Raw genomic sequence first — 115,343 nt, forward strand, 5'->3', positions numbered from 1 at the left:
AGAGCCCAGATCATTGAAAAATTAAAGTCCAGTACCCGGCCGATTTCCGGCAGCGCCTTTGCCCGGGAATTTCATGTGAGCCGGCAGGTAATCGTGCAGGACATCGCGCTGCTGCGGGCAGCCGGGAGCAAGATCCTGTCCGCCAGCAGAGGCTATCTGCTGATGCAGCCGGAGTATGTGACCCGTGTCTTTAAGGTACACCATACAGAGCAGCAGGTGGAAGAGGAGCTGAATCTGTTTGTGGACTACGGAGGGATCGTACAGGATGTCTTTATTTACCACAAGGTATACGGCCTGGTCCGGGTGCCGATGAATATCCGATCCCGGCGGGATGTGCGGTCCTATATTGATAAGATAAACGCGGGACAGTCCCGGCCTCTGTCCGGGGCGACCTCCGGGTACCATTACCATACCATCGCGGCAGACAGTGAGGAAATTCTGGACCAGATACAGGAACGGCTGGCGGCAGAGGGATATCTGGCCAAACTGCAGGACTATGAACCGGTGGATTTCTGGGGGAGCAAGCAGACTTCGTAAATGGAAGCAGGCAGACTTTGTAAATTATCGTAAATGTATACCCCGTAAATGACAGAAGTGGAATCAGCCGATTGTGATCCGTATACAGATTCCGGAAAGTTCGCAGCAGAAAAAGTAAATTTGTGGTTAAAACAACGTAAGATTATTTCGGACTGCGCTATACTAGCTTCAATGAATCACAAGAATGTGCTTAAAATATTCAGGAGGAAACCGGAATGATCAGAACAATTATCCATATAGACGAAGAAAAATGCAACGGCTGCGGAATCTGCGCCACAGCCTGTCATGAAGGAGCCATTGATATGGTGGACGGCAAGGCAAAGCTGGTGCGGGAGCACTTCTGCGACGGCTTTGGGGACTGTCTGCCGGCCTGCCCTACAGGAGCCATTACATTTGAAGAACGGGAAGCGCCGGCATATGACGAAGCTGCCGTGCAGGCGGCACAGCAGGAACAGGCAGCGAAACAGACACAAGCCGTGAAACAGGCGCAGGCACCCGGACACCCGGCGGGAGGCTGTCCGGGCTCCCGGAGTATGCAGATCCGTCGTCCGGAAGAGACTGGGTCAGAAGCACCGAAACACCCGGCAGGAGGCTGTCCGGGCTCCCGGAGTATGCAGATCCGTCGTCCGGAAGAGACTGGGGCAGAAGTACCGAAACACCCGGCAGGAGGCTGTCCGGGCTCCCGGAGTATGCAGATTCCATCGGCGGAGCGCGGGGCAGAATCGGAGAATTTTGCCCGTCCGGTTTCCAGGCTTTCCCAGTGGCCGGTACAGATCAAGCTCCTGCCGACACAGGCGCCTTTTTATGACGGCGCGAAACTGCTGATTGCGGCAGACTGCACCGCCTATGCCTATGCCAATATCCACGAAGACTTTATCAAAGGCAGAGTGACCCTGATCGGCTGCCCGAAGCTGGACGCAGTGGATTACACCGAGAAGCTTACGGAAATCATTGCCGGCAACCAGATCCGCAGTGTTACCATCCTCCGGATGGATGTGCCCTGCTGCGGCGGGCTTCAGCGCGCGGCGGAGCAGGCGCTGAAAAACAGCGGCAAATTCATACCGTGGCAGGTAGTGACCATCGGGCGGGACGGACAGATTCTGGACGCGTGAAAAAAGATGTGCGAAAAATCAGATTAGAACCATAATCATTTGGATGCCTGGTGAACCGGGTTTCCGAACGTGCAAAAGCACGTGATGTATCCTTTTGTGAAACATCACGTGCTTTTCGTGTTTTGTACAGGGCAGAACGTTTTGCTTTTGCGATTCACTGGAACATCAGGGACTGATATTTTTGCGTATCACATGATACAATAGTCAAAACACGATTAGTCAAAAGACGATTTGACTGATCATGCTTTGGCTGGATGATATTACGGCTGTTTGCTGATACTGTGAAGAGCCTGATGATTTTGCTCATACGCCCTTGGAACGAAGGATGGAAATAATGAAACAAAGAAAAAAACTCAAAATCCTGGCCGTCTGCATTCCGACAGTCCTGGTTATTCTGCTTGCAGTGTATTTCGGAACCTATTATCATGCTGATGCAACTGCAGAAAAAGCACTGCAGGGCAATTCTGCGGTGAAAGTATCCCAAATTTCCCAGGGCGGATATCTGTTTGACGGCCCATCGGATGATACGGCAGTGATTTTCTATCCCGGAGCGAAAGTGGAGACCAGTGCCTATGCGCCGCTTTTGCTGCAGATTGCAGAACAGGATGCGGATGTTTACCTTTTGGATATGCCGCTGCATATGGCGTTTTTCGGAATCAATAAGGCGGACCGTATTCGGGAAAACGATGAAAATGATTACAGACACTGGTATATGGCAGGCCATTCTCTCGGGGCGGCGATGGCAGCGTCCTATGCCGCTTCCCATCTGTCAGAGTACCGGGGATTGATCCTGCTTGCAGGATATCCGCCGAAGGATCTCCGTGGGGATGATTTCTCCCTGCTTTCTGTTTATGGATCAGAAGATATGGATCCATCCATGATGCAGAAAAAGTCTCAGAACCGACCGGAAGATTATACGGAAGCTGTGATTTCAGGTGGAAATCATGCACAGTTCGGGAATTATGGCATTCAAAAGGGGGACGGAACCGCGCGGATTTCAGCAGAAGAACAGCAGAAACAGGCGGTGAAGGCCATTCACGACTATCTCAGGAAACAGAATCGGAAGTCTGCCGCGAAAGTTGCCGGTAAAAATGAGCGGTATGCATCGAAAACTGAAGATTCATGTGATCCATTCACGATACACACCTCATTACATTTTTATAACAGATTCCGTGTTTCTTATTTCCAGAAAGAGATAAGGTGAAAATGTATGAAGAAAAAATGGATCGGTCTTATTATTGCAATTATTGCTGCAGTTTTCGTGTTGGCATTTTTTTTGTATATCAGCATTATCAGAATCGGCGGTCGGAAAGCTCTTTAAAAATAAAAGTTAATGGTCATACGATTGCGTATGAATTACGGGATTCTCCATCAGGCAGTATGGTATATGGAAAAGAAATTAGTGCGGATAGTATTGTAAAAGATCCAGCCGGTTTCGGGGAAAAAGTTCATGTATATCATATGTCTGGGAGAACCGATTATGCTGATTTGATCATGACACTGTAAAAAGGAAACGAAAACTCTTCCGCAGTCACGGTTTGTGAGTTTATCGGCTTTGATAATGATGATTATACGCTTCGGGATGATATGAAGGTCTATAAATTTGATTCCGCTGATGATGTGGAGAAGATTATGGTCAATCGCGAGGATGAATCAAAGGAAGACCTTGCGGGGGATCTGATTACCGAAGTGACTGAAAAAAAATATATCCGGGAGTTCGTGCAGACAATTACATCGAATGAGAATCAGTGGATGTCGGAAGAAGGAGCAGAGAAAAATACAGATGCCGAATGCTATGTGGTACGGTTTGGATTGAAAAACGGAAGTATCTACAGATTTTACTATACACCGGCCGATAAATTGATTGAATGGTACGGTGGAAAAAACGTTCTGGTGTTGACCAAACAGAATGCGGCGAAAATAGAGAAGTTTTTCTAATAAACGTGATACTGTTTTGATACCTGTTTCTTTTTAAACGGCCGCACCCCCTTATCCAAATCCATAACGCTTGTAAGATATACAAATCCCTCTTCTGTCCAGATATAGGTGATATCAGATACCCATATTTGGTCTGGATCAACTGGATTGAACTGTTCGTTCAGGATATTTTTTAATTTCAGATTAAAATCAGGATTTATAGTTGTATGGATACAGTGTTTTACCTATTGGGCATGAATGCCCATATCATGCATATATATGCCAATCGTGCGCTCACTGGTCGGAACACCCTGTTGACGCAGTACAGCTGTAATCTTTGGCGCACCGTAGTTTTCGTGGGATTTGTGATAAATATCCTGTATTTTTTCTTTCATTTGTTCCCGATGCATCTCTGTTTTTGAAGGGGTATGACTTCTCCAAGCATAATAGCCGGATGTGGAAACGCCTAAATAATGCAGTATTCCGCTGACCGAAACGAGGCGTTTCGGCATATTTTTCCGTGTTTCAAGTACAAATTCCTGAGTAGCGGAATAAATCGCGACAGTCATTTTCCCAGAATACTGATTGCTTTTTTTAAGACTTCTAGCGCATCCTTCGCATCACGCAGTTGTCTCTTTAGATGAGCAATCTCTTTTGCCTCGTCACTTTTATAATTGCCTGAGCCACGAGATATCACCGCTCCATTATTCTTTTCGGAAATTTCAATCCATCGTTTTAATGCTGATACGCTGATATTAAGATGATTCGCTGTATCCTTGTTAATTCTGGATGATCCTTTCGATACTGCACAGCATCATCCTTAAATTGTTGAGAATATTTTTTCCTTTTAGCCATGATCTTTTCCTCCGCATCTATATTTTACTACTTAATGAAAAGGTCATGTTTAAGTTGTCCTATTTATATACTACCTGCACTTAAAAAAGCAATCAGCCTGAATTATTCACCGCATAGCGGTGAATAATTCAGGATAAACAAAGAAGAAAAGTGGTTGGAATGTATACCTGCGTGCCTTCAATTTTCTTCTTTGGAAAAAATGTAGTTAAGTTATTCGCTGTCCTTCCCCGCCAGGAACTGGTAACAGAAAGCAGCTGCAGAACCTCCAAGAAGAGGCGCGATAATAAAGATCCAAAGCGAACCAATAGGTTCTGTGTTACCATTGATAGCAGATACAAGAGCGGGTCCGATTGATCTTGCTGGATTAACTGATGTACCAGTAAGACCGATGCCAAAGATATGGACAAAAGTCAAAGTTAAACCAATGACTAGCCCGGCGAAAGAACCATGCCCAGCCTTTTTTGATGTGACCCCTAGTATGGTCAGAACAAAAACAAAAGTCAGCACAAGCTCTACCAGGAAGCCTGCGCCTGCTGAGCCACTGACTCCCGCGAGACCGTTTGATCCAAAAGCTCCCGTTTGATCTGTTACACCGCCAAGACCAAAGACTCCCATCAGTAGAAAGCTTCCGCAGATGGCACCAAGAATCTGAGAGATACAATAACCGATAAAATCCTTTGCATTCATGCGGCCACTGATCCAGACACCGAACGAGACTGCAGGGTTGATGTGACAGCCTGATACATTTCCAATGCAATAGGCCTCAGCAACAATGGATAGACCAAAGGCCAGGGCAGTCAGTAGGTACCCGCTTCCTTTTGAAGGGTCACACCCGACCAACATAGCGGTACCGCAGCCGAAAATAACAAGAACCGCTGTGCCAATAAATTCTGCTACATACTTTTTCATAGACTTTTTCTCCTTCCATTCTCCTGTTTACTTCGGAGTTATTCATTATATGAGAAGGTACAAGAGAACGCTACATTATAATATAACGATATTCACCAATGTTTTGCTCAAAAATTCGATTAAATGAGCAGAAATATTTGATAAGTGTTTCCATCTTATACCTGCAGCATATCGTAAAACGGGGTCTGTACAAGTTTTAGAAAAATCTCTTTAAACTTATCCGGGGGAAGCGGGTTCTCCTTGCAGATCCATACCTCAATGATAGACAGAGTGACTCCGATCAACAGGGATATCATATCCTGACCGGAAGCGACTGCAATCATTTCTCGTTTTGGTGAAAGGCTTTCCGCTCCCCATCTGAAATAGGTTTTCATTACAAAATCATGCCACAATGGATCGATAGATGTGCTGAACAGACAGCGCAGCATCTTTCGCTTTTGATAAAAAACAGGCAGAGCATGATCTGCCACATATAGATAGGGATTGATTCTGCTATTTGGATCATATTCCTGATAGATCTTAAGGACATCACGGTTGACAAGCTCTCTAAGATAACTTATAATTTCACCCTGATTCTTGAAGTGTTTCCGATAAATTGATTGTCGCGTGATACCGGCACGGTCTGCGATCTCCTTCATAGTAAAAGAGCTTTTATACGGATGTTCCAGGGAAAGATCGATCAATGCCTCTACAATAGCGTCTCTGGTATTTCTTGCCACATACTCACCTCCGTTGCACCGCAGGAAAAGTCTGGAAGGGGAGTAGAGTGTCACTGTGTAACCTCATAGAGTAAAATTTTAGTTGGCAAAAACAAAAAGAAGAGGCCGAAGCCCCTTCCATATCATACAGAAAACCATTAGTATTTATTTTGCTAAGAATACATACGAAAGGATCTGTATGATGAATACTATGATAGAGGAAAAGGGCGTAACTTTCAAGGAATTAGAGCAGGAGATTTTCAGATTTGTTTGCGACCTTGGCGTCGCACTGACCCAAGAGATACTCCAGCAGTATGATAAATACCTGCATGACAGCAGAGATACATCCGAACTCCGTGACAAAGGGACGCGCCACACATCTATCAAAACGGTCTATGGAGACGTGCCTTATGACAGGTATGTGTACAGGACCAGGGATGAGTATGGTGAAAATCACTATGTCTATCTGTTGGATGAAAATCTGAAGATGAACCGTGTCGGCCTGGTTTCAGAGAATTGTGTGGAACTCATGGTTTCATCCATCACAGAGATGTCCTATCGGAATTGTGCCAACAAAGTTTCCGACATGACAGGGCTCCCCATCAGCCATACCGGTGTGTGGAATATCATACAGACTCTTGGAGAAAAACTGGAAAATGATGAGAGGGAACTTGTTGCAGCTAATAAGAAACAAGAAGTAAAAGGCGAAAAAGAAGTTCCAGTGTTGTTTGAAGAAGCTGATGGTGTATGGCTGAATCTTCAGGGAAAAGATCGAGAAAAACGGCATTTCCCAAAAGCGGAAATGAAAGCAGCAATCGCCTATGATGGTTGGAAAGCGGAGGGAAACGACCGCTACTCTCTTGATGGAAAAGTTGTGACTGCCGGATTTGAGAAGGCTTCCGAATTCCAGAAAAAAAGAGAGGCGATGATCGCTGCCGAGTATAACCTCGATGAGGTTCAGTTACGCTTCCTGAATGGTGACGGAGCTTCCTGGATCAAGAAAACGCAGGATAAGGAAACGGTGTTCCAGCTGGATCCGTTTCACAGAAACCAGAGTATCCGGAAAAACCTGCCCCATGCAAAAGCAATCCATGATGTTATGGAAATGCTGCGTGAGAATAAGGTGGCGGAAACTTTTGCTTATCTTGAAATATATCGTGACAGCCTGGACGATGATGAATCCATAAAGAAGGTGGAAGAAGTGATCAGCTACTTCCGTTCCAACAGGGATGGCCTACTGCCATATCAGGAGCGTGGGCTGGAAATCCCGGAAAGCCCGGAAGGACTTATTTATAGAAAAATGGGGACGATGGAGAACCATATCTGGAGCGTCATAGCCAGGAGAATGAAGCATAACCATACCAGCTGGAGCATCAAGGGCGGTAACCATCTGGCAAAGATCCTGGCGAAGAAATGTTCCGGAAAGCTTTATGAAGTAACGGAGCAGCTGAGAATACCGATATTTGAAAAAGAGAAACTGGAAGAAATCAAAGGAGATATCCTGCAGGCAGGCCAGATCAGGAAGAAGATCGGAAAGGGATACGAATACCCGGTTATTGGCCATATGACTGCGTTAGAAGGGAAGACATCCGGGGAACGGGGAAAACTTTTGGCCATGGCAGGATTTTAAACAGTTCCGGAAGTTATAATGGTGTGCAATGAAAAACGATAGCGAGGCTTTCGTAGGGAGCTGCATGCTAGCAGCGAAGGCGGGCGCATGTTTGAGCCCAAAGGGCGAGTTCGCGCAGGAGCCTGGGCGAAAAAGCGCATGCAGCGAGCAGAAAACACAGCGTGTTTTCATACACACCTTATAAAGACGGAACGTACGGTTGAAATGTATGAGTGGGTTGCCAACGATTACTTGACAGTATCGTGTAACCTTTTTCCAGGATGTAGGTACTTTCTGTATACACAAAAATTTGTTAATATAACTATGTATCAGTATATCACATAAACAGGAGGTGCGCATGAAAAATAAAAGAGTATATGAAGAAATTTAGGATATAGGATAGGAAGGGAAAAGGATGATTAGGCTTGATAACCGAAAGGAGGTATATTTTAACGCCAAAGACTGGAAGGAGTACTTTCAAAAAAATGAAAGTAGCAGATTGCGTCTGGATTTTTCAGAGGAACCTCCCCTTACGAAAAAAGAGAAACAAAGGATATTGCCTTCGATTGCTTCGTTTCAGATAGGGGAACACAGTGATGGTAAAAACTTAAAAAAAGCCACAGAAGCATTTACTGGTCAATTTGGAGAACTGGAATATCCAGAAACTATGCATTTGTTTATTCGGGAGGAAAATAATCACTCATCCTATTTGGCTGAGTTCATGAATTATCATTGCCTTCCCTTACGGACCAAGATGCTCCTCGATAGTATCTTTCGCCGTTTTCGGAAAACCGGTGGTATTCTGACGGAAACAATAACTCTTGTGACGGCTGAAATCATCGCCCTATCCTACTATACTGCTCTTCATGATGCAACCGAGTCAAAGGTCTTGAAGCAGATTTGTAAAAAAATGATTCAAGATGAATTGCCTCATGTGGTCTTTCAATCTTTTACAATTTCACATTTTCAGCCAAAGAATACAATCCTGATGCATAGGATTCTTCTTATGGAATTGTCATCCTTTGCAGTATGGGGAGCATACGGGAAATTGTTCCGGTTTTCAGGCTGGACATTTAAGCGATTTATCAGGGAGAACATGGGCTATCTTCACCAGTCAGAGGATATTGCCAAATATATTCGGCATAAAAATATGCCACACTTTCGAAGCAATTATAATATCGCCGATTGAATGGGCAGGTACCGTCTGAACGAGTTCAGATGAGAAATAAAAAGGACGGGAAAAACATGAAAAACAAAATGAAACGAACATTGGGTGCTCTTCTTGCTTTTGTTATGATCTTTGGCATGCTGACACAGAATGTCGCTGCAGCCGGACCAGAAATGGGGGGGGACAGAGACTGCAGAAACTTCCTTGGAGCAAACTGATACGCCTTCATCATTTAAGAAAACGACGCAAGACGAAACTACTCAGGAAGAAGCGACGGAGAAGACATCCACACCAAGCGTAGATGCTGACACAGATGCTGCGAAAAAAAACGAAGAAGTAGAAAGCACAAAAGATAGCAGTACAGAGAACCAGACACGTGGCGCGCCATCCGAAGAAGAAACAACTTCCAAGGAAAGTGCTAATGATAAGAGCAAAGAAACGTCCCAGAGCGTGTCAGAGAGTGACGCGAAAACGGCTCTTCGCGCTGAAAAAAAGTCAACAGCACTAACAAGCAGTGATCTGTCAAAGTTCCTGACGGATGTTAAAACAAATCTTACACCGGGTGAAGATGGCACCTATACCGTAGAAAAAGGGAAAACGTTCAGCTTGGATCTGACTTTTCAGGAAGTGGAAAGTCTGCAGATGAATGATACCGAATCCCTGACCTATACGATTCCGGAGGGGATCACACTGAATGGAACCAGTGGGACTTTCGACATTCAGATCAGCGACGAACAGGGAGACGGGACAGTTAAGGGTAACACCTACCGTATAAATGACGGTGTTTTGACTGTAAATTTCAATCAGAACGATCCTAATTTCTCGCGTCTCCAGTCGGAAGCAAATGTTGGATTTTCTCTCAATTTTAATGCAGAACTGAACGGCAATGCGTCTGACGTGAAATTTATCGATAGTGTCACACTTCACCTTGATGATAAAAAACCAGAGTCAAATGTGACTGTCACAAAGGACGGAAAATATGATGCCAAGTCCGGAGTGATTACCTATCAGATTGTAGTCACTTCATCTGGTGAAAACACAAATGTGACAGTGGAGGATACGATCAGTGGTACTGCCCTTATTTACCAGAAAGATGTTTCTGGCAGTTCCAGTAAGTCCGGGGCTTTGAATATTTCAGCTTCAAATACAGAAAATGGGTATACGTATGTCATTCCATCCATGTCCGATGGGGAGAAGGTAACCCTGACTTATACTGCTAAAGTGAATTATGATAAGCTGAGCGGTGAGGGACGAGGGACCAAAGATGAGACAAACAATACAGTAAAGGTGACTAGCACGGAAGATCCGGATGGAGATGAAAAAAACAAAGATTTCACAAACCAGATCCAGTATCGGACATTAAGCAAAGTGGCAGGAGATACAAAAACAGATGCCAGCGGTAATACGGTTGTCCCGTGGACGGTCACCGCAAACAATAACCAGCAGATTTCTCTTGCTGGGCAAAGCATTACGGATACTATTGATAAGGATTCTCAGACGATCATGCATTACAGTGGTAAGGGAATCAAGATTATTGTGACAAAGGAAGATGGAACAAAAGAAGAACGAGAGGTATCTTGGGCTGACCTGACGACAGAGACAGATAGCCAGGGAATGATCTCCTGGCGCTATCAGGTTCCGTCCTCGGATGGAAAATACAGTTACCAGATTAGTTATGAAACAACCGTAGATACAAGTAGCCTGATCACAAATACGTCCATCAAGAATTTGGTCACGGATGGAAAGATTAGCACTAGTGGCTCAAAAGATATCGGGATTGGAGAAGGCGAACAGTTCAATGTTAAGAAAGAAGTAACTGAAAGCAATTCACAAACGGTTTCCTGGAAAGTGACCGTCCATGTCCCTAAGAGCGGATTGAACAGCCTGACAGTAACAGATACGCTTCCGCATCAATGGATCGATGGAAAAACTTACTTGGATACTCTGGTAGATGGGTCTGTCCATGTGAAAGGACTTACGGGAACAGAAAGCTACCAAGAAGAGAGTATGGAAAAAGAGGGGTTAAACTACCTCGTTCTCACCTTCTATCAGGATAATGCCAAAACAAAGAGCGGCCTTTCTTCTTCGGATTCTGCAAGGGATCTCGTAATTACCTTTCAGACGAACAATAATCCGGAATGGATGGAGAAGTACGAAAAGGATAGAGTTGATTATTATAAAAACCACACCAATAATGTGACAGCAACAGCAAATAAGATCGACAAATCCGATTCGGCAACCGCAACACCTGCGCATGAAAGTATAAAGAAGTCGTTGACTAAGAAGGAGACGGTACAGATTGATGGGGTTTCCTATCCAGTATACAGTTACAAGCTGGTTCTGGAAAATGTAACAACAGATACGATCGACATTTCCGATGAATTCAATACAGAGTATCTGAAATACTATGAAGACAGGGGAATTGTATTAAAGGGCGGAGATATTTACGGACAATATTATAGCGATGGAGGCTCAGCAACGATCAGCAGCACCAAGAACGGAATGAACATCCATGTTTCGGCGTTTCCGAAAGGCAATAATTCTTTTTATTCCGTGTATTCGTTGGAGTATTCGCTGATTGTGAAAGATGCGGAAGCGCTGAAAGCGTTGGAGAAGGCTAGTATTGACAGCACAGACGGTGTGAAATTAAAGAATATAGCTACCTGGGGTGCAAATCATTCTGAGGAAGTGACCGTTGACTATAAGTATGATGCCCTGGATAAGGAACTGGTAACAGCGCCGTCAAAGGACAATAATTATCGGGCGACCTATCAGATTACCATCAATCAGGATGCGGAGGATCTGCTCGCAGGCGCTGATGAATTGACGCTGACAGACAAGCTGTCCGACAATCTCCGATTGATTGAGGATTCAGTGGTTATCCATCCGGAAAACAATACTACATATACATACAAGGATCATACTCTTACAGTTAAAATTCCGGATGCGACAAAAACAGTGATCACTTATGATGCTTATGTGACCGGAAAAGGGAACCAGACTTATACCAATACGGCTACACTGGAAGGTTATACCGATCATGTAGAACAGTCGGTAACCGTGGAATCGTCGGGAAGTGGATCAGGAAGTAATCCATATATTGATATTCATAAGGTGAGCGCAGAAGACCACAAAAAATCGCTTGCAGGCGCAACTTATCAGCTCTACCGTTATGATTCTGATGGAAACAAGTCCCCTGTAGTGGATAATAACGGGGAAAACGTAACGTTCACGACCGATGATGAAGGCAAGGCACGAATAATTGGAAATCAAAATACTCTTGGATGGGTTCTTTGGAAAGACAGCCGCTATGCCCTTGTGGAAATAAAAGCGCCTGAAGGCTATAAACTGAGTGAAGATTCTGTTGACTTTACCATCTCCGACAATCTTAGTACAGAAGATGAGACAACCTACTATACTGGCAGTACTATTACTGTGACCGATAAAGTGCAGACGACTGATATCAGCGGCAGCAAGACCTGGGAAGACAACAACAACCAGGATGGCGCTAGACCGGACAGCATCACCATCCGCCTGCTGGCAAATGGTGAAGAAGTAACCAGCAAGGAAGTCACCGCCGACGACAAGTGGGCATGGAACTTCAAGGATCTTCCAAAGTATGAGAACGGTGAGAAGATCACCTACACCATCACCGAGGATGCCGTTAAAGGATACTCCGCTGAGGTTAGTGGCTATGATGTGACCAACACCCATACACCGGGCAAGACCAGCGTTGCGGTCACCAAGGCATGGAGCGACAGCAATGATCAGGACGGCAAGCGGCCAGACAGTGTCACCGTTCATCTTCTGGCAGACGGCGAGGATACGGGTAAGACCGTCGAGCTGAACGGGGCCAACAACTGGTCTGGCACCTTCACGGATCTGGACGCAAAGAAGGCTGGCAAGTCGATTGTCTATACGGTCGAAGAGGCAGAGGTCGCTGGTTATACTGCTGTGATCACAGGCGATGCGACGACAGGCTTCACAGTTACGAACACGCATGAGACCGAAACGACAAGCATCAGCGGTGCTAAGACCTGGTCTGATAACGACAACCAGGATGGTACCAGACCGAACAGCATCACCATCCACTTGTTGGCAAACGGAAAAGAAGTAAGGAGCAAGGAAGTCACCGCCGACGACAAGTGGGCATGGAACTTCGAGGGCCTTCCGAAGTATGAGAACGGCGAAGAGATCACCTACACCATCACCGAGGATGCCGTTGAAGGATACTCCGCTGAGGTCAGTGGCTATGATGTGACCAACACCCATACACCGGGCAAGACCAGCGTTGCGGTCACCAAGGCATGGGATGACAACAACAACCAGGACGGCAAGCGTCCTATCAATGTCACGGTTCGTCTTTTGGCAGACGGAGAGGATACGGGCAAGATTGTTGAGTTGAACGAAGCCAACAACTGGTCCGATACCTTCACGGATCTGGACGAGAAGAAGGCAGGTAAAGCGATTGCCTACACGGTTGAAGAAACTGAGGTTGCAGGATATACGACGACAATCACTGGTGATATCAAGACCGGTTTTACTGTCACCAATACGCATGAGACCGAAACGACGAGTATCAGCGGTGCGAAGACCTGGGATGACAACAATAACCAGGACGGGGCAAGACCGGAACGTATTACGATCAGACTTCTGGCAAATGGAACAGAGGTTGATCATAAGGATGTGACAGCAAAAGATGGGTGGAAATATAAATTCACAGATCTCGCAAAATATGAGAATGGTAAGGAAATTTCCTATATGATCACAGAAGACGCAGTAGTGGATTACACAACGACAGTTAATGGCAATAATGTAACAAATACCCATATACCTGGGAAAACTACAATCCATGTATCAAAATCCTGGAATGATAACAATAATCAGGATGGAAAACGTCCGAAAAATGTTACCATTCATCTGCTTGCAGATGGAAAAGATACTGGAAAGATATTAACTCTTACGGAATCTGATCAGTGGGTGGGCAGCTTTTCTGATTTGGATGTGTATTCAAACGGTGAAAAAATCGTATATACCGTTTCTGAGGATGCTGTGTCTGATTACGAGATATCTATCACTGGAGATGCAAAAAAAGGATTTATCGTAACTAATACACATAAAACAGAAACAGTAAAAGTAAACGGTTCTAAGACGTGGAAGGACAACAATAATCAGGATGGCAAGCGCCCCGCTTCTATCACGGTTCAGCTAATGCAGACAACCAAGAATGGCACGACGACGGTTGCCTCAAAGAAGGTTACTGCCGACAGTAACGGGAATTGGAAGTATAGTTTTGAAAACTTACCAAAGTATGAGAAAGGGGAACTTATTACATATAGCATTGGTGAAGAAGCTGTAGAAGATTACACACTTACCGTTAAGGGGTATGATCTTATTAACAGCTATACACCGGATAAAACCAGTATATATGTAGCAAAAGTATGGAATGATGAACAAAATAAGGATAAGATTCGTCCAAAGAGCATCATTGTTCATTTGCTTGCTGATGGAAAAGATACTGGAAAAACTGTTATGCTGAATGCAGATAATGGTTGGAATACAAGTTGTAAAGATCTTGCGGCATATTCGGAAGGAAAAATGATTCATTATACAGTTTCAGAGGAATCTGTAGCCGGATATACCACAGAGATCACAGGAGACAGTAAAAAGGGATTTGTAATTACGAATACACACACACTTATAGATACGAAAAAACCAACAAACACTCCAACGAAACAGACCACTACAACTTCTCCAAAGACAGGGGATAGCAGTAATATTATTTTATACGGCACACTCTTAATGTCAGCGATTGTAGCACTTCTGATCCTGTTGTCAGTAAACAGAAAGAAAAAATCAAATTAAGTAAGCAGCATAACCGATGTAGAATAACAAAATACGGCGGAGGCTGGCTCTGTCAGAGCTGACCTCTGCCATTGTTATTGTGCGCCTGGCGGCGCGCGTTTCTAACGAGTGCAAGTTCCGAATCCGCCCGGTAGTGGGAAGGATATAGCCGAAGGTAAGGGTGTCCATCGCGAGATGGGATCTGAAGGAAGCCGGATGTGGGAACAGACTTAACCACGGGCAAACCTCTGGCCTGATGAAGAGAAACCACATATAAGGTCACGCATGAGGATAAGACTGAAATACAAGCCAAAGTCCAATAACTACACAGAATTATGCGGGATAGATGTGGCAGGTAGATGGAGGGAAAGAAACGTGTGGTACCCACCCCCCAGGGAAGTCTACACGGAACGATAGTGTCAAGGGTTTTTTGAGCCCTGTGGAGTACAGGCGATCTCTTGGATTGGTTGCCTAGGCTGTCCAAGAAAACGTCCGCACCCCCCGCCCACCAATTTCCCTGTAAGTGTCGAGCCTATGAAATAATCTCTGTAAAAATGAATACTTAATCGTATTATCCAGGTCTTCTATGATAAAATCAAATTTATAGGAGGCCTTTGATTATGGCAAACAAAAAGCGAAATGTCTACAAACCGAAACCCATGACAGAAAACAAAAGAAATATCATCCAGGGACTGTTTGAAGAGTACGATATCGAAACAGCGGATGATATTCAGGACGCCCTGAAAGATCTGCTGTCCGGAACGATCCAGGAAATGCTGGAAGCTGAAATGGACAACCACCTTGGCTACGAAAAGTATGAGCGTTCTTCCGAACCAAATGATCGAAACGGAACAAAGTCCAAAGGCGTCCGCAGTAAATATGGTGAGTTTGAGGTAGATGTCCCACAGGACCGGCAAAGCACCTTTTCCCCTAAAGTCCTTCCGAAACGTAAAAAAGATATTTCGTCAATCGATGAAAAAATCATATCCATGTACGCAAAGGGAATGTCCACACGTCAGATTTCGGATACGATCGAAGACATTTATGGCTTCGAGGTGAGTGAAGGCATGGTCTCTGATATTACCGACAAGTTGCTGCCCAAAATTGAAGAATGGCAGAACCGGCCGCTCTCCGCAGTATATCCGATCGTTTTTATTGATGCGGTTCATTTTTCTGTTCGTGATGACGGCGTGATACGAAAACTTGCTGCCTATGTTGTCTTGGGAATCAATGATGAAGGCAAAAAAGAAATCCTAACGATTGTGATTGGCGAAAATGAAAGCAGCAAATACTGGCTGAGTGTATTAAATAGCTTAAAAAACCGTGGGATACAGGATATCTTGATCCTTTGTTCCGATGGTCTGACGGGAATTAAGGATGCCATCAGCACTGCCTTTCCTCAAACAGAACAGCAGCGCTGTATTGTCCATATGGTGCGTAATACGTTGAAATATGTCGCGAACAAGGACATGAAAGCATTTGCCAAGGACCTAAAGACGATTTATACAGCTGCGGATGAAAAGGCCGCGCTGGAGCAGGTTGACCGCGTAACAGAAAAATGGTCCGGTCAGTATCCCCATGCCATGAACCGCTGGCATGAAAACTGGGATGCGATTTCGCCTATTTTTAAATTTTCGAAAGACGTGCGGATGGCTTTCTATACGACAAATGCGATCGAATCCTTAAATTCGTCGTTCCGCCGACTGAACCGGCAGCGCAGCGTTTTCCCGAGTTCCCAAGCCTTGCTAAAAGCTTTATATTTATCATCCTTCGAAATATGCAAAAAATGGACGATGCCGATCCGGAACTGGGGCAGAGTCCGCGGAGAATTATCGATCATGTATCCGGAACGGATGCCTGAATAACAAAAATCCGTTGGCAGGTAAAGGTTGAAATGCACGCCTGACGGAGTCGGGTGCCCTTGACATGCCTGTGGATTTCTGTTAGATAGTAACCAAGGGCTGAACAGCAGGTTCTGCCGTCCAGCCCTCAATAATTATCATAGAAAATCTTATTTACAGAGAATTATTCACACGCCCTAAGTGTCCGCCCCCCCGGCTCCGTTTTATATTTGTATGTTCTATGCCATACTTAATTGCTACAATTATCATTGCCGTCCCCATCAGTAATCCCGGTAGAATTCCACCCATAACATACTTCCCGCTGACGCATTTGTTACAGACGCATACGAGATCATTACTGCAGACGGAGATATGGTACAGCCCAATACGCCGGCGACTGCCATAGTACCAAGCGAAAATTTTGTATCATAATCTGCCTCAATCATAGATGAAACCATAATGCTTCCGACTGCCGTACAAGTTGCCGTCGGAGAACCAGATAATGCGCCAAACAGCATACACGCAAATATGGTACAACACCTAAACCGCCCGAAAGTTATCCAAGAACTGCATCACAATAAAGTGTCCGTCTGGTCGGATAACCAAGAACTAGGATGGTAGTGGTTACCGATCCACACTAATGATCGACTTTTAAAGCGGCATTAATTTTTGTCTTGCGAACACATGCTGGTTTAGCTCCTTTCGGAACCCTTAAGGAGTCCAACTTTTTGGTATGACTAGCATACGTTGAAGTTACAATAAACCACCGCACATGCGAAAACATCCTGTTTTTTTGTTGCTGCAGCCTCACTGCCTCAGCTCCAGCGCAAAACAAGATTATTCCGATATAGCTGCTGGCCGTATTTGTTTTTAATCGTCAGTGTCAGATCGTAATAGTTTCTAAGGCTGTAATCGACATAAAATGTCGTTCTTATTGAGTTATAAGCCCCATACATTTTGCGTTTATATGTCTTTCCGCCGGCCTTCAGATATACCGTATCCCCTGCGGTAATATGATACAAATTGACCGGAATATAATTCTTACAGCTCCAAAGCGTATCATAAGATGCATATGTGTTGCTGTATATTTTTTTCGTATAGTTCAGTTTCATTCCTTTGTAACTATAAGTAACCGTATATTTCGTCCCCACGCGATAATTCTTTTTTAGTTTAATAACGGTCATACCCTTCTTTCCAATTTTTCTTGATTTATAGGAGTGCTTTCCGATTTTAAGTTTTACACGGGCCCCTGGTTTGGAACCAATGGTTACTGTCCGATCTGCATACGCAGAGTAAGCGTATGAATGAAATTCGAAATTTGCTTTTTTCCAGCTGGACGAAACTTTTACTTTTACTGTTCCGGTCTTTCCGCTTGTGCTGGTTACTTTTACTGCAGCTGTACCAGATTTTGTACCGGGCTTTATTTCTACATATCCTGATTTCGTTGCCACCTTTGCAACAGCTTTGTTCGATGATACTGCCTTTGTAATCTTCTCAGAGCTGTCCTTTGGAAAAATAGATGCTGTATCATAGGAATGCTTCTTATCAAATGTTACCGACGTTTTATACAGTTCCAATTTACTGCTGGTGGCCCCTTCTGCATAGACTGTAATTGGGGTTAGTAGTGTAACCGAAAGAACTGCTGTCATAGCGTATCCTGTAATCTTGTTCATATGCGTCCTCCCTAATTTTGATTTCTCTTTCTCCTCATTTTTTTGTTCCTGTACCACAATAATCGGGTTTTTTGTTTTATAGTTAAATTATATCACAAGATAAACGAAACTTGTAATACAAAAGAAACAATTATATTCAGATTGTAGCACAAAAGACCTGAATGCAACTGGAAATAAGTCAATTCCAAATTTGTGTGTAAATTGCGGGTCTTTGACACTTCATTTTCTCTTTGTCTATCGCAAATCCCTTATTTAAGCCATCTAGGCTTTCTTTTTGTCAAATTTTATACGTGCTATTTTGTGCTATTTATGGTATCATGTACTTAGTAGTGAGGAGGGCTTGCTTATGTACATTTCCATTACCGGTTCTGCCAACAATAAAAACATCTATATCGTTCAATCCTACCGTAAAGACAACGGGAAAACATCTTCCCGCATTTACCGGAAGCTGGGCAAATACAATGAACTGTTAAAAAACTTTGACGGCGATAAGGATGCACTGCTTGCATGGGCAAAGGCGGAGGCACAAAAAGATACAGAAAACTTTTCGAAAAAGAGTTCCATGGTCTCTGTCTCCCTTTCCCAGACAGCGTATATCCCCAAAGGGGAAGAACGGTCCTTAAATTGCGGATACCTCTTTCTTCAAAAGATATGTTCTGAGCTCCGTATTGATAACATCTGCCGCCAGATACGCTCCCACCATAAGTTCGATTATGACTTCCACGCAATCCTGACGGACCTGATTTATGCCCGCATTCTCTCCTCCTCCAGTAAGCTGAGCAGTTATACGTTCTGTCAGGGGCTGCTTGAAGCGCCGAAATATTCGCTGCAGAACATTTACCGTGCGCTTTCGGTGATGTCTGATGAATCATCGTTCATCCAGGAGGAACTGTATCGGAACTCAAACTTTGTGCATGCCAGGAACCATCGGGTCCTGTATTATGACTGTACGAATTACTACTTTGAAATCGAAGACGAAGATGACTTCCGAAAGTATGGAAAGAGCAAAGAGAACCGGCCGAACCCGCTTGTGACCATGGGGCTGTTTATGGATGCTGACGGCATCCCGCTTGCCTTCGATGTTTTTCCGGGGAACCAGAACGAGCAAACCACCCTGCGGCCTCTTGAGACCAAAATCATCCGGGATTTTGACTGCAGTGAATTCATCTTCTGCTCGGATTCTGGTTTGGGCAGCAAAAACAACCGGCGCTTCAACAGCTTTGGGAACAGGGCCTATGTCATTACGCAATCATTAAAGAAACTGCGGGCAGATGATAAAGCGGATGCGTTATCCCCCAAAAACTTCAGGCGTATGGGATCCGATCAATTCATTGATATCAGCGAACTGGATGAAACCAACGAAGAGATTTTTCATTCTGTTTTTTATAAAATCATACCTGTCGTAACCGGTGGAATGGAGGAAACGATTATCGTTACCTATTCGCCAAAATACAGGGCCTATCAGGCAGCCGTACGGCAGAAGCAAATCGACCGCGCAAAAAAACTGATTGACCATCCTGCAAAAATCAGAAAAGGCAAAAATCAGAATGATCCGGCTAGATTCATCAAGAAAACTTCTGTCACGGAAGATGGCGAACTGGCCCCAAACACGGTATATGGTCTTGATACCGCACGGATGGATGAAGAAGCGAAATACGATGGTTTTTATGCGGTGGTTACAAACATCGAAGACGATGTTGCCGGCATCATAAAAATCAATCAGCAGCGTTGGGAAATCGAAGAAAGTTTCCGGATCATGAAAACTGATTTTGACGCAAGGCCCGTCTATGTAAGGCGCGAAGACCGGATCCGGGCACACTTTTTAATCTGCTATATCAGCCTTCTGGTTTACAGGCTTTTAGAGAAAAAGTTGAATGAAGCTTATACCTGTGAAGAAATACTGGCCACTTTGAGGAGCATGCGTATGACGCTGCTGTCTAAAAACAGCGGCTACACCCCAGCTTATAAAAGAACGGATCTGACCGATGCCCTGCATGAGCAGTTTGGGTTTCACACGGATTATGAATTTATCTCGAAATCATCCATGAGAAGCATCATAAAAGAAACAAAGGCCACCAAGCCCCTAAGGACGAAAAAATAGTACATATCGCAGCAATATACAAACGGCCGCAACCCTCGTGTTTCGTAGGGCTGTGGCCGTTTCATCCTGAAATAAAGTGTCAAAGACGGGATTATATCACAAGATAAACGAAACTTGTAATACAAAAGAAACAATTATATTCAGATTGTAGTACAAAAGACCTGAATGCAACTGGAAATAAGTCAATTCCAAATTTGTGTGTAAATTGCCTTCAGGTATAACTGTTGATAACTATGCTGCCAAGAGAGCAGCCTGTTCTTCGGCAATCAGATGCAGGTGATTTCGAACATCGGATTTCAGCAGCTTCTGATAGGATTCCTTGCTGAAGATTGCCTTCCTGGCCTGACTGATGCTGTTCTGTTCAATCAGGACAGATCACATCAGCCGGATCAGCGAGGCTTCATTTGAAAATATCCCGATAACGCCGGAACGCCGCTTCAACTCCCGGTTCAGCCGCTCGATATGGTTTGATGTCCGGAAGAAGCGACGTATCCCTTCCGGAAGCGTCATAACGGTCATAGCGCTTTCAAAGCCTTCGTTGAGACATTCCATTGCTGACGAAGCGGATTCTTGATAATCGGCGAGAATCTGATCCCGCTTTTGTCTGGCATCTTCGATCTTTTTGCAGTGGAACATCTCCTGCAATTCAGCACGGAGATCATGCCTGCTCTTTCTTCGGAGCTTTGTCAGCGATGTTCTTTGAAAAGTGAAACTGACACCGCTGCCACGGAACATCCGGAAACACTTTCCTGGCGGCATTGATAATGCCATCGTGAGCATCGGAAGTAATCATCATGAGACCGCACAGGCCGCGCTGTTTCAGCCCTGTCAGGAAATCTTTCCACGTCTCATGTGACTCATTCCGGTAGGCCGAGAAACCAAGGATTTCGCGCTTTCCATCGTCATTGGTACCATAGGCAATCATCAGTGCTTTCGAGACAACTCGACCGTCCTCACGTACCTTGAAGTACGTGGCATCGACTGTGAGGAACGGATAATTTCCTTCGATTGGCCGGTTCCGGAAAGCAGCGACTTCCTTGTCGAGATCCTTGCAGACATCGGAAACGGCGGATTTAGAGACCGATGTGCCACAGAGCGTTTCTACGACCCTTGCGACTTTTCTTGTGGATACACCGCTCACGACCATTTCCGCCATGGTCGTGACCAGAGCAGCCTCACTACGGGAGTAGTTTTCAAAGACCATCGTGTGGAATGGCTGGTTCCTGTGCCTCGGTACGTTCAACGTTATCGTTCCGATCCGCGTTTTGAGATCTCTGGTTCGGAAACCGTTTCTCGAGTCTGTACGGCTCTCTGAACGCTCATACGGCGCCGCCTGGAGCTGTTCCTGGGATTCGGCCTTGAGAACCGAATTCAGGCTTTCCTGAAGAAGAGTCCGGAAAGCGTCCTCCCGGTCGGCAGAAAGTAATTGTAGAATTTCGTCCTGATTCAATGTAATATTGAGTTGAGCCATTGGTTCTCCTTTCGGTACTATGTTGAATGTCGCGATTCTCATTATACCTGAAGGATGAGCCATTGGCTCTTTTGAATTATTGAATTTACAGCATTATATGGACTCTACCTGAAATGGCAGGGCTATGAACAGGCATCCCTGGCAGTGCAGAAAGTAAACTACGCCGTGAAGATGTATAAGGCTGTTGGATTCAAGACCATTGATGAGAATGCCGAAGAATATATCATGGTGTGCGAGTTATAAATCGGCATTTGAAGGAGGTAATCATAGTGAATGAATTTAACGAATATGTTCGTGAGGTTTTTTCCGCAGCCGGGGATATTGTCATAAAATCCATGATGGGCGGATACCTTGTATATTTTAACAGTAAACTGATAGGTGACATTTGCGATAATGAACTGTTTTTGAAGAGAACGCCGACATCGGATAGGCTACTTGCAGATTCTTCCGAACTGCGTTATCCGTATTAAGGATAAAAGATACTAATATATGTATTTGATAGATTTGAAGATACGGCGTTTGTTCTGGAACTTCTGGATGATATGTATACAGAGATTCCTGCTCCGAAAAAGAAGAAGTGAGGATGAAGCATGACGCTTGAAACAGAAAGACTAATTCTGCGCCGCTGGGAAGAAAGCGATGCGGAGGATTTATACAAATACGCCAGCAATCCTGATGTGGGACCGATTGCAGGATGGGCTGTTCATGCGAGTGTGGATAATAGAAGAGAGATTATAAAAAGGGTACTTTCTGCGCCAGAAACATATGCTGTGGTTCTGAAGGAAATAGGACATCCTGTTGGCAGCATAGGATTAATGCTCGGCAAGGCAAGTAATATCGGTATTCCTGATACGGAGGGTGAAATCGGATATTGGATTGGTGTTACATATTGGGGACAGGCCTTATCCCGAAGGCAGTTCGTGAGATAATGCGATATGGCTTTGAAGAACTGAAGATCGAAAAATTATGGTGCGGGTACTTTGACGGAAACGAGAAATCAAAGCGTGTGCAAGAAAAATGTGGATTTCATTACCATCACACTTCAGAGAATGTTCCTTGCGCATTGGAGGGCGTTCTACGAACAGAGCATATAACCTGTTTGACGAAAGAAGAATGGTTGGAGAAGAGATGATGCTTTTAATGCTTTATTTTCTGTTATCATAGGTATTGACGGAGTGAGCTATATAGATTATGCTATATATAGCATAAAGGAGAGACGATTTGTTCAGTGTGGATTTTTATCGAGAAGAAGATGGAAGCAAACCGGTCGGTGATTTTATCCGAACACTTGACGTGAAGATGAAAGCCAAGGTCGTATCTGACTTGCATCGGTTAGAGATGCTGGGAAATGAAGCCAGATCTCCGCTGAGCAAGTTCCTTGAAGATGATATTTTTGAACTCCGCACGATACTGGGAAACAATATCGTGAGAATTCTGTACTTCTTTGATGAAGATGAGATCATTATTGCGACGAATGGTTTTGTCAAGAAACAGCAGAAAACGCCGCGGAGTGAGATTCTGCTGGCAAAGCAGAGGAGAACGATTTACTTGAAAAGGAAGGAGGGCAGACGATGAGTGATTTACAGGAATTGACCAATGAACTCATGCAGGATGCTGCGTTCAGAAGGGAATATGAAGCTCTTCAGCCGGAGAGAGACATCACGATGTCTTTGATTCGTGCGAGAAAGGAAGCGGGTCTGACACAGGCTGAGTTGTCTGAGAAAACCGGAATCAGCCAGGCAGATATCAGTAGACTGGAAAACGGGACACGGAATCCAAGCCTTGCGTTGCTTAATCGTATTGCGGAAGCGGTCAATTCGACGCTGAGAATAGAGTTTGTCCCGAATAAGCGGCTGGCAAAATAATGCGTTGAGCAGGCCTTGATAATCATCCAGATCCGAAGATACATCCGGCTGACCGAGCTGATACCAGAACTCCTACAGCTGGTGGATGAAGAGAAGATGGGATTGAGATCAGCAGTAGAAATCTCCTATCTTGGCCATCTGCAGCATGACGTTTACGAATGTATGGAAAAAGATCAATGCATACCGACGCAGTCGCAGGCGATGCGGATGCGAAAGCTGCATGCAGGAAATCAGCTGAACAGAGCGAAGATCATTGAAATTCTGGAAGAAAGAAAACCAAATCAGGTTCCGAGAATCATCCTTCATGGAGAACGCTTCTGGAATATTATGCCGGAACACCTTCACAAGCAGGAGTATGAGGAGTATATCGCCGAGGCTATCGAACACTATAATCACTCCAGATTGCAACAGAGTCTGGCAAAGGCTGGCGATTAACAGACCATCACACAATTGCCTGCCGGGATGAAAGCCTTTATCCTGTGAAAAACAATTACAGAAATAGCAGATGAAGATATGAGGTGTCAGTCATGAGAAAGAAGATAAAGATTGGATTTACAGATGATGAAATAAGGATCATCGTCAGAAGTCTTGTAGAACTCAGAAACGAACTTCTTCGTGAAGGAAGGTATACCGATGCGGTGGATGAACTCCTGCTGAAATTCATGTAGACCATCATATTACAGTAATATCGAAGAACTGAATATACCGACACAGAGCCGCTTGCATTATGATTACAGGGTATGCAGGCGGCTTTTTGCATTTCTGCAGGCTGATACACCGTTACATTGTCCGGTTCACAACGGAGCTGGGCAGGTATATCAGCCGGAAAGGCAGGAAAGTTTCACAATTACTCTTTGAATAACACGATGCTCATCGCAATGCAGCGCCCGGACGCAACGCTGGTATCGGTTATGCAGCATGGCAGAAGAATCACGGCAGAACTGTCTGTAAAGGTGAGCGGGAGATCAGGATTCTGGCACCGTGCAAATACAAAGTCGAAGTCGAAAGCGGGAATGCCGGCGAGGAACCGAAAAGAGTGGAACGTCTCGGGTTCAGGATCGCTTATGTATTTGACATCAGCCAGACTGAAGGCAAAGACCTCCCTGATCTTGGCATGAACGAGCTGTCCGGAGATGTAAAAGGATATCGAAAACTGTTCAATGCATTGAGTAGCATCTGTCCGGTTCCGATGCAGTTCGAGGAGATAGAAGGCGGTGCAAAAGGCTATTATAACGATGCCGAAAAGCGCATCGCCATCAGGGAAGGGATGAGCCAGGCGCAGACCATCAAAACGATGCTCCATGAGATGAGCCACCAGAAACTGCATGCGAAAGAAGCACTGGACCCCGATCATCCCATCGACCGCAGAACCAAGGAAGTTGAGGCCGAAAGCATCGCCTACACAGTATGCTGCAGGTACGGACTTGACACTTCCGATTACAGCTTCGGATATGTTGCCGGCTGGTCTTCCGGAAGAGACACAAAGGAACTGAATCCTTCACGTCATCGACGCAGGTGGCACTGATCAGATGGCTTCTTAAGCCGGAGAAACGAATCCGGATCAACGAACTGATGAAAAACCTTGGCTACACGACCATGACAGAATCCCGTGTGGCTAAGCAGCTTGGAGCTACTGACTGCTTTGTTATCGAAAAAGATGGAACTGCCAACGTTCTTGCTGCAAAGTATACGGCAAAAGAAACCTTTCTTAGATTGAAGGAATATATGATGTCGCCGGTTGAAACGGCGGGTTATATTGATCTTCCTACAGATTTGGATGTCACAATAGCAGGGACAGAAGCTTTGTCTGAGAGAACCATGGTGAATCCGGGCAGGATCCATACCTATGCGGTGTATGGCATGAAACGAAAGGCGCTGCGCAGCGAGCTTGTGGATCCTGCAAGACAGGCATATGTGGAAATATGGAAGTATGATCCGAAAAAGCTGCTGCAGAATGATGGATACGCAGATCCGGTTTCGATTGCATTAAGCCTTGAAAATACTAAAGATGAGAGAATCGAAGCTGCAGTAGATGAAATGCTTGAACAGATCTGGAGGTAGATATGGTACGCGGATTTCAGAGTTTCAAAGAGTGGTTCCTCGGATATGAGGATCAATATACCGTTATAGGCGGCGTTGCCTGCGATCTTCTGATGGAGAATGCAGGACAGGAATTCGGAGCAACCAAGGATCTTGATATGGTCCTAATGGTAGAGGCCCTTACCCCTGGTTTTGTCAGCAAGTTCTGGGAATATATCCGGGAAGCAGGGTATGAACACCAAAACAAGAGCACTGGGAATGTGCAGTTTTATCGTTTTACAAATCCAAAAGACAGATCATGGCTGTATATGATAGAGCTGTTCTCCAGAAAACCTGATGAAGTATTCCTGTCAGGAGAGCCGGTTTTGACACCGATACCTGTTGAAGAAGAAATATCGAGCCTTTCTGCGATCCTGCTCGATGAGACCTATTATGCCTTCCTCAGTGATGGAAGAATAGTTATAGACGGAGTGCCGGTGCTGGAGGTTAAGCATCTGATCCCATTTAAGGCGAAAGCATATATAGATAATGTTATGCGTAAAGAAAACGGAGGGCAGATTGACAGCAAGAATATCAGGAAACATAAAAATGATGTCTTCCGACTATTGTTGATGTTGTCTGATAATGAAACTGAACTGCTGCTGCCGGAAGCCATCAGAAAAGATATGCTGTTATTCGTGAGCATGATGACTGATGAACAGGTAGATGTGAAGGCGCTCGGAGGAGGCCGTCTTACAAAAAAACCTGCTTGTCAGATTTAAAAATACTTATGGACTCTCAGATTAGTCAGCAATTCTTTTCGATGTTAATTTGCGTTGCTTGAAGAATGGCAGATGTTCCTTTACCTTGAAAACAGAGGAAAGGAAGGTGATTGATAGTGATGCTCAATCAAAATATTAAAACAATCAGAAAGAATAAAGGTTACACACAGGAAGACCTTGCCAACCGGCTGCATGTGACGCGGCAGACAATTTCAAAATGGGAGAAGGGGTATTCCGTACCGGATGCTGATATGCTTTCCAGACTTGCAGATGAGCTGGAGGTCTCAGCCAGTGAACTTCTTGGCGGTGAAGCGATAACAGCTGAAAAGAGTGATGCGGTGGTAGAGCAGCTGTCAAGGATCAATGAGCAGCTTAGCATAAGAAACCGCCGGGCCAAACGCATCTGGAAGACAATAATCATAGCGGCTGTCATAATATTCATTGTTATACCTTTAGCCGTTACCGTTCCCGGTTTAATATTGTATTCTTCGCATACAGGTGAATCAACCGGGATCGGGATAACTGAGTGGAACATATCAGTGGATGGAAAAAACTACGAATATGAGATCAGATACGACAAAAACTACAATATAGAATCCCGTTCAAGCGAAGGAGATCCTGTGATTGATGAAGGGCTGAACCTTGACTCTTATCATGATGCAAATAAAGTTAAGAAGGCGATTGAATCGTACGTTGAAGACAAGTGCGGAACATTTACAAGTGAGACAAAGGGGAGGGAACTGAAGGAATAGAGAAGAGGCATTCTGCACGTGCAAATAGTGATCAGAACTGATATTGCGGAGGTCATTCCGGCTTCCGCTTTTCAATATTAAAGGGATTTCTGTGCAGAAATTGCTTTTAAGTGCATAAAAATTATTGATGCAAAACGATTCTTGCTTTATAAAATCCCGAAAAACATCTATCATTAATGATGAGGTAATTGATATGACGTTGGGTAAAAAGATTACAAAAATCCGAAAAAAACATGGGATGAATCAACAGCAGTTTGCTGAAAAGTTCCATGTTACGCGGCAAACTGTTTCGAACTGGGAAAATGATAAAACTATCCGGACATATCTGTCTTGAAAATGATCAGCGATGAATATGATCTGTCTTTCGACTTCTTGCTTAAAGAAGATGAATCTTTTATCAAGAATGTTGATGATACAAAGAAGAAGCTGACTGTTTTCCGGAAGGTTCTTTTGCTATCTCTTATTATCCTTGCGACTGTAATAGTCGGTTTCTTTGTGCTTTTGCATGCCGCATTTCAACCGACACCAGATGGAAAAAGATTAACAGCGATACCACGATTAGAATGTTGATAGACTTGCCGGAAGCAACGCCGTCGAGGGCTATTACTTATACCACAGACATGAAAAGCGATAACAGTGGATATACGAGAGAGATAGAAAAGTATGAGAAAAAAACAAGAGGCGGCGTTGAAGGAGACATACCGGGCATAATTCTGAAGAACGATCCGGTAATAAGAATCCATTTTCAGGATCAGAATTATAACGATATAGCTCCAGAGCAAATCGTAAACGTTGATGCTGATATCACCAATATAATCAGCGATAGCCAAAATAAAAAGCACGCCGATCTGAAATATGATTATAGAGATGGTTATCTCGTAATAGGTCCGGGGCAAATCGATTATGCGATGGAAGACGAGTCAGGGGAGATATGGAGTGACGTTTCTATCGTAGTGGTGTACGTGTCTGCAGGGAGAGAATATACAAGCGTTACAACACTGACGGTACTTGATAAATGATATTGGATCACAGCTTGATATTACATGGCGGAGGTCATTACGGCTTCCGCTTTTTCGTAAACGTCAAATCGTACGCCTAGGCAAGCAGCCGCAAATCTGAGATACTCTGGAAAACTCACAAAACTACAAGTTTTTCAAAGGAGCTTCCTGTATGATTCAAATATAGGGATTCGACAGAAAGCAGGTGAAAGAAAAGATACCTCAATGTAATATAAGGTTTGCTGACCCACCACAGTTAGCGAAACCATTACAAGACAGAGAGACGACATATGCTGCCAGCTTCTGGATCACACCTTCTTTGCGAGCGGAGAAATGGACCGCATCAATGAACACGATCGGATATACTGCTGACAGCGGGCGGTTCTGCCATTCCTCGATCTTAGGAAGCAGTTTGTCTGTAATATCAGATACCATGCCTTCACTGATTTCAAAGCCATAGATATCTTCGATCGTTTCTGAAATCTGACGTGTTGTCATGCCTTTCGCATAGAGTGGGGGGGTACAAACTTTTGGACCAGATCACACATAAGGTACGCGATCAGCACTGGCTGAGGGTTATCCAGGAATGCAAAGCCAGCGGACTGACCCGCAGAGAATGGTGCCAGCAGAACGGAATCAGCACCAAGACATTTTATTATCACCAGAGAAAACGAGCCTATGAAATAATCTCTGTAAAAATGAATACTTAATCGTATTATCCAGGTCTTCTATGATAAAATCAAATTTATAGGAGGCCTTTGATTATGGCAAACAAAAAGCGAAATGTCTACAAACCGAAACCCATGACAGAAAACAAAAGAAATATCATCCAGGGACTGTTTGAAGAGTACGATATCGAAACAGCGGATGATATTCAGGACGCCCTGAAAGATCTGCTGTCCGGAACGATCCAGGAAATGCTGGAAGCTGAAATGGACAACCACCTTGGCTACGAAAAGTATGAGCGTTCTTCCGAACCAAATGATCGAAACGGAACAAAGTCCAAAGGCGTCCGCAGTAAATATGGTGAGTTTGAGGTAGATGTCCCACAGGACCGGCAAAGCACCTTTTCCCCTAAAGTCCTTCCGAAACGTAAAAAAGATATTTCGTCAATCGATGAAAAAATCATATCCATGTACGCAAAGGGAATGTCCACACGTCAGATTTCGGATACGATCGAAGACATTTATGGCTTCGAGGTGAGTGAAGGCATGGTCTCTGATATTACCGACAAGTTGCTGCCCAAAATTGAAGAATGGCAGAACCGGCCGCTCTCCGCAGTATATCCGATCGTTTTTATTGATGCGGTTCATTTTTCTGTTCGTGATGACGGCGTGATACGAAAACTTGCTGCCTATGTTGTCTTGGGAATCAATGATGAAGGCAAAAAAGAAATCCTAACGATTGTGATTGGCGAAAATGAAAGCAGCAAATACTGGCTGAGTGTATTAAATAGCTTAAAAAACCGTGGGATACAGGATATCTTGATCCTTTGTTCCGATGGTCTGACGGGAATTAAGGATGCCATCAGCACTGCCTTTCCTCAAACAGAACAGCAGCGCTGTATTGTCCATATGGTGCGTAATACGTTGAAATATGTCGCGAACAAGGACATGAAAGCATTTGCCAAGGACCTAAAGACGATTTATACAGCTGCGGATGAAAAGGCCGCGCTGGAGCAGGTTGACCGCGTAACAGAAAAATGGTCCGGTCAGTATCCCCATGCCATGAACCGCTGGCATGAAAACTGGGATGCGATTTCGCCTATTTTTAAATTTTCGAAAGACGTGCGGATGGCTTTCTATACGACAAATGCGATCGAATCCTTAAATTCGTCGTTCCGCCGACTGAACCGGCAGCGCAGCGTTTTCCCGAGTTCCCAAGCCTTGCTAAAAGCTTTATATTTATCATCCTTCGAAATATGCAAAAAATGGACGATGCCGATCCGGAACTGGGGCAGAGTCCGCGGAGAATTATCGATCATGTATCCGGAACGGATGCCTGAATAACAAAAATCCGTTGGCAGGTAAAGGTTGAAATGCACGCCTGACGGAGTCGGGTGCCCTTGACATGCCTGTGGATTTCTGTTAGATAGTAACCAAGGGCTGAACAGCAGGTTCTGCCGTCCAGCCCTCAATAATTATCATAGAAAATCTTATTTACAGAGAATTATTCACACGCCCGAGAAAACTGAGACAAGAAGCATATTTCCAAAAAGAAGAAAAAATTTCCTGCGGAAAGTTTCCGGCCCTGCAGAACTTAGAGTTTGCAGAGATCGCTCTTCCCACGTCTGCGCCGACTGGCGATCATTCAGAAAATCGTGGTGAGGCATTTCAACCGGATGCTGTCATTCGAAAAGATGCCTTAACTATTGAAATTTCAAATCATACTTCCAAAACAGTTTTAGAGTTTATTCGGGCGGTGATTACACATGCTCCATGAACTTCCCTCGATCAAAAAAATCTATATCGCATGTGGGAAGACAGATTTAAGAAAGGGCATTGACGGACTTGCAACGATCGTGAAAGAACATTTTCAATTAGATCCTTTTCAAAAAAACATTCTTTTTCTCTTTTGCGGTGGGCGCATGGATCGGTTTAAAGGACTGGTCTGGGAAGGCGATGGATTTCTCCTGCTTTATAAGTAAACGTCAAATCATCCGCCACCGCCCAAAGTAAGGCAGCTGACCATCTGTCAGATGCTTTTCTTATGGCATCTTTCCGGAAGGCTGTCCGACCATGGCAGCAGTGGATCCAGATCATCCGGATCTATCGTTCCATCTTCATCTGCCAGCTCCGGCAGTTTCTCCAGCAGATCATCCAGGTAATAATAAATGTTCAACTGGTTCCGTTTCGCTGTCTCTACAATCGAGTAGATCACTGCGCTGGCGTCTGCGCCTTTCACGGAATTGATTATTACCCAGTTCTTCCTGCCGATTGTAAATGGACGGATAGCTCTTTCAGATGCTGAATTGTCCATCGGGACATTTCCATCTGTCAGGAAGACCCGCAGATATTTCTCCTGCTTCAAGCAGTATTGAATTCCGTCTCCGGCTTTCCCTCCCGGAAGGACCTCCGTCCCTGACTGCAGTTCTTTCAGCCACGCAAAGAAGTCGTCAACGAGCGGTCCGATCTGTTTCTTACGTTCGCTGAGTCTTTCTTCTGCACTGAGGCTTCCCAGTGTGTTTTCTATGTCATACATCTTCGCGGTCCGCTTCAGAGCCTGCCCTGCAATTGTACCAGCCGCACCTGCTTTGTCATTCTTCTTCAGCGCTTTGACGGCATCTGCAAAGAACCTTCTGCCATGCACCCAGCAGTTCGCATTTGTAAATCCCGGGATCAGCTTCTCCAGCATGTGGTACTGCTGCAGGCCGTCTGTCTCGACAACGCCATGATAGTCTCCAAGGAATGCCTGCGGATATTTGTGGTCCCGTCCCCTGCAGTACTGATAAAGGACGATCTGCCGGTCCCTGCTGAACTGTCCCGACCGGTACACCCACATGAAGTTCTTGTGTCCGGCGGAACTTTTCCTGTCAGCCGGATCAGAAGGATCCTTGTCATGGATCACCTGGCAGGTGGTTTCATCCGCCTGTATCACCGGCAGCTTTAAGAGTTCTTCCTTCAGCCTTTCCCATACAGGTGTCAGATATTTCTGCGAAACACTTATCGTCCAGTTGCCATTGTCTGCCGGGATATCTTTATCCCGTTGGCTCTGAACTGCTGCTCCATCCGGTACAGCGGCATTGCGTTGGTGTACTTGCCATTCAGGATTGCCGCTTCAAGGGAATGGGTGACTACCGAGTTACGCAGCAGGTCTTTCGGACGATCAGCCCTCAAGAATTCATCCTGTCTGTCGCCGTCTGTTCCGACTTCCACATCCACTTCATGGTCTTCCACGGTATATCTGGCAGGTTCGCATCTTACCCGGATATATCTGTCGGATTTCATCCTCCGCCAGCACCCCGCACCGAAGAAGGCATCCAGCTGTTCATCTGTCAGGACATGGTGATGAGGTTCCTGCGGAAGGTCTTTGAAGTCCTCCTCACGCTGGCCTTTCTTACGCTTTTTTCTGACAGAGAGAACGACTTCATCTCCGGACGGTTCTTCTGCTTCGGGATTACTGAGTGCTTCTGCTTCGTTGAACAGTGACATCTGTCCCTCGATCTGGTCAAGCTTCTCTGTCTTCCTGCCGAAGCGGTGCGCACTGGCAAGCCTGATCTGCTCCGTAAGAGCTTCCATGTTTTTATTGAGCATTTCCATCTGGTCCTGCAGTGAGACATATATGGATATGATCTGCTCTTTGCTGAATCCTTCCAGCTGTTCGGGTGAAAGCTTTTCCATAGAGAACCGTCCTTTCTGGTAATTATTATACGGAAAAGTACGGTTTCAGGCCACTTCCCTGAAGAACAGTATTCGTCATAATGCCTATGGATATATGCTGTTGTAAGCGTATCTGGGAGCCTGTATCTGCAGGTTTCTCTGGTGCTTCCGGAGCATCAGGAAGGCCTCATGCGTTACCTCAGTGCCTTACCGGAACAGTCTGATTCAGCCGTAATACGCTGAAATGTCTGCCATTTCAGGCTCTGAAATTTCTCTGTTCTGCACAAAAATTTATGTTACTCCCCGGGGATGAACCTCCCGGATTTTCGGCTTTATCGGATTCAGTCCCAGCATCAGCATCTGGTACTGTTCACGGCTGATCTCCTTTGCCTCCTCCGGCGTCCTCGGCCAGGAGAAGGATCCCTGTTCCAGCCTCTTGTACAGAAGCAGGAATCCTGTCCCTTCCCAGAGAAGGCCCTTGATCCGGTCACACCGTTTGCCGCAGAAGAGAAACAGCACATCCTTCTGGAACGGGTTCAGGTCAAATGTTGTCCCGACGATCTGTGCCAGTCCGTCAATCCCTTTCCTCAGGTCCGTATAGCCACAGGCGATATAGATTTTCTTTACACCGGCCGCCTCAGCAAGCAGGATCCACCGCCTTTATGATGCCGGCAATCAGTTCTTCTGAAGCGCTGTTGGAAAGCGCAACAGCTACGGAACCGATGCGGATGACTGCGTCAGGCCGGAACTCCTGTACAGAGTCCTCGGGAGATGGTTCCTTCTGGACAGGAATCTCTGCGAACACCATTTCAGTGCGCTGATCCGAAACCGCTTTATCCGGAAGGCTCCGGCGTTTCATTTCTTCATATGCTTCAGAGCGGATTCTTCTCTGCCAGTAGTAATACTGTTTTTCACTGATTCCGTTTTCCTTCATCCAGTCCTTTGCCGTCATACCTTCCGGTCTGGACTGGCACTGGGCGACCACCTCCTTCCAGTGGGCAAGTCTTACTTCATGTGTTGATTGATCCATCTCTGAGTCCTCCTCTGAAAAACCTGTAGTTTTGTGAGTTTTCCAGAGTATCTCAGAAATCCAGCCGCCTGACTAGGCGTGCGATTTGACGTTTACTTTCAATTGCCTACATTATTGAGTTTTCAAGATTCAATACACCTTTTGGTGTGGGAAGTTTTAGTTACTTAATCATAAAAATTATTTTAATCTTACAGCCTATCGTAAAATCTACTGTAAACATCCAGAAAGGGAGAAAAAGGTAGGTATATCAAGCTTGATATTGCTTATCCCTGTTATTATCAAATATCATAAATAAATTCTGTACCAAGGATACAAACGGGAAAATCTATGATAGTGTTAAGATGGATGCTCGTTGGTATGGAGCAGAATAAATATAATTGTGAATATTCTGAGATGCAGGGATACTGGCAATACGCCGATATTCCTGTTCGATTCTGCAGTTATTGCTAATCAGTTTTATTGAATTTACACAAAACGAACTAATGTTCGGAAACACACTTGACGAATGAACAAATGTTCCATATAATTGAATCATCGCTACCGAAGTGCTAAACAAATAACCGCAGCGGCTGATTGATTTCCCTTTTGCCGCAGGCGATTCTGAATGCACCAATGAGCATATGATGCAGTGTGATCCGGGGAAGTCTAAATGACCGGGAGCCAGCATAGAAGTGAAGAAGCGGCGGAGGAGAACACGCAAGGAAATGGTGGGCATGTTCCGTTTCGATGTTCTGAAATCGGACCATCCACATTTTGTCAGTTGTTTCCGCTTTATATTTTTCACTTGAATACTTTTGTTAGCTTACAAGCTAACAAGTAATAGATATAGAAAGGTGCAGCGTTGGAAAAGATAACATTTGGAGAGTTTATTCGTAAGAAACGATTGGAACAGTCCATTACACTCCGAAGAATGGCCGATCAGCTGGATGTATCCGCACCATTTCTTTCTGATGTTGAAAAAGGACGGAGGAATCCGCTGGATCTGGATAAGATGAATCAGCTGGCGGATTTTCTTCATATGAACAGTCAAGAGCGAGATACTATGTACGATCTTGCTGGGCGTGACCGGGATACGATCGCGCCGGATTTGCCGGAATACATCAAAGACCGAGGGTATGTGACAGCAGCGCTCCGGTCGCTCCGGGATCTTGATGCCGGTGAGAAAGAATGGCAGGAGTTTGTGGACGAACTGAAGCGAAGGAAAGGATAAAATCGTGTACCCTTTAAAGTGCTGGATGAAACCAAGCGGTTTGCCGGTGCTGAGTCGAAAACAGATCGATCAGCTGGGGGAGGAGATCCTCCGGGATTTTGCGCCGGACTTACTGAACAGACCGGGCGCACTGGATATTGAGTTGTTCGTGGAGTCCTATCTGGGAATGGAGTTGGATTTTCAATATCTGTCTAATAACGGGATCTACCTGGGAATGACTATATTCGATGAGACCAGCAGGCTTCCAGTCTATGATCCGGAAAAACAGCAGGCGAAATATTTTTCCGTAAAAGGAAGTACTGTGCTGATTGACCGGTCTTTAATCGGGCCGCGGAAAAACGAAGGGCGATACCGGTTTACTGTCGGCCATGAAGCGGCTCATGCGCTGCTTCACCGGGAATATTATCGACGGATGAAGCATTACCGGCAGGAACATCCGAATGCGGAAATTTCGCACCTGCCGCCCTGCAGAGCAGGCGCCTATCTGAAGCCGGAACAGCGGAATTTCCAGACAGATCACGACTGGTTGGAATGGCAGGCAGACACCCTGGCTTCCGCATTACTGATGCCGAAAAGCATGGTATCCAAAGAGGTTTGTGACTTTGAATCGTATGATTGGTCAGATCGGTCTTGTGTGGATCATCTGGCGGAAGTGTTTCAGGTTTCCCGGGCTGCGGTAAAATGTCGAGTCGAACAGCTGAACCTCCATCCGGGATTTACCGAAATTCCGGAAGAGTGGGATGAACCAACGAGACAAAAAGCAGAAGAAAAAGCGAAGCGGGAAGCAAGACTGAAGGAAATCAGCCGATTCTGCAATAAATATGGATACGGAGATGGCAGCCTGGTAAGAGCTTATCTTGGTGATTATTACTATTAGATACTGCAGTAAATGTATGACAGAAGAAGGCAGATATGAAAGAATACGATTACACGATTACGTGTCCGAAATGCGGTACGGTTCTGCTGAAGACATCTGTGACGGATTCTCAGATCCGATGCCCAAAATGCAGGCGCTTTTTTGATATCCGTCTGATGGACGGAATTATTCGGATTCAGGAAATCGGTGAAAAAACAAAATCAAAAGCAGAAGTTTCATGATTCGCTGATGGAATCAGCGTTTCTTGAAAATAAACTGTGATCCGGGAACAGATGAATGGATCACAGAGGAAGAAAAACAGAATATCATGAGATTTTCGGAAGAACAGCCGGATCGAATGACTGCAGAAGAAAACAGCATTCTGCAGAAGAAGTTCCCAGGGGCGTCGCCGGAAATCAGGAGTTTGTGATGAGTTGGATTTGACGAAGCGGACAAACACCACATCTTGAAAATGTGGTGTGCAGGAAGCGGGAATCATCAGGAGCCGGGCAAAACGTAAAGCATAACAGGAAAAGTTTATGCACTCGTTTTGTCCGGCTCCTTTTTTGTTCGCTTCACGGTACCACGAAGTGTAATGACGAAAGAAGTGGAACGGAGAGGCAGCGTGGAGATTTATGACTGACTGTTTAAAAGGATCCGGCTCAGGTACATATAGGTGCAATGATCTGCGCCAGACATTCGAAAGCGTCACCTGTTTTCAGACAATTGGCAGTTTAGACAAGGGCGGCTGTTTTGTGAATGAAGCATAACAAGAGGAAGGGGCACATGCTTTTTACCCTGAAATCTTTTATATCACAAATTGTACATTGAAAATTTCATATGCATTCATCAGAAACATCCCTGTGCGGGCGGCAGATGCCGCCAGCCACAGAAACACACCGGTGAGAAGCTTCCCCCAGGTTTTACGAGAAATATGAGAAGCAAAAAACGCTCATCCGGATTGGTTTCAGATGCCGGGATTGCATCCGGCATGGCCATGAAACGCGCAGGTATAATGGTACTTCTGTCCAGCCACAGCCTGAACCGGAAGCACTGTCGGATCACGGCAGCGCAGGCCGGCCGCACGCAATGGGGGCAGCTCGGAAGAATTTCGGAGGGGTTAGAGTCCCATGGAGCTGATTGCAGTCAGCCTTCTGATGTATTCCCGGAAAACAAAGGTTTTCCAGCCGGGGGAGTCAGGGACAAATACGGCACAACTTATCGAACAATAGACCGGGCGGGGACTACTGCCCGGATACATAGCCGGTTTGAAAAAACAGAGGCGTGTTTTCGATGACCGGCTTGGCAGAGCAGACAAAACAGCAAACAGATGTGTTTATGCCTGCTCTGAAAATCAGTCTATGAATGAAGAACAATCGAAAGGAGAAGCAGAAGAAATGAAGAAAAACTGGATCTATCAACGCGGTGATGTGTATCTCGTGAATCTTAGCCCGTTCGTTGGTTCGGAACAAGGCGGGAAGCGGCCGGTAGTTGTCCTTCAGAACAATGCCGGAAATTTCTTTTCCAATACGCTGATCATCGCTCCGATGACAAGCAGAAACAAGCGTAACCTTCCAACCCACTGCAATGTGCAGGTGTCCCATATGGAGGGGGAATCCACGGTGGAACTGGAACAGATCCGCACCATCGACAAGGCAAGAATCATTTCTTACATCGGAAAAGTGAAGCCGGAGCAGATGTCGGAGATCGAAGAGCGGATCCGGGTCAGTCTGCATATGGAGATTCCGGTGTGTGAAACCGCATGCTGAACAAAAAGGAGAAACACGTGATGAGAAAAAAGAAATTTCGGAAAGCGGCTGCGCTTTTGCTGGCTGTAGCTGCGGCAGTGGCAGCCTTGGTTCCGTGTGCACATCCAGCCGGTGCCGCTTCACGGATCAAGGTTACTCGAGGAACGTTGTATCGTTATTCAGATTATGGTCTTGGCAGCTATCTTACTTATAAGTACACGGTATCTATGGGAGATATCACAAGTACTGCGTACTGCATTGAACCGGAAAAAGCATCCCCCTACAGCGGCGACTGGGAGGTGACACGCTTAAAGGACGGAAAAGCATTGGCAAAGGTCTGCTATTACGGAACAAAAGCATCTGGTGAAAATGGATTTTTCACCCAGTATTATCCGGAAAAATCAGCAGGGGAGCGGTTTGTAATCACCCATCTGGCGGCAGCCTATGCCTACCAGAAAGACGATGCATTTAAAGGGGCAAATACAAAAGGAAAAACTCTTGCAAAGAAACTTTATAACTACTGCCTGAAACAGCCGGATATCCCGGATGTAGACATGGAGTTTTCCGACGATGATGTAAAAGCCTATGTAAAAGGAAATATCCAGCGTACCAAAACGGTGAAATTTACGGCCGATAAGCTGCAGACTATCACAATGAAACTTCCGAAAAATGTGAAACTGGTCAACGTAACGACCGGCAATACCAGCAAGGCAGGCGTTGATGTGGAGATCAGCGGAGGTACCCAATTTTATCTGACGGCGCCGGTGGACCAGGCAGAAGAAATGAAGGGAATCTGGCAGACAAAGATGAAAGGCAGCATCACAAAGGATTATGCAGCCTATAAAGTATCCACCGGGTCTGGATCTCAGAATCTGGCCTTTGTGTTCGGGGAAGGCGTGGATAATGAGAAGTATGTAGACTTTACCGTCCGCTGGGTGCATCCATCTAAAATAGAAATCACGAAAAAGGACAATGATACCGGCAAGCCGCTGGCAGGAGCTGTATTTGGCGTGTATCAGGAAAAAGACTGTAAAACACTGCTTACAAAGATGCCGAAGACCAATACCAATGGAAAATCCGGTGTGGAGTTCTATACTGGCGAAAACACAGTTTACGTCAAGGAGCTGACCGCCCCGGCAGAATATGCCGTGGCAAAGACGGTACAGCCAGTTGGCGTTTCCGAAGAAAAAACTTCTCGGGTCAGCATCGGTGATGATCATCAGCGTTACGGTGTGGATGTCCTAGTACAGAAAACAGATAAAGGCACCGGAAAAGCGGAGGCGGAAGGTGCAGCGACGTTAAAAGATGCGGAATTCACTATGAAGTTTTATGAAAACGTGAAATCCGATGGCGATCCGGCTAAGTTCGGTGTGAGACCGACGAGAACCTGGGTATTTCGCACGGATGATAATGGAACAATTAACTATGATAAGGAACACCTGGTCAGCGGGGATGAGCTTTATACTGATCAATCCGGAAAAACGTATCTCCCGCTGGGAACACTGACCATGCAGGAAACAAAGGCTCCGGAGGGGTATAAAGCAGACAGCACCGTATACGTGCGGAATCTGAAAGCTTCTGGAATCGAAGTTGTGGCAGGGAATGTGGCAAAGGAAGCAGTCAAAGAACAGGTGCTGCGCGGAGATTTGAAACTCAGGAAGATCAGCAATGTCGGAAACAAGCCGATGGCAGAAATCCCGTTCCGAATCACATCTAAAACCACCGGTGAAAGTCATGTGATCTATACCGATGGAAATGGAAACGCATCCACAGAAGCTTCCCATGTAAAACACACCGCCCATACCAATGCAGAGAAAGCCTCTGTAGACGGTGTCTGGTTCGGTACCGATACACCGGACGAGCAGCTGGGCGCGCTTCCTTATGACACCTACACGCTGCAGGAACTGCGCTGCGAGAATAACCGCGGCACCGATCTGATTAAAAAGGAATTTTCCATCGATGACAAAACAAACGGGGCAGTGATGGTAGATTTCGGGACCTTGACGGATTATTTTGCTCAGATCAAAACGGAAGCAGTCGATCAGGAAAGCGGTACCCATTATGCAAAGGCAGATGATAACGTCACGATCATGGACACGGTTTCCTATGGCGGATTGACCAAAGGGCAGAAATATCGCCTTTCCGGCATTTTGATGGATCGCATCACCGGAAAGCCGGTGCAGTCCGCTGGAAAAGACGTTGTCTCCGAAACAGAATTTACCGCAGAAGACCGCAGCGGTACCACAAAAGTGGAATTCCATTTCAAAGGTACGGATCTGAAAGGCCATGCCGTAGTCGCTTACGAGGAGCTCTTCAAAGGGAATGAAAGCTATGCGGAACACAAAAAACTGACAGATGAAGGACAGACAGTCTATTTTCCAGAGGTGCATACCACCGCATCTGACGCAAAGACCGGTACCCATACTTCCTGTACATCAAAATCAGTAACACTGACCGATCAGGTGGCTTATCGGGGACTGGCTACAGGAAAGACCTATACCTTAAGCGGAACACTAATGGATAAAAAAACCGGGAAAGCCATTTTGGTCAATGGAAAACCAGTAACCGCAGAGCGGAAATTTATTCCGGAGCATACGGACGGAACAGCATCTCTTACTTTCGCATTCGACGGCAGTGCACTGGCTGGGAAAACAACGGTGGTATTTGAAAAGATTTACCACGAAGGCACAGAAGTTGCTGTGCATGCAGATCTGAAAGATGCGGATCAGACGATTCACTTCCCGAAAATTCACACCACTGCATGGGATCAGGCAGACGGTGACCACAAAGTGAAGGCGGAAAAGAAAACCGTAGTCATTGATACGGTAAATTACTCTAATTTGACCGCCGGAAAAGAATACAAAGTTTCAGGAACCCTGATGGACAAAAAGACTGGAAAACCAGTTCAGAAGGATGGAAAACCGATAACGGCCAAAACAAGTTTCAAGGCGGAGAAAACTTTTGGTTCTGAGGAGGTGAAATTTGTATTCAATTCCTTGGATCTGGAAGGCCATTCCACCGTTGTATTTGAAAAACTTTATGAAGCCGGTAAGGAAATCGCCATGCATGAGGATCTGAAGGATAAAGGACAGACGGTCGATGTGGAAACCACACATCATCATCCGACAGCGAAAACAGAATTCTATGATTCCGGATCTATCAGCCATCCGAAGACTGGAGATCGCAAACTTCCGGTTGGTTCTATGGCAGCGCTGATCGGTGCGGCAGCAATGCTCACCGGCCTTGCGGCATATCGCCTGAAGAAACGGGGATAGTGAAGGAAATGGACATGCATTCAAGGAAATACGATCTAGGCATGTCGTAAGAAAACAGAACACAGGGGGTTAAAGCAGAAAAAAATCATGATGAAAGGGGAGCATAAAATCCCCTTTTATTTTATTACGGATGTCAAGGATGAAAAATCATTTGCTAACATCGTGGAGAAATAATCATTTTGAATCTATGCTCTGAAGGAGTCGGAACATAAATTCACAAAAAAGATGGAGGAAAAAATTTATGAATCAGACAATGGACAAATTAAATGAACAGAAGAATGAGTTACTTGCAGTGGATACGAGAGGACTGGCAGCTATGCTTTCCTGCGGTATGGGAACAGCAAGAAAAATCGGAGAAGACGCAGGCGCGAAGATCATCATAGGCCGAAGGGTCTTATTTTCAGTCAGCAAAATCAAAAAGTATCTGGAGATCATGGCTGAATAAGGAAATGGATAGAATTTCCAAAAGAAAAATATCCTGTCAGTACGGAATGCTTGGAAGAATTCTCAAGCTCTTATCCGAGAGAACTGGAGTCATTCCGGCTGACAGGAATCAGAAAGAAGGAATGATAGGATGGCAAGACAGAGAAGGACAGATAATAAAGGACGAAGGCTGAAGGAAGGAGAGTATTATCGAAATGATGGACGCTATTCCTACCGATATACGGATAAACAGACGGGGAAACGGACTGGTTTTTACGCTTCGACACTTCTGGAACTCCGGGAAAAGGAAAAGAAGCTGCAGAGAGACTTGGAAGACAGGCTTCTGACAGACAGTGTAATCCGGCAGATGACGGTAAATACACTGTTTGATCGATACATGGCGACAAAAAAATTAAAGGAAAGTACCAGAGAAAATTATCTGGCCACATGGAATAATCATGTAAAGAATGATCTTGGACTGATGAAGGTACTTCAGGTCCGTCCGTCTCATATAAAACTCTTTTATTCTAATATGTCAAAAGCCGGATACTCGAGAAGTATGATCACGCTTGTACATAATCTGCTTTATCCGGCATTTGAAATGGCAGTGGATGATGACATGATCCGTAAAAATCCTGCAAAAAAGGGAGTCAGTGATTATGGCATTCCCCCGGTAGCAAGGAAGGCTCTGACGCCTAGTCAGCAGGAAAGACTGTTAGCGTATACAAAAAAGAGTACAATCTATAATGTCTATTATCCGGTTCTGATTATAATGATCGGAACTGGTATGCGTGTAGGTGAACTGATCGGTCTGACATGGAAGGATGTGAATATGAGGAAACGCGAAATTCATGTTACGACGCAGTTAATCTATAAAAATTATGGAGATGGCTTTAAGTTTCACGAGTCAAAGCCGAAGACAAATGCCGGAATCCGTACGATCCCAATGAGTAATGATGTGTACCAGGCATTTGTTGAACAGAAGAAAATGAATTTTCTGCGTGGAATCCGTGGAGACTATCAGATAGGAGAACGGGCGGATTTTATCTTCGTAGCCAAAACCGGAAGACCATTGATGCCGGCAGCGATTAATGCATTTCTGGACCACATTGTAAAAGCTTTTAATAAAGAAGAAGAAGCTGCCGCTGTCAGGGAAAACAGAGAACCGGACCTGATGCCGCATATTTCCGCTCATACACTTCGGCATACCGGATGTACGAGAATGGCAGAGCAGGGGCTGGATATGAAGGTTGTTCAGTATCTGATGGGGCACGCAAATATTGATGTTACGATGCAGGTGTACAATCACATTACAGAGCAGAACCGGGTGCGAAAGGAGGTCGCAAAGCTGACTACATGGAAGGTTGTGTAACTGGAGTCAAATAGGAGTCAAAACACCAGATTTTCAGTTCTTTTGAAAAAACAAAAATTGGATATCGCTGAAACCCGCATAACAAAAGGGTTTCAGGTACATAACAAATATTTTTTAAATAATCAGCACTCACCGCTTGACAGTGCTAACAACGTGTGCTATAACATATATAGCAAGAGGGAAAGGAAGAAAAAAGAAAAGCCCTCTTGTTCCGATAGATGTAACAAGAAGAAATGAGCAAACAGAAAGAAGGAATGATTTATGTTATTCACACCTAGTATTTTTAGAAACACTTTTGCTGACAATGTATTTGATGACTTCTTTAATGACCAGTTCTGGACACCGGCTTCCGGAACCCCATACAATACGATGAATACAGATATCAAAGAGACCGACGGTGGCTATCAGATTGAGATGGAACTTCCGGGCTTCGCGAAAGAAGATGTCAGCGCTCAGCTGAAGGACGGATATCTGACCGTTACAGCCACTCATTCTGAGAATAAGGATGAGAAAGATGACAAAAATGAGAAATATATCCGCAGAGAGCGTTATTCCGGCCATTATCAGAGAAGCTTCTATGTAGGCGATGAGATTACGGATGCGGATGTTAAGGCATCCTTCAAAGATGGTATCCTGACCGTTGCCATCCCGAAAAAAGAGCCGAAGAAACCGGAAGTAGAAGACGCGAAATACATTTCGATTGAAGGCTGATCCAAAGCCTGTGCGTGAGGCATCGTACCCGCAGCGGCGGGACAGGAAAGCCTGACCAGATCAGAGATCTGCCCGGCGCGGCCTGCGGGCCGCGCGGCTGGGGCAGACGGAAGCCGACGAGGGTGCGAGCCCCTTTTACGATAGAATGCAGAATAATTCAATCTCCCTTTTGGAAATTTTTACATAGACGAACCATATGACCATCCTCAGACACACAGCTGTGTGCCTGCACATACTGAGATTCAAAAAGAACCGGAACTTCATCGGTCCATCACCCGGACCGGAAGTTCCGGTTCTTTTTATCTGCACAGGCCCTGAGACGTCAGCCGCCGCAGCGCAGCCTTGGGTACGGGAGCCGAAGGCCCCGGTTCTGTGCATTCTGACGATTTTTCTGGATATATTACAAGACACTTACATGTATTTTACCTATTTTATATTTATGTGAGACTTTGGTAAAGAAAGGTGCTATGATTAGAACGGTGAAATATCATTAGGGAGGATACACATGACACTGGTGGATGTTTTTTCGCTTCTTGGAGGCGTGGGACTGTTTCTGTTTGGTATGACGATTATGTCATCCGGACTGAAAAACGCGTGTGGGGATAATCTCCAGAATATTCTGGAAAAAGCCACAAAAAATAAAATCATTGCGGTACTGGTAGGTCTGGGCATGACGATGCTGATCCAGAGCTCCTCCGCTACGGATGTGATGGTCATCGGATTCGTGAATTCCGCGATGATGAATCTGTCCCAGGCCATCGGCGTAATCATGGGCGCGAATATCGGTACGACGATTACCGCGCAGATTACCGCGTTTAATATCGGGGCCTACGCGCCGGTGATTCTGTTTGGCGGCGCGGTTCTGTATCTGTTTATTTCCAGAAATCTGGTCAAATATATCGGTGAGATCCTGATGGGATTCGGTATGCTGTTTTTCGGCATTTCCGTAATGAAGGAAGCGATTATTCCGCTGTCCAAGACCCAGGGATTTATTAATTTCCTGACAGGACTGAGCAATCCGTTCCTGGCGATTTTATTTGGTGTCGGCTTTACGGCCCTGCTGCAGAGTTCGTCTTCGTCTACGGTTATTTTTCAGGCTTTTGCCATCCAGGGGATGCTGGACTACCACACAGCCGTTTACCTGGTGATCGGCGCGGCCATCGGTTCCGTGACACCGAACCTGCTGGCGTCTCTGACGACCAACCGCAACGGCAAACGATGCGCCATTCTGAACCTGCTCTTTAACGTGATCCGGGCCGGTATCCTGGTGGCGCTCATCAACTGTTTCCCGGTGCTGCTGGATTTGATCCAGGGACTGTCCCCCAACGATGTGGGACGTCAGATCGCGAATACCCACACTATTTTCGCGATTGTGGCGGTTCTGATCGAACTGCCGTTTACGGAAAAAATTATTCGCCTGTCGGAGAAAATCATCCCGATCCGGGAGGAAGAAAACGAAAAACTGGAAGACCGCAAGCTGCAGTATATGATCGGTATGGGCAAAATGCCCGTCAGCATGGCAGTGGCACAGGCCCATCGGGAAGTGGTCCGCATGGGGCGCATCGCGGCACGGAATCTGAAGGATTCCATGGACTGCTTCTTCCATTATGATACGGAACTGGCGGAAAAAGTGCGGATCCGGGAAGAAAGCGTCAATATTCTGAACCATACCATCGCGGATGCCATGGTACAGCTGCGCACACTGGATTTAACCCAGATCAATCTGCGGCAGGTATCCAATATGACCATCGCGATTTCCGATATCGAGCGTCTGTCGGATCATGCGGAAAATATTGTGGAATATGTCGAGGAAATGAGGCGCAACAAAGCGGAGCTGTCAGATACAGCCATCGCGGAACTGCGCCATATGGCAGAAGACGCCATGCATGCTGTCAATCTGTCCCTGGATATCTTTGAAACCGAGGATTACGGCATGCTGCATCAGATTGAATCACTGGAAAACGCAGTCGATCATCAGGAAGCCGAACTGATCCACAATCATGTGGAACGGCTGATGGAAGAAAAATGCAACCCGGTGGCCGGCGTGATTTTCACCGACATGGTTACTGCACTGGAGCGGTGCGCGGATCATGCCATCAATCTGGCCTACGCCCTGAAAGAACGCCCGGCGGATTATGAACCGGCCTGATCCGGCGCCGCGGCCTTGCGGGAAATGCTGCTTTCGCCTTGCGGGAAAACTGCTTTTTGCCCTGCGGAAAATACCGTCTTTCGTTCTGGGGCTTATTCGCCGATGATGTCCCGCAGCATCTGAAACATGCGCTGCACATCATCGCCTTCATTGGCTTCGTAGTGTTTTTTCATCAGAAGGAACTGATCATCATCCAGATAGATCACCAGATCATAGCTTTCAATGGTGGTGGTACTGGAAGCGTCCTGCTTTCCTTCCGCCCCATTGATGCCCACGTTGTCCGAAGAGGATACCCGGGTCTTTCCCACGTGGGTTTTGGTGGTGGTGATCGTTTTGGTGTTGGTGTTTAAATCCGCGCCGATGATATCTTTGTATTCAATATAATAGGTGCGGTGCCCGTCCGCGAATTCCAGGATCTGATCGCCGGAATCGAAGCTGATTTCGTCAAATTCCGTTTCCGGTGTAAAGAACAGCGCCTTGCCTGTCAGACAGTTTTTGATGTCATGATACAGGTGGAAGAAGGTATCGGAATCCTTCTTGGAAAAGGTGATGCTGCCGGATTTTTTGTAGGCCGGGTGGGCGCCGGCGCGCTTGTCTTTTAAGTCTTTTTCCCAGATGCCGATTTCCCGGGTGCCCATCATGCGGTCCTCGCAGGTGTAGGTCAGCAGTGTGGAAGCGCCGTCCAATACGAATTCATCATGGCGGCGTTTGTATTCCAGGATCAGATTTTCCTCATCGTAGGCCAGGACGGTATTTTTGCCGTCGTTGTAAATGTTTTTCGCCAGCGCCTGGATCCGCTGTGCCTCGATGACATCATCATCGGAACGTTCAATCTTTGTGTCAGAATTTCTGTTAAATAATCCCATAAGATAAGCCTCCTTTCGCTTCGTGCTGCATTCATTATATCTCGATTGCGCCGGTGCGAACAGAATCAGCTCTTTAATTTTTGTAAAAAAACAGTAAAAATAAAAATCCCCTTGACTTATACCAAACATATGATAATATATTCATATGAAATTATGCTCATATGAATATGGAAGGAGGAGCGCGGTGAATCGAGAAGAGATACATCGGATTCATGAGATTGACGAAGCGAAGCTCAGTGATCTGGCAGAATTGTTTAAGATGTTCGGGGATACGACCCGGGTGAAAATTCTGTATGATCTGTTCAGCGGCGAGAAGAGCGTCAGCGAGATTACCGAGGATCTGGATATGAACCAGTCCGCGATTTCACATCAGCTGAAGATCTTAAAGACTGCGAAGCTGATCCGTTCCCGCCGGGAAGGGAAGGCGATGATCTATTCCCTGGCGGATGATCATGTGAAGACGATTATACTGATGGGTAAAGAACATATTGAAGAGTAAGAAAGAGCAATAAAAAGAGCAATAAGGAGCAAGGAAGGGAGAAACATCATGAGAAAGACGTATACAATGGAAGATCTGGACTGCGCAAACTGCGCGGCAAAGATGGAGGCGGCAATTAAAAAAATCGACGGAGTCCGGGAGGCGAGCGTCAGCTTTATGACACAGAAACTGATCATCGAAGCAGATGAAGAGCGGTTTGACGAAATCATGAAACAGGCGCAGAAGGCAGTGTCCCGGGTGGATCGGGATTGTTCCATCCTGTTGTAAACAGCGGGAGCGGAGCAGAAAAGATCGAAACAGACATATAGATCGGAGCAGTCAACAGGCTCTGAGCGATCAACAGGCTCGGAACAGAAAAAATCAAAGCAGATGAAAGGAAATTCGGCAGAACCGGTGGAAAGAACGGTGCCGGGGATGCGCCGCATCCGGCCGAGGGAAATGAGAGAATGATGAAACTGACAAAAAAGCAGAAACGGGAACTGAAACGTATTCTTACCGCGGCAGGGATCTTTTTTGCCCTGCTGATACTGGCGCGTATATCGGAAGCCTCCGGCTGGGCGGAACTGTTTTTCCGGAACCGGTGGGTGATGCTGGGGTGCTATCTGGTGCCGTTTTTGATCGTAGGCTGGCCGGTGGTCCGGGGCGCGGCCCATGGGATTGCCAACGGACAGGTCTTTGACGAGGAATTTCTTATGACCCTGGCAGCTATCGGGGCGTTTGCTACCGGAGAAAACGCGGAAGCAGCCGCGGTTATGCTGTTCTATCAGGTGGGAGAGTTTTTCCAGAGCTATGCGGTCAATAAGTCCAGACGCTCCATTCGCGAATTGATGGATATCGCCCCGGCGGAAGCGGTCCGGGAGCGGTTTGATGGCACAACGGAAGTCATTGATCCGTCGCAGGTGGAGATCGGGGATATTCTGCTGATCCGGCCGGGAGAAAAAGTGCCGGTGGACGGCAGAGTGACAGAAGGCAGCAGCCTGGTGGATACGGCGGCACTGACCGGCGAGCCGGTGCCCCGCAGCGTAAAACCGGGAGATACCATTATTTCCGGCTGTATTAACGGGGACGGACTGCTGCGGGTCTGTGCGGAGAAAAAATACGCGGATTCTACGGTGGCCAGGATTCTGGAACTGGTGGAAAATGCTTCCGCGCGAAAGTCCCGGACAGAGAATTTCATCACGCGGTTTGCCCGGTATTACACACCGGTGGTTGTGCTGGCGGCTGTGGTACTGGCGTTTGTACCGCCGATTTTTGCGGGAAATCTCCTGCAGTGGATCTACCGTGCCTGCACATTTCTGGTAATTTCCTGCCCCTGCGCCCTGGTGATTTCCGTACCGATGGCATTTTTCGGCGGAATCGGCGCGGCCTCCGGTATGGGAATTCTGGTAAAAGGATCCAATTTCCTGGAGCAGATGGCCCGTCTGGATACAATCGTGACGGACAAGACCGGCACGCTGACCCGGGGCGAGTTCCGGGTGACCCGGGTGATCGCGGCGGAAGGCACCGAACAGGAAGTGCTTCGTACCGCTGCGGCCGCGGAACGCGGCTCTACGCACCCCATTGCTGCATCAATCTGCGCGGCCTGTGAAGCGGAAGAGGGAGAGGCAGCGGTATCCGCGGTGGAGAATATCAGCGGAAAGGGAATCCGGGCGGTCATTGACGGCGCGGAAATCCTGGTGGGCAGTGAAAAACTGCTGGAAGAGCGCGGCATACCGGTACCCGCAGTGGACAGCGGCGCGGCTACCGTGGCCCATGTGGCCCGAAACGGCCGCTGGATGGGTACGATCCTGATTTCTGATACGGTGAAACCGGAAGCGGCGGAAGCGATCCGTGAACTGAAGCAGGAAGGCGTCGGCAAAGTGGTGATGCTTACGGGCGACCGGAAGGAAACCGGCGAGGCAGTCGGACGGATGCTGGGCCTGGATCATGTCTATACCGAGCTGCTGCCTGGGGATAAAGTCCGCCAGGTGGAAGCGCTGCTGACACAGCAGAACGACCGGCAGACCCTGGCTTTTGTGGGCGACGGCACCAATGACGCGCCGGTGCTGTCCCGGGCGGACATCGGCATCGCCATGGGTGTGATGGGATCAGATGCGGCTATTGAGGCGGCGGATATCGTAATTATGGATGACGATCTGCTGCGGCTGCCTGTGGTGGTGCGGATTGCCCGCCGGACCCTGTTCATAGCCAAACAGAATATTGTATTTGCCCTGGCGGTGAAAATCCTGATTCTGATTCTGGGAGCCCTGGGCCTGGCCAATATGTGGGCCGCTGTGTTCGCGGATGTGGGCGTGGCCATCATCTGTATTCTGAATGCCATGCGCACGCTGGCAAAGCGCCGCTACAGGAGCCGTACCGAGGAAAAGGGGCAGCCGGTGAAGGAAGCCGCTGTAAGTAAAACCGAATAGAACCCGATAGAAACCGAACAGGAATCAAATAAAAACGCATCGAACCGAACAGGAACCGAATAAAAACGCATAAAGAAACGCATAGAAAAAGCTGCCGATGGGCAGCTTTTTCTGATAGGGAGATTGAGTTATGAAAATGTTTATCTAATATTGGAGTGGTTATCTTGCTTGCAGGATTATAGTACCGAAAATATGTGAGCAAATTATGACAGAATTCTAAAAAACTCGGAAAGGAATCATGAAATAAAAATGCATCAATTCTAAACAATGTATAAACATAAGTACAAAGCCGGAAAAAGCGGAATGCCGTGGCCGGGCCGGGGCAGAGAAGAGAAATTAATTGTACGCAATTTATGTTATTGACATCTAACCATTGTTGTGCTAGTATGACCTAAGTAACAGGAAACTTCCCAATCTTTGCATGCCATAAGGCGGAAAGACAGGATCAGATGTGAATGTACCGGAAAAGAGGGGTGTTATGCCTTTAACTATGACAAACCAGGGTGAAACCTGCAGAATCGTCCGTATCGGAGGAAATGATAAAGTCAGAAGACATCTGGAGAATCTGGGATTTGCAGTCGGCACGGAAGTGACAGTGGTATCCAGAGTGTCAGGCAGCTTTATTGTGAATGTGAAGGGGAGCCGTGTGGCTCTCGGAAAAGAACTTGTTTCAAAAATATTTATTTAAATTCTGACAGCTGATTCCCGTGGGAACAGCTGTGAAAGGCGGAAGAGTTATGAAGACATTACGTGAGGCGCAGGTAGGCGAGACGGTCACGGTAAAGAAAGTGAACGGCGCCGGACCGGTGCGCAGAAGAATTATGGATATGGGAATCACCAAAGGGATTGAGGTCTACATCCGGAAAGTGGCTCCGCTGGGGGATCCGGTAGAGGTTACGATCCGCGGGTATGAACTTTCCATCCGTAAAAATGACGCGGAGATGATTCTTGTGGGATAATTTTTTGACTAAAAGTTAGAATAAACTAATAATAATTATCTGAGAAAAATCAAAGTTAAGAAATGTTAATATAAAAAGTAAGGAGTGAAACATGTCTATTCGAATCGCTCTGGCAGGCAATCCGAACAGCGGAAAAACCACACTGTTCAATGCCCTGACCGGATCCAATCAGTACGTCGGCAACTGGCCGGGCGTTACGGTAGAAAAAAAGGAAGGCAGACTGAAGTCAGACCGTCAGGTGAAAATCGGGGATACCCCGGGAATCTATTCCCTGTCCCCTTATACACTGGAAGAAGTGGTGGCTCGGAATTACCTGCTGCAGGAACGGCCGGAAGTCATTCTCAATATCATTGACGGAACGAATATCGAGCGAAATCTCTATCTGACCACACAGCTGATGGAGCTGGGGATCCCGGTGATCCTTGCCGTGAATATGATGGATGCGGTAGAGAAAAACGGCGATACCATTGATATGAAAAAGCTGGGAGATGCCTTTGGTACAGTGGCGGTCCCGATTTCGGCGCTGAAGGGCACCGGTATTCAGAAAGCGGCACAGCTGGCGATGGAGACAGCGAAAAAGCATAAGGTATATCACTGCAGACACCATTTTTCGGAACCGGTGGAAGCGGCCATTGAACAGGTGGAAGGCGCGATTGGCACGGCAGTTCCCGAAGAACAGAAGCGGTTCTTTGCCATCAAACTCCTGGAAAACGATGAAAAAATCCGCGAAGAGTATGCAGGTTTACCGGATGTCAGCGAAGAAATCGAGACACTGGAGAAGGCATTTGACGATGATGTGGAAAGCATCATTGCCAATGAACGGTACCAGGTGGTCAGCGATGTGATTGACGGATGCCTGACACGCAGGAATAAGGAAAAACTGACGGTGTCTGACCGGATCGACCGGGTGGTAACCAACCGCATTGCTGCCCTTCCGATTTTTGCGGGCATCATGATTCTGGTGTATGTGCTCTCCGTGACTACGGTGGGCGGAATCCTGACAGACTGGGTAAATGACGGCGTGTTCGGGACGGATGGCTGGAATCTGTTCGGCAATCCGAATCTGCATGTGGGCTCCCTGCCGCCGCTGGTGGATGCCGGCCTGGATGCCATCAACTGCGCGCCGTGGCTCCATAGTCTGATCGTGAATGGAATCATTGCCGGCGTAGGCGCGGTTCTCGGCTTTGTGCCTCAGATTCTGGTGCTGTTTGCGTGCCTGGCATTCCTGGAGTCCTGTGGATATATGGCCAGGGTTGCGTTTATTATGGACCGGATCTTCCGGAAGTTTGGGCTGTCCGGCAAATCCTTTATTCCGATTCTGATCGGAACCGGATGCGGCGTGCCCGGTATCATGTCTTCCAGAACCATTGAAAACGACCGGGACCGGAAGATGACCATTATGACAACCACATTTATTCCCTGCAGCGCGAAACTGCCGATTATTGCCCTGATTGCCGGCGCGTTCTTCGGAAACGCGTGGTGGGTGGCTCCGTCTGCTTACTTTATCGGCGGTGCGGCCATCGTATGCTCGGGAATCCTTTTAAAGAAATTCCGTGCCTTTGCCGGTGAGCCGGCTCCCTTTGTCATGGAGCTTCCTTCCTATCATATGCCGACCGCGGGAACCATCCTCCGGTCCATGTGGGAGCGCGGATTCTCCTTTATCAAAAAGGCAGGTACGGTCATCCTGCTGGCGACCATTCTGATCTGGGCGCTGTCCAGCTTCGGAGTCGTAAACGGCACCTGGCAGATGCTGGATTCTGTGGACATGGAGAACAGCATCCTGGCAATGATCGGGCACAGGATCGCGATTATCTTCCGGCCGCTGGGCTGGGGCAACTGGAAATTCGCGGTTGCGGCAATTACCGGTCTGATGGCAAAGGAAAATGTAGTAGGTACCTTCGGTATCCTGTTCGGACATATGGACAGCGTGGCAGAAGACGGCACGGAAGTGTGGGCGGCTGTACGGACAGCAGTCGTTCCCCTGGCGGCCTATTCCTACATGGTATTCAACTTGCTGTGCGCGCCGTGCTTTGCCGCCATGGGAGCGATCCGCAGAGAGATGAACAATCCAAAGTGGTTCCTGGCAGCAATCGGCTATCAGTGCCTGCTGGCCTATGGCGCGGCCCTGTGCATTTACCAGATCGGCATGCTCACCCAGGGCGTGTTCGGTGTAGGCACCGTAGTGGCTTTCGCGATTGTGGCCCTGTTCATTTATCTCCTGGTGCGTCCTTATAAGGATGTGGATGACATGGGGGTCAGCCATCTGTCCATAGACGCGAATTAAACGGAACTGTAAATTTTTCCGGAAAACGGGCAGAAACCGAAAATCTGTGATAGAATCTGTATGGAAAAGGAGGCTTGCAATATGGCTGGAACAATTATTATCGCAGCTGCGCTGGCAGCCGCAGTGACACTGATTATTCGTTCGATGATCAAAGACCGGAAGGCCGGAAAGAGCCTTCAGTGCGGCATGAACTGCAGTGAATGCCGCAAGGGCGGCGGATGCTGCCACTGACCGGATCCCGCAAAACAGCGGCGGCTGTCCCGGCGCGCTGCCGGGCAGCCGCTGCAGGAAGTGAAAGCTTTCCTGACAGCGGCCTGGTCAGAGAAAAAATATAAGCGGCGGTGCGGGACTGCGGAATGCAGACGTGCCGCTTTGGGAAAAATCCGGCGGAATCGCCGGATTTTTTGCTGTGCCGCCGGATTTTTTGCTGTGCCGCTGGATTTTTATCGCTTCTGCCGCCGGATTTTTTGCTGTGCCGCTGGATTTTTATCGCTTCTGCCGCCGGAAGATTGAAAAAAGCTTCGGAAACTGTCATAATAGACCGGGTTTTTGAAGAGAGGATTTTTAACCATAAATACATTGTAGTAGAAAAGAGGATTCTTTATGCTGATAAAGACAATTGAAGAGATGGAGCAGGATACCCGGGAAAAGCTGATCCTGGATATCCGCAAACCGGAAGATTATGCCCGGGAGACATATCCCGGGGCGCAGTCCATGTACTGGGAAATGTTTGATCCGGAGACCGCGGATCTGCCCAAAGACCGGCCCATTTACCTGATCTGCTATACCGGACAGAAGAGTGAAGATCTGGCGGATGAGCTGCAGGAGGCCGGATACGAAGCCTACAGCATCAAACAGGGCTACCGTGCCTGGATCAGCCGGAAACTGCACTTATCCAGCGGGGATCCCGTGCTGCAGCAGGAGCGCTGCCGGGAGATCGAACGCAGTATACAGAAGAAATTCCGGAAAGAAATCTGGAGAAAATTCACCAAGGCCATCAATACCTATGACCTGATTCAGGACGGGGACCGGATCGCGGTCTGCATTTCCGGCGGAAAGGATTCCATGCTAATGGCCAAGTGTTTTCAGGAGCTGGCCCGGCACGGGAAGAAAAATTTTGAGACCGTATTCCTGGTAATGAATCCTGGGTACAATGAACTCAACGCCAGGACCGTGGAAGAAAATGCCCGCCTTCTGCATGTGCCCATTACGGTCTTTCGGTCGGAAATCTTTGATATCGTGGCAGACCAGCCGGACTCTCCCTGCTATCTCTGCGCCCGCATGCGCCGGGGGCACCTCTATGCCAAGGCAAAGGAACTGGGCTGCAACAAGATTGCCCTGGGACACCATTTTGATGATGTGATCGAGACCATCCTGATGGGCATGCTGTACAGCGGCCAGATTCAGACCATGATGCCGAAGCTGCACAGCACCAATTTTGAAGGCATGGAACTGATCCGCCCGATGTATCTGATCCGGGAGGAGGATATCCGGCGGTGGCGGGACAGCAATCATCTGAATTTTATCGCCTGCGCCTGCCGCCTCACCGAGAGCTGCGCATCCTGCGGCGGGACGGAGCAGGGCTCCAAGCGGGCAGAGATCAAGGCCCTGATCGCCGACCTGCACCGGCAGAATCCGTTTGTGGAAAAGAATATTTTCCGCAGTGTGGAAAATGTCAATCTGAAGACCATTATTGCCTATAAAAAAGACGGGGTCCGCCACAGTTTTCTGGACGAGTATGAGAAGGAAAGCTGAGACTGCCGCAGTTCTCCCGATCGCGGAATATCGGCGGGAAATGTACAGATACTGCGCGCTGAAACGGGAATAACTCAAGTGATTTTCGAAGAAAAACAGGCGAAAATCGTACGGGATCGGTAAATCAAACGAAAAACGTATATAATAATAGAACAGAGAACCGCATCCAATGCGTTTCTTCGGAATGACCGCGCGTAAGGGCGCAAAGAAATACAGATGCGATGGAAAGCATCCGCATGTTACATCTTTTTTATTTTATACTAATAGGGTCAAACTGTCAACATGAATAAAGGGGTAGGAGACAGATAGCATAATTTGTACAATATAGACAAAAGAAATGCGGGAGTGTATAACGAAACGAATAAAATAGTTGAGCTGCATTGAATTTATTCTCTTCTTACGGTATAATTACAAAAAAGTTACTAGTACAGAAGTAAAATTTCGTTACGTTACGATACAGCGAAAAGATTCATATAAGGAAAAAGATACAAAAAATACAGTTCGCAAGGCCGGTGACCAGCCCGGTGAAAAACTATCCTTTTGGCCAGTTCACTTCTGGGAACGGCAAAGGTAGAATAAAACTGACAGCGAGAGAAGCCGTGCCGCCTTCCCGCGGCCGGAATGACAGAAGGAACAGGTGAATTTGCATGACAGAGAAGGAGCTGCGCAGATTAAAGCGTGTGGAACTGCTGGAAATTATGCTGGAACAGGGCAGAGAGATGGAACGCCTGCAGCAGCAGGTGACAGAACTGAAGGCCGAACTGGACCGGCGGGAGATCATCATTTCCAAAGCAGGATCCATCGCGGAGGCGGCGATGCAGCTGACGGACATCTTTCAGGAGGCGCAGCGCACCGCGGATTTATATCTGGCCAATGTAATTCATCTGACCGCGCAGACAGGAGACAACAGGGAGAATTCCGGAAATGAACAGCAAGAAGTACAGCAGAGGGGATGCCGGCAGGGAGGAACTGCAGGAGATCCGGCAGAAGACAGAGACACCACAGCATGACGCGTCCGGGCAGGGACTGCCCTCCGCAGCCAGTATCAAAGAAGAGTATACACGGGTGACGGAGAAACGGCGGTTCTGGGGTACTATCCGCAGCTCGGTGTTTGTACTGATCGTGGTGGCGGCAGTGGCTGTGCTGGTGGCGGTAATGCTGCTTCCCATCCTGAAGATTTACGGAAAGTCCATGCATGGCACACTGGATAACGGCAACATTGTAATCTCGCTGAAGGGAGCTGAGTTCGAGACCGGTGACATCATCGCTTTTTACTACAACAACAATATTCTGGTCAAGCGTGTGATTGCCACATCGGGAGAGTGGGTAAATATAGACAAGTCAGGAAATGTCTATGTGAACCAGAAGAAAATCGACGAACCATACCTCAGTTCGAAGGCTTACGGAGAGACGAATATCGACCTTCCTTACCAGGTGCCCGAAGGAAAAGTGTTTGTCATGGGGGACAACCGGAAGGTATCCATTGACTCCAGAAGCACTGCCATCGGATGTGTATCACAGGAACAGATCGTTGGAAAGATCGTCTTTCGGATATGGCCGCTGTCGGAAATGGGGACGGTTGGCTAGCTGGGACGGAGAAATGTCCGCAGCTGTGATTCAGACCAGACTGCACGAAGATTAGCTTGTCAGGAGATTGAGAGGGGAGACACCATGAAATTCATGCAGAAAATGATCGAAAAAATAATGGCCCTGCGAAAAACTGTGAAACGAAGACTGCGGGTTATTGTCGCGCTGGCGTCCGTGGTGGTATTTGCCACGACCTACGCGCTGATTCTGCCCGGGATCACCCTGGATCAGAATACCATGACGCAGCAGAGCGGGGTGACGCAGGAAGCCGGCGCCGGCGCTTCCGGCAGTGACCGGAAAGCAGAGAGCAAAGAGATATCCAAAGCAGACACAGACGGGGCTGCCGGAGAAAAGAAGGCTTCGGAAAGCAGTGAAAGCAGCAAAACCGCGGAACACGCGGCGAAGACTTCGGACACAAAGCAGAAGACTGCCGAAACAGACACTGCCGGGCAGAAAAAAGATACCGAGCAGAAAAAAGATACTGCTCAGAAAGAAGACAGCCCACAGAAGCAGAAAGACAGCAAGCCAGACACAGAGGAGGATCTGATTACCGCAGAGACCGCCCTGACCTATCAGGCAGACGACTATACCGTGACTGTCTCCTTTGACAAGGCGGCACAGCTGCCCAAGGGCGTCAAACTGAAAGTGCATGAGATCACCAAAGATTCCGCAAAGAAGGATTACGAAGCGTATCAGGCAGGCGCGCTGAAAACCCTGCAGAACAAGGACAGCAGAGTCAGCAGACTGAAATCTGCCCGGTTCTATGACATTTCTTTTGAAAAGGACGGCAAAACCGTGGAACCTTCGGCTGACGTATCCGTCAGCATTCGGTACCGGGATGCCATTCAGACCTATTCCGAGAAAAACATCCAGGCCGTGCACTTTAAAGACAACGGCAAAAAAGAGGTTGTCAGCCTCCGGACGGAAGGAACCTCTGCCCGCGCGTCCGCCAAGGTAAAGGAAGTCCGATTCGACGCGGATTCCTTCTCGGTATACGGCATTGTAGACACAGAGAAGATCGCCAGCGGCGTGATCACGGCAGACGGCACCTCCGCCACGGTAGAGGTGAGCTATAAAACAGACGCCGGGATCCCGGAAGGCGCGGAACTGAAAGTTAAGGAAATCCGCAAAGACACCAAGGAATATCAGAATTATCTGAAACAGTCGGAAGCCGCCCTGAAGAAGGAAAACGGGACAGGGAAAAAGGCATCCGAGGCGTCTGAAGATACTGCAGAGAAAAAAGAAGAAAACAGCCAGGAGGATCCGAAGGTCTCGGACGCAAAATTCTTCGACATCAGCATCCTGTCGGACGGCAAAGAAATCGAGCCCAAGGCACCGGTGACCGTAAAGATCACTTACGCAGATCAGGTGGCGGTGAAAACAGGCCAGAAAATGAAAGCGGTGCATTTCGCTTCCAAAGGCACGGAGATCATCGATATCGACAAATCCGCCAAAGGCAAGGACGGGGGGATTGCCTCCGTGACCTTCCGGCAGGACAGCTTCTCTGTAACCGGAACCGTGGTACAGGATCTGGCTGACGGCTGGCCGGAAAACGGTACCTATATCATGGTGCTGACCAATGACAACAAGAATTATTACGCCGTGGACAGCAATGGTAATCTGCGGAATGTGAACTATGATGCCGGTACCGGCAAGGTGACCTTTGAACAGGTCACGTCGGAAGAGCAGCTTTCGGATTATCAATGGACGGTCGCTGGCGATCAGAGAGGCACGTATATCCGCAATGGGGATGGGTCGGCGTATATTGCTCCTTTTGCTTCCGGCGGTATAAGCAAGGAAAGAGCCTATCTGAACAGAGATCAACAGGGACGGCTGTATAGCTATAGCTATTATAATGGATATAACTATCTTGGCATGAATACCAGTACCCAGACGCTGAAACTGAAGGGTCAGAATCGTGCCGAGGATTCGTTTACCGCAAAAAAGATCTTTTTTGCGGAAAGTTTCCGGGCGGACAAAATGGATCCCGCACAGCCTGGTGAAGAAGAGGACAGCGGCGGTCTGAATGCTCCCGCTACGGAAAAGACCCTGAGCAGCAACGGGGACGGCACCTATAATCTGTCCCTGAGCGTCACGGGAGCTTCCAAGGCAACTACCAGCCATACTAAGGCGGATGTGATTGTGGTACTGGACCGTTCCGGCAGTATGCGGAACAGTGTGTCGGGAAGCAGAAGAGATGTGGTTGCGCAGAATGCCATTAACGACCTGGCAAAGGCGCTGCTGCAGAACAACACCGGCGCGCACCCGGATACGGTGCAGCTGTCCCTGGTGACATTCAACAACGGTGCACAGACGATGGTTTCCGGCACTTCGAGCCTGAACACGTTTCAGCAGGCGGTAAATGCGGCAGTCGGTGTATATAATACCGGAACTAACTGGGAAGCAGCCCTGAAACAGGCCGACAGTGTCCAGACTCGGTCCGGCGCGGAGACCTATGTGATCTTTGTGTCTGACGGCAATCCCACATATTATGGCACAAGGCCGTATGGAACTGGGCAGGAAACGGATCAGAATATCCTGAACAGTTACAACGCAGCCAGGGATGATGCCCGCAGTATTGTAAATAAGGGCAAGCACTTCTATACGTTGGGAGTATTCGGGGATGTGTCCAGAATGAAGAATCTGACCGCTTATGCCTATACCGGGTTGGAGAGCGGCTACTATCCGAAGGACCATTACCAGACCGCCTCCAACCAGTCGGCGCTGAATGCGGCCTTTGCTAATATTATCGAGGATATTCAGAAGAATTTTACCTATACGAAGGTAGATATTACCGACGGACTGACCAGCATGACCGCTTCTGCAGTGGTCTCCGGTTCGGCAGACAGCTTTACGTATAAGATTACGGACAAAGACGGCAATGACATCACATCCACGGAGCTGACGAAAATTCCGGGACGCGCGTCCTACAATTCTTCTACACACAGTGTGGAATGGGAGATGGGAGATTATGACTTAAAAGACGGCGTAACCTATACCGTAAGCTTTACGGTATGGCCCAGTCAGGCAGCCTATGATCTGGTGGCAGATCTGAATAATGGAATCAAGAGCTACGAAGGTTTGACATATGCCCAGAAGGCGCAGATTACAAAAAAGGCGGACGGAACCTATGGCCTGAATACCAATACCACGGCCCAGGTGAAGTATCAGACCGTGAAGCGGGAAACCAACAAAGATCCGGTATATTCCGATCCAAAAACGGCTGGTATAGCAAACCCGGATCCCGTAGGACTGACGGCCTCTACGCTGAAACTGCGCAAGGAGTGGCAGGATTCTTCGGATTCGTCCCAGCTGCTGGCAATACTGAAGGAGAATCCGGATTATAAGGTAATCCTGGATCTGAAGAAAAACAGCAAAGCCTATAAATCCGGGATCACAATCACACCGACGGTGTCCAGGGATTCCGACGGCAATCCGGTATCCGCGGTCTGGCCGGAAGAGACCATTGACATTGCGCCGGGCCTGATGGTAGATAAGGACAGTATAGATTCCTATGGCTTGGATACATCGAAGTACACGACGGTGACTTACCAGGGAACGGTTTACTATATCCTGGAAAAGGGCGCGGACTATGACATTACGGAGCAGAAGGAAGACTACCATTTTGAACTGGATACCGAGACCTATCACCCGATGCTGGTAAACGGTACGCTCCGGAATGTAGTATTTACTTATGGCTCCAGCGGCAGTATCACGGGGATCAAAGAGATCAAGGACAATCCGCTGACTTCCCTTAAGGCCAGCAACCGGCTCAAGGGAAGCATTGCCCTGACCAAGGTGGTGAAGGATGCCGCTGGAAATACGATTTATCCGGAGAAGGCGGAATTTACCGTACACTGTGTCATGGAAGACAAAGACGGGAAGGCTTATACCAGAGACAGCCAGACTGTAGGCAGCAGTGAAAGCGATGGTATTGTATACCGGATTGTCAGCAGAGACGGGACAAAGGGCAAACGGATCGGCGTGACAGACAGCAGCGGCTTTGATGTAAAACTGAAAGCCGGAGAGACTGTGGAGTTTTTAAGCCTTCCGACAGGAACCACCTGGTTCTTTAAAGAAACAGATATTCCGAATGGGTACACACAGGAGAGTTTTGAAAACATCGAAGGAACCGTGGAGGCCAATACGCAGTACACCAGTACATTAACCAACCGACAGACCGCGGCCCATGTCAATATCCTGAAAGTATCTGCTACGGACAACACGAAGTTAGGCGGCGCCACCTTTGAATTGTACAAAGACAGCGCCCACAGGACAAAAGCAACCCATCCGAATGGTAATGAAGTCGGCACCATCCAGACTTCTTCCGAGGGGATCGGCGCCATCGGCGCGCTGCCCATCGGAGATTACTATCTGGTGGAGACCAAGGCACCGGATGGATATGACAGACTGACCAGCGATGTTGTGATCCATGTCACGGCAGACGGCGTAACCTATACACAGGCAGATAATTCAGCCTCTCAGGATCCGCTGAAACCTACGGTAAAAGACGGCGTCCTGACCTATACGATTACCATTAAAAACAGCACGGGAGTTCAGCTTCCGGCCGCCGGAGGATCCGGCACCTTACCTTATACATTAGGCGGCTGCGCACTTTCAGCAGCGGCTTTGATGTACGGCCTCCTGATGCGGCGCAGAAAAAAGAGAGTGTCGGACCGGTAAATCCGGAAAACCGGCAGAGTCTGAAACATGCGTCACAAAAGGAAGTCAATAAAATATACTAGCAGTTTGCACAGAAGAAAGGATGAAAGTTATGAAGAAGGGGAAGACAAGAAAAATAATTGCATTCCTGCTTGCGGCCGTTATGGTGCTGGCGATGTGTATCCCGGCAATGGCAGCAGACAATTACACCATTACAGTGAACAATGCGAAAAACGGTGAGACGTATACCGCATATAAGATTTTTGATGCATCCTATGCGTCTGAGACTGACGATGCGGTATCCTACACAGCGAATAAAAATATTGTTAACCTGATAGAGGGAAAACCAGGTGCTGAAGGACTGACCTTCAAACAGATCGGTACCACCGATGAATATGTAGTGACCGTAGACAAAGACACGTTCAACGCAGCGAAGGCAGAGGAGTTTGCAAAATTACTGGACAGTGTAAAGGATAAGCTTACAGCGGCAGCTCATGTTACAGCAGCAGACGGCAAAGCTGAAATTACTGGACTTTCCAAGGGATATTACTTTGTGGATACCACACTTGGTTCTCTGTGTGCACTGGACACCGCCAAAAATGTGACAGTGGAGGAGAAAAACACAATTCCTTCCGAAGAAAAAACCGTATCCGATACTGAAAACGGCACGTATGGCAGCAATGCCAACGCACAGATCGGCGATACCGTATACTATCAGATTCAGGTGACAGACAGCAAGGGTACTGATCAGGCGATTACCGTACATGATACTATGAGCAAGGGACTGAGCCTGAATACAGACTCCTTTACTGTAACAAAAGACGGTGAAACTGTTCCGAAAGATAATTACTCAGTGAAAACGACCGGACTGACTGACGTCTGCACCTTTGAGGTGACACTGAATGCTGATTATGTAAAGAACCTGGAAGAAAATGATGTGGTTGTGATCAAATACTCCGCTACCCTGAATGAAAATGCAGTGGCCGGTAAAGATGAGACCAACACATCTAAGCTGACCTATTCCAACCAGACAACCACAGAATCCACACCGAAAGTTCATACTTACAAATTCCAGGTAAACAAATATGACGGTGCGGATTCGAACAGAAACCCTCTGGCAGGCGCAAAATTCAAACTGCTGGACAAAGACGGTAATCTGGTGAAACTGGTCAAAGCAAACGATGCTGGTACTGAATATCGAGTGGCAAAAAATGAAAATGAGTCAGGCGCTGTAAACGAGTTCGTTACAGTTGATTCCGGCAACATTACCATCACCGGCGTGGATGCGGATGAAGGCTATTCCATCGAAGAGACAGAAGCGCCCGCAGGCTACAACAAGCTGACAGGTGCCGTGTCCATCACAGTCAATGCAGACAACAGTCTGGTACAGCCGGTAGAAAATAACAAAGGTACCGCTCTTCCGTCCACCGGTGGCAGAGGCACCCGGATCTTCTATCTGGTAGGTATTATCTGTGTGGCAGGCGCAGGCATTGTTCTTGTAAGCAGACGCAGAATGAGCAGATAGTCAGCAATTACCATTTCATTCCCGGAGCCGTGGAAATACGGCTCCGGAGGAATGAAACGGTTCCGGCTGTAAAAGCGATCTGTGTGGATTCGCCGGCGCGAGTACACAGAGATCCCTGGTACAGCAGGTACTAAAGGAGACAGCAAGAAGGAGTCACAGGTATTGAACAGGGAAAAGAGGCGGCATGGCGGCAGGAAAGGCGCTTCGCGCGGCACATCGGCAGGAAGGGCCTCCCGGCGGGGAAGACAGCGGGTGACGCTGATTCTGCTGATTATAGTATTTGCGGTAGGAGTCGGACTGCTGCTGTATCCCACCGTCAGCAATTACTGGAATTCGTTCCATCAGTCCCGGGCTGTCATGAGCTATTCGGCGAAAGTGGCGGATATGAGCAAAACCGACTACAGCCGGATCCTCCGCAATGCGAAAAAATATAACCGGCAGATTACAAAACACGGGATTAACTGGAACCTTTCCAAAAAGGAGAAAGCAGCATATGAGCGTCAGCTGAATGTGGGAGAAGACGGCTCCATGGGATACATCGACATCCCGAAAATCAGCGTTCAGCTGCCGATTTATCACGGGACAAATGAAGCGGTGCTTCAGACATCCATCGGGCATCTGGAGGGAACTTCCCTTCCCATCGGCGGAAAAGGGACCCATTCGGTTCTGTCCGGACACCGGGGGCTGCCGTCGGCAAAGCTTTTTACAGATCTGGATCAGCTGCGGGAGGGCGATACATTTACGATCCATGTGCTGAACCGCACGCTGACGTATGAAGTGGACCAGATCCGCATCGTAGAGCCTACGGATCTGTCTGATCTGAAGATCGTGAAAGGGAAGGATTACTGTACCCTGCTGACCTGTACGCCCTATGGAATCAATACACATCGGCTGCTGGTGCGGGGACACAGAGTGAAAAATCTGAACGGCAATGCCTCGATTCTGGCAGACGCGATTCAGATCCAGCCGATCTATGTCATACCATTTGTTGCTGTGCCGATTATCATCGTGCTTGTGATCTATGTGTTTGCGGTAACCGGCAGACGCAGACGGAAGCACAGGGGAAAGACGAAAAGCGAGGGACCAGAATTATGAAAATGAAAGTACATGTAAAATTGCAGACCATCGGAATCCTGGCAGTGCTTGCGGCAGTACTGTGTTTCTGGCTTGCGGCAGGAAGCAGGCCGGCCCTGGCGGACAGCGGGAAGACAGGTACCATTACCGTTAATGTGGAAGATACCGACGGACACGCGGTAGCCGGGGGTACGCTGGCGATCTATCAGGTGGCCGCGGTACAGGACGGAAAATTCGTCTATACCCGTGACTTCAGCAGCAGCACGGAAAAACTGGAAAAAAATTCTGACTTCAGTGATCAGCTGGCAGATCAGTTGGCATCGATTGCGGAACAGAGCAAAGCAGAGACCATGGATACCCGGACCGTCGATCAGAAAGGAACTGCCCGGTTTTCCAATCTGCCGGAAGGAGTATACCTCTTTATCCAGACAAAGGAAGCGGATGGATATACCACACTGAACCCCTTCCTGGTAACCGTGCCGTTTACCGATACGGACGGAGTTACAACGTATGATATTACAGCCAATCCGAAACCCGGAAAGGTAAGCAAAAAGACAGAGCCGACCCCTGCTCCGACCCCGACACCAACTCCGATTGACCACCGGCTGCCGCAGACCGGACAGCTCTGGTGGCCGGTGCCGGTACTGGCCTGCGCGGGAGCCGCGCTTCTGATTGCCGGCAGCAGAAAGAGAAAAAACGCCTGATTCTGACAGGCGTCAGGGAGAAGTCAACTGGATAGAATCCGGCAGAAGAACGCCGCTGACCTTATGGAGATCAGCGGCGTTCTCTGCAGGAAAGCTGCCGGAGAGATACCGTGGTCAAAGGATCATCAGGTGAAAAACAGGACAGAGGCATGAAATGATGGGACAGAAAAAAAACGAAACACAGAACAGGCCCTTCCGGCGGCTCCGGATACTGATTCGTACCGCCGGAATAGCCTGTATCCTGGCAGCCGCGCTGCTGGTGCTGTATAATGTCTGGGATTCCGGCCGGGCCGGCCGGGAATCGGCGGCAGTCGCGAAGCAGATTCAGCATACGGTGACGGAGGAAGGGCTGCGGAAACTGGATCCGAACAAAGAGATGCCGGTGGTGACCATTGACGGCAGGCAGTATATCGGTACGCTGGAAATTCCCAGTATTTCCAGGCGTCTGCCGGTGATGGCAGACTGGAGTTACCGGAATCTGAAGCTGGCGCCCTGCCGGTACAGCGGGTCCTATTATGCGGATAATCTGGTGATCTGCGGGCATAATTACGCCTCCCACTTCAGTCCGCTCAAATGGATCGCTGTCGGCGCGGATGTATATTTCACCAATGTGGAGGGGCTCCGCCTGCATTACGTGGTCAGCAATGTGGAAACCGTGCGCCCCACGGCAGTGGAGGAAATGGTGGACAATCAGGCGGAGAAGAATTCCGGGGGAAATTCCGAAACCGGCAACAAATGGGATCTGACACTGTTTACCTGCAATACAGGCGGACAGACCAGATGCGCGGTTCGCTGCATACGGAAAAACTAAACACCAGATGCGCGGCGCCATATTTGGAAAAAAGCTGTAATGACATATCTGAAAAAGCACGCAGGCCATGAGGGTCTGCGTGCTTTTGAAAGTAACGGGCAGGGCTGCCTGCCTGTTTCAGGAACCTGCGGAAGAATCCGCGGGAAATTATTTTGCGGGATCACAGATCATGACGATGCTGCCGCGGCTGTGGATCGGCCGGTAAACCACACCGATCCGGCTGTTGGCTGCTTCGATCAGCATGCCTCTGCCGGCGTACATGGCCACATGGGTGATGTTTCGGTAGCGGCCGTTGCGTCCGTAGCTGAAGAAAATCAGCGCGCCCGGCTTCATGGAAGAATAGGAGACCCTTTTGCCGCGGAGGCGGTACGCTTCGCCGGCGGCGGTGAAATCCCTGCCGGAGGCAATCTTTACACCTGCGGACCGGTAGGCGTAATACGCCAGGGAGCTGCAGTCATAATAGATGCCGGAATGGCGTCTGGCCTGGCTGTAGGGATGGCCCGCCCGGGCCAGCGCATACTGAAGCGCGTTCCGGGATCTGGAGTTTTTGGTGTTTTTCAGCAGGCTTAAGGCGCGTACTTCGGTCAGGTTCGAACGGTAGTAGACGTATTTGGCGGCCTTTTTTTCGCTCCACTTGCTGTACACCTTTTTGCCGTTGGTTTTTCCATAGGCCCGTACCTGTACAAAATAGATGCCTTCGGACTTCAGGTTCCGTACGGTAAGGGAACGGGAAGACTTCCGGTCTTTCCGCGTGGAGCGGGACATGTCATAATGAATGGAATAGCGGACCTCATAGCCGGAAGCTCCTGTGACTTTGCCGTAGCGGACCGTGAATACCCGTCTGCCGGAGGAAACTCTGGTGATGTGGGGAGCGCGGAGAGACAGGGATTTCCGGGAAGAAGCGCTGCCGGAGGCAGCCCCTGGGGTTTTGGAAGTCGTTGCAGAGGAACTGCCGGTCTGGGATTCCGTGTTTTTCTCGGAAGAATCGCCGGAGGCAGACTGGGCAGAGCCGGAGGCCGCAGAAGAGGAGCTGCCGGCTGCCGCTGCGGCAGAATTCCCGGTTTCCGAAGCGCCGTCGGATACGGCAGCGGAAGAACCGTCGGATACGGCCGCGGAAGAACCGGCAGCCCCGGAAGCGGAGCGGTCAGATGCGGTTGCAGAAGAAGCGGAGGTCTCTGCAGAAGAGCCGGATGCAGCTGCGGTCCCGGTGCCGGAATCTGCGGCTGCCGGAGCGGCAGATACCGCAGAGGCGCTGCCGATCAGCAGGGCGGCAGACAGTGCAGCTGTTATCATGGGGCGGACAAATCTGGATTTCAAAGTTCAGGACCTCGCTTCCGTTTTCATACATCATGGTTGCAAAATTGATGAATAATTCGTAACATTTTCCGAAAATTATCTGTCATAAAGATGGAACAAATGTAACGAATTTGTAACAATTACTGATAAGTATAGGAGCACGGGGGCAAATTGTCAAGATTATACGCAGTTGGAAGGAAGGATTCTGGGTAGATTTCATATATTTTTTATAAAAGGTCAGTGTTATAATGCATAGTAGCCGGCAGAGCCGGCCTTTTGTCCGCTGCGCAGACGGCAGAAAGGACAGAAGGGAGGTACCCATTGAGTAAAGAAGCGAAGACAAACGCAATGCGCATGCTGGACCGGAAGAAGATCCCCTATGAGATGCTGCGTTATGAATGCGAGGAATTCATCGACGGCATGCATATGGCGGAAGCCACCGGCGCGGATGCGGATCTTTCCTACAAGACACTGGTGATGCAGGGAAAGAGCAGACAGTACTATGTCTATGTGATCCCCATTGCCATGGAAGTGGATCTGAAGAAGGCGGCCCGGGCCGTTCACGAAAAATCCGTGGAAATGATCCACGTGAAAGATATTAATAAGGTAACCGGATACATCCGCGGCGGATGTTCGCCCATCGGCATGAAGAAGCAGTATCCTACGGTGATTCACTGTACCGCGGAACAGCAGCCCCGGATTTATATCAGCGGCGGGCGGATCGGGCTGAGCCTGAAATTAAAACCGGAGGACCTTGTGGCCATGACCGGGGCGGTATTTGCGGATATTGCCAGGGACTGAGCGGATCTGGACTGAGCGAATCGGAGCCGAACAGAGAACGAAAGGAGTGTATCGATGAAAGAGCTGTTTCGAAAAGGCCTGGACGCCTTTCGCAATTATTCCATATTTCTGATTGTGGCGGGAGCCCTGATGGTGGTGTGGCCGGGAACGACAGTGACGGTCCTTTTCCGGATCCTGGGTGTCCTACTGCTGATTACCGGTTTTACCGGGATCCTGGAGGCGTTCCGCAGCGATGATCCGACTTACCGCTATGTAGCCTGTGTGCCGGCGGTGGTGGTGATCCTGTTTGGACTGTGGTTTCTGGCAGCCCCCGGATTTGTCATCAGCATTATACCGGTGCTGATCGGTCTGGCGCTGCTGTTTTACGGGATCCGCGGCCTGGTCTTTCTGGGGGCCGTGAGCGGCTTCCGCGTGACACCGGTGCTGTTTACTTCCCTCGCGTCCATGGTGATCGGTGTGGTCCTGATCGTGCACCCCTGGACCATGGCCCGGATTCTGATTGTCGTGCTGGGGATCCTTCTGATCCTGACAGGCATCAATGGCATCTATACCAGCAGGAAGGGAAGATCCATGTTTGACGGCTTCGGCAAAGGCTCCGGAAAGGGCCCCGGCAGCGGCTCCGGCCCTTTCGGCAGAAAGTCCCGGGCAGACAGGGATGTGATTGACGTGGATTACCAGGAGGAAGAGAGTCACCGGATTGATCGGTAGCCGGTGCGGGACGGAGACAGTTTCCGGACAGGAGGCGGAATTGCAGTGAGGAAGATGGAATTTAAGATGGAGCGCACAGGCCTGCTTGCGGTGGGAGATGTCCTGCCGGTGACAGAAAGCAAGCTGCCGAATTCCTGGTACTATACCCTGGGGCGGTCCTATGCCATGTCGGCAAATTACGCGTTTTCCGAACGGCTGAAATCCCGGGAAGGCCGGGTAGCGGATATTAAGCATACGCCGAAGGGCTATTACGTTATTGTGGAGTTCCCGGAGGAAGAAGAAGTAACAGGAAAAGAAAAGAACCGTCCGTAAAGACTGCGGACGGGGAAGGATGGCATGAAGAAAGAAAAGACAGAAATAGATTCCAGAGCAATGGGCGAAATGAATATGAACCGGCTGTTCCTTACCATGTCGGTGCCCCTGATCATTTCCATGATCGTGCAGGCGCTGTACAATGTGGTGGACAGCATGTTTGTGGCCAGACTCAGTGAAGACGCGCTGACAGCGGTTTCCCTGGTGTCACCGGTGCAGAATCTGATGATCGCGGTGGCTACCGGGACCGGCGTCGGATACAATGCGCTGATTTCCCGGCGGCTGGGGCAGAAGCATCAGGAGGAAGCGGACCTGACCGCGGGAAACGGTCTGCTGGCGGAGCTGGTGAGCTTCGGCGTGTTTCTGGTGATCGGCCTCTGCTTTTCCGGCCCCTTTATTCAGACCCAGATCAACAGCCCGGGAATTGATCCCTCCCACGCGGCGGTGGTGGCAGGGTATGCCGTGGACTATATGCAGATCGTTCTGGGGGTCAGCATCGGCCTGTTTGTTCAGATCACCATGGAACGCTTCCTGCAGGCCACCGGCCGCACCGTATACAATATGGTTACGCAGGTCACCGGCGCGGTCATCAATATTGTGCTGGATCCCCTGCTGATCTTCGGCATCGGCCCCTTTCCCCGGATGGAAGTGGCGGGCGCCGCGCTGGCCACGGTAATCGCCCAGTGCGTGGCAGGCATACTGGCCTATTATTTCAACCGGAAGTACAATCCGGAAATCCGTTTAAAGCTGCGGAACCTGCGGCCGCGGGCTTCCGTGATCCGCCAGATCTATCTCATCGGATTTCCGTCCATGCTGATGGTTTCCTTAAGTTCAATCATGCTGTTCGGCATGAATAAAATTCTGTTAAAGTTTTCCCTGACCGCAGTGGCGGTGTTCGGGGTGTATTTCAAGATTCAGAGCGTGGTCTTCATGCCGCTGTTTGGAATGAATAACGCACTGGTGCCGATTATCGGGTATAATTTCGGCGCGGGAAACAAAAAACGGATTCTGTCCGCCCACCGGACCGGCCTGCTCTACGGCTGTATTTTTATGTGGGTCGGGCTGGCGCTGTTTCAGCTGTTTCCGGGACAGATCATGGGACTGTTTGACGCTTCCGGGGAAATGCTGACCCAGGGAATCCTGGAACTGCGGATCAACAGTCTGGTCTTTGCCTGCGCCGGGGTATCCGTGATTTCCGGTTCCTTCTATCAGGCCACCGGCAAAAGCATGTACAGCCTGATCGTGTCCTTTATCCGGCAGATCGTGGTGCTGCTTCCCCTGGCGTACCTGATGTCGCTGACCGGCAGCCTGACGCTGGTATGGTGGTCCGTGACCATAGCGGAAGGCGTGGGCTTTACCGTGACGCTGCTTCTGCGCCGGCGGCTGGTGCGCAGCCTGGATCAGATGCTGGCCCGCGTATCCTGACAGAAGGACAGACAGTTTGCAGAGATGAAGACGGCTGCCGGGAAGAACAGACAGTTTGCAGAGATGGAGACGGCTGCCGGAAAGGGCAGCAGGGGAGAGACAATGACAGTAATCGTAACGAGCGTAATGGTATTGTTCGTTCTGGTTTTTATCGGTTATTTTACAGGAAAGCGAGGGGTTGTGCGCAAGGAGAGCGCGCCCGATTTTTCCTCTTTGATTCTGAATGTGACGATGCCGGTGACGGTCTTTCTGGCGATTATCAGCCAGACGCCGGCAGCGGTAAAAAGCAGCCTCTGGATTATGCTGGATATGGCAGTGTTCCACGGGGCGGCTTTTCTTTTTGGCCTTGCCGTGGTTAAGGCGCTGCGCGTGCCGGCCGAAAGCAGGGGAACATGGATTTACAACTGCATGTTTTCCAACAACGGCTTTATGGGACTTCCCCTGGCTTACGCGATTTTCGGCAATCAGGGCCTGATTCTGATGGCCCTGGCGAATGTTACTTCCAATTTTCTGATTTTTTCCGCGGGGACACATCTGATGACCGTGGGTTCCGGGGAAAAAGTTCACCTGGGGCTGCGGCAGATCATTTTCAATAATATCAATCTGTCGGTAATCGCGGGATTCCTGTTCTGCCTGCTTCGCATTCCGGTGCCGGACGCGGCCGGCCAGCTGCTGAATTATCTGGGCAATATTACCAGCGGGCTGTCCATGCTGGTGGTGGGATTATCCCTGTCCCGTCAGCCCTTCCGGGAGGTATTTACCAGCCGGGACACCTATGTGATCACGGCCCTCCGCCTGCTGGCGGTGCCTCTTCTTACGATCGCGGTGCTGAAAGCACTTCCGATTTCCATGAATCACGTCATGTACAGCACGATTTTACTGTCCGCGGCGCTTCCGGCTTCCGCCGCCCAGTCCATGCTGGCCGAGCAGTACCACGGCGACACCGAAGGCGCCGGCCGGGCGATTTTCATGACCACCCTGTGTTCGCTGGGGACGGTGCCCCTGATTATGGCGGCGGGACTGTAGCGGGGCGCGGGATCTGCGGAAGCTGCAGGCATCAGGTTTCATAATTATTTCATAGATTTCTTGTTACATTTATTGTAGAATAATATGGAATGCTGGCCGGACAGGCCGGGGCAGCGTTCCGATACAGAAGAATACAGCGAGAAGGACATTATTTCATATGAATGAACGAGGACCGTTGAACAACGGGAACAGCAATAACGGATCAAATAATAATAACAACAAAAACGGTCAGACCATACTCTGGTTTATTCTGGCGGCGCTGGTGGTATTATTCGTGATGTCCACCATTACCAACCGGATCAACAATTACTCCAGCAAGAATATTTCCTATTCCGACTTCAAGCAGATGGTGAAGGAGGACAAGGTGGAAAGCGTGGTAATCACCACCCGGGAGCTGGAGATCACACCGAAGAAATCAGAAAACAAAGGACTGATCAAGACCACCTATTACACCGTAAATCTGGGAGACGAGAACCTCTACGCCTTCCTGGATGCCCACGATGTGGACTACAAAGGCAAAAACAGCAGCATGATGGACAGTGTGCTGAGCATGGTATTCAGCTTCATCCTGCCGCTGGTAGTGGTATGGCTTCTCATCGGATTCGCCATGCGCCGCATGGGCGGCGGCAGCGGCGGCATCATGGGAGTCGGAAAGAGCAACGCCAAGGTGTATATGGAGCAGTCCACCGGTGTCACCTTTGCGGATGTGGCCGGCGAGGATGAGGCGAAGGAATCCCTGCAGGAAGTGGTGGATTTCCTGCACAATCCTCAGAAGTATCAGGAAATCGGCGCGAAACTGCCGAAAGGCGCCCTTCTGGTGGGCCCTCCCGGTACCGGCAAGACACTCCTGGCAAAGGCAGTGGCCGGAGAAGCCAGGGTGCCCTTTTTCTCCCTGGCCGGTTCGGATTTCGTGGAGATGTTTGTAGGCGTCGGCGCTTCCAGAGTCCGGGACCTGTTTAAGGAAGCCCAGAAAGCAGCCCCCTGCATTATCTTCATTGACGAGATTGACGCCATCGGCAAGAGCCGTGACACACAGTTCGCCGGGAATGATGAGCGGGAACAGACGCTGAATCAGCTGCTGGCGGAAATGGACGGTTTTGATTCCTCCAAGGGCGTGCTGATCCTGGGCGCGACCAACCGGCCGGAGATCCTGGACAAGGCCCTGCTGCGTCCCGGACGGTTTGACCGGCGGATTATCGTGGACAAGCCGGATCTGAAAGGCCGGGTGGCCATTCTGAAAGTACACGCCAGACATGTGCGCATGGATGAAACCGTGGATTTTGACGCCATCGGATTGGCGACTGCCGGATGCGTGGGATCGGATCTGGCCAATATGATCAACGAAGCAGCCATCAACGCGGTAAAACACGGCAGAACGGCGATCAACCAGGACGACCTCTTTGAATCCGTGGAAGTTGTCATTGCCGGCAAGGAAAAGAAAGACCGGATCATGGGTCCTAAGGAAAAAATGCTGGTGGCATATCACGAAGTGGGACACGCGCTGGTTACCGCCCTCCAGAAAGACGCGGAACCGGTGCAGAAGATCACCATTGTGCCCCGTACCATGGGTTCCCTGGGTTATACGCTGCAGATGCCGGAAGAGGAGAAATTCCTGGAAACCAAGGCAGAGCTGGAAGCCCGTCTGGTGACTTATATGGCGGGACGCGCCGCGGAGGAGCTGACCTCTGATTCCGTGACCACGGGAGCGGCCAATGACATTGAGATGGCCACCCGGATTGCCCGGGCCATGGTGACACAGCTTGGCATGTCGGACCAGTTCGGCATGATGGGACTGGAATCCGTGGAAAGCAAATACCTGGACGGCCGCGCGGTGCAGACCTGCGGCGACGATACCATTGCCAAGGTGGACGAAGTGGTGAAAGATATGTTAAAGAAGGCATACGACACCGCGAAGCAGATGCTGTCGGATAATTACGAGATTCTGGAACGGATCGCAAAATATCTGTATGAACATGAAACCATCACCGGCAAGGAATTTATGGATATTTTCAAAGAAATGAAAGCGGCGGAAGAGAACGTAGTGGATGCTTCCGGAGAAGTGATTCCGGAACCGGACGCTCTGTCGATACCGGAAGGAGAGCCGACGGCTCCGGATGAGGCGTTCGAAGAATAATTGAGATCGGAAGTACCGGCAGAGTGCGGTGTCGTCACCCGGCAGAGGTACAGAAAGCAGCTGTCCAGGGTTCCGCGCAGGCGGAAGCCTGGACAGTTTGTTTCCGGGATCCGCGGACGCCCGCGGTACAGAAACAGGGAGAAACGGTGAGCGAATATTTTGATTTTTCGGAAGAACTGAAAAAACTGCCGGATGAGCCGGGGGTCTACCTGATGCATGATGAGCGGGATGCCATCATTTATATCGGCAAGGCGGTGAATCTGAAGCGGCGGGTGCGCCAGTATTTCCGGAGCGGCGGAGACTCCCGTCCGAAGATCGCGAAAATGATGCCCCATGTCCGGCGGTTTGAATACATTGTGACGGACTCGGAGCTGGAAGCGCTGGTACTGGAAAACAATCTGATCAAGGAACACCGGCCGAAGTACAACACCATGCTGAAGGATGACAAGACCTATCCTTACGTGAAAGTGACGCTGGGCGAGACTTATCCGAGGATTCTGCTTTCCAGGCAGATGAAAAAGGACAAGTCCCGCTATTTCGGCCCCTATACCAGCGCCGGCGCCGTGCGGGACACCATCGAGCTGCTCTGCCGGCTCTACCGGATCCGCACCTGCAGCCGTGTGCTGCCCAGAGATGAGGGAAAGGAGCGGGCCTGCCTGAATTATCATATCCATCAGTGCTCGGCGCCCTGTCAGGGGCTGATCACTCCGGAGGAATACCGGAAACGGGTGGACCAGGCCCTGGCCTTACTGGGCGGCAGCTATCAGCCGGTGATTCAGAAGCTGGAAGCGCAGATGCAGGAAGCGGCAGAAGCGCTGGACTTCGAAAAAGCCGCGGAACTGCGGGACCTGACGGCCAGTGTCCGGGCAGTCGCCCAGAAACAGAAGATCACCAGCACCGACGGAGAAGACCGGGATATCGTGGCAGTGGCCAAAGACAGCCAGGACGCAGTGGTGCAGGTGTTCTTTGTGCGGGGCGGCCGGCTGATCGGCCGGGAGCATTTTCATGTGACCCTGGGAAACGAAGATGACAAATCCGCGGTGCTTTCGGCCTTTATCCGGCAGTATTATGCCGGGACGCCTTATATCCCCAAGGAGATTCTGCTGCAGGCCCCGGTGGAGGATCAGCCGGTGGTGGAACACTGGCTGTCGGAAAAGCTGGGCAGCGCCGTACACCTGCGGGTGCCGAAAAAGGGCGCCCGGGAGAAGCTGGTGGAGCTGGCGGCTTCCAATGCCCGTCTGGTGCTTACCCGGGACAAGGAAAAGATCAAGCGGGAAGAACGGCGGACCATCGGAGCGGTAAAAGAGGTGGGCCAATGGCTGGACCTGCCCGGAATCAGCCGGATGGAGGCTTATGATATCTCCAATACCAGCGGCTGCGAGTCCGTGGGATCCATGGTGGTCTATGAGGAAGGCCGGCCGCGGCGCAGCGAATACCGGAAATTCCGGATCCGCACCGTGACAGGACCGGATGACTATGCGTCCATGCGGGAAGTGCTGTCCCGCCGGTTTTCCCACGGCCTGCGGGAGCAGAAGGAGCAGCGGGTGCAGGGAAACGCGGAAGAAGTGGGACGCTTCAGCCGTTTTCCGGACCTGATTCTGATGGACGGCGGCAAAGGGCAGGTAAATGTGGCCCTGGAAGTGCTGGAAAGCCTGGGACTCCGCATTCCGGTCTGCGGGATGGTAAAAGATGACTACCACAGGACCCGCGGATTGTATTATAATAACCGTGAAATCACTCCCGACAAAAGCAGCGAGGGATTTCGCCTGATCACCCGGATGCAGGACGAGGCCCATCGGTTTGCCATCGAATACCACCGGTCGCTGCGGGCGGGAAAGCAGATTCACTCCATCCTGGATGACATTCCGGACATCGGACCCGGCAGGCGGAAAGCGCTGATGCGGCGGTTTGCCTCTGTGGAGGCCATCCGGCAGGCATCGGTGGAAGAACTGGCACAGACCCCGTCCATGAATCAGAAGGCGGCGCAGTCGGTGTACGCGTTTTTCCGCGCGAAGGAAAACCGGCAGCCAAAGCCGGAGCCATAGGAGAATAGGCGGAGAACAGACGGAGAATACGGCCCGGAACCGGGCAGAACGGAGAACAGATATGGAAGGTGTAAGCGTAGCAAAACTGGCGGAAGCACTGAAACTGAAGACCTTTTCCCCCTGTGTGGACATGACCCGCAATATGATCACCACCCGGGAGGTAAACCGGCCCGGCCTGGAACTGACCGGCTATTTTGAGCATTTTGCCGAGGACCGGGTGCAGATTCTCGGCAAAGTGGAGTGCTCTTACCTGGAGCGCATACCGGAGGACAAGCGGAAGGACATCTACGACCATCTGCTGGGGGACGGGGTCCCCTGTGTGATTTTCTGCCGGGGATTTGAGCCGGATGTGACATTTTTAAAAACCGCGGCCAAATACCAGGTATCCGTACTGGGCACGACCCGGGAAACCTCCAGCCAGCTGGCGGCTACCATCGCGTTTCTGAGCGCGGAGCTGGCGCCGTGCATTTCCATTCACGGCGTACTGGTGGACGTATACGGCGAAGGCGTGCTGATTATGGGGGAAAGCGGCATCGGCAAGAGCGAGGCCGCGCTGGAACTGATCCGCCGGGGACACCGGCTGGTATCGGATGACGTGGTGGAAATCCGCCGGATCAGCGATGATACGCTGGTGGGATCTTCCCCGGATATCACACGGTATTTCATTGAGCTGCGGGGCATCGGCATCGTGGACGTCAAGACCCTTTTTGGCGTGGAATGCGTCAAAGAGACACAGAATATCGATATGGTGATCAAACTGGAAGAATGGGACAAAGAGCGGGAATATGACCGCCTCGGCCTGGAAGAGGAATATACGGATATCCTTGGGGCAAAGGTGATCTGCTACGCGATCCCCATCCGTCCCGGACGGAACCTCGCAGTCATCTGCGAGACGGCAGCGGTGAACCACCGCCAGAAGAAAATGGGATACAATGCGGCGCAGGAGCTGTACCGCAGAGTATCGGACAATCTGAAGAAAGGAAATCAGGAATCATGACACGACCAAATGCATGGGAAAAATATGACGAAACACAGAAACAGGAAGTATTTGATTTCGCGGAAAAATACCGGAAATTCCTCTCCTCCTGCAAGACCGAGCGGGAATGCACCGCGCAGCTGCGCGCCGAGGCGGAGAAAGCCGGATATAGGAATCTGGAGGATGTGGCGGCTTCCGGCCGGACACTGCAGCCGGGAGACCGGGTATACGCGGATAACGGCGGAAAAAACATCGCGTTTTTTATCATCGGACAGAAACCGCTGGAAGCAGGCATGAATATTCTGGGCGCCCATATTGACTCGCCCCGTCTGGATGTGAAGCAGAATCCGCTGTATGAGGACACGGACCTGGTGCTCCTGGATACCCATTACTACGGCGGCATCAAGAAGTACCAGTGGGTGACGCTTCCGCTGGCCCTGCACGGGGTTGTCGTAAAGAAAGACGGCACGCAGATCAGTGTCAATATCGGCGACCATCACGGAGACCCGGTCTTCGGCGTTTCCGACCTGCTGATTCACCTGGCGGGGGATCAGATGAAAAAGACGCTGGCAGCCGGTGTGGAAGGCGAGAAACTGGATGTGCTGGTGGGCAGCATGCCCCAGGCCGGCGCAAAGGAGAACAAGGTGAAAGAGACGGTGCTCCGGATTCTGAAGGACAGCTACGGCATCGAAGAGGAGGATTTCCTTTCCGCGGAGCTGGAGGTGGTACCGGCCGGCCCCGCGCGGGATTACGGGTTTGACCGCAGCATGATCATGGGCTACGGCCATGATGACCGGGTATGCGCCTACCCTTCCTTCGCGGCTATGCTGGAAGTTACGGAGATACCGGAATATACCGGCGCCTGCATCCTGGTGGATAAAGAGGAGATCGGAAGCGTGGGAGCCACAGGCATGCAGTCCCGTTTCTTTGAGAATACCGTAGCAGAGCTGGTTGCCGCTTCCGGGGAATACAGCGATCTGAAAGTGCGGAGAGCCCTGGCGCGCTCCCGGGCGCTGTCATCGGATGTCAGCGCGGCCTTTGACCCGAATTACGCGGAAGTCAGCGAAAAGAAGAACGCCGCTTATTTCGGACGGGGCGTGGTATTTAACAAATATACCGGCGCCCGCGGAAAATCCGGCTCCAATGACGCCAGCGCGGAATATATGGCACAGATCCGGAAGATCATGGACGATGGGGATGTTTCCTTCCAGACCTCGGAGCTGGGCAAAGTGGACCAGGGCGGCGGCGGCACCATTGCCTATATTCTGGGCAACTACGGCATGCGCGTGATTGACAGCGGCGTGGCCGTGCTGAATATGCACGCGCCATGGGAGATTATCAGCAAGGCGGATCTCTATGAGGCAAAACAGTGTTACCTTGCGTTCCTGCGGCACGCAGAATAATACAGGGAGAAAGACCATGAACACCATAGATTGTTTAAAGACGGTTCTTCGGGAAGACCAGATCTATCCCGGGGAGCCCATGAGCCGGCACACCACCTTCCGCACCGGGGGCCCGGCAGAGTGCCTGGTGACGCCCGGACGGGAGCAGATGAGCGGCCTGATCCGGTGCCTGAACCAGAATCAGATTCCGTATACCGTGATCGGCAATGGCAGCAACCTGCTGGTGGGTGACGGCGGCATTGACGGGGTGGTGATTGAGATCGGCAGGGAAATGGCCGGAATCACCATCCGCGGCCGGGAGATGCATGTGGAAGCCGGCGCGCTGATGTCGGCAGCGGCCATGCGGGCCCTGGAGGCAGGCCTGAGCGGATTCGAGTGCGAATCCGGCATCCCGGGAAGCATCGGCGGCGCCGTGGTGATGAACGCAGGCGCCTACGGCGGAGAGATGAAGGATGTGCTGCGCCGGGTGGAAGTGCTGACCCGGGAAGGCGACCGGATCGAGATGGACGCCGCGGAACTGGATCTGTCCTACCGGCACAGCAATATTCCGGAGAGGAATCTGATCGTACTGTCCGCGGTGCTGGCCCTGACGCCGGCGGATCCGGCGCAGATCCGCGCCAGAATGGACGAACTGAAGGAACAGCGGGTCAGCAAGCAGCCCCTGGAATACCCCAGCGCCGGAAGTACCTTCAAACGGCCGGAAGGCTATTTCGCGGGCAAGCTGATCCAGGACGCGGGCCTGCGGGGCTATACCGTCGGCGGCGCCCAGGTATCGGAGAAGCACTGCGGATTTGTGATTAACCGGGGGGATGCCACTTCCGCTCAGATCCGTCAGCTGATCCGGGATGTGCAGCAGAACGTACAGCAGAAGTTTGGCGTCGCACTGGAGACGGAAGTCCGCTTTTTGGGAAAATTCTGAGAAATATCGAAAAGATCTGAACAGAACAGGAAGAAAGTATGGAGTATGTGATCCTGACCGGCATGTCCGGCGGAGGCAAAACAACAGCATTAAAGATCATGGAAGATATCGGCTACTTCTGCGTGGACAATCTGCCGGTGGCCCTGATGGAAAAATTTGTGGAAATCGCGGACAGCGAGAGTACCCCCTATCAGAAGGTGGCCTTCGGGGTGGATGTGCGCAGCGGCAAATCCATCCACGCGCTGGACTGTACCATGCAGAAGCTGCGGGACCAGGGCATTTTGCTGCGGATGGTGTTTCTGGATGCCAGGGATGAAGTCATCATCAAGCGGTACAAGGAGAGCAGAAGGGCCCATCCCCTGGCCGGACAGGGCAGGATAGAGGACGGAATCGCCCGGGAGCACCAGCTGATGGATTTTCTCAAGCAGAAGGCGGACTACATGATCGACACCAGCGATCTGCTGAACAAGGATCTGCGGGCCGAGCTGGAAAATATCTTTGTGAAAGATATGGAATTCAAGAACCTCATGATTACCGTCCTTTCCTTTGGCTTTAAATACGGGCTTCCCGCGGATTCGGACCTGGTGTTTGATGTGCGTTTCCTGCCCAATCCGTTTTATGAGGAGAGCCTCCGGCATCTGACCGGCAATGACCGGGCAGTCAGGGACTATGTCATGAACAGCCCTGTATCCACGGAGTTTGCGGACAAACTGGAAGACCTGCTCCGGTTCCTGATCCCCCAGTATATCGCGGAAGGCAAAAACCGGCTGGTCATCAGCGTGGGCTGCACCGGCGGCAGACACCGGTCGGTGACCATTGCCAACGAAATCTGCGAACGGCTGCAGAACGGCCGGAATTACGGCATCCATGTCAGTCACCGGGATCTGGCGCGCAGGGACAATCACAGTCCAGGGAGATAGGTCTATGTCATTTTCAACGGATATCAAGGATGAGCTGACCAGGGATATTCCGGGGCAGGACCACTGCCGGATGGCAGAGCTTACGGCCCTGATGCATTACCTGGGAAACGTCTGCCTGGAGCCCGGCGAGGCATACATCCGCATCCGCACGGAACATGCGGGCATCGCGAAAAAGGTCCTGCGGCTGCTCCGCGCCCTGTTTGAGATCCCTGTGGATCTGGAGATCCGCAGGCAGGGGCGTACCAGACACTACGAAATCTTCGTGTCTTCCGAAGCGGATCTGCAGGCCCTGCTTCAGGGAACGCAGATCCATCGGCCGTCCCTGTGGAAAAACCGCATCAAAAGCAGGGAGTGCTGCTGCCGGGCATTTATCCGCGGCGCCTTCCTGGCGGCCGGATCTGTCAGTGACCCGGGAAAATCCTATCATTTTGAAATCATCTGCCGCAGCAGGGAAGACGCGGAATATCTGGCGGAACTGTTTCGCAGATTTTCCATGGAAGCAGGCATCACCAGCCGCAAAACCCGCTGGATTCTGTATATTAAGGACAGTGAGACCATTGTGGACGCCCTGAACGTAATGGGCGCCTTCCAGTCGCTGATGCAGATGGAAAATATCCGGATCATCAAGGAGATGCGCAATTCCGCGAACCGTCAGTCCAACTGTGATTCGGCCAATATCAGCAAAATGGTCCGGGCTGCGGCGAAGCAGGTGGAAGATATTCATCTGATCCAGCGGGCGGGCGCCTTTGCGGATCTGCCCCAGACGTTGCGGGACACCGCCCTGGCCCGGCTGGAATATCCGGATGTGTCCATCCAGGAGCTGGGCAGCTGCCTGGATCCCCCGGTGGGAAAATCCGGGGTCAACCACAGACTGCGCAAACTTTCAGAAATCGCGGAAAAAATCCGTGACAGAGGAACGGGGAATGAGTAAAAAGAAGCTGATATTTATGTATAATCCGAAATCAGGCAAAGGCCTGATCCGGAACTATCTTTATGATATTATCGACACTTTCGTAAAGGCAGATTACGAGGTGACGGTATATCCCACCCAGTGTGTCGGGGACGCGCTGCGGCGGGTGCCGGAAACAGCGCCGGACTATGACCTGCTGGTATGCAGCGGCGGGGACGGGACACTGGATGAGTGCGTGACCGGCATGATGAACAGTAAAGTAAATATCCCCATTGGCTACATACCCGCCGGCAGCACCAACGATTACGCCCAGTCTCTGAATATACCGAAAAATATGCTGAAAGCCGCGGAACTGGCGGTGACCGGACGCGCCTATCCCTGTGATGTGGGGGCGTTTAACGGCGATCATTTTGTATATGTGGCGGCTTTCGGGCTGTTTTCGGATGTGTCCTACCAGACCAACCAGAATCTGAAAAATGTGCTGGGACACGGGGCCTACCTGCTGGAAGGCGCCAAACGGCTGTATGATATTCCGTCTTATCACTTGCAGGCGGAGATCAACGGAGAGCAGATCGAGGATGACTTTGTCTACGGCATGGTGAGCAATTCCGTTTCGGTGGGAGGCATGAAAGGCATGACAGGCACGGATATCCGCCTGGATGACGGACTGTTTGAGGTGACGCTGATCCGCATGCCCCAGAATCCGCTGCAGCTGAACGATATTCTGGCGACCCTTCTTCTTCCTTTTGACAAGCGGTCCCAGTATATTGTATCGTGTAAGGCGGCACACCTGACGATTCGGAGCGATGATTACGTGCCCTGGACGCTGGATGGAGAATTCGGCGGCAATCACAAATATGTAGCAATTCACTGCCAGAAGCAGGCGGTGCGCATTGTGGCAAGTCCCGCGCAGGAAGTACTGACGGGAGAGTCTTCAGCAGAGGAAGGAACAGGAGAATGAGTGAAACTTACAACGTAACAGATATTTTCGGTCAGAATGTCTTTAATGACACAGAGATGCAGAAGCGGCTGCCGAAGAAGATTTACCAGCGCCTGAAGGAAATCATGGACAATGGCGGCGAACTGGATATCGAGACGGCGGATATCATTGCCCATGAAATGAAGGAATGGGCCATTGAACAGGGAGCGACCCATTACACCCACTGGTTCCAGCCCCTGACCGGTGTGACAGCGGAAAAACACGATTCCTTTGTGTCCGCGCCGGACGCCCATGGAAAAGTGCTGATGAATTTTTCCGGCAAGGAGCTGATCAAGGGAGAACCGGACGCGTCTTCGTTCCCTTCCGGCGGTCTGCGGGCCACGTTTGAAGCCCGGGGCTATACGGCCTGGGACTGCACGTCCTATGCCTTTGTCCGCCATGATGCCGCGGGCGCGACCCTCTGTATCCCGACAGCGTTCTGTTCCTACACCGGCGAGGCGCTGGATCAGAAGACCCCCCTGCTGCGGTCCATGGAAGCCATCAACGAACAGTCCCTGCGCCTGATCCGTCTCTTCGGCAACACCACCTCCAGAAAAGTTACGCCTTCCGTAGGCATCGAACAGGAATATTTCCTGGTGGACAAAGAGAAATATTTAAAACGGAAAGATCTGGTGTATACCGGCAGAACCCTGTTCGGCGCAATGCCGCCGAAAGGCCAGGAGCTGGATGACCACTACTTCGGCAGCATCCGGCCCAGAGTGGCGGCCTTTATGAAGGATGTCAATGAGCAGCTCTGGAAGCTGGGCATCCCGGCCAAGACCCAGCACAATGAAGTGGCGCCGTCCCAGCATGAGATCGCGCCCATCTATGAAACCTGCAACCTGGCGGTGGACCACAACCAGCTGACCATGGAAGTGCTGAAAAAGGTGGCAGACCGCCACGGCCTGCACTGCCTGTTAAGTGAAAAGCCTTTTGCCGGGGTCAACGGATCCGGAAAACATAACAACTGGTCCCTGACGACGGATGACGGAATCAATCTGCTGGATCCGGGCAAAACACCCCATGAGAATGTGCAGTTTTTACTGATCCTTACCTGTATCATGAAAGCAGTGGACCGCCACGCGGATCTGCTAAGGGAGTCCGCTTCCGATGTGGGCAATGATTTCCGCCTGGGCGGCAACGAGGCGCCGCCGGCCATTGTATCCATGTATCTGGGCGAACAGCTGGAAGATGTGATCGATCAGCTGGTTTCCGACGGATCGGCCACCCACTCCCTGCGGGGACAGCGGCTTAAGACCGGCGTCAAGTCCCTCCCGGATTTCCTGAAGGACGCCACAGACCGGAACCGGACCTCACCCTTCGCTTTTACCGGAAACAAATTCGAATTCCGTATGGTGGGCTCCAAGGATTCCGTGTCTTCCCCGAACGTGGTGCTGAATACGATTGCCGCGGAAGCCTTCAGCGAAGCCTGTGATATTCTGGAAAAAGCGGATAATTTTGACGAAGCGGTCCGCAGCCTGATTCAGCAGCAGGCGACGGCTCATCAGAGAATTATTTTCAACGGAAACGGCTACTCGGAAGAATGGGTGGAGGAAGCAGAGCGCAGGGGACTGCCGAATATTACCTCCATGGTAGACGCGATCCCGGCGCTGACCTCAGAGAAGGCAGTGGCTCTGTTTGAGAAATTCCATGTCCTGACCCGCACCGAACTGAAGTCCAGAGAGGAAGTCAGCTACGAGGCGTATGCCAAGGCGATCAATATCGAGGCAAGGGCCATGATTAATATTACCGGAAAACAGCTGATTCCGGCGATGATCCAGGCCACGACTGATCTGGGAAACTCTGTGGCCAATCTGAAGCCCATCGCCATTGACACCAGTGTCCAGGAGATTCTCCTTAAGGAGATCACCGACTGCCTCATCCGCGCCAAGACTGCCCTGACCAGTCTGCAGCGTGTGACTGCCGAAGGAGCGGAGATGAAAGAAGGCAGGAAACAGGCGGTGTTCTATCACGACTTTGTGGTGTCCGCCATGGAAGAACTGCGGGCGCCCATCGATCAGGTGGAACGGATCATCAAAAAGGATATCTGGCCGATGCCTTCGTACGGGGATCTGCTTTTTGAGGTATAGGAACCGCGCCTTTGCGCTGTACTCTGCACTGTTCTGTGAACATTCACGGAACAGTGCTTTTTGTGTGTTGCTTTTTTCAAAAATCAGTGGTATGACATATAGGATAGTATCTGAAAATGGTATGGTTACCGTACCGGCACCTGTTTCCGGGGAGAATCATTGAAAGCGAAAGTACGATTAGAGTGGGTGGATGTGCTGCGGGGAATTCTGATGTTTCTCGTTGTATACGGACATTACACCACAGTACCGTCTGTTGAAAAATATATCTATTCCTTCCATATGCCGGCGTTTTTCCTGATTTCGGGAATGATGCTGGCATTTAACAAAGAGTGGCGTCCGCTCCGTTTTGTCTGGAAGCGGATCAAATCCCTGCTTGTGCCGTACCTGCTGCTGAATCTGTACGTGGTGCCCATCTGGTGGGTCAACATCTGCAACGGGACAGCGGATCCGGAGCCCTTCTGGCATGTATTTGTGGGAATTGCCGCATCCAATGTGCGTTCCGGGTATTCCATCGCCTCCAATACCACCTGGTTCATTCCCTGCCTGTTTGTGACGGAAATGATCTTTTTTGCCGCGAAGAAGCTGCTTCGCAGGGATTTCCTGGTGGCGGCTGTCATTCCCGCAGTCAGCGCGGTGATGTACCTGACCGTGACTTCCCGGCATACCGGAGGCGGGTACTGGCATGTGGAATCCGCGTTTACCGCGGTGATTTTCTATCTGGCCGGCTATCTGTTCCTGAAGCGCCTGGATGCCGTAAAAGAGATGCTCCGGCGCTCCATGGCCCGGAATGTGCTCCTGATCGGCCTGCTGTACGGAACAGGCCTGTGGTTCGCGGAACGCAACGGACGGGTGTCCCTGATCGGAGATTACTACAAAATCCTGCCGTACTTTTATCTGGCGGCCCTGTCCACTTCCTTCGCCCTGGTGCTGACCATGATGCTTCTGGCGGAGCGCGGGTGGTTCTCCCGGGTGTTTGATCCGGCAAAACAGGTGGGAGTCACTACACTGCCTTATATGGCTTTTCAGGTGGGAACCATCCGGATTCTCCGGCATTATATCCCGTTTTTCCGGGCAGATATCGAGTGGCGGATCCTTCTGCTCAGCGTAATCTTTTATGTGGCATTCCTGCCAGCGGCGAAGTTTATTCAGCGGTTTCTGCTGCCCGGACGCAAAAAAAACGCCGGACCGGCGGAACGCATCCGGACGGGCGGCCGCCGTCCGCTTCGGAAGCAGCCGGGGATTCTGTACAGCGGCGCCCCTTTCCGGAAGGGAGAGTCCGGCCGCGGCGCAGGGGTTTCACTCAGACAAAAAAGGCTGTCCCATTTGCGGTGACAGCCTTGAAGCAGAGAGAATTCCTTTTTTCAGTGTTTTCGTCCGGTGAGATGGATTCCCTTTTCCGTAAATTCAATCAGACGCATCTTATACAGGTGGCCGACGGCGCGTTTAAATGCGTTTTTACTCATATGGGCCTCCCGGAGAATGAGTTCCGGCGAGGCTTTGTCATTAAAGGGAAGCACACCGCCGAAACTTTCGATCATGGACAGGACACTCTCCGCGTCCGCGGAGATCTGTTTGGCGGCCTTCTGCCGCAGGGTCAGGTCCAGCTTGCCGTCTGCTTTGACGCCGGTGACATATGCCTGGATACAGTCGCCGATCCGCAGGTTTGTGTGGTCTTCGTGGCGCGGAATCCGGGCGGAATAGCGGTCATCCACGGCCACAAAAGTACCGAAATTGTCCGAAAATTCATAGACCCGTCCGGTGACCGTATCTCCCTTGCGGTAAGGGGAGTCCGTATCCAGCAGATCGTAAAGGCCCCGCATGGAGGCGCAGAGCCGCTGGCTTTTATCGATATAGAGGCGGACCAGGACTTCTTCCCCTTCTTTTACTTTGCGCAGCTGTTCCCGGTAAGGCAGCAGCAGGTCTTTTTCCAGTCCCCAGTCCAGAAACGCGCCGATGCGGGTGACCTGAAGCACTTTCAGCAAAGCGATCTGATTCACCTCCAGGAAGGGTTTGCGTGTGGTGGCAATCAGGCGGTCCTGGGAATCCCGGTACAGGAATACCTCCACTTTGTCATGCAATTGAAGACCTTCCGGGACATAGCGTTTCGGAAGCAGTACCCGTTCACTGCCTGCCCTGGTGTCTTCCGCCAGGTAAATGCCGAAGTCTGTGGCCCGGACCATAATCAGAGTTTGTGTCTGTCCTAATTTCATAAATAACGTCCTTTCTCCTCCCGGAAGTTCCGGGGGTGTTGACAAAAAAACAGGCTGTCATATATGACAGCCTGTCCATCAGCTGGCCCACAAGGATTCGAACCTTGAAATGACGGAGTCAGAGTCCGTTGCCTTACCATTTGGCGATGGGCCAATGTGTGAATTTCGCGGGTGAATCTCTCACCAACGAATGCTATTATATATGATGGTTTATCGGAATGCAAGACCTTTTTGAAATTTTTCGAAAAAAACTCGCGGCATGTATTTCGGAGCCGAAAACGGAGCCGGCGGCGCCGGGCAGGAGAGGCACCGGCCGGGGATCCGATGGGAGACCAACCGACGCTCTGCCGGGGATTCAGCCGACGCTCTGCCGGGCTGCCCGGTTATACGGGAATGGTCCGGCCGTTGACCGTAAGAAACGGGGTTTCCGGTCCTTTTCGGACTTCTGCCTGCCCTGCCGTCAGTTCGTTGATTTTGCGGATCAGCGGGCGGAAGTCTTCTTCCGTCATCAGCAGGTCTGTCTCAACGGCGTCCGTGTAGCGGGTGTCACTGACGGGAATATGCTCCTGACCCAGAAGATACTGGATTTTGCCGATGCTGTTGTAGTCGCAGCGGATGGTATAAAGGCGGCCGAAGGATTTGACCGCGGTTTCGCAGTGGTTCAGCCCTTCCATGACTGCGCCCTGATAAGCCCGGAGCAGTCCGCCGGTGCCCAGCAGTGTGCCGCCGAAATAACGGGTGACCACAGCGAGGCAGTCGTGAAGGCCCTGATTGAGCAGAACTTCCAGCATCGGGCGGCCGGCGGTGCCTGCCGGTTCGCCGTCATCGCTGTACCGCTGCAGCCGGGAGTCCGGCCCCAGCAGATAGGCGAAGCAGTTGTGGCGGGCATCCCAGTATTCTTTTTTCAGGCGGGCGATTTCGTCGAGTGCTTCCTGCTCACTGGCAATGGGGCAGATATGGGCGATGAAGCGGGATTTTTTTTCGGTGATTTCCCCGGTTCCGCCGCGGTAAATGATTTTGACAGATTCTGGCATAGACACTCCTTTCTGTAGGAGTAGTATACCATTTTTCCTTTTCATTGTAAGGCAGAAATGCTAAAATTGATTTACTATGAATTATGGAAAGAAACAGATAAAAAAGAGAAAAGAAGATCTGTCCTCGCCGGACCGGTCGCTGAACAACCGGATTTCCATCTGGGTGGTGCGGATTATCATTCTGGCCATTGCATTTACGGCAGCGCTGCTGATCGTCCGGGGTATTATCTACGCCAAAACAGTCGCAGCGGACGCGCCGTCGGTTTCCACCGTGGAACATCCGGTCAGCAGGACCACCAAAGTGCTGGATACGGACGGAAAAGTAATTGCCCGTTTCAGTATGCAGGATCTGTCCGTCCGGAAGATCGATTCCTCACAGATGCCGAAGCAGCTCAAAGATGCCTTTGTCTCTTATGTGGACCCGGATTTTTATGAGCATGAGGGGATCCGCATGCAGAATATGGTCAGCTATGTGATCCGCGGAGAGCTGTACAGTGATTATAACGATACCGACGCAACGATTTCCGAGCATCTGATTAACAATACCATCTATTTCGGCGTTACCAGTGATTCCAGCTCCAAAGCAGTCAGACAGCGGCTGCAGCGCCAGTATATGGCTGCCCGCCTGGAACAGGAACATACGAAACAGTGGATTCTGGAAAATTACCTGAATACCGTGATGCTGGGCAATGATACCGTGGGGATTGAGGCGGCTTCCGAACGCTATTTCGGGAAAGCGGCCAAAGATCTGAACCTGACGGAAATCAGCGCGCTGGCAGCCTGCTCCGGGGAACCGGAGGCACGCAATCCCCTGGATCATCCGGAGGTCAATCAGGAATACAGAAAAAAAGTCCTTCAGGCGATGTACAGGAAGGGATGCATCACAAAGAGCCAGTACCAGAATTCACGGGAAGAGGACATCGCGGATTATGTCACCCGGGCCAATAAATACGGCCAGGATAACAGCGCGGATGAGGAGGCCTTTGCTCTGGCGCTGAAGGATCAGGTGATCGCGGATCTGGAGACCCAGCTGAAGTGCAGTCAGGAACAGGCGGAACACTACCTGTATCTGGGCGGCATGACCGTATATTCCACCATGGACTCCGGAATACAGAAAATCTGCCGCAGGGCAGTGAACCGGGCCGCTAATTACAGCGAAAGCAGTGTATCGGTGCATTATACGCTTTCCATCCGGCAGAAAGACGGCAAAGTGCGTAATTATACGGAAGCGAATATGCGCAGCTGGTACCGCTCCGAAGGCAGGGAAAACGAGGCACTGAGCTATCCGGATCATAGGTCCGCCAGGGAGGCGGTGCGGGTCTACCGGCAGGCGATGCTGACCAAGGGGGACAGACTCATCGGAGAAAATCTGATCCTTACGCCGGAGCCGCAGGCCAGTCTGGTGCTGACCAGCCAGAGTACCGGGGAAGTCAAGGCAATGATCGGAGGAAGAAACATATCCGAAGACGTTCCGGGCTACATCAACCGGGCAACCGATACTTATTACAGCCCGGGCAATATCGCGGATATTTTCAGTATCTACGCGCCGGCGCTGGACAGCGGGAAATACACCCTCTCCAGCATCCCGACGGCCACAGGCGGAACCGCCGCCTCGGGAGATGTGGACAACATTGACAACGTCATGGCTTCCAACGGCACCAGCCTGACCGTGCGCAGCGGGATCCGCCAGGAAAGCCAGGCGGCAGCGGCCTATGTGCTCAAGGGAGTCACACAGGAAATCAGTTTTGAAAGTCTGGAAAAATATGTGTTTGCCCGCCGTGGAGACAGCGCTTCCTACCGTTCCTCCGGGGAAATCCTGGGAAAAGCGTCCCTGATGGAAATCAACGCGGCATACGGCGCCATAGCCGCCAGAGGGGTCTATACCAAAACCGCCTTTTACAGCAAGGTCTTTGACCGGGACGGGCGTCCGGTGCTGGATGTGTCCGCGGATGCCAAGCGAAGCACGACCGTTATGAAGGACACGACCGCGTTTCTGCTGACCAAGGCCATGCAGGAAACGGTAACCACGGGAATCGCCAGAAATTCAGGAATCAAAGGAATGACGGCCGCCGCCCAGCAGGGCGCGAGCACGGATGAAAGCGCCTGGTGGTTTGCCGGGTTTACGCCGTATTACACCTGTACGGTGTGGAGCGGCAAGGATGGCGGACAGCCGATACATGACAATATCTCCGCTTCCCTGATCTGGAAGCAGGTGATGCAGCAGGTCAGCAGGGGACAGAAGGATATGGACTTCACCCGGCCGGACGGCATCGTCAGCGAGGAGATCTGCAGGGATTCCGGGCTCCTGGCGATCGAGGGGGTCTGCCAGGATACCTACAGCGAATATTACGCTGCCGGTACGGAACCGTCGGAAAAATGCAACCTCCACGAAACGGCCATCATCTGTAAAGATTCCGGGTTTCTGGCCGGACCCTACTGTCCGGAAGCGTCCAAGGTCAAAGAGGTGTTTGTCCGGGATTCTTCCAGAAAGGGGAAGAAAATGCCGACAAAAGTATGTACGCTGCACACCGCAGAGAATACAGCAAAGAAGAAAAAGTAAAATAAAAAAATATTTTGCGCAGAGCTATGGGGGCGAAGTTTTTCGCGGTTTCCGTATGAAAACCGATGTTCCCATAGCTTTTTTTGTAAATAATGCACAAAAACATGCGTTCGAAAAGCGCCGGTTGTTTCGATTCCAAACGGGTGGATATTTGTGGACAAAGTGAATAACTATGTGTATAACTGGGAGAAAAAGGGAAATATTCAGAGAAAAGGATTGTGGATAACATCTGATAAAAAAATGAGAATAATTTTAAGAAAGTAGTTGATTTTTCCGGCTTTGGTAATGTTGCATAGTCTGGAAACCGACGGAACCGGAGGGGATTTTTCCGGCCGGTTTCCTGGAGGCGGAACCGGGGGCCCGGGGCAGTGTCTTGACGGAACCTGGCATTTATTGTATAAAAAGTAAAGTATGATAGAAAAAATAAAATTAGCGGGTATCAGCTTCGCTGCAGGCGGTATGAACGACTATCTGCAGGAAGTAGAGACTTACCTGAATAACGAGGAACTGAATAGTATCGAATTCATCAGCGCGAATTCCATGGCGAAGGCTTCCGATAATCCGGCCATGCAGGAATGCTTTGACCGGCTGGATCTGCTGATCCCGGCGGATGAACTGCTGATCAGCGAACTGACGGAAGCAACGGGACGCCCGGTGGAACTGGTGCGCCCGGAGGATCTGCTCCATCAGATGATCCGGCTGATTGCCAGAGAATCCAAGAACATCTACCTTCTGATGCAGAATGATAGGTACCGGGAGGAAATGCAGGAGATGCTCCATGAGGCATACGGGGATCAGGTGTCTGTTGTCGGCGTGGACAGCATGGATGCGGAATCCGGGGATCTGGTTGATACAGTGAATGAGATCAATGTGGTGGAACCGGATGTGGTGTTCGCGGTTCTGGAATGTCCCGGCCGGGAAGCGTTTTTCCTGAAGTACGGGCGCATGATCAACGCAAAGCTCTGGCTGACCGTGTCCTTTGAGAACATTTCGGTAGGCGACAAGAAGTCGGAAAGCCCGTTCCGGCGTTTCCTGACTTCCCGAAAGATCCGGCGCCAGATCCAGAATTCCGAGGAGGCAGAGACAGCCGCGCCTCCGGAAGACACAGCGGAGCAGGAAACAGAAGAGTAGAAAACGGATCCATATCGGATCCATATACATATACAAAATTCATATACAGAAGATTTTTCCGGCAGCCTTGGGCTGCCGGTTTGTTTTTTCGGGATGGCAGCCCTTGCAGTCTGTACAGCCGTCTCGCTTTTTCGGGCGGCGGTCCGTGGAACAGGAAGCGGGGCAGTCTGCCCGCTTCTGTACAGTTCTGTACAGCCTTGTGCAGCCGGCGCATCCGATTATTTGGGGGGAATTGCATAAAAATAAGCAAATTCCTCTTTACTTTTTTTGTACTATTGCTTAATATAGAGAATAGCAGAAGGTAAGACAAGGGAAATTTACTAAAATTAATTGTGAAAAATGTCCAAATTGGAGGCGCCGAAATATGATATCAAATCAGATACTTCAGAATACAATCGATGGTCTGAAAGACATTACGCATATTGATTTCTGCCTGATTGACACAGAGGGCAAGGTGTTAGCCAGCACATTCCAGGACACGGACAAATATCTTGCTCCGGCGAAAGCATTTGTAGATTCACCGGCAGACAGCCAGGTGGTATCCGGCTGTCAGTTTTTCAAAGTATTTGACGAATACCAGATGGAATATGTGCTTCTTGCCAACGGGGAAGGGGAGAATCTCTACACAATCGGAAAGATTGCGGCATTTCAGATCCAGAATCTTTTAGTTGCCTACAAAGAGCGGTTCGATAAAGATAATTTTATCAAGAATCTGCTGTTAGACAATCTGCTTTTGGTGGATATCTACAACCGGGCGAAAAAGCTGCACATAGAGACAGAAGTGCACCGGGTCGTCTATCTCATTGAAACGGAACGGGACAAAGACGGAAACGAACTGGAAAAGATCCGCGGCGCTTTTGAAGGGAAAAACCAGGACTTTGTCACAGCGGTGGATGATAAAAACATTATCGTTGTCAAAGAGCTGGAAGAGGACGCCACACCGGAGTCCCTGTACAAAACCGCGGAAGTGATCATCTCCCTGTTAAAGTCAGATGCCCATGCCCGGGTGTCTTACGGCACGGTCGTCAATGAGATCAAGGAGGTGTCCCGCTCGTATAAAGAGGCGCGGATGGCTCTGGAAGTGGGCAAGATCTTCTTCCAGGAGCGGAACATCATCGCGTATTCCGTACTGGGCATCGGCCGCCTGATTTACCAGCTGCCGATTCCGCTGTGCAAGATGTTTATCAAGGAGATCTTCCACGGCAAGTCACCGGATGATTTTGATGAGGAGACCCTGACGACCATCAACAAGTTTTTCGAAAACAGCCTGAATGTGTCAGAGACTTCCCGCCAGCTGTATATCCACAGAAATACGCTGGTATACCGTCTGGACAAGCTGCAGAAAAGCACGGGACTGGATCTTCGGGTGTTCGAGGATGCCATTACCTTCAAGATTGCCCTGATGGTAGTCAAGTACATGAAATATATGGAAACACAGGAATTTTAAGAATCCTGACCGAAGAAAAGCTGCCGCCGACCGCGGCAGCTTTTTACGTCACGGGGCGGCGGAATGCCCGGTACAGGAAGAGCCCTTTCGGCCGCAATTTGCGATTTTCGCGGATTTATGCCATAATAAGAAAACTTATAAACTGACATAGGAGGTACCATGATCCGATTAGAGAATGTCACGAAAGAGTATACGCCGGGAATCGCGGCGCTCAGTAATGTTAATATCGAGATAGAACGGGGCGAGTTTGTGTTTGTCGTAGGAGACAGCGGCTGCGGAAAGACCACTCTGTTTAAGTTATTGACCAGGGAGCTGGAGCCCACCAAGGGACGCGTGGTAGTCAACGGCAAGGATCTCTCCAAGCTCAGACGGAAGCAGATTCCCCGCTACCGCAGGAATGTAGGATGCGTTTTCCAGGATTTCCGCCTGCTGAAAGACCGCAATGTATATGAAAATGTGGCCTTTGCGGAGCGGATTGTGTCCAGATCCAGCCGTCAGATCCACAGGGATGTGCCGAAGATGCTTTCCCTGGTGGGACTGGCGCAGAAGTACCGCTCCAAGCCCAATCAGCTTTCCGGCGGTGAGCAGCAGCGGGTGGCGATTGCCCGGGCGCTGATTAATCAGCCCAAAGTGCTGCTGGCGGATGAACCCACAGGCAACTTAGATGAAAATAACGCCTGGGAGATCATGAAGCTTCTGGACGAGATCAATCAGAGGGGCACGACAGTTGTGGTAGTAACCCACAACTTAAATATCGTGCGGGCAATGAAGAAGCGTGTCATCACACTGCAGCTGGGCAATGTGATCAGTGATGTACAGATGGGCGGTGAGAAAGATGAAGCTTAATACATTCGGTTATGTACTGCGTCAGGGTCTGAAGAATATCTGGCGCAACAAGATGTTTTCCATTGCCTCCATTGCCACCATGGCAGCCTGTATTTTCCTGTTCGGCGTGTTTTTTTCACTGGTGACGAATTTTCAGCATGTAGTCAAAGGCGTGGAGCAGGATGTGGCAGTCACGGTATTTTTCGATGACGGCCTGCCCCAGGATAAAATTGATAAGATCGGCATGGCGATTGCCGGTCGGGATGAAGTGCAGAGCTATACCTACGTATCTCCGGAAGATGCCTGGGAGCAGTATAAGGCGGAGTATTTCCAGGGGAATGAAGAAGCCGCGGCAGGTTTTGACAAGGACAACCCGCTGGCCAATTCGGCAAACTACCAGATCTACATCAAAAACATTGAAGAACAGAGTACCCTGGTAAGTTATCTGGAGTCGCTGGACGGCGTCAGCAAAGTCCAGCAGTCGGAATCCGTGGCAAATACGCTGACGGATCTGAACCGCCTGATCAGCGTGGTGTCCGGCGTGATTATCCTGATTCTGATCTGCGTCGCGATCTTCCTGATCAGCAATACCGTGCGTATCGGAATTGCGGTCCGCCGGGAGGAAATCGGCATTATGAAAATCATAGGCGCCACGAATTTCTTCGTGCGTGCGCCGTTTATTGTGGAAGGAATCCTCATCGGCCTGATCGGATCCGTGATCCCGCTGGGAGTCCTCTATTACGGATATGGCAAGATCGTTATGTACATCGGCGCGAAATTCCAGTTCCTGGACAACATTATCCAGTTCCTGCCGGAGGGCACCATCTTCCGGATCCTGATTCCGATAGGCCTGATTCTCGGTCTGGGCATCGGATACATCGGCAGCCGGATTACGGTGCGCCGCCATATAAATGTGTAAAAAGAATTCGGAACGAAAAGAAATCGGAATCTGACAAAGAAAATCCCGCGCCTCGGACGCAGAGGGCGGGGAACAAAGAAAACGGAGCCTGCCGCACGTAATGTGCGGAGGCTCCGTTTTTTACGGTTGGTCGCTCTGTGACCGGCTCGTTCTGCGGCCGGATCGTTTTACGGCCGGTCGTTCTGTGACCGGCTCGTTTCTGCGGCTGTTTCCGTTTCCCGATGTCTGCCGGGAGGGATTATACAGCGCCGTCTCTGTGCAGAACCACGCCGATGGTTTTGAACAGGATCTTGATGTCCAGGCGAAGGTTCCAGGCTTTGATGTAATCGTTGTCCAGTTTGACGATCTGTTCGAAGTCTGTGATACTGCTGCGGCCGCTGACCTGCCACATGCCGGTAAGGCCCGGCTTGAAGCTCAGGCGGGATTTGTGGTGCGCGTCGTACTGCTTGAATTCGCCCACTGTGGGCGGCCGGGTGCCCACCAGGCTCATATCGCCTTTCAGGACATTCCAGAACTGGGGAAATTCGTCCAGGCTGGAAGTGCGGATTTTCTGGCCGATGCCCGGGAGGATCCGAGGATCATTATCCATCTTGAACATGCCGCCCTTCATCTTGTTCTGTTTCATTAATTCTTTTTTGCGTTCCTCTGCGTCCATATACATGGAGCGGAATTTGTAGATCTTGAACTGGCGGCCGTTTTTGCCTACCCGGGTCTGGGTAAAGAAGACAGGACCCGGGTCTGCCCGCCGGATGGCCGGGGCGATAAACAGGAAGAGAATACCGGTGATCGCCAGCCCTACAATGCCGCCGATGATATCGGTGAGGCGCTTTAACAGCAGCTGCCAGCCGGCGGCGGTATTGTTGCTGGTGGTCAGGACGATGTGGCCGCCGATTTTTTCCGTCAGGCTGTTGGGAAGGTCAGAGACGTGGGACAGCAGACTGATATGGACGGTAATGCCCACTTCCAGGAAATAGTTGGCCATGCGCATCTGCTCTTTCTGGTTATCCAGGGAAAGAAACACTTCGTCCACCACCTCGTCGATGACATACTGGCGGATGTTCTGCCGGCAGCAGACCACAGGCACGCCTTCGATCTGGCTGCCGGTCATGTCTTCGTCGGTAACGATCACGCCGCAGATATAGAAGACGTTGTAGCGCCGCTTATGCATGCTGCGGATCAGCTTTCCCGCGGTCTTGCGGTCGGCGATGATCAGCATATGGGGCAGATTGACATTGTTGAGCATATGAAGACGGACAATCCGCTTCCACACAATGCGCATGGCATAGATGGCAACGGCGCTGATGATGCCGGTCTGGATCACAACCTGCCGGGAAAAGATGAAGGCCTGTCGGGTAAAGTACAGGTACAGGACAAACAGAAGAAACGTCAGGATGACCTGTATGACGACGGCCCGCAGTTCCTGGTAGCGGTTGCGGCGCAGAATGTTTTTGTAGGCATTGCCGAACATGGCCACAAAGAAATAAATCAGCAGCAGCGTCAGGCAGAGTTGGAGATACATACGGGAACGGAAGTCCCCGTCATAAATACCGAAGCGGATGAAGACAGAGAGGTAGTAGGCGAATATCAGAACAATCAGGTCTACAATTGTGAAATCCAGATGCTTCATCCAGTTGAGTTTTGATTTTTTGTACATATGATGAAATCCTGTTTATGCCCAGCCCCGGAAAGGGATGGACTATTGTAAAATAAGCCGTGAAGTTATGATTGGAAACATTGTAACATACTGCCGATGGAATTACCAACGCCCGGGGCAGAAACGGGATTTTTTAGCCTTTTTAAGAAAAAATCTGTTGTCCTTTAGGGACAGTTAGGGTATGATAGGGAAAGGACATTTTTAAAGTGCAAGAGGGATATCCATGTCGAAAAACACGTCCGCCAGAAGAAGAAAGCGCAAGCTGATTTTTCTCGTCATCGAGATTATTCTGATTGTGATTCTTGCAATTGGCTTACTCGTATTTAATAAGCTGAATCTGATCAAGCGGGTTTCTTTTGATCAGTCGGCCATGAAGACCAACAAGCTTTCGGAAGAAACCGTGAAAAAATACACCGGCTATACGACCATTGCGCTGTTCGGACTGGACAACCGCAAGCAGGGAGAGTATAAGACCGGCAATACGGATGTCATCATGATCGCCAATATCAACAATGACACAAAGGAGATGAAGATTGTTTCCGTATACCGGGACACCTTCTTAAATGTGGGCGATGAGGACATTACCTTCCAGAAGTGCAACTCTGCCTATGCGCGGGGCGGCTACAAGCGTGCCATCAGCATGCTGAACAAGAACCTGGATATTGATGTGGACAATTACCTGGCCTTTGATTTCCAGGCAGTGGCAGACGCGGTGGATATTCTCGGTGGTGTGACGATCAATATTGACAGCGAGGAAGAGCTGAAATATCTGAACAAATACATCAAACATACCAACGGAATTCTGGATACCCACGCAAAGACGTTCAAAACAGTTGGAAAGCACAATTTAAATGGCGTGCAGGCAGTGGCATATTCCCGGATCCGCTATACCGCAGGGGGCGATTACAAACGTGCCCAGCGCCAGCGTCTGGTTCTTTCCAAGATGATCGCCAAAGCCAGAAAAGCAAACTTTTCCCAGATGAACAAACTGGTCAACGCGGTATTCCCGAAGATCGAGACCGGACTGTCACAGAAGGAAATGCTGAATATGATGCGGGCGATGCTGAATTATGACTCTTCCAAGAGCCGTGGTTTCCCGTTTACACGGACGACCAAGACGCTGCCGGCAAAAGGCAGTGTGGTAGTGCCCTGTGACCTGGAGTCCAATGTAATCAAACTGCAGAAATATTTCTACGGCACCGATAACTACAAACCGTCGGACGCAGTGAAAAAATACAGCCAGATGATCGTCAGCCAGACGGGAATCACGAAGAACGGCGCAGCCCACGACAGCTTCGAAGGCGGCGATAACTTTAAGAATTCCAGTACGAACACCACCGGAAGCTCAGGCAGTTCCTCCGGTACGGGCAGTACATCCAATTAGATAAGAAACTGACAGGGGGGAGACAGTGAACAGACCTTGCCGGGCATCGGGCCCGGAGGCATTTCCCTGAATACAGTTGCGTGTAACAGAAGCAGGGCTTGTAAGAATCTTACGAGCCCTGATTATGTTTTTCTATATTTGCCGAAGGAATTATATACGGAAAGAGAGGCAGAACATATATGTCAGATGAAATGAATCGGAAAAACCTGACCGGCGCAGACGGTCAGAGGGTGTCCGGCGGAACCGGTGCTTCCGGCGCGGACGGCCGTGAGGGCTGGATGCATCAGGGAGATGATTCCATGTTCGCGGAGGGCCCGGCACAGCAGCCGCAGAGTGACTCGGTCTATTCTTATAATTACAGAGATACAGACAGCGCGTCCCATTCCGGGGACTACGATGCCCGCAGGGACAGCGGAAACTACTCCTATGAAAGCGGGGACAGCGGTGATTTTTCCGGGCCGGGCAGCGGCACAGAGGATTCCGGCCGTGCTTATACCGGAGAAAATAACTGGCGGGAGACCCGCAGGACCTATGAACGGCCCAAACGGAGATTTGGCGGCGGAGGCGGCGGAAGAGGCCGCGGGAGAAACGGCGGAGGCATACGGACTCCCCAGTCCCCCGGCGGCAGATTCGGACTCAACCTGCTGAAATGCGTGGCTTTTGCCGTAGTCTTCGGCCTGATCGCAGGCGGAATCATCCATGGAATGAACCCCTCCGGCGCAGGCAGCATCGGCTCGGCCGAACTGACAGAGGGATCTTCCGGCAGCGCTTCAGACGGGAAGAATTCTTCCGGAAGCAGCGCTTCCGGCAGCAATACAGATGCCGCGGCAGTCGTGAAAAATGTCATGCCTTCCATCGTATCCATTACAACGGTCAGCCAGTCGGAATATTACGACATGTTCGGCCAGTCGGAGGCATATGAGAGCAAAGGGAGCGGATCCGGCATCATTGTATCCGATGACTCCGAAAACCTGTATATCGCGACGAACAACCACGTGGTAGAAGGGGCCAGATCCCTGACGGTTGTATTTTCCGATGACCAGAGCGTATCAGGCAGTGTGAAGGGGACAGACGCAAGTTCTGACCTGGCCGTGGTTACGGTGAAGAAATCAAAAATGAAGAAGTCCACCCTGTCAGCCATCAAGACAGCAGTCCTGGGTGACTCCAAGAGCCTGAAAGTCGGAGAACCCTGCATTGCCATCGGCAACGCGCTGGGATACGGCCAGTCGGTGACTACCGGAGTCATCAGCGCGCTGAACCGTCAGGTCAGCACACAGGATTCCAGCACCGGTGAGACCTACTCCAATACCCTGCTGCAGACAGACGCGGCCATCAACCCCGGCAACAGCGGCGGCGCGCTGCTGGACTACAGCGGAAAAGTGATCGGCATCAATTCCGCCAAATTCTCGGATACCAGCGTAGAGGGAATGGGATTTGCCATCCCGGTTTCCACAGCCCGGCCTATTATAAACAATCTGATCAAAGGAAAGTCCAATGTATCAAACGGCAATGCGTACCTTGGCATTGTGGGAAGCGATGTATCGGAATCCGCGTCTTCGGCCTATGGCATCCCGAAGGGAATCTACATTACCAGCGTGGAGAAAGGCCAGGCAGCAGCAGCCGCAGGCCTCCAGAAGGGGGACATCATCACATCCTTTAACGGGGCGGATGTGACAGCCATGGCAGACTTAAAGAGCCGGCTGGCAGCCTGCAAACCGGGCGACAAAGTCAAAGTTGCATACAGCCGTTCGGATAACGGCGGATACAAGTCACATACGGTTACAGTAACACTGGGAAAGAAGAAATAAGCTATGAAGAAAAAGAAAATTACACTGGCTCTCGGACATGACGCACTGGGCACTACACTTCCGGAGCAGAAGAAAGCAACCCGAAAAGCAGCGAAAGCCATCGCGGACCTGGTACAGGATGAGTGCCAGGTCGTGATCACACACAGCAACGGACCGCAGGTGGGGATGATCCATACGGCCATGTCAGAGTTCCACCGTCTGTACAAAGAATACACAGCCACCCCCATGTCCGTATGCTCAGCCATGAGCCAGGGGTATATCGGCTATGACCTGCAGAATGCCATCCGGGCGGAACTGATCAGCCGCGGTGTGTACAAGACAGTATCCACGGTACTGACCCAGGTAATCGTGGATCCTTATGATGACGCGTTTTACGCGCCGTCCAAGATCATCGGCCGGGTTATGAATGAGCAGGACGCGGAGGAAGAAGAACACAAAGGCAATCATGTCGTTGCAGCGGAAGGCGGCTACCGCAGAATCGTGGCAGCGCCGAAACCCATGGAAATCGTTGAGATCGACGCAGTGCGGGCCCTGCTTTCCGCGGATCAGATTGTCATTGCGGCCGGCGGCGGCGGAATACCGGTGCTGTCCCAGGGATATGAGCTCAAAGGCGCCAGCGCGGTCATTGAAAAGGACCTGGCAGCCGGACTTCTGGCGGATGAGGTAAATGCCGACGTGCTGATCCTTCTGACCGATCAGGAATATGCCTATCGGGATTACGGCAGTGATTCGGCCAGCGCGATCCGGGATATTTCCTGCAAAGAGGCGGAACAGCTGCTGACAGACGGGCATTTCGGAGCGGGCACCATGGCGCCGAAATTTGAGACCGCACTGAAATTCATCGGTGATTCCGCGGTCCGTCAGGTGATTATCACCCGGCTGGACTGCATGCGGGACGCACTGGATGGAAACACCGGCACACATATCCACAAATAAAATCCGGCGGTCAGACGGCCGGAAAGGGGAGCAAAAGCAGGGGCTGCAGGATACGCGGCCCCTGTATTTTTTTTCGTGCAAATAAAATGGAGGGGAGGATTTCCAAATCCACAATCCCAGTAAAATCAAGGATTACGTTAAAAAATTAACAAAATTGTATACATAATAAACAAAAGAAACAGCCATGGATTGTGAAAAAAGGATACAAAAAAAATCGTTTTATATTATAATAATACCAGCATCGGCAGCATGGGTACAGAGGATCTGTGCGCTGCCGCAATACAAAAAGGTTACCGGTAATTGCACTGACTCCTGACCCGGCGGCAGAGTTCCCCGTACCGGAATCCACGGATCGTCAGCTGCGTTTTATATGATATAGAGGAGAAAATAGGTAGTATGACAACATTTCGCAAAACAAAAATCATCTGCACGCTGGGTCCGGCAACTGATCAGGGAGATACCCTGAAGCAGCTTGCATTAAACGGCATGAATGTGGCCAGATTCAACTTTTCCCATGGCAGTCATGAGGAACAGGCGGAACGGTTTCAGAAGCTGGTGGCAGTCCGGGAAGAGACCGGGCTCCCCATTGCTACGCTTCTGGATACCAAGGGACCGGAGATCCGGGTCAAAGATTTCAAAGAGGGCGCGATCGAATTAAAGGAAGGACAGAAATTCACACTGTCCATCGGCGATTTTCTGGGAGATGAGAATCGTGTGGCCATTTCATTTGAAGATCTGTACCAGGATGTGGAGCCCGGCAGCCGGATTCTGATTGATGACGGGCTGATCGAGATGCATGTGGATGAGATCTCCGGCACGGATATCATATGCACGGTTGACAACGGCGGCCCGGTGTCCAATCACAAAGGGGTCAACGTGCCGAATGCGGCGCTGTCCATGCCGTTTATCAGTGAGAAAGACCGTTCGGATATTGAATTCGGTATCCGCCAGGGCTTCGATTTTATTGCGGCGTCGTTTACCCGGACAGCCGATGATATTCTGGAGATCCGCAAGATACTGGAGGATAACGGGGGCACGGAAATCCAGGTCATCGCGAAAATTGAGAACAAGCAGGGCGTGGACAACATCGACGATATCATCCGCGTCAGCGACGGCGTGATGGTGGCCCGCGGAGATATGGGCGTGGAGATTCCCTTCGAGGATGTGCCGGCGATCCAGAAAAAGATCATCAAAAAGACGTATACCGCCGGCAAGCAGGTAATTACCGCCACACAGATGCTGGATTCCATGATCAAGAATCCCCGTCCCACCAGGGCGGAGACAGCCGATGTGGCAAACGCGGTATATGACGGCACCAGCGTCATCATGCTGTCCGGCGAGACGGCAGCCGGCCTGTATCCGGTGGAGGCATTAAAGACCATGGTCCGCGTGGCCACCCGGACGGAGCAGGATATTGATTATGCCAAACGCCTGAAAAACAGAGACCATACAGAGGAAAATGACATTACCAATGCCATTGCCCACGCAACCTGCACGACAGCGCTGGATCTGAATGCCTCAGCGATTATTTCCGTCAGCAGTTCCGGCAGAACCGCGCGCATGGTATCCAAATACCGGCCCAGCTGCCCGATTATCGGGTGTTCGACCTATGATCATGTATGCCGCCGGATGAATATGTCCTGGGGCGTGATTCCCATGCAGCTGGAGCTTCAGAACAATCCGGATGACCTCTTCGAGCATGCGGTGGACAGCGCAACCGCCAACGGACTGATCTCCGAAGGAGATGTGGTAATCGTTACCGCCGGCGTGCCGCTGGGCGTATCCGGCACGACGAACCAGATCAAGGTGCAGATTGCCGGCAATATCATGATCCGCGGCAAGGGAGTCAACGGCAGCCGGGTGTCCGCCAATGTATGCATCGCGGATTCCGCGGAGTCACTGGAACGGGATTTCAAGACCGGAGACATTATCGTGGCAAAAGACACCGATAACAGCATGCTGCACTATCTGCGCCAGGCTTCCGGATTGATTCTGGAATCCAAAAGCTCCAATTCCCACGGCGTGATTGCGGGCATGAGCCTGGATCTTCCGGTGATCCGTGATGCCAGTCACGCGACGGAAATCCTGAAGACCGGCAGCTATATTACGATGGATCCGAAGCGGGGAACGGTAAGCACCGCCAAAAATTAATCAGCATCTGCTCACAGACGAAGGGAGAAGCATTCGCCTGCTTCCAGCCCTCTGCCGACAGACAGGAAACAGGGGCCGGGGCAAAACGGATTTCGTTTTGCCCCGGCCCCTGTGTGCATGAAGCAGGTGCACGAGCATATCATCGTAAGAATCGGTTCACACGCCGGCCCCTGTGTGCGTAAAGCATAAGCCTTGGAGCTGCCTGCGCCGGAAGCAGGTGCAGGCGCTCCGGCTGACGGCAGACAAACCGGAAAGGACGGCCCTTACTTCCACAGCGGAGAGGGATACAGGCCCTCCTCTGTCATCCGGGCCAGTGCCTGCATTACGTCCGGCTTGTCCTCCCGGTAGGTGACGCCGTGCCATTTGTCCGGTGTCTTCAGAATCTGTACGGTGGCCCGGTCTTCTGCCAGAAGCTGGCTGACAACGCCGGGGAGGAAATATTCCCCTTTCAGCGGATTGTCCTGCAGCGCCTGATCCAGAAATGCCGGGAAGCGGTTCCAGGCCTCCTGCAGGAAGCTTTCCGAAAATCCCCACAGATTCATGGAAACCGGTGTGTCTCCGTCTATATCCTGCCAGGTGGTTCCCTGATCTGCCGAGTAACAGATGCGGTCAGACTGCTGCCGGATCTGTGTATACTCCGTCACGGAGGCAAGGAAGCCGGAGGCATCGGAAACACAGACGCCGCGGGATACGGAACCGTTGACCGTGACTGTGTTTTTCAGCAGATAGGCTGCCATACAGTAACGATAGTGGGTGTCGTCATGGTGGGACGTCAGATAATCGTAAATCAGGCGAAAGCAGGAAGGCCCGTAGTAATCGTCCGCATTGATGACGGCAAAGGGCCCGTCGATCAGATCCCGGGCTGCCAGAATCGCGTGGGCAGTGCCCCAGGGTTTTTCCCGGCCGTCAGGGACGGAATATCCCGCCGGAAGATCATCGAGGGTCTGATAGGCGTAGGCGGTCTCCATCTGCCCGGCAATGCGGGAACCGATTTTTTCGCGGAATTCCCGGTCAATGGAAGGCTTGATGATGAAGATGACCTTCTCAAATCCGGCGCGCCGGGCGTCGTAGATGGAATAGTCCATGATCACTTCACCGGCGGGTCCCACCGGATCCAGCTGCTTTAATCCGCCGTAGCGGCTTCCCATGCCGGCCGCCATAACGACCAAAACTGGTTTTTTCATTGAGGTGTCTCCTTTGATCTGCGCAGCAGGTGTCAGGTGCTGCGGCGTTTTCTGCTCTTTTTATTATAACGGAGATTATACATATAATTGAATGAAAATTTATCAATTGATAGATAATAAATACATAACGCTGAAAAAAGTAAAAAAAGAACAGACAAAAGGTTGACAAAAGCGCGGATGTGAGATATATTATAGTCACAAAAAGAAATCAAGTTGAAACGGAAAGGAGGTACGGACCAAAGGGAATTTTAACAGTCACTCAAGCAACCGCATATTCCGGATCTGATACGTAAACCATGGAAGAGATAGTATAGAGCGTACAGGTTCTCCTGAGGGAGCAGCTACGGATCCATGAAGAAGAATGAAGAAATTGTCAGAGCCAGGAAAAGAGTTTACTGGGAGAAGACCAATGGGAATGTAAGTTGGATTTTTATCCACAAGAGAGCCGGAAGCTTAGTTTCGGCGGAACCTATTAACTTGAGGTTTCATCATTTGATATGAAGTCTCGTCAGCATATATGAGTGCCAGAGAAGGCTGGCATCGGATGCCAGGAGTCTGGCAGCATGAGTGGTTAATAGAACAACTGAATAGAGGAATCGTTCCGATGTCGCGGACATCGAGAAAAAGGACGAATTCTAGGACGATAAAATTGCATATAGGAGGACACTGAATGAGTCCAATCAATCATTGAGAGGCATTACTTAACAGGTGGTTAGGTAGTGCCTCTTCTTTCTGCGCGCAATATCCGGGCGGACTGCTGCGGACATTTTCCGGCAGTTTGCCGAGACTTTTCCGGCAGTCTGCCGTGATTTTTTTCCGGCAGCCCGCCGCGGGATTTTCTGGTTGTGCATCTGACCCGGCTGGAGTATAATCGTTTAGTGTGCCCTGAGGAAAATACCGACGCCTTGCCAGGGGGCAATTGCGCGGACCGCGGATGCGGACGGCAGACAGCAGACAAGGCGCAATTTATGATAAAGAAAGAGGTATAGCAATGGCAAAAGTCAGAACCAGATTCGCACCGAGCCCTACCGGACGGATGCATGTGGGAAATCTACGAACGGCTCTTTATACATATCTGATCGCGAAACATGCAGGCGGAGATTTTGTACTCCGTATCGAGGACACGGATCAGGGACGGTTTGTGGCGGAAGCGGAAGACATTATCTATCATACCCTGGCGGAGACCGGCCTGATCCATGATGAAGGTCCGGACAAAGACGGGGGATATGGCCCGTATGTGCAGAGTGAGCGCTGCAAGAGCGGTCTGTATATGAAGTACGCGCTGGAACTGATCGAGAAGGGAGAGGCTTACTACTGTTTCTGCGACCAGGAGCGCCTGGACAGCCTGAAACAGAACATCGGCGGCAAGGAAATCTCCTTCTATGACAAACACTGCCTGCATCTGTCCAAAGAAGAGATTGAAGCGAATCTGGCTGCGGGCAAGCCCTACGTCATCCGCATCAATGTGCCGAATGAGGGCAGCACATCGTTCCATGATGAGATTTACGGAGATATTTCCCAGCCCAATGAAGAACTGGACGATATGATCCTGATCAAGTCAGACGGATATCCCACGTACAATTTTGCCAATGTGGTAGATGACCATCTGATGCATATTACCCATGTGGTGCGGGGCAATGAGTATCTGTCCTCCGCGCCGAAATACACCCGTCTGTATCACGCCTTCGGATGGGAAGAACCGAAATATATCCACTGCCCGCTGATTACCAACGAAGAGCACCAGAAGCTTTCCAAGCGCAGCGGCCATGCTTCCTATGAAGATCTGGTGGAGCAGGGATTCCTGCCGGAAGCCATCGTGAATTTTGTGGCGCTGCTGGGATGGAGCCCGGAGGACAACCAGGAGATTATGTCCCTGCAGGAGCTGATTGAAAAATTCGATTACCGTCATATCAATAAGTCTCCGGCAGTCTTTGACATGGTCAAGTTAAGATGGATGAACGGGGAATATCTCAAGGCCATGGATTCCGACCGCTTCTATGAGCTGGCGGAGCCCTACATCAAAGAAGTGATCCATAAGGATCTGGATCTGCGCCATATCGCGGAGATGGTGAAAACAAGAATCGAAACCCTTCCGGAGATCAGGGAGCACATCGATTTCTTCGAAGAGGTGCCGGCGTATGAGGTATCCATGTATACCCACAAGAAGATGAAGACTGACCCGGAGAAATCCCTGGCGCTGCTGGAAGAGGTCCTGCCTCTGCTGGAGGCCCAGGAAGACTTCAGCAATGACGCCCTGTTCGCCATGCTGAAGGCCTATGGTTCGGAAAAAGGATATAAAGTCGGATATGTGATGTGGCCGATCCGTACCGCAGTGTCCGGAAAACAGATGACACCGGGCGGAGCCACCGAACTGATGGAGGTCCTGGGCAAGGAAGAGTCTGTAGACAGAATCAGAAAAGCGATTGAAAAACTTCGCGGATAAAAAAGACGTTTTTTGTGAAAAACGGACAAAAATACTAGATGTGGTAGTTATCTCTTGAAAAATGCCACTAGATGTTGTAGCATCTATAGTAACGAAGCAACAGGATATTGTACAGAAACCAGCAAGCGTGTCCCAACCAGGACCGCTTGTTGTGCGCATAAGGCAATTCTTTACAATTGTTCAACAATACAATGACAGATTCCCGGCAGGGAAAAGACAGGATGTGCAAGGGAGAACGGACATGAAGATCATCAAAAGAAGCGGAACAGAAGATACCTTTGATCTTAACAAAATCACGGCAGCTGTAGAGAAAGCGAACCGCTCGGTACCGGAGAGCGAACAGATGAGCAAAGAGCAGATCGCGGTGATTTCCGCAAATATGCGTACCATTTGTGAGGGAATGAACCGGGCGCTGAGCGTGGAAGAGATCCAGGATCTGGTGGAGAATCAGATCATGAATCAGCGGGCCTTTTCCGTGGCCCGCAATTACATCACCTATCGTTACAAACGGGCGCTGGTGCGAAAATCCAATTCCACCGATCAGCAGATCCTGACTCTTCTGGAGTATGACAATGAAGAGGTCAAACAGGAAAATTCCAATAAAAACCCGGCGGTCAACAGCGTGCAGAGAGACTATATGGCAGGGGAGGTCAGCAAGGATATCACCAAGCGTTTCCTGCTGCCGGAAGATATCTGGAAAGCCCATGAAGAAGGCATCATCCACTTCCATGACGCGGATTACTTTGCCCAGCATATGCACAACTGCTGTCTGGTGAACCTGGAGGACATGCTCCAGAACGGCACGGTTATCAGCGGAACCCTGATCGAGAAGCCCCACAGCTTTTCCACGGCATGCAATATCGCGACCCAGGCAGTGGCTCAGATTGCCAGCTCCCAGTATGGCGGCCAGAGCATTTCACTGGCGCATCTGGTGCCTTTTGTCAATGTCAGCCGTGAAAAATTCCGCAGGGAAGCCAGGGAAAATCTGGCAGAATGCGGCATTGAAGCAGATGAGGAGACCATCAACCGGATCGCGGAGCTGCGCCTGAAAAAAGAAGTGCAGCAGGGCGTTCAGCTGATCCAGTATCAGGTCATCACACTGATGACCACCAATGGCCAGGCACCGTTTATCACGATTTTCATGTATCTGGATGAAGTGCCGGAAGGACAGCTGCGGGATGATCTGGCCATGGTTACGGAAGAAATCCTGAAACAGCGGATCCAGGGAATCAAGAATGAGCAGGGTGTATACATCACACCGGCTTTCCCGAAGCTGATCTATGTGCTGGAAGAAGATAACATCCATGAAGACAGCAAATATTACTACCTGACCCGTCTGGCCGCGAAATGCACCGCCAAACGCATGGTTCCGGACTATATTTCTGAAAAGAAGATGAAGGAGCTGAAACAGGGGGATGTATACACATGCATGGGCTGCCGCAGCTTCCTGACTGTAGACCGTACCACGGAGAACGTGGCCAATGCGAAAAATTACGATCCAAACAAGCGGAAATACTACGGCCGCTTCAATCAGGGCGTTGTGACCATCAATCTGGTAGATGTGGCCCTGTCTTCCCAGAAGAATGAGGAAGATTTCTGGAGAATTTTTGACGAACGTCTGGAGCTGTGCCATCGGGCACTGCGCGCCCGTCATGAGAGACTGCTGGGCACACCGTCGGATGTGGCGCCGATTCTGTGGCAGCATGGCGCCCTGGCCAGACTGGCACCGGGAGAGCCCATTGACAAGCTGCTCTACGGCGGATATTCCACGATTTCCCTTGGCTACGCGGGCCTGTATGAGTGCGTACGCTACATGAAAGGCAAATCACACACCGACGCGGAGGCAAAACCCTTTGCCCTGGCTGTGATGCAGCATCTGAATGATGCCTGCCAGAAGTGGAAATCAGAGGAGAATATCGACTATTCCGTATACGGCACGCCGCTGGAGAGCACCACATACAAATTCGCGAAATGTCTCCAGAAACGATTCGGCAAAATCGAAGGCGTTACAGACAAGAACTATATTACCAACAGCTACCATGTGCATGTCACAGAGGAAATTGACGCTTTTACCAAACTGAAATTCGAGTCTGCTTTCCAGGAGCTTTCTCCGGGCGGCGCCATCAGTTATGTGGAGGTGCCGAACCTGCAGAACAATCTGGATGCGGTAATGGCCGTGATGGAGTTTATCTACGACAATATCATGTATGCAGAGCTCAACACCAAGAGCGATTACTGCCAGGAGTGCGGCTTTGACGGTGAGATACAGATTGTGGAAGAAGACAACAAGCTGGTGTGGGAATGCCCGAACTGCGGCAACCGGGATCAGAGCAAGCTGAATGTGGCTCGTCGTACCTGCGGCTATATCGGCAGCCAGTTCTGGAATCAGGGACGTACCCAGGAGATCAAAGAGCGGGTGCTTCATCTGTAAGCACGGTTTTGCCGAGCGGCTTCCGCGGATCCGCTGGAATCTCCGTAAAATAAAATACTGAGCGTAAGCATATAAGCTGTGAAAAAAACGAAAGGCAGGTTTTTTCACAGCTTATTTTTGTGATAAATCTGTTATAATGAGAGAACAGCAGGAAAAGACGGAAGAAAAAAGACACACAGACAGGGAACAGACATTGAAAAAGAAGGCAGTCAGCAGGAACTTATGATTTATCAGAACATAACCAACGGATATTTTATCGACCGTCCCAACCGGTTTGTCGCCCATGTGGAGATTGCGGGCCGGACAGAGACGGTACATGTCAAAAACACAGGCAGGTGCAGAGAGCTGCTGGTACCGGGAGCGGAAGTGATTCTGTCCCGTTCGGACAATCCGAACCGGAAAACAGCCTATGATCTGACCGCCGTATACAAACCCTCCCTGGGCCTTGTCAATATCGACAGTCAGGCTCCCAACCATGTAATGAAGGAATGGCTGGATACCCTGTCCTTTGACCTGGTTCGGCCGGAATATACCTATGGCCGGTCCCGCATCGATTTTTATATGGAGAAAGGAAAAGAAAGATTTCTTCTGGAAGTCAAGGGATGCACGCTGGAAGTGGACGGGATCGGCTACTTTCCGGACGCGCCCACGGAACGGGGCGTGAAGCATCTGCAGGAGCTGACAAAAGCGGAAAAAGAGGGATATCACGGGGGAATTGCCTTTGTCATTCCGATGCCGGGAGTTCGTAAGGTTCTGCCCAATGAAGCCACCCATCCGGAATTTGGGGAAGCCCTGGCGGATGCGGCGGCTGCAGGGGTGCAGATCCTGTATCTGCCCTGCGTGACCGAACCAAATGCGCTGTATATCGACAGGGGGAAGGCTGCGGAACTGAATCGGGGGTGGCTGGAGGAAAGCTGTTATGATAAATAATACATTACAGCGTGCATATAATATGCAATAATGAAAGCATCAGCATCTATTATCCGGATTACGGATGAAATAATCATGGCACAAAACAGAATGACAGAGAAAGTGGGTTGTTCATTTGAACGGAGGATAGCATGAATTTAAAACAGATGTTTTACTTTTCCGAAATAGCTAAAAGTCGCAGCTTTTCTCTTGCAGCGCAGAATCTATTTGTTTCACAGCCTTTACTGAGTCAGACAGTAAAACAATTAGAGGAAGAACTTGGGGTAACTCTGATTTATAGAACAAACCATGAGTTTTTTCTGACTTTTTCAGGGGAAGCATTTCTGGACTCCTGCAACTCCATTTTGAATTCGTTTTATGATATACCGAACAGGGTAAAGAGCAGCAATGATGTGTGCGGCAAGGTGACCATTTGCATGCCGGCGACATTATTAAATATCTATTTTCCGGATTTTCTTGCAGAGTTTGCAGACAAATATCCGCATATGGGGGTGCGGACAAAAACCTGGACACATATAGGGCTCTGAAAGGAGTCAATGATGTATTCAGAAGAACAGAGAACAAAGGCACTGCATGTTTTCCATCAGACAGGATCTGTTACAGATGTGGTACGTCAACTTGGTTATCCCAGCAGAAAGCAACTGTATACCTGGATTCGTAACGAGGGAAAAACAAAAGAAAAGCGAAAAAAACTTAATCTTAAAAACACCACCGAGCACCCCAGAAATCCTCCGGCGGAGTTTAAGCTGCAAGTGCTTCGTCGTTGCTTTGAGAATGGAGAGAGTGTAAAATCAGTATCAGAGGAGATCGAATACAGCCGAGCCAGCATATATATGTGGCGAAAGCGATATCTTCAAGGAGGTGCAGCTTCTCTGATGAACACGAAAAATATCAGGCCGGGAAAATTACCGGATATGGATGAAAAGATATCTTCAGAAGAAGTCGAATCGCTCAGAAAGCAGATGTACGAGCTCCAATTGGAAGTAGATATCTTAAAGGAGACAATTAACGTATTAAAAAAAGACCCCGGCGTCGACTGGAAGGACCTGAAGAACAGGGAGAAAGTAGCGGTAATCGACGCCATGAAGGAGAAGTACCCGCTACCGATCCTGCTTCGAAGAATGAAACTGTCAAGGAGTAGTTACTACTATCAGATAAAGGCTTTTGCAGCAGAAGATAAATATGAGTATCTGCGCCATGAAGTTGTTCGTATATTCCTTGAAAACAAAGCTCGGTATGGATATCGCAGGATCCATGCAGAACTAAAAAAGACAGGGATAAAGGTCTCGGAGAAGGTCGTTCGCAGAGTGATGAAGGAAGAGGGTCTTGAAGTAAAAATCCGAAAAACGAGGAAATACAGTTCGTATAAGGGGGAAATCAGTCCTGCTGTTCCAAACGAAGTACAGAGAGATTTTCATAGCGAGAAACCAGACGAACTTCTTTTGTCGGATATCAGCGAGTTTGCTATTCCGGCCGGCAAGGTATATCTGTCTCCGGCAGTAGACTGCTTCGATGGAATGCTGGTCACGTGGAGAATAAGCGAACATCCAAATGCCGATCTCGTCAACGGCATGCTCGACGATGTGATTGCGAACATAGGCGCAAACTCCAAACCAATCATTCATACGGATCGAGGATGCCACTATCGCTGGCCAGGTTGGATCGAGAGAATGAAGATAAACGGGTATACCAGATCCATGTCACAGAAAGGGTGCTCTCCAGATAATGCTGCTTGTGAAGGTTTATTTGGACGAATAAAAAATGAGTTCTTCTACAATCAGGACTGGACGGGTGTGACCGTGGAGGAATTCTCACGTGAGTTAGATCTGTACCTTCATTGGTACAATGAAAAAAGAATCAAGAAATCGTTAGGGTATTTGAGCCCTGTGGAGTACAGGCGATCTCTTGGATTGGTTGCCTAGGCTGTCCAAGAAAACGTCCGCACCCCCTATCGAAATAGAGGTGTTGGAAGAAGGGTCCTACCGGGTAAGAGACATGATTTGCAATCATGAAGCAGATCTTGGTATAGTTATGCTTCCAGTTAATAGTGAAGGAATGAATATCTATCCGCTTGTGGAAGATGAATGCTGTCTTGTGACAAATGATCAGCATAGACTGGCAAAAAACGCGGTTACGAATCTTCTGGAACTGGAAAATGAAAAACTGATTATATATAACAAAAATTTCGTCCTTTATAAGGAAATAAAGGAAGCTTTTGGGAATATGGGAATAGTTCCGCATATCGTTAATACCAGTTCGATGCCTTCATTTATTATTAAGATGGTGATGTTGGGTCAGGGGATTTCAATACTTCCCAGACCGGTTCTTGATGCGACCCATGCGGCATTTACGACATCAAGACTGGATCCGAAGATTCCCTGGCGTATAGCGTTGCTGGAATCCAAGAAACATTATATGCCAATAGCAGCATCTTGCTTGAAGGATGCCATTCTGAATCATCAATTTAATATTAAAAAAATAGAGTACTGTATACCGTCTCCTGAATGTATAGAGAACTGTACTCAGTTTAATTCGTGATGAATAGTGCAAAGCTCTTCTTGCTGAAAAGGCAGGAAGGGCTTTTTTACTATAATTTTTTCTTATACATCATATTATCCTTGAATTTATATAAAATATAAATTTTAATCTTATAAACACTATATAAAACTAGTAATTTTACACAATAATATTGAAATAATATAATGAAAATGTAAAAAATATAGCAATTACTCAGATTGGAAATTATGCAAAAAGTATAAAAAGGAGGAAAGATGAGAGTACAGTTTATGTCAGCGGAAGAAGCAGTAGGATTGATTCCGGATCATGCTACGATTGCCTGCAGCGGATTTGTGACTGTTGGAGTTGCGGAAGAAATAATGTGCTGTATGGAAAAGAAATTTCTTTCTTCCGGATCACCGAAGGATTTAACTTTATATTTTGCGGCAGGTCAGGGAGACGGGACAAAAGGAGGAGTCAATCATCTGGCGCACGCAGGAATGCTTCGGCGTGTCATTGGCGGTCACTGGAATTTGTGTCCGCAGGTTCAGAAACTGGCAATGGATAATGAAGTGGAAGCATATAACTTACCGCAGGGAACAATATCTCACATGTTTCGTGACGCAGCAGCGAAAAAACCTTATACCTATACAAAAGTCGGATTAAAAACTTTTGTTGATCCGGATTTGGAAGGCGGAAAATTAAATGATCGGACGAAGGAGGATATTGTTTTTCACTCGGAGGTTCATGGCGAAGATTATCTGCTCTATGAAACGCCGAAACTGGATGTGGTGATTCTGAGGGGGTCATATGCTGATGAATATGGAAATATTACATTGGAAGAAGAAGGAGCAGTGCTTGATCCGACTTCCATGGCAATGGCATGTAAAAACAATGGAGGTAAGGTGATCGTTCAGGTTAAAGATATTGTCCGTGGAGGTTCGCTGGATCCTAAATTAGTGAAAATAGCCAATACGATGGTAGATATAGTTGTCAAAACATCGGATCCGGAAAAATATCATCAGCAGGTGTTCGGTGAAAGCTTTAATCCGTGTTTCTCAGGACAAAAGAAGGCAGTGCTGTCCGAAGTGGATGCAATGACATTAAATAACCGAAAAATCATTGCAAGAAGAGGAGCACTGCTCATGGTTCCGGATGCGACTGTAAATCTTGGCATCGGTATCCCGGAAGGGGTAGCAGCCGTTTTAAATGAAGAGGGGCTGGGAGATCAGTTTACTCTTACAGTAGAAGCAGGACTGCACGGAGGAGTTCCGGCTGGTGGAGGAAATTTTGGTGAAGCATATAATCCCTATATGATTCTCGAACAAGATCGGCAATTTGATTTTTACGATGGGGGAGGTTTGGACCTCACTTATCTTGGATTGGCGCAGTGCGATCAGCAGGGCAATATCAACGTATCTAAATTCGGACCTAAGATTGCCGGCTGCGGTGGCTTCATTGATATTTCGCAGAACACACATAATATCGTCTTTTGCGGAACATTTACAGCAGGGGGGCTGAAAGAAGAGGTCAGGGATGGAAAACTTCATATTATTCAAGAGGGCCGTAACAAGAAATTCATTAAAAAGGTAGAGCAGATTACATTTTCGGCTGAGTATGCGACCAGTATTCAGCAGAATGTAGTGTACATTACAGAACGGGCGGTTTTCCGGCTTACTGAAGATGGACTTCTTCTGACAGAAATCGCACCAGGCGTTGATTTGCAGAAAGACATACTGGAACAGATGGAATTTAAACCACTAATAGCAGAGAATCTTGAACTTATGGACGAGCGTATTTTTAGAGAGGAAAAAATGGAGATGAAGTTGTAAAAAAGGAGACAGGAGGAAGAAAATGATAGGTGGAGTGATTTTTATATGTATTTCGCTGGCGTTATTACTGTATCTGGCTTATAAGGGATGGTCGGTAATTATAGTCGCGCCACTGCTTGGCCTGCTTGCCTGCTTTGGAGGCGCGCTGTGTATGGGAGAAGCGCCGCATTTAATGGCTCATTATACAATTACTTTTATGAGCGGCGCAGCCACATTCATTAAGTCGTATTTTCCGATTTTCTTACTGGGTGCAATTTTTGGCAAATTTATAGAGAAAACAGGAAGTGCAGACGCAATTGCTGATTTCTTTGTGCAGAAAATAGGATCAAAGTACGCGATATTGACAGTAGTTATTATATGTGCAGTACTGACTTATGGCGGGGTATCGCTGTTTGTTGTATCTTTTGCGATGTATCCGATTGCAGCAAAACTGTTTCGGGAAAGCGGAATTAACAAACGAATTTTGCCGGGGACAATAGCACTTGGTGCATTCACATTTACAATGACGGCATTGCCCGGATCGCCACAGGTGCAGAATGCAGTACCGATGAAGTTCCTTGGGACGACAGCATTTGCTGCTCCGGTGCTTGGTATTGTGGCTGCGGCGATCATGTTTTGCTTTGGATATGTATGGCTTGTGAGACGAGCTAAAATATGTACCAAAAAATACGGCCCCGGATATGGTGACTGGAAAGAGAATCTGATTCATATCGAAAAAGAAGACCTGCCATCGTTTGGTGTAGCTATTTTTCCGATTGTTGTATGCGTAGTTGCGAATGTAATTTTCTCAAAAATAATTTTTCCAAATACGAATGGAGATTATTTACAGCAGGCTTTTGAAGTAACTTTACAGTCAGTGATTGGTACATGGTCGTTGCTGCTTGCGTTGATCATAGCAGTAATTGTTTGTACCTTAATGAACTGGAGACGTGTAAAAGACACATTTCTTGAAATTTTACAGGAAGGTGTGATGGGATCATTTCTTCCGATTTTTAATACCGCTTCCGAAAACGGCTATGGTACCGTTATTTCCTCGCTGGCTGCATATTCTCTGATTGCGGGTGCGATTACGGCAATTTCTTCGAATCCGCTGGTTGTAACGGCAATATCATCTTCTGTTCTTGCAGGAATCACGGGATCAGCTACCGGTGGACTTACAATTGCACTGACTACTATGGGCGACAAGCTGATTGCCCTTGCGAATGCACGTGGGATTCCGCTGGAAGTAGTTCACAGAGTTGCTTGTGTTGCGTGCGGAGGTTTGGATACGTTACCACATAACGGAGCAGTAATTACGCTGCTGGCAATCACGCAAATGAGACATAAAGATTCTTACAAAGATATTGGAATGAATACGGTTGTATTTCCGCTGATTGCTACAGCTGTCATTATTATTCTCGGTTCCATGGGTGTTCAGTAATTTAGAACGGGTGCTTGCTGTGGGGTGATTAAAAACTGCCGAAAGACAATTAGACTACAAGAGAGAATATATTATAAAATAGAACTGTCCTCCCTTCCTTGACCCGGCCTGCGCCATAATCTAAAATAAGCAGGTAATACGCAACGAATCGCAAAGGAGCAGAGGATGACAGAAGAAGAGCTGGTGAATACCGCACAGTTAATTTCCCGGCTGGCCCACAAGGGACAGACAGATCGGGCCGGCAAGCCCTATGCGCGGCATCCGGAGAAGGTTGCGTCTTTTCTGGCGGATCCCGCCGCGCAGTGTGTGGCCTATCTGCATGATGTTCTGGAGGATACTGATGTGACCCGGGAAGAGCTGCAGAAGATTTTCGGGGACAGGATCACAGACGCAGTCTGGCTTCTGACCCGCCCGGCACAAATGGAATACATGGATTATATCCGGCGCCTGAAGGAAAATCCGCTGGCCCGATCCGTGAAACTGGCAGATCTGCGGCACAACATGGATCTGTCCAGGATACCCAACCCCTCGACCAGGGATCGGGAGCGGGTGGAAAAATACAAAGCAGCCCGTGCGCTTTTACTGCAGGAATGAAGCCCCCTGAACTCATAACCGAAAACAGAAAAAACGGCAGACAGGAGCCTCCCATCCATCCGATCCGTCATCTGCCCATGGAACAATTTCGAAAAAAGCCCTGTACCGAACGCGGCGAAAGAGCCGCGGTTCGGTACAGGGCTTTTGCAGTGTGCGCCTAGCGGCGCACGTTTCTAACGGGTTAAAGTCCCGAATCCACCCGGTAGTGGGAAGGATATAGCCGAAGGCAAGGGTGTCCATCGTGAGGTGGAATCTGAAGGAAGCTGGATGTGAGGAAAATACTAACTCACGGGCAAATCTCTGGTCTGACGGACAGAAATCTCATAGGAGGTTATGCATGAGGGTAAGGTTGCACGCCAAATCGAAGCCCAATAACTACACGGAATCATGCATGATAGATGAGGCAGATGGATGGAGAGGAAGAAACGTGTGGTACCTAGGGAGGTCTGTGCGGTACGCCGTGAAAGAGGTAACCATTGCATAAAGCAATGCTGAACGCACAGAAGTCAGCAGAGGTCATAGTAGGAGTCAAGGCAAACAAGGGAGCGCCAGGAATTGATGGCATGACCGTTGAGGAGGCTCTTCCATATCTAAAGGAACATCAACAAGAGATAACCGACCGCATTTATCGTGGAAAGTATACTCCGTCTCCAGTAAGACGAGTTGAGGTTCCCAAAGCAGATGGAGGTGTGCGAAAGCTTGGCATACCAACAGTGGTAGACCGTACACTTCAACAGGCAATAGCCCAACAGTTAGTGCCAATCTATGAACCGCTGTTTGCAGGGGGTAGCTATGGCTATCGTCCGAACAGAAGTGCAAAAGACGCAATACGCAAGGTTAAGGAGTATGCCGAACAAGGCGATACATTTGCTGTAGTCCTTGACTTGTCAAAGTACTTCGATACTCTTAATCACGAAATTCTCATCAATCTTCTCCGAAAGAATGTAAAAGATGAACGTGTAGTACAGTTGATAAAGCGCTATCTGAAAAGCGGTGTAATGGAGAACGGAGTAGTCATTGACACAGAGAAAGGCTCACCACAAGGTGGAAATCTATCCCCATTGCTGGCAAATGTCTACCTCAATGAGTTCGACCAAGAATTCTTGAAAAGAGGCGTTCCATGCATAAGATATGCAGATGACATTGTGCTTCTTGCAAAGAGCAAGCGGGCATCAGAGAGACTCTTGGAAAGCAGTACAAAATATCTTGAGGAGAGGCTGAAACTTACAGTTAACCGAGAAAAGAGTCGTACTGTCAGCGTATTTGCGATCCGAAATTTTAAATTCCTTGGCTTTGCATTGGGAAGGAACGGAAAAGGCATTTATGTCCGAGTTCATCCGAAGTCATGGAAGAAGTTTAAGTCTGGACGGAAGGAGTTATCTTCCCGTAAGCGATGTCAGTCAATCAAGCCAAGCCTTGAGAAAATCAAGGTGTATGCGAGGGGATGGCTTAACTACTACGGAATTGCAAGTATGAAGAATAACATAGATGACATCAACGGATGGCTCTACCACAGAATACGTATGTGTATATGGAAACAGTGGAAACTTCCAAGAACAAAGAAAAGAAATCTGATAAAGATGGGAGTACACGAATACTATGCGAACATGGCAGCAAACTGCCGAAGAGGAC

The 115,343-nt window shown here is 49.6% G+C and carries 96 protein-coding genes, 1 tRNA gene and 4 pseudogenes (2 of these 101 running past the window's edge); 83 read left to right on the plus strand and 18 right to left on the minus strand.

Features of this window, described 5'->3' with window-relative positions; genetic code table 11:
* From CXIVA_RS06335 to CXIVA_RS06355, 5 genes are all read left to right on the plus strand, one after another.
* Nucleotides 1-537, plus strand: partial view of a transcription repressor NadR gene (locus CXIVA_RS06335; protein ID WP_013977174.1) — the 3' portion only. It extends 18 nt beyond the left edge of the window; the window shows 537 of its 555 coding nt (coding positions 19-555); its start codon lies beyond the left edge, outside the window; its stop codon occupies nucleotides 535-537.
* A gap of 215 nt (nucleotides 538-752) precedes the next feature.
* Nucleotides 753-1,649, plus strand: a complete 897-nt coding sequence (locus CXIVA_RS06340; RefSeq protein WP_013977175.1) for a 4Fe-4S dicluster domain-containing protein — start codon at nucleotides 753-755, stop codon at nucleotides 1,647-1,649.
* Nucleotides 1,650-1,983: 334 nt separating this feature from the next.
* Nucleotides 1,984-2,853 (plus strand): alpha/beta hydrolase, encoded by an 870-nt coding sequence (locus CXIVA_RS06345; protein WP_013977176.1) that lies wholly within the window; start codon nucleotides 1,984-1,986, stop codon nucleotides 2,851-2,853.
* Nucleotides 2,854-2,855: 2 nt separating this feature from the next.
* Complete coding sequence (locus CXIVA_RS06350; RefSeq protein ID WP_013977177.1) at nucleotides 2,856-3,155, plus strand: hypothetical protein; 300 nt, start codon at nucleotides 2,856-2,858, stop codon at nucleotides 3,153-3,155.
* Nucleotides 3,156-3,236: 81 nt separating this feature from the next.
* Nucleotides 3,237-3,587: a hypothetical protein gene (locus tag CXIVA_RS06355; RefSeq protein ID WP_013977178.1), complete on the plus strand. Its 351-nt coding sequence runs from the start codon at nucleotides 3,237-3,239 to the stop codon at nucleotides 3,585-3,587.
* A 224-nt stretch (nucleotides 3,588-3,811) separates the two neighbouring features.
* On the opposite strand, the gene CXIVA_RS14015 is transcribed toward CXIVA_RS06355, so the two are convergent.
* From CXIVA_RS14015 to CXIVA_RS06375, 3 genes and pseudogenes are all read right to left on the minus strand, one after another.
* A complete protein-coding gene (locus CXIVA_RS14015; protein ID WP_013977179.1) occupies nucleotides 3,812-4,135 on the minus strand; it encodes an IS3 family transposase in 324 nt (107 codons plus the stop codon).
* Between the two features lie 496 nt (nucleotides 4,136-4,631).
* Nucleotides 4,632-5,339 (minus strand): annotated as a pseudogene (locus tag CXIVA_RS06370) (MIP family channel protein); the annotation flags it as partial.
* A gap of 146 nt (nucleotides 5,340-5,485) precedes the next feature.
* Entirely contained in the window at nucleotides 5,486-6,049 is a 564-nt protein-coding gene (locus tag CXIVA_RS06375) for a TetR/AcrR family transcriptional regulator (protein ID WP_013977183.1), read from the minus strand.
* Nucleotides 6,050-6,230: 181 nt separating this feature from the next.
* On the opposite strand from CXIVA_RS06375, the gene CXIVA_RS06380 reads away from it, so the two are divergent.
* The 4 genes from CXIVA_RS06380 (at nucleotide 6,231) to CXIVA_RS06405 (ending at nucleotide 16,514) form a co-directional block, all read left to right on the plus strand.
* Nucleotides 6,231-7,658, plus strand: a complete 1,428-nt coding sequence (locus tag CXIVA_RS06380; RefSeq protein ID WP_013976641.1) for an ISLre2-like element ISClsp4 family transposase — start codon at nucleotides 6,231-6,233, stop codon at nucleotides 7,656-7,658.
* Nucleotides 7,659-8,052: 394 nt separating this feature from the next.
* Complete coding sequence (locus CXIVA_RS06390; RefSeq protein ID WP_050979222.1) at nucleotides 8,053-8,826, plus strand: hypothetical protein; 774 nt, start codon at nucleotides 8,053-8,055, stop codon at nucleotides 8,824-8,826.
* A gap of 183 nt (nucleotides 8,827-9,009) precedes the next feature.
* Nucleotides 9,010-14,670 (plus strand): Cna B-type domain-containing protein, encoded by a 5,661-nt coding sequence (locus CXIVA_RS13395; protein WP_013977186.1) that lies wholly within the window; start codon nucleotides 9,010-9,012, stop codon nucleotides 14,668-14,670.
* A 599-nt stretch (nucleotides 14,671-15,269) separates the two neighbouring features.
* On the plus strand, nucleotides 15,270-16,514 hold the full coding sequence (locus tag CXIVA_RS06405) for an IS256 family transposase (RefSeq protein WP_013977187.1): 1,245 nt from the start codon (nucleotides 15,270-15,272) through the stop codon (nucleotides 16,512-16,514).
* Between the two features lie 791 nt (nucleotides 16,515-17,305).
* Here CXIVA_RS06405 and CXIVA_RS06410 read toward each other — a convergent pair.
* Complete coding sequence (locus CXIVA_RS06410) at nucleotides 17,306-18,163, minus strand: hypothetical protein (RefSeq protein WP_013977189.1); 858 nt, start codon at nucleotides 18,161-18,163, stop codon at nucleotides 17,306-17,308.
* A 346-nt stretch (nucleotides 18,164-18,509) separates the two neighbouring features.
* On the opposite strand from CXIVA_RS06410, the gene CXIVA_RS06415 reads away from it, so the two are divergent.
* The gene (locus CXIVA_RS06415) at nucleotides 18,510-20,264 is read left to right on the plus strand and encodes an IS1634 family transposase (RefSeq protein ID WP_013977190.1); all 1,755 of its coding nucleotides are present in this window, start codon (nucleotides 18,510-18,512) and stop codon (nucleotides 20,262-20,264) included.
* A 375-nt stretch (nucleotides 20,265-20,639) separates the two neighbouring features.
* Here the strand turns inward: CXIVA_RS06415 and CXIVA_RS14310 are convergent, their stop codons facing one another.
* Together CXIVA_RS14310 and CXIVA_RS14315 are read right to left on the minus strand one after the other, a co-directional pair.
* Nucleotides 20,640-21,035, minus strand: coding sequence for a transposase (locus CXIVA_RS14310; protein WP_347475643.1), 396 nt, complete (start codon nucleotides 21,033-21,035; stop codon nucleotides 20,640-20,642).
* Complete coding sequence (locus CXIVA_RS14315) at nucleotides 20,923-21,735, minus strand: IS256 family transposase (protein WP_013977192.1); 813 nt, start codon at nucleotides 21,733-21,735, stop codon at nucleotides 20,923-20,925. The genes CXIVA_RS14310 and CXIVA_RS14315 overlap by 113 nt, the downstream gene beginning before the upstream one ends.
* A gap of 108 nt (nucleotides 21,736-21,843) precedes the next feature.
* Between CXIVA_RS14315 and CXIVA_RS14320 the strand changes: the two are divergent.
* The 13 genes and pseudogenes from CXIVA_RS14320 to CXIVA_RS06480 all read left to right on the plus strand — a co-directional run.
* Nucleotides 21,844-21,978, plus strand: a pseudogene (locus CXIVA_RS14320) (N-acetyltransferase); the annotation flags it as partial.
* A gap of 26 nt (nucleotides 21,979-22,004) precedes the next feature.
* Nucleotides 22,005-22,205 (plus strand): TfoX/Sxy family protein, encoded by a 201-nt coding sequence (locus CXIVA_RS14325; protein WP_013977193.1) that lies wholly within the window; start codon nucleotides 22,005-22,007, stop codon nucleotides 22,203-22,205.
* Between the two features lie 120 nt (nucleotides 22,206-22,325).
* A pseudogene (locus CXIVA_RS06430) lies at nucleotides 22,326-22,867 on the plus strand (GNAT family N-acetyltransferase).
* Nucleotides 22,868-22,965: 98 nt separating this feature from the next.
* Entirely contained in the window at nucleotides 22,966-23,310 is a 345-nt protein-coding gene (locus CXIVA_RS06435) for a type II toxin-antitoxin system RelE/ParE family toxin (protein WP_041728611.1), read from the plus strand.
* A complete protein-coding gene (locus CXIVA_RS06440) occupies nucleotides 23,307-23,600 on the plus strand; it encodes a helix-turn-helix transcriptional regulator (RefSeq protein WP_013977196.1) in 294 nt (97 codons plus the stop codon). Before CXIVA_RS06435 ends, CXIVA_RS06440 begins: the two co-directional genes overlap by 4 nt.
* 102 nt (nucleotides 23,601-23,702) lie before the next feature.
* Nucleotides 23,703-24,035: a hypothetical protein gene (locus CXIVA_RS06445; protein ID WP_148267792.1), complete on the plus strand. Its 333-nt coding sequence runs from the start codon at nucleotides 23,703-23,705 to the stop codon at nucleotides 24,033-24,035.
* Between the two features lie 92 nt (nucleotides 24,036-24,127).
* Nucleotides 24,128-24,268 carry a hypothetical protein gene (locus CXIVA_RS14180; protein ID WP_013977198.1) on the plus strand — a complete coding sequence of 47 codons (141 nt, stop codon included), beginning with the start codon at nucleotides 24,128-24,130 and terminating at the stop codon, nucleotides 24,266-24,268.
* A 368-nt stretch (nucleotides 24,269-24,636) separates the two neighbouring features.
* Nucleotides 24,637-25,125: a DUF6782 family putative metallopeptidase gene (locus CXIVA_RS06450; RefSeq protein WP_013977199.1), complete on the plus strand. Its 489-nt coding sequence runs from the start codon at nucleotides 24,637-24,639 to the stop codon at nucleotides 25,123-25,125.
* Entirely contained in the window at nucleotides 25,116-25,661 is a 546-nt protein-coding gene (locus CXIVA_RS06455) for a hypothetical protein (protein WP_013977200.1), read from the plus strand. Before CXIVA_RS06450 ends, CXIVA_RS06455 begins: the two co-directional genes overlap by 10 nt.
* Nucleotides 25,662-25,663: 2 nt before the next feature.
* Nucleotides 25,664-26,401 carry a hypothetical protein gene (locus CXIVA_RS06460; RefSeq protein WP_013977201.1) on the plus strand — a complete coding sequence of 246 codons (738 nt, stop codon included), beginning with the start codon at nucleotides 25,664-25,666 and terminating at the stop codon, nucleotides 26,399-26,401.
* A gap of 119 nt (nucleotides 26,402-26,520) precedes the next feature.
* Entirely contained in the window at nucleotides 26,521-27,153 is a 633-nt protein-coding gene (locus tag CXIVA_RS13650; RefSeq protein ID WP_070097172.1) for a helix-turn-helix transcriptional regulator, read from the plus strand.
* Nucleotides 27,154-27,483: 330 nt separating this feature from the next.
* On the plus strand, nucleotides 27,484-27,723 hold the full coding sequence (locus CXIVA_RS14335; protein WP_148267794.1) for a hypothetical protein: 240 nt from the start codon (nucleotides 27,484-27,486) through the stop codon (nucleotides 27,721-27,723).
* Nucleotides 27,724-27,728: 5 nt separating this feature from the next.
* A complete protein-coding gene (locus CXIVA_RS06480) occupies nucleotides 27,729-28,172 on the plus strand; it encodes a hypothetical protein (protein ID WP_013977204.1) in 444 nt (147 codons plus the stop codon).
* 261 nt (nucleotides 28,173-28,433) lie between these two features.
* Here CXIVA_RS06480 and CXIVA_RS06485 read toward each other — a convergent pair.
* Nucleotides 28,434-28,664 (minus strand): annotated as a pseudogene (locus CXIVA_RS06485) (transposase); the annotation flags it as partial.
* A gap of 17 nt (nucleotides 28,665-28,681) precedes the next feature.
* On the opposite strand from CXIVA_RS06485, the gene CXIVA_RS06490 reads away from it, so the two are divergent.
* Nucleotides 28,682-28,861 (plus strand): hypothetical protein, encoded by a 180-nt coding sequence (locus CXIVA_RS06490; protein ID WP_013977206.1) that lies wholly within the window; start codon nucleotides 28,682-28,684, stop codon nucleotides 28,859-28,861.
* A 54-nt stretch (nucleotides 28,862-28,915) separates the two neighbouring features.
* Nucleotides 28,916-30,160 carry an IS256 family transposase gene (locus CXIVA_RS06495; RefSeq protein ID WP_013977187.1) on the plus strand — a complete coding sequence of 415 codons (1,245 nt, stop codon included), beginning with the start codon at nucleotides 28,916-28,918 and terminating at the stop codon, nucleotides 30,158-30,160.
* A gap of 685 nt (nucleotides 30,161-30,845) precedes the next feature.
* On the opposite strand, the gene CXIVA_RS14535 is transcribed toward CXIVA_RS06495, so the two are convergent.
* The 4 genes from CXIVA_RS14535 to CXIVA_RS06520 form a co-directional block, all read right to left on the minus strand.
* Nucleotides 30,846-31,844 (minus strand): IS66 family transposase, encoded by a 999-nt coding sequence (locus CXIVA_RS14535; protein ID WP_347475644.1) that lies wholly within the window; start codon nucleotides 31,842-31,844, stop codon nucleotides 30,846-30,848.
* Nucleotides 31,814-32,491 carry a transposase gene (locus CXIVA_RS14540; RefSeq protein WP_013977209.1) on the minus strand — a complete coding sequence of 226 codons (678 nt, stop codon included), beginning with the start codon at nucleotides 32,489-32,491 and terminating at the stop codon, nucleotides 31,814-31,816. The genes CXIVA_RS14535 and CXIVA_RS14540 overlap by 31 nt, the downstream gene beginning before the upstream one ends.
* A 270-nt stretch (nucleotides 32,492-32,761) precedes the next feature.
* A complete protein-coding gene (gene tnpB, locus CXIVA_RS06515; RefSeq protein ID WP_148267795.1) occupies nucleotides 32,762-33,121 on the minus strand; it encodes an IS66 family insertion sequence element accessory protein TnpB in 360 nt (119 codons plus the stop codon).
* The gene (locus CXIVA_RS06520; protein WP_013977211.1) at nucleotides 33,108-33,500 is read right to left on the minus strand and encodes a hypothetical protein; all 393 of its coding nucleotides are present in this window, start codon (nucleotides 33,498-33,500) and stop codon (nucleotides 33,108-33,110) included. Before CXIVA_RS06520 ends, tnpB begins: the two co-directional genes overlap by 14 nt.
* Nucleotides 33,501-34,341: 841 nt before the next feature.
* Here CXIVA_RS06520 and CXIVA_RS06525 point away from each other — a divergent pair.
* From CXIVA_RS06525 to CXIVA_RS06570, 9 genes are all read left to right on the plus strand, one after another.
* Nucleotides 34,342-34,710, plus strand: coding sequence for a helix-turn-helix transcriptional regulator (locus tag CXIVA_RS06525; protein ID WP_013977213.1), 369 nt, complete (start codon nucleotides 34,342-34,344; stop codon nucleotides 34,708-34,710).
* A gap of 4 nt (nucleotides 34,711-34,714) precedes the next feature.
* Complete coding sequence (locus CXIVA_RS06530; RefSeq protein ID WP_013977214.1) at nucleotides 34,715-35,587, plus strand: ImmA/IrrE family metallo-endopeptidase; 873 nt, start codon at nucleotides 34,715-34,717, stop codon at nucleotides 35,585-35,587.
* 35 nt (nucleotides 35,588-35,622) lie between these two features.
* Complete coding sequence (locus CXIVA_RS06535) at nucleotides 35,623-35,808, plus strand: NAD-dependent DNA ligase (protein WP_013977215.1); 186 nt, start codon at nucleotides 35,623-35,625, stop codon at nucleotides 35,806-35,808.
* Nucleotides 35,809-36,963: 1,155 nt separating this feature from the next.
* A complete protein-coding gene (locus CXIVA_RS06540; RefSeq protein WP_013977216.1) occupies nucleotides 36,964-37,335 on the plus strand; it encodes a type II toxin-antitoxin system PemK/MazF family toxin in 372 nt (123 codons plus the stop codon).
* Between the two features lie 20 nt (nucleotides 37,336-37,355).
* On the plus strand, nucleotides 37,356-40,589 hold the full coding sequence (locus tag CXIVA_RS06545; protein WP_013977217.1) for a VaFE repeat-containing surface-anchored protein: 3,234 nt from the start codon (nucleotides 37,356-37,358) through the stop codon (nucleotides 40,587-40,589).
* Between the two features lie 241 nt (nucleotides 40,590-40,830).
* Nucleotides 40,831-41,034 carry a hypothetical protein gene (locus CXIVA_RS06550; protein WP_013977218.1) on the plus strand — a complete coding sequence of 68 codons (204 nt, stop codon included), beginning with the start codon at nucleotides 40,831-40,833 and terminating at the stop codon, nucleotides 41,032-41,034.
* Nucleotides 41,035-41,163: 129 nt separating this feature from the next.
* The gene (locus CXIVA_RS06555) at nucleotides 41,164-42,384 is read left to right on the plus strand and encodes a tyrosine-type recombinase/integrase (RefSeq protein ID WP_013977219.1); all 1,221 of its coding nucleotides are present in this window, start codon (nucleotides 41,164-41,166) and stop codon (nucleotides 42,382-42,384) included.
* A 261-nt stretch (nucleotides 42,385-42,645) separates the two neighbouring features.
* A complete protein-coding gene (locus CXIVA_RS06560) occupies nucleotides 42,646-43,095 on the plus strand; it encodes an Hsp20/alpha crystallin family protein (RefSeq protein ID WP_013977220.1) in 450 nt (149 codons plus the stop codon).
* Between the two features lie 505 nt (nucleotides 43,096-43,600).
* Entirely contained in the window at nucleotides 43,601-45,244 is a 1,644-nt protein-coding gene (locus CXIVA_RS06570; RefSeq protein WP_013977221.1) for a Na/Pi symporter, read from the plus strand.
* 92 nt (nucleotides 45,245-45,336) lie between these two features.
* Here CXIVA_RS06570 and CXIVA_RS06575 read toward each other — a convergent pair whose 3' ends face one another.
* The gene (locus CXIVA_RS06575; protein ID WP_013977222.1) at nucleotides 45,337-46,110 is read right to left on the minus strand and encodes a hypothetical protein; all 774 of its coding nucleotides are present in this window, start codon (nucleotides 46,108-46,110) and stop codon (nucleotides 45,337-45,339) included.
* 184 nt (nucleotides 46,111-46,294) lie between these two features.
* Here CXIVA_RS06575 and CXIVA_RS06580 point away from each other — a divergent pair, with 184 nt between their 5' ends.
* The 15 genes from CXIVA_RS06580 to CXIVA_RS06655 all read left to right on the plus strand — a co-directional run bounded on the left by CXIVA_RS06580 (nucleotide 46,295) and on the right by CXIVA_RS06655 (nucleotide 64,378).
* Nucleotides 46,295-46,609 carry a metalloregulator ArsR/SmtB family transcription factor gene (locus CXIVA_RS06580; protein ID WP_013977223.1) on the plus strand — a complete coding sequence of 105 codons (315 nt, stop codon included), beginning with the start codon at nucleotides 46,295-46,297 and terminating at the stop codon, nucleotides 46,607-46,609.
* Nucleotides 46,610-46,657: 48 nt separating this feature from the next.
* Nucleotides 46,658-46,876 carry a cation transporter gene (locus CXIVA_RS06585; protein ID WP_013977224.1) on the plus strand — a complete coding sequence of 73 codons (219 nt, stop codon included), beginning with the start codon at nucleotides 46,658-46,660 and terminating at the stop codon, nucleotides 46,874-46,876.
* Between the two features lie 188 nt (nucleotides 46,877-47,064).
* On the plus strand, nucleotides 47,065-49,017 hold the full coding sequence (locus CXIVA_RS06590; RefSeq protein ID WP_083835061.1) for a heavy metal translocating P-type ATPase: 1,953 nt from the start codon (nucleotides 47,065-47,067) through the stop codon (nucleotides 49,015-49,017).
* Nucleotides 49,018-49,495: 478 nt separating this feature from the next.
* A complete protein-coding gene (locus CXIVA_RS06595; RefSeq protein WP_013977226.1) occupies nucleotides 49,496-49,705 on the plus strand; it encodes a FeoA family protein in 210 nt (69 codons plus the stop codon).
* A 49-nt stretch (nucleotides 49,706-49,754) separates the two neighbouring features.
* Complete coding sequence (locus CXIVA_RS06600) at nucleotides 49,755-49,976, plus strand: ferrous iron transport protein A (protein WP_013977227.1); 222 nt, start codon at nucleotides 49,755-49,757, stop codon at nucleotides 49,974-49,976.
* A 91-nt stretch (nucleotides 49,977-50,067) separates the two neighbouring features.
* Nucleotides 50,068-52,260: a ferrous iron transport protein B gene (gene feoB, locus CXIVA_RS06605; protein WP_013977228.1), complete on the plus strand. Its 2,193-nt coding sequence runs from the start codon at nucleotides 50,068-50,070 to the stop codon at nucleotides 52,258-52,260.
* Between the two features lie 81 nt (nucleotides 52,261-52,341).
* Nucleotides 52,342-52,491 (plus strand): FeoB-associated Cys-rich membrane protein, encoded by a 150-nt coding sequence (locus tag CXIVA_RS13840; protein ID WP_013977229.1) that lies wholly within the window; start codon nucleotides 52,342-52,344, stop codon nucleotides 52,489-52,491.
* Nucleotides 52,492-52,863: 372 nt separating this feature from the next.
* A complete protein-coding gene (locus CXIVA_RS06620) occupies nucleotides 52,864-54,015 on the plus strand; it encodes an ATP-binding protein (protein WP_013977230.1) in 1,152 nt (383 codons plus the stop codon).
* 647 nt (nucleotides 54,016-54,662) lie between these two features.
* Nucleotides 54,663-55,025 (plus strand): hypothetical protein, encoded by a 363-nt coding sequence (locus tag CXIVA_RS14225; RefSeq protein ID WP_013977232.1) that lies wholly within the window; start codon nucleotides 54,663-54,665, stop codon nucleotides 55,023-55,025.
* Complete coding sequence (gene lepB / locus CXIVA_RS06630; RefSeq protein WP_013977233.1) at nucleotides 54,940-55,602, plus strand: signal peptidase I; 663 nt, start codon at nucleotides 54,940-54,942, stop codon at nucleotides 55,600-55,602. The genes CXIVA_RS14225 and lepB overlap by 86 nt, the downstream gene beginning before the upstream one ends.
* 84 nt (nucleotides 55,603-55,686) lie before the next feature.
* Nucleotides 55,687-60,285 carry a SpaA isopeptide-forming pilin-related protein gene (locus tag CXIVA_RS06635; protein WP_013977234.1) on the plus strand — a complete coding sequence of 1,533 codons (4,599 nt, stop codon included), beginning with the start codon at nucleotides 55,687-55,689 and terminating at the stop codon, nucleotides 60,283-60,285.
* A gap of 91 nt (nucleotides 60,286-60,376) precedes the next feature.
* Nucleotides 60,377-61,789 carry a SpaH/EbpB family LPXTG-anchored major pilin gene (locus CXIVA_RS06640; protein WP_041727686.1) on the plus strand — a complete coding sequence of 471 codons (1,413 nt, stop codon included), beginning with the start codon at nucleotides 60,377-60,379 and terminating at the stop codon, nucleotides 61,787-61,789.
* A 162-nt stretch (nucleotides 61,790-61,951) separates the two neighbouring features.
* Entirely contained in the window at nucleotides 61,952-62,884 is a 933-nt protein-coding gene (locus CXIVA_RS06645) for a class C sortase (protein ID WP_148267796.1), read from the plus strand.
* Entirely contained in the window at nucleotides 62,881-63,567 is a 687-nt protein-coding gene (locus CXIVA_RS06650; RefSeq protein WP_013977237.1) for a pilin N-terminal domain-containing protein, read from the plus strand. Before CXIVA_RS06645 ends, CXIVA_RS06650 begins: the two co-directional genes overlap by 4 nt.
* 154 nt (nucleotides 63,568-63,721) lie before the next feature.
* Complete coding sequence (locus CXIVA_RS06655) at nucleotides 63,722-64,378, plus strand: sortase (protein ID WP_013977238.1); 657 nt, start codon at nucleotides 63,722-63,724, stop codon at nucleotides 64,376-64,378.
* Between the two features lie 147 nt (nucleotides 64,379-64,525).
* Here CXIVA_RS06655 and CXIVA_RS14025 read toward each other — a convergent pair whose 3' ends face one another.
* Complete coding sequence (locus CXIVA_RS14025) at nucleotides 64,526-65,695, minus strand: NlpC/P60 family protein (RefSeq protein ID WP_148267797.1); 1,170 nt, start codon at nucleotides 65,693-65,695, stop codon at nucleotides 64,526-64,528.
* Between the two features lie 300 nt (nucleotides 65,696-65,995).
* Here CXIVA_RS14025 and ybaK point away from each other — a divergent pair, with 300 nt between their 5' ends.
* The 15 genes from ybaK (at nucleotide 65,996) to CXIVA_RS06740 (ending at nucleotide 83,654) form a co-directional block, all read left to right on the plus strand.
* Nucleotides 65,996-66,475, plus strand: coding sequence for a Cys-tRNA(Pro) deacylase (gene ybaK, locus CXIVA_RS06670; protein WP_013977241.1), 480 nt, complete (start codon nucleotides 65,996-65,998; stop codon nucleotides 66,473-66,475).
* A 54-nt stretch (nucleotides 66,476-66,529) separates the two neighbouring features.
* Nucleotides 66,530-67,183 carry a DUF308 domain-containing protein gene (locus CXIVA_RS06675; RefSeq protein ID WP_013977242.1) on the plus strand — a complete coding sequence of 218 codons (654 nt, stop codon included), beginning with the start codon at nucleotides 66,530-66,532 and terminating at the stop codon, nucleotides 67,181-67,183.
* A 54-nt stretch (nucleotides 67,184-67,237) separates the two neighbouring features.
* Nucleotides 67,238-67,495, plus strand: coding sequence for a hypothetical protein (locus CXIVA_RS06680; RefSeq protein WP_050979261.1), 258 nt, complete (start codon nucleotides 67,238-67,240; stop codon nucleotides 67,493-67,495).
* Nucleotides 67,496-67,519: 24 nt separating this feature from the next.
* Complete coding sequence (locus CXIVA_RS06685; protein ID WP_013977244.1) at nucleotides 67,520-68,920, plus strand: MATE family efflux transporter; 1,401 nt, start codon at nucleotides 67,520-67,522, stop codon at nucleotides 68,918-68,920.
* Nucleotides 68,921-69,022: 102 nt separating this feature from the next.
* Complete coding sequence (locus CXIVA_RS06690) at nucleotides 69,023-69,946, plus strand: AEC family transporter (protein ID WP_013977245.1); 924 nt, start codon at nucleotides 69,023-69,025, stop codon at nucleotides 69,944-69,946.
* A gap of 157 nt (nucleotides 69,947-70,103) precedes the next feature.
* Nucleotides 70,104-72,080, plus strand: a complete 1,977-nt coding sequence (gene ftsH / locus CXIVA_RS06695) for an ATP-dependent zinc metalloprotease FtsH (RefSeq protein WP_013977246.1) — start codon at nucleotides 70,104-70,106, stop codon at nucleotides 72,078-72,080.
* Nucleotides 72,081-72,226: 146 nt separating this feature from the next.
* Nucleotides 72,227-74,125, plus strand: coding sequence for an excinuclease ABC subunit UvrC (uvrC, locus tag CXIVA_RS06700; RefSeq protein ID WP_013977247.1), 1,899 nt, complete (start codon nucleotides 72,227-72,229; stop codon nucleotides 74,123-74,125).
* A 61-nt stretch (nucleotides 74,126-74,186) separates the two neighbouring features.
* Nucleotides 74,187-75,122 (plus strand): HPr(Ser) kinase/phosphatase, encoded by a 936-nt coding sequence (gene hprK, locus CXIVA_RS06705; protein ID WP_013977248.1) that lies wholly within the window; start codon nucleotides 74,187-74,189, stop codon nucleotides 75,120-75,122.
* Nucleotides 75,119-76,504, plus strand: a complete 1,386-nt coding sequence (locus tag CXIVA_RS06710) for an aminopeptidase (protein WP_013977249.1) — start codon at nucleotides 75,119-75,121, stop codon at nucleotides 76,502-76,504. Before hprK ends, CXIVA_RS06710 begins: the two co-directional genes overlap by 4 nt.
* A 16-nt stretch (nucleotides 76,505-76,520) precedes the next feature.
* Nucleotides 76,521-77,423, plus strand: a complete 903-nt coding sequence (gene murB, locus CXIVA_RS06715) for a UDP-N-acetylmuramate dehydrogenase (protein ID WP_013977250.1) — start codon at nucleotides 76,521-76,523, stop codon at nucleotides 77,421-77,423.
* 38 nt (nucleotides 77,424-77,461) lie between these two features.
* A complete protein-coding gene (gene rapZ / locus CXIVA_RS06720; RefSeq protein WP_013977251.1) occupies nucleotides 77,462-78,343 on the plus strand; it encodes an RNase adapter RapZ in 882 nt (293 codons plus the stop codon).
* Between the two features lie 4 nt (nucleotides 78,344-78,347).
* Nucleotides 78,348-79,274 (plus strand): DNA-binding protein WhiA, encoded by a 927-nt coding sequence (gene whiA, locus CXIVA_RS06725; RefSeq protein WP_013977252.1) that lies wholly within the window; start codon nucleotides 78,348-78,350, stop codon nucleotides 79,272-79,274.
* Nucleotides 79,267-80,214 (plus strand): diacylglycerol kinase family protein, encoded by a 948-nt coding sequence (locus CXIVA_RS06730; RefSeq protein WP_050979226.1) that lies wholly within the window; start codon nucleotides 79,267-79,269, stop codon nucleotides 80,212-80,214. Before whiA ends, CXIVA_RS06730 begins: the two co-directional genes overlap by 8 nt.
* Complete coding sequence (locus tag CXIVA_RS06735; protein ID WP_013977254.1) at nucleotides 80,211-82,322, plus strand: glutamine synthetase III; 2,112 nt, start codon at nucleotides 80,211-80,213, stop codon at nucleotides 82,320-82,322. Before CXIVA_RS06730 ends, CXIVA_RS06735 begins: the two co-directional genes overlap by 4 nt.
* Before the next feature lie 159 nt (nucleotides 82,323-82,481).
* On the plus strand, nucleotides 82,482-83,654 hold the full coding sequence (locus CXIVA_RS06740; protein ID WP_013977255.1) for an acyltransferase family protein: 1,173 nt from the start codon (nucleotides 82,482-82,484) through the stop codon (nucleotides 83,652-83,654).
* Nucleotides 83,655-83,683: 29 nt separating this feature from the next.
* Here the strand turns inward: CXIVA_RS06740 and CXIVA_RS06745 are convergent, their stop codons facing one another.
* The 3 genes from CXIVA_RS06745 to CXIVA_RS06755 form a co-directional block, all read right to left on the minus strand.
* Nucleotides 83,684-84,532 (minus strand): S1-like domain-containing RNA-binding protein, encoded by an 849-nt coding sequence (locus tag CXIVA_RS06745; protein WP_013977256.1) that lies wholly within the window; start codon nucleotides 84,530-84,532, stop codon nucleotides 83,684-83,686.
* An 82-nt stretch (nucleotides 84,533-84,614) separates the two neighbouring features.
* Nucleotides 84,615-84,686, minus strand: a tRNA-Gln gene (locus tag CXIVA_RS06750).
* A gap of 229 nt (nucleotides 84,687-84,915) precedes the next feature.
* On the minus strand, nucleotides 84,916-85,566 hold the full coding sequence (locus CXIVA_RS06755; RefSeq protein WP_013977258.1) for a YigZ family protein: 651 nt from the start codon (nucleotides 85,564-85,566) through the stop codon (nucleotides 84,916-84,918).
* A gap of 76 nt (nucleotides 85,567-85,642) precedes the next feature.
* On the opposite strand from CXIVA_RS06755, the gene CXIVA_RS06760 reads away from it, so the two are divergent.
* From CXIVA_RS06760 to ftsX, 5 genes are all read left to right on the plus strand, one after another.
* Complete coding sequence (locus CXIVA_RS06760; protein WP_013977259.1) at nucleotides 85,643-88,126, plus strand: transglycosylase domain-containing protein; 2,484 nt, start codon at nucleotides 85,643-85,645, stop codon at nucleotides 88,124-88,126.
* 411 nt (nucleotides 88,127-88,537) lie between these two features.
* Nucleotides 88,538-89,257: a WecB/TagA/CpsF family glycosyltransferase gene (locus CXIVA_RS06765; protein ID WP_013977260.1), complete on the plus strand. Its 720-nt coding sequence runs from the start codon at nucleotides 88,538-88,540 to the stop codon at nucleotides 89,255-89,257.
* 364 nt (nucleotides 89,258-89,621) lie between these two features.
* Nucleotides 89,622-90,704, plus strand: a complete 1,083-nt coding sequence (locus CXIVA_RS06770; RefSeq protein WP_013977261.1) for a helix-turn-helix domain-containing protein — start codon at nucleotides 89,622-89,624, stop codon at nucleotides 90,702-90,704.
* Nucleotides 90,705-90,863: 159 nt separating this feature from the next.
* Nucleotides 90,864-91,550: a cell division ATP-binding protein FtsE gene (ftsE, locus tag CXIVA_RS06775; RefSeq protein WP_013977262.1), complete on the plus strand. Its 687-nt coding sequence runs from the start codon at nucleotides 90,864-90,866 to the stop codon at nucleotides 91,548-91,550.
* A complete protein-coding gene (gene ftsX, locus CXIVA_RS06780) occupies nucleotides 91,540-92,448 on the plus strand; it encodes a permease-like cell division protein FtsX (RefSeq protein ID WP_013977263.1) in 909 nt (302 codons plus the stop codon). The genes ftsE and ftsX overlap by 11 nt, the downstream gene beginning before the upstream one ends.
* A 238-nt stretch (nucleotides 92,449-92,686) precedes the next feature.
* On the opposite strand, the gene CXIVA_RS06785 is transcribed toward ftsX, so the two are convergent.
* Nucleotides 92,687-94,102, minus strand: coding sequence for a sugar transferase (locus CXIVA_RS06785; protein WP_013977264.1), 1,416 nt, complete (start codon nucleotides 94,100-94,102; stop codon nucleotides 92,687-92,689).
* 223 nt (nucleotides 94,103-94,325) lie between these two features.
* Between CXIVA_RS06785 and CXIVA_RS06790 the strand changes: the two genes are divergently transcribed.
* The 4 genes from CXIVA_RS06790 (at nucleotide 94,326) to pyk (ending at nucleotide 100,381) form a co-directional block, all read left to right on the plus strand.
* Complete coding sequence (locus tag CXIVA_RS06790; RefSeq protein ID WP_013977265.1) at nucleotides 94,326-95,486, plus strand: LCP family protein; 1,161 nt, start codon at nucleotides 94,326-94,328, stop codon at nucleotides 95,484-95,486.
* 179 nt (nucleotides 95,487-95,665) lie between these two features.
* Nucleotides 95,666-97,294 carry a trypsin-like peptidase domain-containing protein gene (locus tag CXIVA_RS06795; RefSeq protein ID WP_013977266.1) on the plus strand — a complete coding sequence of 543 codons (1,629 nt, stop codon included), beginning with the start codon at nucleotides 95,666-95,668 and terminating at the stop codon, nucleotides 97,292-97,294.
* Between the two features lie 3 nt (nucleotides 97,295-97,297).
* The gene (gene arcC / locus CXIVA_RS06800) at nucleotides 97,298-98,230 is read left to right on the plus strand and encodes a carbamate kinase (RefSeq protein ID WP_013977267.1); all 933 of its coding nucleotides are present in this window, start codon (nucleotides 97,298-97,300) and stop codon (nucleotides 98,228-98,230) included.
* A 396-nt stretch (nucleotides 98,231-98,626) separates the two neighbouring features.
* Entirely contained in the window at nucleotides 98,627-100,381 is a 1,755-nt protein-coding gene (gene pyk, locus CXIVA_RS06805; protein WP_013977268.1) for a pyruvate kinase, read from the plus strand.
* Nucleotides 100,382-100,644: 263 nt separating this feature from the next.
* On the opposite strand, the gene CXIVA_RS06810 is transcribed toward pyk, so the two are convergent.
* Nucleotides 100,645-101,565, minus strand: coding sequence for a sugar phosphate nucleotidyltransferase (locus CXIVA_RS06810; protein WP_013977269.1), 921 nt, complete (start codon nucleotides 101,563-101,565; stop codon nucleotides 100,645-100,647).
* A gap of 991 nt (nucleotides 101,566-102,556) precedes the next feature.
* Here CXIVA_RS06810 and gltX point away from each other — a divergent pair.
* The 10 genes from gltX to ltrA form a co-directional block, all read left to right on the plus strand.
* Entirely contained in the window at nucleotides 102,557-104,008 is a 1,452-nt protein-coding gene (gene gltX / locus CXIVA_RS06815) for a glutamate--tRNA ligase (protein ID WP_013977270.1), read from the plus strand.
* Nucleotides 104,009-104,249: 241 nt separating this feature from the next.
* A complete protein-coding gene (gene nrdD, locus CXIVA_RS06820; RefSeq protein ID WP_013977271.1) occupies nucleotides 104,250-106,439 on the plus strand; it encodes an anaerobic ribonucleoside-triphosphate reductase in 2,190 nt (729 codons plus the stop codon).
* Between the two features lie 222 nt (nucleotides 106,440-106,661).
* Complete coding sequence (sfsA, locus tag CXIVA_RS06825; RefSeq protein WP_013977272.1) at nucleotides 106,662-107,369, plus strand: DNA/RNA nuclease SfsA; 708 nt, start codon at nucleotides 106,662-106,664, stop codon at nucleotides 107,367-107,369.
* 131 nt (nucleotides 107,370-107,500) lie between these two features.
* On the plus strand, nucleotides 107,501-107,896 hold the full coding sequence (locus CXIVA_RS06830) for a LysR family transcriptional regulator (RefSeq protein WP_013977273.1): 396 nt from the start codon (nucleotides 107,501-107,503) through the stop codon (nucleotides 107,894-107,896).
* 12 nt (nucleotides 107,897-107,908) lie between these two features.
* Entirely contained in the window at nucleotides 107,909-109,291 is a 1,383-nt protein-coding gene (locus CXIVA_RS06835) for an IS3 family transposase (RefSeq protein ID WP_013977274.1), read from the plus strand.
* Nucleotides 109,284-109,907 carry a LysR substrate-binding domain-containing protein gene (locus CXIVA_RS06840; RefSeq protein WP_278244625.1) on the plus strand — a complete coding sequence of 208 codons (624 nt, stop codon included), beginning with the start codon at nucleotides 109,284-109,286 and terminating at the stop codon, nucleotides 109,905-109,907. The genes CXIVA_RS06835 and CXIVA_RS06840 overlap by 8 nt, the downstream gene beginning before the upstream one ends.
* A gap of 233 nt (nucleotides 109,908-110,140) precedes the next feature.
* Nucleotides 110,141-111,697 (plus strand): acyl CoA:acetate/3-ketoacid CoA transferase, encoded by a 1,557-nt coding sequence (locus CXIVA_RS06845; protein WP_013977276.1) that lies wholly within the window; start codon nucleotides 110,141-110,143, stop codon nucleotides 111,695-111,697.
* Between the two features lie 22 nt (nucleotides 111,698-111,719).
* Complete coding sequence (locus CXIVA_RS06850) at nucleotides 111,720-113,117, plus strand: GntP family permease (RefSeq protein ID WP_013977277.1); 1,398 nt, start codon at nucleotides 111,720-111,722, stop codon at nucleotides 113,115-113,117.
* A gap of 165 nt (nucleotides 113,118-113,282) precedes the next feature.
* A complete protein-coding gene (locus CXIVA_RS06855; protein ID WP_013977278.1) occupies nucleotides 113,283-113,711 on the plus strand; it encodes an HD domain-containing protein in 429 nt (142 codons plus the stop codon).
* Nucleotides 113,712-114,187: 476 nt separating this feature from the next.
* Nucleotides 114,188-115,343, plus strand: partial view of a group II intron reverse transcriptase/maturase gene (ltrA, locus tag CXIVA_RS06865; RefSeq protein ID WP_013977280.1) — the 5' portion only. The gene runs 116 nt beyond the window's last position; only the first 1,156 of its 1,272 coding nucleotides appear in the window; its start codon is at nucleotides 114,188-114,190; the stop codon falls past the right edge of the window.

Origin of the sequence: Clostridium sp. SY8519 (assembly GCF_000270305.1) — a bacterium.
Lineage (GTDB): Bacteria > Bacillota > Clostridia > Lachnospirales > Lachnospiraceae > SY8519.

Bases quoted from the DNA above. Each gene is read 5' to 3' on its own strand.
- CXIVA_RS06340 (WP_013977175.1), top strand. From the start codon at position 753: ATGATCAGAACAATTATCCATATAGACGAAGAAAAATGCAACGGCTGC.
- CXIVA_RS06345 (WP_013977176.1), top strand. From the start codon at position 1,984: ATGAAACAAAGAAAAAAACTCAAAATCCTGGCCGTCTGCATTCCGACA.
- CXIVA_RS06350 (WP_013977177.1), top strand. From the start codon at position 2,856: ATGTATGAAGAAAAAATGGATCGGTCTTATTATTGCAATTATTGCTGC.
- CXIVA_RS06355 (WP_013977178.1), top strand. From the start codon at position 3,237: ATGAAGGTCTATAAATTTGATTCCGCTGATGATGTGGAGAAGATTATG.
- CXIVA_RS14015 (WP_013977179.1), bottom strand. From the start codon at position 4,135: ATGACTGTCGCGATTTATTCCGCTACTCAGGAATTTGTACTTGAAACA.
- CXIVA_RS06380 (WP_013976641.1), top strand. From the start codon at position 6,231: ATGAATACTATGATAGAGGAAAAGGGCGTAACTTTCAAGGAATTAGAG.
- CXIVA_RS06390 (WP_050979222.1), top strand. From the start codon at position 8,053: ATGATTAGGCTTGATAACCGAAAGGAGGTATATTTTAACGCCAAAGAC.
- CXIVA_RS06405 (WP_013977187.1), top strand. From the start codon at position 15,270: ATGGCAAACAAAAAGCGAAATGTCTACAAACCGAAACCCATGACAGAA.
- CXIVA_RS06410 (WP_013977189.1), bottom strand. From the start codon at position 18,163: ATGAACAAGATTACAGGATACGCTATGACAGCAGTTCTTTCGGTTACA.
- CXIVA_RS06415 (WP_013977190.1), top strand. From the start codon at position 18,510: ATGTACATTTCCATTACCGGTTCTGCCAACAATAAAAACATCTATATC.
- CXIVA_RS14310 (WP_347475643.1), bottom strand. From the start codon at position 21,035: ATGGCATTATCAATGCCGCCAGGAAAGTGTTTCCGGATGTTCCGTGGC.
- CXIVA_RS14315 (WP_013977192.1), bottom strand. From the start codon at position 21,735: ATGGCTCAACTCAATATTACATTGAATCAGGACGAAATTCTACAATTA.
- CXIVA_RS06440 (WP_013977196.1), top strand. From the start codon at position 23,307: ATGAGTGATTTACAGGAATTGACCAATGAACTCATGCAGGATGCTGCG.
- CXIVA_RS14180 (WP_013977198.1), top strand. From the start codon at position 24,128: ATGAGAAAGAAGATAAAGATTGGATTTACAGATGATGAAATAAGGATC.
- CXIVA_RS06460 (WP_013977201.1), top strand. From the start codon at position 25,664: ATGGTACGCGGATTTCAGAGTTTCAAAGAGTGGTTCCTCGGATATGAG.
- CXIVA_RS13650 (WP_070097172.1), top strand. From the start codon at position 26,521: ATGCTCAATCAAAATATTAAAACAATCAGAAAGAATAAAGGTTACACA.
- CXIVA_RS06495 (WP_013977187.1), top strand. From the start codon at position 28,916: ATGGCAAACAAAAAGCGAAATGTCTACAAACCGAAACCCATGACAGAA.
- CXIVA_RS14540 (WP_013977209.1), bottom strand. From the start codon at position 32,491: ATGGAAAAGCTTTCACCCGAACAGCTGGAAGGATTCAGCAAAGAGCAG.
- CXIVA_RS06520 (WP_013977211.1), bottom strand. From the start codon at position 33,500: ATGGATCAATCAACACATGAAGTAAGACTTGCCCACTGGAAGGAGGTG.
- CXIVA_RS06535 (WP_013977215.1), top strand. From the start codon at position 35,623: ATGAAAGAATACGATTACACGATTACGTGTCCGAAATGCGGTACGGTT.
- CXIVA_RS06540 (WP_013977216.1), top strand. From the start codon at position 36,964: ATGAAGAAAAACTGGATCTATCAACGCGGTGATGTGTATCTCGTGAAT.
- CXIVA_RS06545 (WP_013977217.1), top strand. From the start codon at position 37,356: ATGAGAAAAAAGAAATTTCGGAAAGCGGCTGCGCTTTTGCTGGCTGTA.
- CXIVA_RS06550 (WP_013977218.1), top strand. From the start codon at position 40,831: ATGAATCAGACAATGGACAAATTAAATGAACAGAAGAATGAGTTACTT.
- CXIVA_RS06555 (WP_013977219.1), top strand. From the start codon at position 41,164: ATGGCAAGACAGAGAAGGACAGATAATAAAGGACGAAGGCTGAAGGAA.
- CXIVA_RS06560 (WP_013977220.1), top strand. From the start codon at position 42,646: ATGTTATTCACACCTAGTATTTTTAGAAACACTTTTGCTGACAATGTA.
- CXIVA_RS06570 (WP_013977221.1), top strand. From the start codon at position 43,601: ATGACACTGGTGGATGTTTTTTCGCTTCTTGGAGGCGTGGGACTGTTT.
- CXIVA_RS06575 (WP_013977222.1), bottom strand. From the start codon at position 46,110: ATGGGATTATTTAACAGAAATTCTGACACAAAGATTGAACGTTCCGAT.
- CXIVA_RS06585 (WP_013977224.1), top strand. From the start codon at position 46,658: ATGAGAAAGACGTATACAATGGAAGATCTGGACTGCGCAAACTGCGCG.
- CXIVA_RS06595 (WP_013977226.1), top strand. From the start codon at position 49,496: ATGCCTTTAACTATGACAAACCAGGGTGAAACCTGCAGAATCGTCCGT.
- CXIVA_RS06600 (WP_013977227.1), top strand. From the start codon at position 49,755: ATGAAGACATTACGTGAGGCGCAGGTAGGCGAGACGGTCACGGTAAAG.
- feoB (WP_013977228.1), top strand. From the start codon at position 50,068: ATGTCTATTCGAATCGCTCTGGCAGGCAATCCGAACAGCGGAAAAACC.
- CXIVA_RS13840 (WP_013977229.1), top strand. From the start codon at position 52,342: ATGGCTGGAACAATTATTATCGCAGCTGCGCTGGCAGCCGCAGTGACA.
- CXIVA_RS06620 (WP_013977230.1), top strand. From the start codon at position 52,864: ATGCTGATAAAGACAATTGAAGAGATGGAGCAGGATACCCGGGAAAAG.
- CXIVA_RS14225 (WP_013977232.1), top strand. From the start codon at position 54,663: ATGACAGAGAAGGAGCTGCGCAGATTAAAGCGTGTGGAACTGCTGGAA.
- lepB (WP_013977233.1), top strand. From the start codon at position 54,940: ATGAACAGCAAGAAGTACAGCAGAGGGGATGCCGGCAGGGAGGAACTG.
- CXIVA_RS06635 (WP_013977234.1), top strand. From the start codon at position 55,687: ATGAAATTCATGCAGAAAATGATCGAAAAAATAATGGCCCTGCGAAAA.
- CXIVA_RS06640 (WP_041727686.1), top strand. From the start codon at position 60,377: ATGAAGAAGGGGAAGACAAGAAAAATAATTGCATTCCTGCTTGCGGCC.
- CXIVA_RS06650 (WP_013977237.1), top strand. From the start codon at position 62,881: ATGAAAATGAAAGTACATGTAAAATTGCAGACCATCGGAATCCTGGCA.
- CXIVA_RS06655 (WP_013977238.1), top strand. From the start codon at position 63,722: ATGATGGGACAGAAAAAAAACGAAACACAGAACAGGCCCTTCCGGCGG.
- CXIVA_RS06675 (WP_013977242.1), top strand. From the start codon at position 66,530: ATGAAAGAGCTGTTTCGAAAAGGCCTGGACGCCTTTCGCAATTATTCC.
- CXIVA_RS06680 (WP_050979261.1), top strand. From the start codon at position 67,238: ATGGAATTTAAGATGGAGCGCACAGGCCTGCTTGCGGTGGGAGATGTC.
- CXIVA_RS06685 (WP_013977244.1), top strand. From the start codon at position 67,520: ATGAAGAAAGAAAAGACAGAAATAGATTCCAGAGCAATGGGCGAAATG.
- CXIVA_RS06690 (WP_013977245.1), top strand. From the start codon at position 69,023: ATGACAGTAATCGTAACGAGCGTAATGGTATTGTTCGTTCTGGTTTTT.
- ftsH (WP_013977246.1), top strand. From the start codon at position 70,104: ATGAATGAACGAGGACCGTTGAACAACGGGAACAGCAATAACGGATCA.
- hprK (WP_013977248.1), top strand. From the start codon at position 74,187: ATGGAAGGTGTAAGCGTAGCAAAACTGGCGGAAGCACTGAAACTGAAG.
- CXIVA_RS06710 (WP_013977249.1), top strand. From the start codon at position 75,119: ATGACACGACCAAATGCATGGGAAAAATATGACGAAACACAGAAACAG.
- murB (WP_013977250.1), top strand. From the start codon at position 76,521: ATGAACACCATAGATTGTTTAAAGACGGTTCTTCGGGAAGACCAGATC.
- rapZ (WP_013977251.1), top strand. From the start codon at position 77,462: ATGGAGTATGTGATCCTGACCGGCATGTCCGGCGGAGGCAAAACAACA.
- whiA (WP_013977252.1), top strand. From the start codon at position 78,348: ATGTCATTTTCAACGGATATCAAGGATGAGCTGACCAGGGATATTCCG.
- CXIVA_RS06730 (WP_050979226.1), top strand. From the start codon at position 79,267: ATGAGTAAAAAGAAGCTGATATTTATGTATAATCCGAAATCAGGCAAA.
- CXIVA_RS06735 (WP_013977254.1), top strand. From the start codon at position 80,211: ATGAGTGAAACTTACAACGTAACAGATATTTTCGGTCAGAATGTCTTT.
- CXIVA_RS06745 (WP_013977256.1), bottom strand. From the start codon at position 84,532: ATGAAATTAGGACAGACACAAACTCTGATTATGGTCCGGGCCACAGAC.
- CXIVA_RS06755 (WP_013977258.1), bottom strand. From the start codon at position 85,566: ATGCCAGAATCTGTCAAAATCATTTACCGCGGCGGAACCGGGGAAATC.
- CXIVA_RS06760 (WP_013977259.1), top strand. From the start codon at position 85,643: ATGAATTATGGAAAGAAACAGATAAAAAAGAGAAAAGAAGATCTGTCC.
- CXIVA_RS06765 (WP_013977260.1), top strand. From the start codon at position 88,538: ATGATAGAAAAAATAAAATTAGCGGGTATCAGCTTCGCTGCAGGCGGT.
- CXIVA_RS06770 (WP_013977261.1), top strand. From the start codon at position 89,622: ATGATATCAAATCAGATACTTCAGAATACAATCGATGGTCTGAAAGAC.
- ftsE (WP_013977262.1), top strand. From the start codon at position 90,864: ATGATCCGATTAGAGAATGTCACGAAAGAGTATACGCCGGGAATCGCG.
- ftsX (WP_013977263.1), top strand. From the start codon at position 91,540: ATGAAGCTTAATACATTCGGTTATGTACTGCGTCAGGGTCTGAAGAAT.
- CXIVA_RS06785 (WP_013977264.1), bottom strand. From the start codon at position 94,102: ATGTACAAAAAATCAAAACTCAACTGGATGAAGCATCTGGATTTCACA.
- CXIVA_RS06790 (WP_013977265.1), top strand. From the start codon at position 94,326: ATGTCGAAAAACACGTCCGCCAGAAGAAGAAAGCGCAAGCTGATTTTT.
- CXIVA_RS06795 (WP_013977266.1), top strand. From the start codon at position 95,666: ATGTCAGATGAAATGAATCGGAAAAACCTGACCGGCGCAGACGGTCAG.
- arcC (WP_013977267.1), top strand. From the start codon at position 97,298: ATGAAGAAAAAGAAAATTACACTGGCTCTCGGACATGACGCACTGGGC.
- pyk (WP_013977268.1), top strand. From the start codon at position 98,627: ATGACAACATTTCGCAAAACAAAAATCATCTGCACGCTGGGTCCGGCA.
- CXIVA_RS06810 (WP_013977269.1), bottom strand. From the start codon at position 101,565: ATGAAAAAACCAGTTTTGGTCGTTATGGCGGCCGGCATGGGAAGCCGC.
- gltX (WP_013977270.1), top strand. From the start codon at position 102,557: ATGGCAAAAGTCAGAACCAGATTCGCACCGAGCCCTACCGGACGGATG.
- nrdD (WP_013977271.1), top strand. From the start codon at position 104,250: ATGAAGATCATCAAAAGAAGCGGAACAGAAGATACCTTTGATCTTAAC.
- sfsA (WP_013977272.1), top strand. From the start codon at position 106,662: ATGATTTATCAGAACATAACCAACGGATATTTTATCGACCGTCCCAAC.
- CXIVA_RS06830 (WP_013977273.1), top strand. From the start codon at position 107,501: ATGAATTTAAAACAGATGTTTTACTTTTCCGAAATAGCTAAAAGTCGC.
- CXIVA_RS06835 (WP_013977274.1), top strand. From the start codon at position 107,909: ATGTATTCAGAAGAACAGAGAACAAAGGCACTGCATGTTTTCCATCAG.
- CXIVA_RS06845 (WP_013977276.1), top strand. From the start codon at position 110,141: ATGAGAGTACAGTTTATGTCAGCGGAAGAAGCAGTAGGATTGATTCCG.
- CXIVA_RS06850 (WP_013977277.1), top strand. From the start codon at position 111,720: ATGATAGGTGGAGTGATTTTTATATGTATTTCGCTGGCGTTATTACTG.
- CXIVA_RS06855 (WP_013977278.1), top strand. From the start codon at position 113,283: ATGACAGAAGAAGAGCTGGTGAATACCGCACAGTTAATTTCCCGGCTG.